The sequence below is a fragment of the Microbacterium sp. 4R-513 genome, from assembly GCF_011046485.1.
Lineage (GTDB): Bacteria > Actinomycetota > Actinomycetes > Actinomycetales > Microbacteriaceae > Microbacterium.
Genome location: NZ_CP049256.1, coordinates 1,841,962 through 1,957,304, shown reverse-complemented (window position 1 = coordinate 1,957,304; position 115,343 = coordinate 1,841,962). Strand labels below are relative to the sequence as shown.

Below are 115,343 nucleotides of genomic sequence, written 5' to 3'. Positions count from 1 at the left end.
CACGGCCGCGTGCAGACCGGGGTCGATCCAGCGCTCGGAGTCGTGCACGTACTCGGGATGGGCCGTGAGGCGCTCGCGCAGAGTGAAGCCCGCCTCGGCTGTCGCAGCCGCGAGGTCGTCGAGGTGCGGCCACGGCCGCTCGGGGTTGACGTGGTCGGCGGTGAGGGGCGAGACGCCTCCCCAGTCGTCGACGCCGGCGCGGACGAGCAGGCCGAGCTCGTCGCGCGCGCTGAGGTTGGGCGGCGCCTGGATGCGCATGTGCGCGCCGAGAACGATCCGCGCGACGGCGACCGTGGCGATGTACTCGCGGGTCGCGGCATCCGGAGCGCTGCGCATCGCGGTTCCCGGCTTGGCCCGGAAGTTCTGGACGATGACCTCCTGCACGTGGCCGTAGCGGTCGTGGAGGTCGCGGAGCGCGACGAGCGACTCGGCGCGGTCGCGAAGCGTCTCGCCGATCCCGACGAGGAGCCCCGTCGTGAACGGGATACGCGCTTCGCCGGCATCGGCGATGACTCGCAGCCGCACATCGGGGTCTTTGTCGGGCGATCCGTAGTGCACGGCGCCCGGAGTCTCGAAGAGTGCGCGCGAGGTGGTCTCGAGCATCATGCCCATCGACGGGGCAGTCGGGCGGAGGGTGCGCAGCTCCTCCGCCGTCATCACGCCCGGGTTGAGGTGCGCGAGCAGACCCGTCTCGGCCGTGATGAGCCGGGCGGCGTGCGCGACGTAGTCGAGCGTCGACGCGTAGCCGTGCTCATCGAGCCAGGCCCGCGCCTCGGGCCAGCGCTCCTCCGGCCGGTCGCCGAGCGTCAGCAGCGCCTCTTTGCACCCGAGGTCCGCGCCGGCCCGCACGACCCGCAGGATCTGCTCGTCCGACATGTACAGCGGGGCGTGCGTGAGGCGCAGCTGCCCGGGGGTGTCGACGAAGATGCAGTAGTGGCAGCGATCGCGGCACAGCGTCGTGAGCGGGACGAACACCTTGCGCGAGTACGTGATGACATCCGGTCGCCGGGCCGCGGCAAGGCCTTCGTCGCGCAGGGCCGAGGCGCGCGCGAGGAGCTCCTCGAAATCGTCACCTGTCGCGGACAGCATCCGCTCGGCCTCGTCGACGGTCACGGCGGGAGCGGCAAGGGCAGCCGTCGGTGTTGCAGGGAAGCGCATCGGGTGCACCCGCTCAGAGGGCGGCGGCGAAGGCTTCGTCGTAAATTGCGAGCGCCTGGGCCACCTCGTCGTGGGTGACGACGCACGGCGGGACCACGTGGATGCGGTTCTCGGCGACGAACGGCAGCAGGTCGCGCGACACGAGCTCGCTCTTGATGCGGCCGATGGTCGCGGCATCCACCGGCTCACGGGTCTCGCGATCGGTCACGAACTCGATCGCCCAGAAGACGCCCTCGCCTCGTACCTCGCCGATCGCGGGATGCCGCTCGGCGAGCTCGCGGAGCCCAGGGCCGATCGCCTCCGCGCCGATCCGGCGAGCGTTGTCGACGATGCCCTCGGACTCCATCGCGTCGAGCGCCCCGACGATCGAGGCGGCGCCCAGGAGATGGCCGCTGTAGGTGAGTCCCCCGGGGAAGACGCGCTCGTCGAACGTCGCCGCGATGGGGTCGGAGATCACGACCCCGCCGATCGGCACGTAGCCCGAGTTGACGCCCTTCGCGAAGGTGATGAGGTCGGGCACGACGTCGTATCCCTGGAAGGCGAACCACCGGCCGGTGCGTCCGAAGCCGCACATGACCTCGTCGAGGATGAGGAGGATGTCGTACTTGTCGGCGATGGCACGGACCCCGGCGAGGTAGCCGGGCGGCGGCACCAGGATGCCCGCCGTGCCCGGCACGGACTCGAGCAGGATCGCCGCGATCGTCGCCGGCCCTTCGGACTGGATCACGCGCTCCAGGTGGCGCAGGGCCCGCGCGCTCTCCTCCTCGGGCGTCGTCGCCCAGAACTCGGAGCGGTACAGGTAGGGCCCGAAGAAGTGCACGTGTCCGCGGGCGAACTCGTTCGGCATCCGTCGCCAGTCGCCGGTCGCGACGATGGCGGCTCCCGTGTTGCCGTGGTACGAGCGGTAGGTCGAGAGCACCTTGTCGCGGCCCGTGTGCAGCCGCGCCATCCGGATGGCGTTCTCGACGGCGTCGGCGCCGCCGTTGGTGAAGAAGACCTTGGAGAACCCCTCGGGCGCCCGGTCGGCGATGCGCTTGGCCGCCTCGCCGCGCACGAGGCTCGCCGCGGCCGGGCCGACGGTCGCGAGGACGTCGGCCTGGTCGTGGATCGCCCGGATGACCGCGGGATGCTGGTGTCCGATGTTGACGTTGACGAGCTGGCTCGAGAAGTCCAGGTAGCGCCTGCCGGCGTGATCCCACACGACGCTGCCCGAGCCGCCGGCGATGACGGTAGGGGTCAGCCCGGCCTGCGCCGACCAGGAGTGGAAGACGTGATCGCGGTCGAGCCGCGTCGCGAGGTCGTCGAGGTCGGTCGTCGCTTCGCTCATGGTCATGTCTGCCATTCTGGCCCCCGTCGGGGGGTGCTGGGCAGCGGCTCAGGACTTCGCGGTCACGTGTGCCGAGAGCGCCGGGATGACCCGCTCGCCGTAGACGCGCAGGGTCTCCTCCTTGTTGTCGTGCTGCAGGTAGCCCGCGAACTGCGTCATGCCGAGCGCTCGCAGCTGCTCGAGCTTCGCGATGTGCTCCTCCGCCGTCCCCAGGATGCAGAAGCGGTCGACGATCGCGTCGGGCACGAAGTCGACATGATCGTTCTCGGCCCGGCCGTGGGTGTTGTAGTCGTAGCCCGTGCGCCCCGCGATGTACTCGGTGAGGGCGTCCGGCACGGCGCCGTGCGCACCGTACTTCGCCACGATGTCGGCGACGTGGTTGCCCACCATCCCCCCGAACCACCGGCACTGGTCGCGCATGTGCGCCCAGTCGGTGCCGATGTACATCGGCGCGGCGACGCAGAACTCCAGTGCGTCGGGGTCGCGGCCGACGTTCGCCGCGGCATCCCGGACCGTCTTGATCATCCATGCCGCGATGTCGACGTCCGCGAGCTGCAGGATGAAGCCGTCGCCGACCTCGCCCGCGAGCTTGAGGGCGAGCGGACCGTAGGCGGCGACCCAGACCTCGAGTGACGAGCCGCGGCTCCACGGGAACTGCAGCGTCGCGCCGTGGTAGTCGACGGCGCGCGAGTTGGCGAGCTCGCGGATGACGTGGATCGCCTGGCGCAGTTCGCCGAGCGATGCCGGCTGGCCGTTGGTGACGCGCACCGCGGAGTCGCCGCGGCCGATGCCGCACACGGTCCGGTTGCCGTACATCTCGTTGAGCGTCGCGAACACGGATGCCGTGACCGTCCAGTCCCGCGTCGACGGGTTCGTGACGAACGGCCCCACGGTGATGCGGTTGGTCTCGGCGAGGATCGCCGAGTGGATGACGTACGGCTCCTCCCACAGCAGATGCGAGTCGAACGTCCACACGTGGCTGAAGCCGTGCGCCTCGGCGAGCTTGGCGAGCTGCACTGTGCGCGAGGCGGGCGGGTTGGTCTGGAGGACGACGCCGAAGTCCATGGTCAACTCCTCCCCGGGATCGTGTCCCGATCCTGTCCTTTGATGTCCCGAAGTCGGTCGCTTCCAACCCCTGGAAGCGACCGATTTCGGGACATGGTGGCGATGCCGCGCGTCACAGGAGGTACTGCGACAGGCCGCGCTTGAGGTAGCGCCCGTCGCCCTTCGATCCGAGATACTCGCCGCCGTCGACGATGACCTTGCCGCGCGAGAGCACTGTGTCGACGTGCCCGTCGATCTCGTAGCCCTCCCACGCGGAGTAGTCCATGTTCATGTGGTGGGTCTTGTTCAGCCCGATCGACGTGTGGCCGTTCGGGTCGTAGACGACGATGTCGCCGTCGGCTCCGGGCTGGATGACGCCCTTCCGCCCGTACAGGCCGAACATGCGGGCCGGCGTCGTGCTGGTCAGCTCGACCCAGCGCTCGAGGGTGATCTTCCCCGTGACGACGCCCTGGTACATGAGGTCCATGCGGTGCTCGATCGAGCCGATGCCGTTGGGGATCGCGCGGAAGTCGTCCTTGCCGAGCTCCTTCTGGCCCTTCATGCAGAACGGACAGTGGTCGGTGGAGACCATCTGGATGTCGTTGGTCCGGAGCGCCTGCCACATGTGGTGCTGGTGGCCCTCGGCCCGGGACCGCAGCGGGGTGGAGCACACCCATTTCGCGCCTTCGAACTGCCCCCACTCCTCGCTGAAGCCGCCGAGCTGCTCCTCGAGCGACAGGTAGAGGTACTGCGGGCACGTCTCGCCGAAGACGTTCCAGCCCTGGTCGCGCGCCCACGCGAGCTGCTCGACCGCCTGCTTGGCCGACACGTGGACGACGTAGAGAGGAGCGCCGGTGAGGTTCGCCAGCATGATGGCGCGGTGCGTCGCCTCCTCCTCCATCTGCCACGCGCGCGCGATGCCGTGGTAGTACGGCGCCTTCTTGCCGGCCTCGGCCAGCTGCGCCGCGAGCACGTCGATCGCGGGACCGTTCTCGGCGTGCATCATCGTCAGGAGGCCGGTCTCCTGCGACACCTGCATGGCCCTCAGCACCTGCGCGTCGTCGGAGTAGAAGACGCCCGGATAGGCCATGAAGAGCTTGAAGCTCGTGACGCCTTCGTCGGCGAGCCCACGCATCGCCGCGAGCGAGTCGTCGTCGACCCCGCCGACGATCTGGTGGAAGCCGTAGTCGATGGCGCAGTTGCCGGCCGCCTTCTCGTGCCATGCGGCCAAGCCGTCCTGCACCCGCTCGCCGTAGCGCTGCACGGCGAAGTCGATGATCGACGTCGTGCCGCCCCACGCGGCGGCGCGCGTGCCGGTCTCGAAGGTGTCGGACGCGTTCGTGCCGCCGAACGGCAGCTCCATATGCGTGTGGGCGTCGATGCCGCCGGGGATCACGTACTTGCCGGTCGCGTCGATGACGGCGTCGACGGATGCCGCGACATCCGTCCCGAGAAGCTGGGAGCCGGGAGCCAGCACGGCGGCGATCGTCTCGCCGTCGATGAGCACGTCCGCTTCGGCACGTCCCGTCGCCGAGACCACGGTGCCGCCGGTGATGAGTGTCGTCGTCATGTCAGCTCACTCTCACGGCGCCACGATGTCGTTGTACGTGTCGGGACGGCGGTCGCGGTAGAACTGCCAGTCGTCGCGCATCTGCTGCACCATGTCGAGGTCGAGGTCGCGCACGAGCACCTCCTCGTGCTCGGTGGATCCGCGGTCGCCGACGAAGTTGCCCCGCGGGTCGATCACCTGGCTCGTGCCGTAGAAGTCGACCGCGTCGTCGCCGTACTCGTTGTCCTCGCGGCCCACGCGGTTCGGCTGCAGCACGAAGTACCCGTTCGCGACCGCGGCCGCGGGTCCCTCGACCTCCCAGAGACGGTTCGAAAGACCGGGCTTGGTGGCGTTGGGGTTGAAGACGAGGTGCGCGCCGTTGAGCCCGAGCTCGCGCCATCCTTCGGGGAAGTGCCGGTCGTAGCAGATGTACATGCCGACGCGGCCGACGGCGGTGTCGAACACGGGATAGCCGAGGTTGCCGGGGCGGAAGTAGAACTTCTCCCAGAACTTCTCGAGGTTGGGGAGGTGGTTCTTGCGGTACTTGCCGAGGATCGTGCCATCGGCATCCACCAGCACCGACGTGTTGTAGTAGACGCCGGTCTGGTCCTCCTCGTAGATCGGCAGCACCGAGACCACGCCGAGCTCCTTGGCGAGGTCCGCGAACCGCTGCACGATCGGCCCGTCGGCCGCCTCGGCGAAGCGGTAGTACTTCTTGTCCTGCGTGATGCCGAAGTACGGGCCGTAGAACAGCTCCTGGAAGCACACGACCTGCGCCCCCTGGGCCGCGGCATCCCGCGCGAACTGCTCGTGCTTGTCGAGCATGGACGCTTTGTCACCCGTCCAGGTGGTCTGTGTGATCGCCGCTCGAACGACAGCCATGTGGGCCTCCCCTGTGGTCGGCCTCGGTCGGCCGTGTCCCCATGCTTGGGTCAGCGGGCCGCGTGCGCAAGAGGCATTCGGGGAGCGGTCGCCCGAACCGGGTCAGCCGAGCGTCAGGGCGGCGGCGAGCGCGTCGGCGGCGAGCGCACGCGTGAGCGCGACATCCGACATCCACAGGGGCGTGACGACGGGACGGATGCCGAGGCCCTCGATGCGCGGAGCCTCGGCCGCGTCCTCCTCCCCGAGGAGCCACGCGTCGAGGAGCCCGCCCCCGTCGCGGGCGCCGTACAGCTGCGCCACGCCCGCGGCGGAGCATTCGGCTCCGACCACCCGCAGGCACACGTCGGCCATCCCCCGCACCGGCGATCCGCCGATGATCGGCGAGACGCCGACGACGGGTGCGGTCCCGCCTCTGATGGCGTCAGCGATGCCCGGGACGCCGACGATGGGCCCGATGGAGACCACGGGATTCGAAGGTGCGAGCACGACGACGTCGGCCTCGGCGAGGGCCTCGAGCACCCCGGGTGCCGGCCGGGCGGATTCGATCCCGGGGTTGGCGAATGCGCGGGGCTCGCGCTGCGCGCGGTGGCGGGTCCACCACTCCTGGAAGTGGATCGTGCCCTCATCGAGCATCACGAGGGTGTCCACCTCGGACTCGGTCATCGGCAGGAGCCGGGCGCCCAGCTCCCACCGCTCCTGGAGCCGGTGCACGACCCCGCCGACCCCTGCGCCCTCACGGAGCCACGAGCTGCGGGCGATGTGCGTTCCGAGGTCGAGGTCGCCGAGCGCGAACCAGTCCCACCCGAGGTTCCATTCGCGAAGCTCCTGAGACACCCGATCCGAGTCGCCGGCCCGGCCCCAGCCGCGCACGGGATCCTTCACGCCCGCGAGTCCGTAGAGCATCGAGTCGACGTCGGGCTGGATGCGCAGGCCGTGAACCCAGAGGTCGTCGGCGGTGTTGCAGACGACCGTCAGACTTCCGCCTCCGGCCACGACGACGTCGCGGAGTCCGACGGCGAACGTCGATCCGCCCGCGCCGCCGGCGAGGAGGACGACCCGCAGACCGTGGAGAGGGACGCCGTCGTTTCGAAGGTCGCGCATGGCGGACGAGCCTACCGAAGCCGTTGGTAGCGTGGCCGCATGCCCGAAGCGCCGAACCTGACGATCTTCCCGCTGCGCGGCATCCCCGAGATCCAGGCCGGCGACGACCTCGTCGCGATCATCGCCGCGGCTGCGGCCGCCGATCCTCTGCGCGACGGCGACATCCTCGTCGTGACCTCGAAGATCGTGTCGAAGGCCGAGGGCCGCTCCGTCGTCGCAGACGACCGCGCGGACGCGATCGAGGCCGAGACCGCCCGCGTCGTCGCGACGTCGGCCGATGGCCGGGTCCGCATCGTCGAGAGCCGACTGGGGATCATCGCCGCGGCGGCCGGGGTCGATGCGAGCAACACCGCTCCGGGCACGATCCTGCTCCTGCCGGTGGATCCGGATGCCTCGGCTCGCGCCCTCGCCGCCGGTCTGCGCGCGGCGACCGGCGCTCGCGTCGGCGTCATCCTGTCCGACACGCTCGGCCGCGCCTGGCGCGACGGACAGACCGACAGTGCGATCGGCGCGGGCGGAGTGCGGGTGTTCGAGGACTACCGGGGCGACGTCGACTCCGCGGGGCGTCCGCTCGTCGTGACCCTCCCCTGCGTCGCCGACGAGCTGGCGGCGGCCGCCGACCTCGTGAAGCGCAAGACGACGGGGCTGCCCGTCGCGGTCGTGCGCGGACGCGCCGATCTCGTGGGCGAGCTCGATCTCCCGGGAGCCCGCAGCATCGTGCGCGAGCGCGACCGCGACCTGTTCCACACCGGCGCCCGCGAGTCGTGGCAGGAGGGCTACGCCGCCGGCCTCGCCGCACGGTCGTCGCCCTGACACCGAGCACGCGGGCCGGGGTGTCGTCAGGCGCCGAAGCCCCTCCAATCGCCGCCAGACCGGCGGGTGCGACGGGATGTCGGGGCGGAGGGCAATCTACAGCGCAGTTCCAGCGCGCTTGGCATAGTGCTTCCGCAGCCGACGCAGCCCCTCGTCGATCGTGACCGTCGGCGTCCAGTCGAGCGCCCGGCGGGTCTCGCGCTGGTCGAACCAGTGAGCAGTCGAGAGCTGCTCGGCGAGAAACCGGGTCATGGGCGGCTCGTCGAGGCCAGGGCGGATCGCCCAGACCCGCTCGACGACCGACCCTGCGGCGCGCGCGACGCCCGAGGGCACGCTCCACCGAGGAGGACGCACGCCGGCGGCGACGCAGATGCCCGCGAGCAGCTCGCCGACGGGCCGCGGTTCGCCGTTCGTGATCACGAAGGCTCTGCCACGCGCCTGCGGAGCACGATCGAGCGCCGCGACGATCCCGCTCGCGGCGTTGTCGATGTACGTCGAGTCGACGAGCGCGCGTCCTCCGTCGAGGAGAGGCAGACGGCCCCGGCGTGCGCGGTCGACGATCCGCTCGACGAGCTGCGTGTCGCCGGGGCCCCAGACGAGGTGCGGACGAACGGCCACGACAGGCATCTCGTCGCTGTCGCGGTCGAGCGCGAGGAGCTCGCCCTCGGCTTTCGTGCGCGCGTACTCGCCGTGGGCATCGTCGGGCGAGGCAGGCTCCGCTCCGACCCCCGCCAGAGCCGCGCCGGCATGCGCGACGGACGGCGACGAGACCTGGACGAATCGGGATGCCCCGGCACGCCGCGCCTCGTCGAGCAGGATGCGCGTTCCGTCGACGTTGATGGCGCGGAACTCGGCCCGGTCGCCCGCGAGGGACACCTTGGCGGCGAGGTGGACGACGCCCTCGGCGCCGTCGAGGGCGCGGGCCACGGCATCCCGGTCCGCGACCGAGCCGAGGATGTCGACAGCCCCCGCCACTCCGCTCGGCCGCCGCTGCATCGTGCGGACCGCGTGCCCTCGGCGCACGAGCTCGGCAGCGACGGCGCGGCCGAGGTGCCCCGATGCCCCCGTCACGGTGACGATCACGGCCGGCCCACCGCGCCCCCGGCGAGCGTGCGCTCGGCCCACCGTGCGAGCCTCGTACGATCGATCTTCGAGTTGTGACGGATGTCCGTCGGCAGGCGCGGCACGGCGAGCACGGCGACGAGCGGCAGGTCGCTGGACGCCCGCACGGCCGAGGCTGTCTCGGCAGCGGCCAGAGCGGGGCGGGAGGTCTCGGGAAGCGTCTCGACGATGGCGACGGCCTGCTGCGTACCGCGCGGACCGACGCCGACGACGGCGGCGCGGCGCACCTCGGGGACCGCCTCCACCTGCTGCTCGGGCCCCACGGGCGCGATCGGGCCGTCCGCCGCGACGATGACGTGCGGCAGGCGCCCTTCGATCCACAGACGTCCGTCGGCATCGAGGTGCCCGATGTCTCCGGTGCGGTGCCAGCGGCCTTCGGCGGGCGTGTCGCGCACAGCCGCTCGATCGGTGAGCCAGAGCCGGTCGTAGGACGTCTTGAGATGCGGCGCGGAGATCACGACCTCGCCGAGCACCCCCGTCGTCGCGCCGGGATCTCCGCTCGGCCGGCCGTCCGCGTCCAACGGGTCGATGAGCACGTGGTTGGCCGCGATCGGCGTTCCGACGCAGACGCCGCGGTCCGCGGCATCCGTCACCGCCCGGATGCCGGCCAGGGTCACGTCGGTGACCAGGAGGCACTCGGTCATGCCGTATGGCGTGTGCGGGACAGCCTGCGGCATGAGCGCCGCCGCCGCCGCGAGGAGCGGCTCGCCCACCGGCGCCCCCGTGGAGAGGAACGTCTCCACCCGCTCCAGGGCGCGGCGATCCTCGACCGTGAGGCCGTCGGCCGTCGCCACGACGTTCATGATCGCGGCCGGCGAGAGGAAGACGATGCGGGCGTCAGAGGCGCGGACGGCGGCCGCGACCGCCGACGCGGTGAGGGTGCGCGGTGCCGAGACATCCATCTCGGGCGTCACGGAGCGAGTGCCGAGCGCCGGCCCCAGGAGAGCGAAGGGGGCGAAGCCCGTGACGAGACCCGTGTCGCTCGTGACCTCGAAGTGCGCTGCGAGGACGTCCCGGAGCGCGGACAGCTGCCGGTGCGTGTACGCCACGCCCTTCGCGGGTCCGGTCGACCCCGAGGTGAAGAGGATCGCGGCGGGATCGTCGGGGCCGGGCTCCGGGGGAAGCGGCGCTGCCGCGCCGAGCGCGGCGATCGCGGCGAGGTCGTGACGCACTCCCAACGCCGCGGCCGACACCTTGGGGAACCGGCCGACCGAGATGCGCATGCCGGGCCAGCCGAGCGCACGTGCGGCGGCGATGCCGGGGAGCCCGCCGATCACGACATCGGGCCACGCTCCGCGGATCGCGCGGGTCAGCCCCTGCGCCCCGAGTCCCGCATCGGCCACCACGACGACCGCGCCGATCCGCAGGCAGGCGTAGACCACCGCGGTGAGGGTCGGACCGGGGGGCACGAGCACCGAGACGCGCTGCCCTTTCCGCACACCGATGCGCGCGAGGCCCGCAGCGAGCCGGCGGACTCGGTCGTCGAGCAGACGCCAGCTGACGTGACGCTCACCGCCGCCCCGTGTCGCCATGTCGATGACGGCGACCTCGTCGTCGCCACGTCGGGCGTCGAGGGCGGACCAGAGCGGCGCGAAGGCGTCCCGGGCGACCGGCTGTCCTGCCGGCGCGGGGTCTCCGGGTCGGTACGCAGTGTCGCCGTCGCCGGCTCCCGGCTCCGCGGCCCTGACATCCCCGAACCCACGCCCCTCCTCACCCAGCCAGTCGAGGATCGCGTCGGCATACGGCCGGTCCTCGGCGACGAGGTGCCCCGCCCCCTCGAACCGATGGACGTCGGCGTGCGGGAGCCGGTCGACGAGGTCGTCCAGGTAGCGGTCGGTGAAGATGGGGTCGCCCGGGCCCCACAGCAGCAGCGCCGGTACACGGAGGGCCGCGACGCCGGTCGCGATGCGCTCCAGTTCGCGGAAGCTCGGATGCGCGGCATCCACCGGGATGTCTTCGACGAACCCGCCGATGGCGCGCCGCCGCGCGGGGGTGAGGTACGGCGCGCGAAAGGCGTCCTTGACCTCCGGCGACAGGGCCGGACGAGCGAGCGCGAGCGTGGTCTCGAGGAACGCGGGGGTCGTCACCGTCGACGCGCCGAGGACTCCCGGCGTGCGGGCGACGCGGAGCGCGGCCGGGATCGGCACGTCTGCCGGGTGGTGGACCGCGGTGTTCAAGGCCATGACTCCGGCCAGGAGGTCGGGATGATCGACCGCCCAGCCGAGCGAGACCACACCGCCCCAGTCGTGACCGAGGGAGACCACGGGCCCCTCGAGACCGAGAGCGTCGGTGAAGTCGCCGAGGTCGGCCACGCGGCGCGCCAGGCGGCGGGGCTCGTCCAGGCGGGCCGAGAAGCCCATGCCGAGCTGATCCACCGCGATGACGCGCCAGGCGGCCCCCCCTGCCTCGGCGGCGCGCAGCGAGGCGGCGGCGAGCTCCCGCCACAGGTACGACCAGGTGGGGTTGCCGTGCACGGCGAGGATCGTGCCGACGGGAGCGGCCCGGAGGCGTCGGAGCTCGGCATCCGTGTCCAGGAAGTGCCACTCGTGAACCGCGCCCGAACCTCGCTCGGGCACCAGCCGGGTGCTGCTCCATCGGAGGTCGAGGCCGGGCAGCCCTGCGAGCGCCGCGGCGTCATTCACCAGGCGAGCTCCAGCATTGCCGTGTTGAGGCCGGAGCCGACGCCCATCAGCAGGACCCGGTCGCCCTTGTGCAGGGTCGCCTGCTCCTCGACGAGGGTGATGGGCACGGATGCCGGACCGATGTTCCCGAAGCGGGGGAAGGTGGTGGGGACCCGCGAGCGGTCGAGGTGGATGGCCTTCACGATGGCGTCGGTGTGGATCGACGACACCTGGTGCGTGATGTAGCGGTTCATGGACTTCCAGTCCCACTCCCCTGCGGCCTCTTTCCAGGCCGACACCACGAGATCGAGGCCGCCCTTGAGGAGCGCCTTCGCATCGGTGAACATGCCGTCGACGCTGCCGACGCAGAGCTGGTGGAACACGGTTGCGGCGCGCGTCACGCCGCCCAGGATCCGGTGGCCCTCCGGGTGCTCGTCGGCACGTCCGAGGACCGCCGCGGCAGAACCCGATCCGAGTGTGAGCGATGCGAACTCGCTCATGAAGGCATCGCGGTCGCCGTCTCCGCGGAGCAGCCGGTCGATCGTGTTGACCTGGATCTCGTCGGCGTCCTCACCCGCGACGACCATGGCGTAGCGGATCTGGCCGGACTCGATCATGGTCGCGGCGAGCGACATGCCGTTGATGAAGCCCAGGCAGGCGTTCGCGACGTCGAAGTTGACGGCCGAGCTGGGCAGATCCAGGCCGTGATGCAGGCCCACGGCCACCGACGGCTCGAGGTGCGCCCTCGTGACCGACGTGTTGATCAGCAGTCCGATCTCGGACGCGTCGACGCCGGCTTCGGCCAGAGCGCGCTGCCCCGCGGCGATGGTGGCGGCATCCACCGATTCGCCCTCGGCCCAGTTGCGCCGCTCGAGGACGCCTGCGACGCGTCGGAGGAGGCCGCTGCGCAGTCTGAGGCGCGACAGCGAGGGCGCGAGGCGCCGCTCGATCTCGTCCGACGTCGTGACGCGACTGGGAAGAACGCTCGCGACGGAGAGGAGCGCGACGTTCTGGAATCGGGCTATGGCGTTACCGGGCACTGAACCTCCGCGGAGGTCGATGAGATCCTCCTGAATAGTTCTTACCCCACGCCGCCTGTGCAAACGCAGGGCTTGCGCTCGCATTACGCACCTGTTCCCTCCGCCGCGCGGGGAGGGCCCGGGTCACGCTGGGGCGGGGGCCGTCGAGTCGCGGATCACGAGGCTCGTCGCGAGCTCGACCCGGGTGACGTCGGGGCTGCGCTCCTCGAGGAGCTGGAGCAGGAGACGCGTCGCCTGCTCCGCCATCTCACGCAGCGGCTGCCGGATGGTCGTCAGGCGCGGGCTGGCGAGCTCGGCGACCGGAAGGTCGTCGAATCCGACGACCGAGAGCGCGTCCGGAACCCGCACGGCGCGCGCGGTCGCCGCGTGCAGCACCCCGAGGGCCTGGAGGTCGCTTCCCGCGAAGATCGCCGTCGGCGGTTCGGGAAGGCTCAGGAGCGCGATGGCATGACGTTCTCCGCTCCTGCGGTCGAAGTCCCCGAACCGTATCCAGTCCGGATCCACCGGGAGGCCCGCCGACATCATCGCCGACCGGTATCCGTCCAGCCGCGCGAGCGACGACATGAGGTCGCCCGGTCCGGTGATCGCCGCGATGCGGCGGTGCCCGAGCTCGATGAGGTGCCGGGTCGCCGCCACCCCGCCGGCCCAGTTGGCCGCCCCGACCGCGGGGATGCCGGGCGCCGGGTCGCCGGCGGGGTCGATGATGACGAACGGGATGCCTCGTGCCTTGAGCTTCTCGCGGCCCTCCGGTTCGATGCCCGCGAACAGCAGGATGATGCCCGTCGGACCTCGGCGCACGACGGAGTCGAGCCACTCGCCGCCGGGAGCGTGGCGGTCCCCGCTCACGGAGAGCGACACTGCCAGCCCCACGCGAGCCGCGGCCTCGCGGACGCCCTCGATGATCGCGAGCGCCCACTCCCCCTCGAGCTCGTGGAGCACGACCTCGATGTACTCGCGTCGCTGCCTGCTCTTGCGCCGCCGGTAGCCGCTCTTGCGCAGGTGATCCTCGACGAGCTCGCGCGTGGAGGACGAGACGTCGGCCGCCCCGTTGAGCACCTTCGAGATGGTCGTCATCGACACCCCGGTCTGAGCGGCGATCTCCTTCAGGGTCACCCGCTGGGTCCGCGCCATGTCGCCACGCCGGTTCAGTCGACCGTGAGGACCGTCCAGGAGCACGGCGGGAGGGTGACGGTGATCGCCCCCTCCGACAGCTCGACCGAGTCGTTCTCCCTCGGCGCCACCCGGTCGGGCTGCGCGAGGGTGTTCGCGGCGTGGATGTCGTCGTCGAAGATCGAGGTCGCCTTCGCGCTCTTCGCCGCGCCGAGGGCGCGCGCGTCGATCTGGAGGGTGACCTCATCGGTCAGACTTCGATTCACGGCGAAGACCGTCGTCCCGCCTTCGTCGGGATCGTGCGTCGCGACGGCGTCCACGATCGGCACAGCGCCGTACTGCTCGGTGTCGTAGGTGGGGCTGTCGAGCTTCAGCTCGAGCGCAACTCCCCGGGCGAGCTGCGACGTGAGCGAGAACGGGAAGAACGTCGTCTGCCGCCACGCCGGCCCGCCGGGCTCGGTCATGATCGGCGCGATGACGTTGACGAGCTGCGCGAGGCTCGCCGACGTGACTCGATCGGCGTGCCGGATGAGCGAGATGAGGAGGCTCCCGAAGACGACGGCGTCGAGCACCGTGTAGGAGTCCTCGAGCAGGCGGGGCGCGACCGGCCAGTCCGCGACATCGGTGATCTTGTCGACCTCGTTGTAGCGCGACTGGTACCAGACGTTCCACTCGTCGAACGAGATGTTGATCGTCTTGTCACTGTTGCGCACCGCTTTGACGTGGTCGGCCGTCGCGACGACCGCCTCGATGAAGCGGTCCATGTTGACGGCGGACGCCAGGAAGCTGCCGAAGTCGTCGCCCGACGGCTCGTAGTAGGCGTGGCACGAGATGAAGTCGACGTTGTCGTACGTCTCCTCGAGCACGACGCGCTCCCACTCGCCGAACGTCGGCATCTGCGCGCCGGAGCTGCCGCACACCACGAGCTCGAGATCGGGATCGATCTGCCGCATGGCGCGCGCGGTCTTCGAGGCGAGCTGCCCGTACTCCTGCGCCGTGCTGTGGCCGAGCTGCCACGGACCGTCCATCTCGTTGCCGAGGCACCACATGCGGATGCCGTGGGGCTCGGGATGCCCGTTCGCCACCCGCCTGTCGGACCACTCGGTCCCCGAGCGGTGGTTGGCGTACTCGAGGACGTCGAGGGCCTCGAGCACTCCGCGCGTCCCGAGGTTGACGGCGTACATCAGCTCGCTGTCCACCTTGCCGAGCCAGGTCGCGAACTCATCGAGTCCGATCTCGTTCGTCTCGGTCGAGTGCCATGCGAGGTCCAGACGCCGCGGACGCTGGTCTCGCGGTCCGACGCCGTCCTCCCAGCGGTATCCCGAGACGAAGTTGCCGCCCGGGTACCGGATGGTCGAGACGCCCAGCTCGCGCACGAGCTCGATGACGTCGGTGCGGAAGCCGTCCTCGTCGGCGCGGGTATGACCGGGCTCGTAGATCCCGTCGTAGACGCAGCGGCCGAGGTGCTCGACGAACGAGCCGAACAGGCGGCGGTTGATGGGCCCGACGGTGAAGTGCGGGTCGATGGTGAGGTGTGCTCGGATCATTCTTCTCTTCCGGTGAGCAGGGGGCCGAAGACGGGGCGGCGGCGGCCGCGGGTCACTTGAGGCTTCCGATGGCGAGCCCCCCGCGCCAGTACTTCTGGAGGGTGAGGAACGCGATGATGAGCGGGATCACCGAGACGAGCGAGCCGAGGACGATGATGCTCCACAGGCTCTGTCCGCCCGCCGCCCCGTAGGTCGACGCCGTGGACTGCCATAGGCCGATGCCCACGGTGACCGGGAAGAGCCGGTTGTCCGACAGCATCACGAGGGGCAGGAAGTAGTTGTTCCAGGACGCCACGATCGACAGGAGCAGCACCGTCACGATCGCCGGGCGCAGCAGCGGCAGCGCGACCACGAAGAACGATCGGAACTCCCCCGCGCCGTCGACGCGGGCGGCGTCGAGAAGCTCGTCGGGCACGGCATCCCGAGCGTAGACGTTCATGAGGTACACGCCGAACGGGTTCAGCAGCGTCGGGAAGATCACGGCCCAGATCGTGTTCGTCCAGCCCACCTGGGCGAACAGGACGAAGGTCGGGATGACGAGGGCCGTGGTCGGCACCATGACCGACCCGAGCAGGATCGCGAATGCGAAGCGCCGGCCGCCGAACCGGTACTTGGCGAAGCCGTAGCCGGCGAGGACGGCGAGGACGGTCGCACCGACGCCGCCGACGATCGCGTACAGGGCGGAGTTGGCCAGCCAGCGGGCGTAGATCCCTCCGCTGTACGTGAAGAGGTCGACGAGGTTGCCCAGGTAGTTGATGTCATCGGCGAACCAGAGCGAGCTGCCCCCGCCGAAGAGCCCTGCGGAGGTCTTGGAACTGTTGACGATCAGCCACCAGAACGGGATGAGGAAGTAGATCATCAGCAGCGCGAGCACGATGTTCAGCGGCACGCGACCGCGGGTGCGCGGAGCCGAGCGACGCTCGATGAGCTTGCGCGGCTGGGGACGGGTGTCTGTGAGCTCGACGGGGGTGGCGCTCATGAGAAGAAGCTCCCTCGCTTGCGGGTGGCGAACAGGAAGATGTACACGCAGACGAAGACGACCGCTCCGAGGGCGAACGAGATCGCAGAGCCGTAGTTGTAGTTCGCCAGCGAGAAGGCCTGCTGGTAGGCGTACATGTTGGGCGTGAAGTCGTCGGGTATCGCCCCGGCGGCGAGCTGCTGGAGGATCTTCGGCTCGTTGAAGAACTGCAGGGTGCCGATCAGCGCGAAGACGAGGATCAGCAGGAGCGCCGGCGCGACGAGCGGGATCTTGATCCGCAGGACGATCTGCCACTGGGATGCCCCGTCGATGCGCGCCGCCTCGTAGAGGGTGGGATCGATCCCCTGCAGCGCCGCGAACAGGATGATCATGTAATAGCCGGCCCACTGCCACGTGACGATGTTGAGGAGGCCGTAGAAGATCAGGCTGCTGCTCAGGAAATCAGGCGCCTGTCTCCCGAAACTTTCGAAGATCTCCGCAAGCGGCCCGAAGTTGTCGCTGTACAGGAACCCCCACATGAGGGCGCCGATCACGGTCGGGATCGCGTAGGGCATGAAGATCATGAGGCGCGAGAATCGGGCGAAGCGCGTGATGACGATGTCGAGGATCAGCGCGATCGCCAGTGATATCGCCATCTGCAGCGGGATGAGCACCAGCGAGAAGCGGATGACGAATCCGACGCCGTTGAGGAAGGACGGGTCGCTGAACGCTTTGACGTAGTTGCCGAAGAGGACGAAGCGCGTGCCCCCGATGAGGGACTTCTGGAACAGGCTCAGGTAGAGCGCGTACCCGATCGGCAGGACGAGGAGGGCCAGGAAGATGATCGCGAACGGCCCGACGAAGAGCCATCCGGTGAGGTTCTGACGTGCGGCGGTCGCCTTGCGGCGCTTGGTCGGCACCGCAGTCGTGGTGGAGGCGGTCATGATTTCTCCGAGTCTGTGAGGGATGCACGGGGGCCGGTCCGTGCTCGCGCGGACCGGCCCCCGAGCTCAGGTCACTGGGTGACGGTGAACCCCTGCTCTTCCGCGTAGGCCACGACGTCCTTCTGCAGGGCGTCGGCCGCCTCGGAGCCGGTCGCCTTTCCTTCGTTGATGGCGGCGATCTGCTTCGTCAGCGCGGAGTAGTAGTACTGGCCGATCGGCGTGTAGGTCATCCCCTTGTAGGCGTTGGCCGCCGGCACGTACACCTCCTTGTTGGCCTGCTGCCCGCCGAAGAACGGCACCTCGTAGTTCTGGAACTCGTCGGACTTCAGCACGTCCTGGTTCAGCGGGAAGATGATCTGGTTCTGCCAGCCGTCGTCCAGGGACTTCTGGTCGGCGTAGACCCCGAAGGCGACCTTCGCCGCGAGCTCCGGGTCCTTCGCCTGCTTCGTCACGGAGAAGGCTGAGCCGCCCCAGTTGATGGCGGTCGGGTTGGACGGGTCCCACTGCGGCATGGGGGCGGTGGCCCACACACCGGCGTCCGCACCCTCGCCGACGCCTGCGCCCTGCAGGTAGCCCGGCGCCCAGGCGGCCGAGAGGTAGGTCGCGTAGTCGCCGTTGATCACGCCCGCGATGTACTCGGGGGTGAACTGGTCCTCCGTGCCGACGAGGCCCTTCTCGACGAGACCGGCCCAGTAGTCGAGGACCTCCTTGATCTCATCGCTGTTGAGGTTGATGCCGATCTCGCCCTCCTTGGCGGGATCGTACGAGAACGGCTCGGCGCCGTTCTGGTACATGAGCGCCGTGACCTCGGCGGGCTGGTTCGCGGCGAAGCTCGCGAAGACCGGCCCCCCGGCATCCTTCACCTTCTGGGCGGCCGCCTCGAACTCCTCCCACGTCGTGGGCGGGGTGACGCCGAACTTCTCGAAGACGTCCTTGCGGTAGATCATGCCCATCGGGCCGCCGTCGATCGGCGCGCCGTAGACGCCGTCGCCCACCGACACGTCCTTCCAGGCACCCTCGCTGAAGTTGTCCTTGACGTCCTCGTAGCCGAGGTCCTTCAGGTCGACCAGCGCGTCCTGCACCTGGAAGGGGGCGATGCGGTCGGCCTCGACCATGACGACGTCGGGGGCGCCGCTGCCCGCCGAGACGGCGGTCTGGAACTTGTCGTACTCGTCGCCACCGGCGCCGGCGTTCGTCCAGCAGACCTGGACGTCGTCGTGCTCCTCGTTGAAGTTGTCGACGACGGCCTCGGAGTTGGGATACCAGGCCCAGAGCGTCACGAGCGGCGCATCGGGCTTCTTGATGGTGTTCGTGCAGTTCGCGTCTGCGTTGCCGCCGCCACCACCGGTGGATCCGCCGTCGTTCCCTCCGGCGGAGCACGCGGCCAGACCGCCGGCAAGGGCGAGGGTGGCCACCACAGCAAGGACAGGATTCGTCTTCACTGGAGATTCCTTTCGGTTTTGCTGGACTTCTTCGTCGGTGCGCGACCTGCTCCCCTCGGGGCGCGCGGGGGTCAGCGGCTCCGGTCGGGAGTTGGTCTACAACGTTGTAGAGCAACGTTGTAAGAACTTTGGCATTGAGGTTCCGCCGGTGTCAAGGGATCGTCGGAAATTCCTGCGGAGGCTCCGAAACTTGGGGCCTCAGTAGTCGACGGGCGCCTCGCCGAGTCGCTGGAGGAGGCTCGTCAGCTCCGCGTACGCTTCATCGCGATACGCGGCGAGCTCCCCCGCCCGCTCGGGAGGGGTGGCGAGGAATCCGCCCCCGGTCTTCATGCCCTTCTCCCCGCGCTCGACATGCTCTGTGAGGATTCCGGGTGCCGAGAACCGGTCGGGATATGCGCCATGAAGGGACTGGTAGCAGAACTCGTAGACGTCGAGCCCTGCGATGTCGGCGATCGCGAACGGGCCGAAGAACGGCAGCCGGAATCCGAAGGTGGTGCGGGCGATGAGGTCTATCGCCTCCGGCGTCGCGACGCCCTCCTCGACGAGCCGGGCGGCCTCGCCGAAGAGGGCGTACTGCAGTCTGTTGAGCACGAAGCCCGTCACGTCGGCGATCGGAACTCCGACCTTGCCGCACTCGCGGAGGAGCTCCACGACGCGGGTCGCGGCATCCGGTCTCGTCCCCGCATGCGGGATCACCTCGACGCCCGGGATGAACGGTGCGGGATTGCTGAAGTGCACTCCCAGGAAGCGCTCCGGCCCGCCGACCGCCTCGGCCAGCGTGCCGATCGAGATCGTCGACGTGTTGCTGCCGATGAGGGCGTCCGGTCGGCAGGCGTCGCTGATCCGGGCGAGCGTCTGGTGCTTGATCTCGACCACCTCGGGCACCGCCTCCTCGACGAAGTCGACGTCGGCGACGGCGTCCTCGATCGACGGAGCCGCGGCCACGCGATCCGCGATCCGCTCCGCCGCGTCCGGCGGGAAGATGCCGCGAGCGGCGTGGGCCCGCGCTTCGCCGATGATGCGCTCGCGATTCCCCGAGGCGAGCTCGGCGCTGACATCGGCGAGAACGACGTCCCTTCCGGCCAGGGCGAGCACCTGGGCGATCCCGCCGCCCATGTAGCCCGAGCCGACGACAGCGGTCTTGGCGATCATCGTGGATCCTCCTCGTATCGATCGATCAGCTCGACCTTGGCGGCCGATGCGGAGCCGGGGTCGAACGTGTGCGCCAGCCACTCGTCGACGAGCTTCTTGGCGAGCTCGAGGCCGATGACACGCGCTCCCAGCGTGAGCACCTGCGCGTTGTTGCTCTTGACTGATCGCTCGACCGAGTAGCTGTCATGCGCTGTGACGGCACGGATGCCTCGGACCTTGTTCGCCGCGATGGCGACGCCGAGACCCGTTCCGCAGATGAGGAGGGCCCGGTCCGCCTCACCGCGCGAAACGATCGTCGCCGCCTTCACGGCCACGCGCGGATACGGCGTGGGGTCGTCGCTGCCGACGCCCACGTCGATGACCTCGGTCACCCGCGGATCGGCGGCGAGGAGATCGCGCAGCACCTCTTTATAGGCGAAGCCCGCGTCATCGGCTCCCACCACGATGGTCAAACCCATCGCTCACTCCCCCTCTTCGCCGGCCGCGACGGCCCTCGCGATGTCGTCGGCGATGATCCAGAACGAGATCGCCCCCGGGTCGGGGTGCCCGATGCTCCGCTCGGCGAGCGGGCGCGCGCGGCCACGACGAGGCGTCATGCCGGAGGTCGCTTCCGCGCCCCGGCGCGCCGCCTCCGCAGCAGCGGTGAGCGCCGACGTCAGGTCGTCGCCCGCGGAGAGCGCCGATGCGAGCACCTCCTCGAAGGGGATCATCGCGTCGAGCATGGTCCTTTCGCCACGGCTCGCGCCGCCCACCGCCGCGATGCGAGCGCGCGCGGCCGCCACGGCGCCGGCCACGTCTGCCGGCTCGTACCTCTCGCGCGACCCCAGCGACGAGCCGAGTTCTGCCAGCGCCGCGCCCCAGAGGGCACCCGAGGTGCCGCCGGCCATGTCCGACCACGCGTCGCCCGCCGCCTGCAGCAGCTCGCGCACGCCCGTCTCGGGTGCGGTGGCATCGGCGGCCTCCACCGCGGCGGTGAGGCCGCGAAGCATCCCGATCCCGTGGTCCCCGTCTCCGGCGATCGCGTCCAGGTCGCCGAGTCGGCCTTCCTGCCCGGCGACCGCCTCGCGCGCGCTGCGCAGCATCCTGCGCGCGACCCCGGCCGCTTCGCGCGACGCGGGGGTCGCGGGCGCCGCCGCGGCCGCCGGCGCGGCGGGTGGCGCGGCGGGCTCGGCGACCGGTCCTTCACCGGATCGGGGCTCGGTTCGTTCGGCCCGCGCGACCGAGCGGTTGCGGAAGCCCGGCGCACTCGCTGGTGCCGACCACAGCTCTTCGAGCTCGTCGTCGAGCCACATGACCGTCAGCGAGACGCCCGCCATGTCGAGGCTCGTGACGAATTCGCCGCACTGGGGCTCGACGATCTCGACGCCCTGCTCCTCCAGGTGCTGGGCGACGAAGCCGAACAGCACCGAGAGCTCCTCGTATCTGACCGATCCGAGGCCGTTGAGGATCACGACCGCGCGGGCGCCGTCGTCGGGGCGCTCGGCGAGCAGCGGCTCGCACAGGGTGACGGCGAGCTCGGGCGCCGACTGCAGGGGGACGTCCCGGATGCCCGGCTCCCCGTGGATGCCGAGGCCGATCGACATCTGACCCTCCGGCACCTCGAACAGCGGATGGTCCGCGCCCGGAAGCGTGCAGCCTCCGAAGGCGATGCCGTGACTCCGCGTGCGGCTGTTGGCGAGGATGGCGAGGCGCTCCACCTCGTCGAGCGAATCGCCGCGGTCGGCCGCCGCTCCCGCGATGTGGAAGACGCAGAGGATCCCCGCGATCCCCCGTCGCTCGTCGGCCGCCTCCGGCGGCGCGCTGGCCACATCGTCCGTGATGAGCACGGTGCGCGCGTCGACGCCTTCCTCACGCAGGCGCCGCTCCGCCTCCCCGAAGTGGATGACGTCACCGGCATAGCGGCCGTAGGTGAAGAGGATGCCGCCGCCCGCGCCCGCCGCGCGCGCAACGCGCAGCGCCTGGGCGGTCGAGGGTGACGTGAAGATGTTGCCGCACACCGCGCCGGCTGCGAGGCCCGGCCCCACCAAACCGGCGAAGGCGGGGTAGTGGCCGGAGCCGCCGCCGATGAGTACCGCCACCCGCCCCGGCGCGAGCGGCTGCGCGCGCACGACGCCTCCCTCGACCAGGGCCACCTCGTCGCGGTGCGCCCGGGAGAAGCCGCGCAGGGCATCCGCGACGAACGAGTCGGGGTGCGCGAAGATCCGGGTCATCGCGCGCCCCCGCCGGCGTGCGACTGTCGGACGCGGCTGCGTCCCACGACGTAGTCGCGACGCGGAAGCACTCGCCGGCGGAGATAGTCCCGGTTCGTCGCGCTCACGCTGAGACCGTCGCCGCCGTAGTGCTCGACGCAGATGACGCCCTGGAATCCGTTGCGCACGGCGATCTTCACCGCCTCGCGGTAGTCGATCACGCCCAGCTCGAGCGATGTCGGAACGGTCGAATAGAGGCCGGCCGAGGCATCCTCATCCCGCGCATAGTTCTTGACGTGCCAGAAGTTGGCGTACGGCATCGTGGCCTCGGCGATCGCCCGCCAGTGCTCGACCGGCTCGTGCAGGCGGATGAGGTTGCCGATGTCGGGGTTGAGTCCCACGACGTCGAGACCGATCTCTTCGACGAGGCGCACGGACGACTCCGCGGTGCCGAGGAAGGTGTGCTCGTAGAGCTCGAGGGACAGGAGCAGTCCCGCCTCGCCGGCATGTCGGCCGAGCTCCTGCAGGCGCCGGACCGCGAGCTTCCACGCGTCGGCGTCGCCGAAGGGATCGCGGTGGCCTTCGACCGTCCAGAACCACAGCTGCTCGCGCTGCTCCGGCGTGAGCGCGCGGTGCAGGCCGACCGAGACGACGGGGATGCCGACGGACGCGGCGTAGTCGATGGTCCGGTGCGCGTAAGCGAGGTGCTCGTCGCCGTGGCGCTCGTCGATGACGCTGCGCCGGATGGCCGAGAGCGACGCGGCGGTCAGGCCCGCCGACTCGAGGCAGTCCTGGAGGGCGCCCGCCTGCTCGGGGTCCAGGTCGCCGTAGCGCACCCAGGAGTCGGTGAGGTCGACGTGCGTGAAGCCTGCGTCGGCGACCTCCGTCAGATCGGCGAGCCACCGCTCGGCGGCGTCCGCGGCGTCCGGCCCCGGATGAGCATCCCCGAGGGGGAGCATCGCCCCGGCGATCGGCCAATCGTCAGCTGTCAGCATGTCCGTCCTCCGCGACTCGCACACGGGCACGATACCGTAAAATACAACGTTGCACTTTTGCTTTGGGAGGGCTTCCGGAGGCGGATGGAGGCCGGCGATCGAGACGACGCGGACGCAGTAGAGTACAGAAATCCAAGGGCAGGCGGGAGCACCGATGGGACCGACGATGCACGATGTCGCGCGAGTCGCCGGCGTCTCGATCAAAACGGTGTCCAACGTCATCAACGACTACCCGCACGTGCGGCCGGGCACGAGGGATCGCGTCAACGAGGCGATCGTCCAGCTCGACTACCGCCCGAACCTTTCCGCCCGCGGTCTGCGCTCGGGCCGCACGGGCGTCATCGGCCTCGCCGTGCCGTCCCTCCGCGAGAACTACTTCGCCGAGCTCGCCGACGCCGTCATCCGGGCCGCCGAGAAGCGCGGCCTCGGCGTCATGGTCGAGCAGACGAGCGGACAGCGGGATGCCGAGCTGCGCGCCGTGTCGACGAGCCGCCCGCGCTTTCTCGACGGACTGCTCTTCAGCCCGGTGAGCCTCGGCCAGGACGACGCGGCCGCGCTCACGGTGGACGGGCCGCTCGTGCTCCTCGGGGAGCGCATCTTCGACGGACCCACCGACCACGTCACGATGCACAACATGTCGTCGGCGCAGGCCGCCGTGGAGCACCTGCTCGAGATCGGGCGCCGGAGGATCGCGCTCATCGGCGCCGACCTGCGGGGCGGTGACGAGCCGAACTCGGCCAACCTGCGCCTGCGCGGCTACCTCCGCGCGCTGGAGGCGGCCGGCATCGACCTCGACCCGACGCTCGTCCGCCCGACGGCGATGTCGCAGTGGAACCGGGCGGGCGGCGCGGCGGCGACGCACCTCATGATCCAGGAGCGCGTCGACTTCGACGCCGTCTTCGCCCTCAACGACACGCTCGGCCTCGGTGTGCTGCGCGCGCTGCGCGAAGAGGGGCTCCGCGTGCCCGACGACGCCGCGGTCATCGGCTTCGACAACATCGACGAGAGCAAGTACTCGGTGCCGTCCATGTCGACGGTGGACACCGGCCGCGACGAGATCGCCGCGATCGCGGTCGACCGCCTGATCGAGCGCATCAACGAGAAGGGCGAGCGCCGGCCGCCCGAGACCTTCAAGCCGGCGTTCCGCATCGTCCGCCGCGAGTCGACCGGCTTCGCGAGCACCGACGACGCCGACTAGGCGCCACGCGGCAGGCGAGGGCGGCCCCGTCGCGGCGCGCTCGGGGGCGGGAGACATCCGCCTCCGCGAGAGCTGGGTCGTCGTCCGGTCAGGCGCGCTCCGCCGGCGGCGCGGACGACGACCGCACGATCAGCTCCGGACGCACGCGCTGCCGAGGCTCGACCGGCTGCCGGTCGAGGGCGTCGAAGACGGCGCGCAGCGCGGCCGTACCCACGGCGCCGAAGTCCTGCCGGACGGTTGTCAGGGGCGGCAGCAGGTGCCGGGACTCCGGCGCATCGTCGTATCCGACCACCGCGATGTGTTCGGGCACCCGCAGGCCCCGCGTCGACAGGCCGTGCAGAAGCCCGAGAGCCATCTGGTCGTTCGAGGCGAAGATCGCCGAGACGCTTTCGACGAGCGGATGCCGCGCCCCCACGTCGTAGCCGAAGTCGGACGTCCAGTCGCCGACGACCATGTGCGGGGCCAGCCCACGAGCATCCATCTCCCGGCGCCACGAGCGTTCGCGGGCCTTCGCATCGATCCAGTCGAGCGGTCCGGCCAGGTGCAGGAGCGAGCGGTGGCCGAGCCCGGTCAGGTGCTCCGCGACGAGCGCGGCGCCGTAGCCCTGATCGACGGCGACGGTGATCAGCGACGGGTCGCCTTCGACATCTCCGATCACGATGGTCGGAACGTCCAGTGGCGCGGAGATCACCGCGGCCAGCGACGACATCCGCGGGGCGATCATGCACACCGCGTCCACCCCGTGGCCGGCCAGGTCGGCGAACCCCTCCCGTGCGCTCCCCTCTTCGCCGCTCATCGAGAACGTCGCGACGGTGTAGCCGGTCTCCCGGGCCGCCCGCTCGATCGCGAGCAGGGTGTTCTTCGGCCCGTAGTGGTCCGCGGCATCCACCATCACGCCGATGCTTCTCGAGTGCCGACTCGCCAGAGCCCGCGCCACGGAACTGGGCTGGTAGCCGAGTTCTGCGATGACCCGCTTGACGTGCTGACGCGTCGATTCCCTGATGTTCGGCTGATCGTTGATGACCCGGGAGACGGTCATGTGCGAGACGCCGGCGCGCAGCGCGACGTCGTAGATGCTGGGTCGACCGCGTGATGAGACGGCGTCGCGGGCCATGGAGTTCCAATCGGTCGGGTCGACGGGGCCGGCAACGTCGACTCGTCGACGCGCGAGCCGATGATACTTTACAACGTCGTAAATTCCTCCTTTACAACGTCGTAAACCGTGGCTAGCCTGGCGACGTCGAGCGACCTCGGGGCGCTCCACGGCTATTCAAGGAGGAACAGTGATGAGAGCTCTGCAACCCAAGACGAGGCGCCACGAGGACGGAGGCGGTGGGCGTGCCCGCCGCATGAAAGCCGTCGCGGCACTGAGTCTCGCTGCCGCGATGATCCTGAGCACGGCGCCGCTCGCCGCTCAGGCGGACGATGTCGATCTGACGCCGGGACCCACGGTCACCGCCGACCCGAACTCGCCCACGGGATACACGGGACACTTCGTCTACTACAACCCCACGGCGACGAGCGTCCGCTTCGTAGCCGACATCAGGCTGAGGAACTGGGCCGACCAGACGGACCCGACGATCTATCAGCCGTCGCAGTACAAGCCGGGCCTCATGCGGGGTGGCGGCGGGTACGACGTCGAGATGACCAACGCAGGCAACGGCTACTGGGTCACCGACGTGCCGCTCGCAGCCGGCGCGAACCAGTACTGGTTCTACGTCGACAACAACACCAACCTATGGGTCGCCGACCCGGCGAACTCGCCGATCTTCGCGCCCGACGGGCTGACCGGCACGGCTCGCCGCGCCTTCAACAAGGTCTTCGTGCCCTACGACGACGCCAAGCAGAACTTCGCACCTCTCGCTGCTCGGCAGATCGAGCTCCCGCGCGCCGACTCGCCCAAGGGCACGTGGAGCTACGTCGAGATCCCGGGTCTGGCGCCGCTGAACGGCATCCCGCGCACGATGGGCGTCTACCTCCCGCCGAACTACGACCCGAACCGGGCCGAGCCGTACAAGACGATCTACATGCAGCACGGCGGCGGCCAGGACCAGTCCGACTGGATGAACATGGGTGACGTCCCCGTCATCATGGACAACCTCATCCAGGACGGCACGACGGAGCCGGCGGTCGTCATCACGACGAACACGAACTACCTCGGCGCCGCCAACCAGGGGTACCCCAACCTCCGCAACGTCGTGATCCCGTTCGTCGAGTCGAACTACAACGTCTCGACCGACGCGATCGACCGCGCCTTCGCGGGTCTGTCGGCAGGCAGCTTCGTGACGCAGAACCTGATCAACTTCGACGCCGACGAGTTCGGGTACTACGGACCGTGGAGCGGCGGTGTGAGCGTCCGCGCCACGACGCCGAACCTCGCGGCGCCCTACATCCTCTTCGGCGGCGGGCGCTGGGACTTCGGTCTTCCGAACGCGAATGCGGTCGCCGCGCTCGACGATGCGGGCTTCATCGAGAACGTCGTCGTGGCGGGTGCGCACGACTTCAACACGTGGAACCAGATGTTCACGACGTTCGCGCGTGACTACCTGTGGCACCCCGAGGCCTTCATCAAGGACGAGGTCGACACGCTGAAGACGTCGGTCGCGGCCGCGGGTCTGAACAAGGGCAACACGAACGCGCTCACGGTCAAGCTCGACCAGGCCCTGAAGCTCGTCACGAAGGATGACACCGCGGGTGCCCTCGAGGTGCTCAACGGCTTCCTCACCCAGGTCGCCGAGTTCCAGACCGCCGGCAAGCTGACCGCCGCCCAGGCGGCCGACCTGACGACGATCGGCCAGAAGCTCACGTTCAACCTGAGCTACTGGCAGCAGTAAGCAACCCCATAGGTGCGGGCTGTCGGCGGATCTCGCCGGCAGCCCGCATTCTTCTGCGGCACGCGGCCTCCCCCGGCCGTGAGCGCGCAAGAGCGGCCCGGGGCGAAGTGCCCCGGGCCGCTCTGTTCCACTCAGCCGCAGGAGCGCGCGGCGTACGGTGCGTCCACGGTCACCGAGATCGGCTTCCCGTCGACCGTCGCCGAGACCTCCGCCGACACCGAACCCGCCGGCACCGACACCTGACGCGACGTGAACGCCTGCGCCGTGCTCGAGCCCGGCGCGAGCGCCGCGATCGACTTGGCACCGAACGACGACGACAGCGACACCGCGACCGGCACCACCTCACCGTTCGTCGCCTGCACCGTCACGACCGTCTTCCCCGCCACGCAGCGCGTCCCCGCCACCACCGACACATCCAGCGACGGCGCCGCGGGAGCCGCGGTGAACGAGTACGAGTCGAGCTCGAAGAGGTCGCCGCTCGGGCCGGAGTACGTGAAGAACACGTCCTTCGTGCCGGTCGCACCCTCGAGCGGAGCCGTGATCTCCGTCCACTGCCCGGCAGTCCCGGTGACCGGGAGCGTTCCGAGCACCGCACCGGTCTCACTGCCCGAGCGCACCTGGATGGAGCCGCCCGCCTGTGCCGGCTTGACCTTCACCGTGACGGACGAGGCCCCGGTGTCGCCGAAGGCGACGGCCGACAGCGCCGTCCAGTCGCCGTTGTCGACGTCGGTCACCGCGAGGTTCGGGGCCGTCGCACCGAACTCGCCGCTCGGGCCGGCGATCTTCGCCGTCGCGATGCCCTTGCTCCACCCGAGGGTCTCGGCCTCGAACACGCGGTACGGATCGAAGCTGCGGACCTGGTCGACACCCTTGTAGGTGCCGACGACCTGCTTCGCGGTCCCGTCCGCGTTGAACGTCAGCTCCTCGATGTGAGGGCTTCGGTAACCCTGCGTCGTGTTGCCGTTGATCCGCTTGTTGAGGGTCGGCGCGTGGTACGTGAAGTAGTACTTGCCCTCGTACTCGAACACCGACTGGTGGTTGTTGCCGCCGGTGCCGGCGCCGAAGAACTGCGACTGGTTCGGGAACAGCACGCCGGCGTAGGCCTCCTTCGGCCACGACATCGGGTTGTCCGACATCATGTAGCCGATCTGCCCGCCGCCCGGGTACCCCGGAAGCGGCGTCTGGTTGCCGCCGAAGTCCGAGCCGCCGAAGTGCGACGAGTACGACAGGTAGTACTTGCCGTTCCGCTTGAACACCTGGGATGCCTCGAACGCGACGGGGGCGTCGACGACGGCCGCCGTGCCCTTCGTCGAGATCATGTCGTCGCCCAGCTCGATCACGCGGATGTTCTTCGGGTTGTTGAACCGCTCCGCCGCGGGGAAGCTCGTCGAAGCCGGGCCGCCGCCGAAGTAGAGGTAGCTCCGGCCGTCGTCGTCCACGAGGGGCGCCGGGTCGAAGAGCCAGTTCACGCCTTGCGCACCGGGGGTGCTGCTGTTGATGAGCGTGCTCGTCCGCTCGCTCGTCCAGGGTCCGAGCGGGCTGTCACCGGTGATGACGTTGCTCGAGCCGCCGCCGTTGGCGTAGTAGAGGAAGTACTTGTCCTTCCCGTTCACCGTCTTCTTCGCCATGCCGGGGGCCCACGAGTTGTTCGTGAACGGCGCGACGCCGGTGGCACCGGCGACCTGGATCTCACCGTGGTCGACCCAGTTCACGAGGTCGGTCGACGAGATGAGGGTGACCTGGTTGATCTTGCCGTAGTCGATGGACGGCGAGATGCCCGTGAGGGGGTTGGGTGCGTAGCCCTGCGTGTCGTTCGTCATGTACATGTACACGCGTCCGTTGTCGACGAACCCGAACCCGTCGGCTCCGAACTTGTGGCCGATGAGGGGGTTGTGCTCGCCCGGCAGCTTGCCGACGACCTCGATGGTCTTCGAGGGCGGCGGAGGCGGCGGCGTTCCGACCAGCGACACGTCGTCCACCGTGAAGTCCATGAGGTGGGTGTCGGGGGCGGCCGTAGCGGTCGCCGAGTCCACCCACGGCGTCTCGATGAAGATGCGCGTCGTCGCCGTGCTCTGCGTCGCGGGGATCGTGAAGGTGCTGTTGATGTAGCCCCACTGCCCGCGCTGGGGCGTCACGGAGCCGAGGTTCGTGTAGGTCCCCCCGCCGTAGTGCATCGTGACGAAGAACTGCTTCGTCGCGGGGCTGTTGGGGTTGTCGTACTTCACCCGCGCCTTCACCGTGTAGGTGCTGCCCGCCTGCAGCTTGCCCGACAGGTCCTGCATCGGCCCCGACCCCGTGGTCTTGCGGGCGGAGGCCCGCAGGGCGCTGGCGCCGGCGTAGGCGTCGGTGGTCAGGGCCAGAGTCGCGCCGTCGGCGGCGTTGCCGTTGTTCGCGAACCACCCCGTGGTCCCGTTCTCGAACCCGCCGTTGGTGATCAGCTCCTCATCGGCAGCCGATGCCGGGCCGGCCATGGCCAGTCCTGCGACGAGCAGCAAGCCTGCCGTCGCCATCGCGGCGAACCGATGCCCGGTCCGCCTGTCCAGTCTCATTTTCAACAGATATCCTCCTTGTTCTGCGATTTCCTGCAGTCCCAGGCCGGGTGTCTTCTGCCGGCCCCCGGCCTGGGGGCCTTGATCCGCTGCGAAATGGATGCCGCGTCCGCGGTCCTCCGAAGCGAAGCGCTGCTCGCCGACGCCTTGTTCGTCGCGAGAGGGTGCCTGCGCCGTTCTCCGATGTGCGGTGGCCCGGGACGGCGCAGTGCCCCGGGCCACCAGCTCTTTCAGCCGCAGGACCGCGCGGCGTACGGTGCGTCCACGGTCACCGAGATCGGCTTCCCGTCGACCGTCGCCGAGACCTCCGCCGACACCGAACCCGCCGGCACCGACACCTGACGCGACGTGAACGCCTGCGCCGTGCTCGTGCCCGGAGCGAGCGCCGCGATCGACTTGGCACCGAACGACGACGACAGCGACACCGCGACCGGCACCGCCTCACCGTTCGTCGCCTGCACCGTCACGACCGTCTTCCCCGCCACGCAGCGCGTCCCCGCCACCACCGACACATCCAGCGACGGCTCGGCGGATTTCACGACGCCGAGCTTCGCCAGCTGCAGGCTCAATGCGCGCTCCGGCGCGTCGATCTGGTTCTGCGTGCCCAGCTGTCCGGCGCGGGCCGCCTGCGCGGCAGCGAGCAGCTCGCGCATCTCGGCCCACTCGTTCGCGGGGTAATCGCCTTCGCGGAGCGTTCCCGCGTAGGCGATCGCCGCGTCGAGGTCGCTCGTGTCGAGAGGCACGTTCTGCGAGGTCAGCGTGTCGCTCAGGAGGTAGTGGTCGAAGTCCACATGGCCGCCGGCCTCGAGAGTCGCGTAGTCGAAGAGCCCGATGCGGTGCCCCATGAAATGCGTGAGCGTGCCGTCGAGCGTCTGCGGACCGACCCGGCTGCCGAGCTGCGTCCACGTCACGCCGTCGAGGCTGTAATAGAAGGTCGTCCAGAGCTGCCCGACGGGAGAAGCGAAGTCGAGGTCGGCCTTGAGGTGCACCTCGGTGGCCGTGCCCAGGGCCGCCGTCGTACCGGGCAGGAAGCTCTCGACCGCTGCCTGGTCGATCGCCGCGGTGAAGGGCTGGACGCGGTTGACCACCCCGACGGTGTTCACGCCGTTGACGCGCTTCACGGCCACGTACGAGAAGCCCCGGTTGTAGGCGGCCAGGCCCGCGACATCCCCGTTCTTCATGCCCGAGATGTCGAGTTTCGTCTCAGCCGACTGCCGCGGACCGAACGTGCGCTGCGAGAGGGTGTTTCGCGCCTCCTCGAGATAGGTCGCCTCGTCGTCGTTCGCCAGCTTGTAGTGCCTGTACCCGCCGGTGACGACCTTTCCGGTGGTCAGCCGCAGCCAGCCGTCGCGATCGGTGAGCGACCAGTAGCGGTTGTCGGGTGCGTGGTTCCACTCCCACGGCAGCGCGAGCCGAGAGCCGTTCGGCGCGATCTCGTCCGCGTTCGGCAGCTCGGTCGTGAGCGGGCGCCCCTTGAGGGAGACGTCGTCGACCTTGAAGTCCATGAGATGCGTGTCGGGCGCGGCCTGGGCGTTCGCGTTGCTCGTCCACGGCGTCTCGATGAAGATCCGCATCGACGCCAGGCTCTGGGATGCCGGAACCGTGAAGCTCCCCGAGAGCGTCGCCCACTGCCCGCGGGTCGCGGTCACGCTGGCGAGGTTCGTGAAAGTGCTGCCGTAGCGAGCGGTCACGAAGAACTGCTTCGTCGCGGGGCTGTTCGGGTTCTCGTACTTGATCTTCGCCGAGATGTCGTACGTGACGTTGTGCTGCACCTTGCCGGACACGTCCTGTGCCGGGCCGGAGCCCGTCGTCTGACGAGCGGTCACCTGCAGCGAACCGCTGCCGGTCGCGGCATCCGTCGACGGAGCGACCGTCGCCGTGTCGTTCACCGTCCACCCGGTCGCGCCGTTCTCGAAGCCGGGATTCGCGAGGAGCTCGACCCCGAGGAGGGACTGGTCGACATCGGGGGCCGCCGGGATCGTCCAGTTCTCGTGCATGTAGGCGCGATCGGGTGCATCGTTCTGGAAGTCGTCCGAGACGACGATGCTCTTCTGCCGCTCGTACAGCGCCTCCTCGGGCGACAGCGCGATCGGCTTGGTGAAGGAGCCGTTGACCGGGACCGATCCGTTGTTGCCGAAGGTGGGCCACCCGTTCGACCAGGTGGCCGGGATGAGCGCCGGGACGCGTCCGATCGGGAAGGTGTCGCGGAAGAACATGCCCCACCAGTCCGTGCCGCCGCCCTCGCGGGCGACGGGGACGAGGCTGCCCTGTGCGAACCCGTTGGAATTGAGCACGCCCTTCGCCTCGTACGAGTTGCTCCCGTCCGCCGTCGAGTAGCGGCCGAGGAGGGAGTCCGACCGGAAGAGGGCCACCTGCCGGCCCTGACCGGAGGGCCACGTGATGATGACGATGTAGTACTTTCCGTCGATGTACTGCACCTGCGCGCCCTCGAAGAGCCCGCCGATGAAGGAGGCGCCGGGATAGTCCGAGGTGCGCAGGATCTGCGGGTACTCGGCCACGACGGTCTTGAGATCGCTCGACAGCTTGACGGCGCTCGTGGACCCCGAGCCGTAGAAGATGTACGGCGTGCCATCGGTGTCGAAGAAGAGCGACGGATCGTGGAAGGCGCGCCCCAGGGCGATGCGCTCCCATGAGCCGTTGTCGATGTCATCCGTGACGTAGAGGTACGAGCCGCCGAGGTTGTTGGTGTTGAACGCGACGTACCACTTGCCGTCGTGGTGCCGGATCGACGAGGCCCACTGGCCCTCACCGTAGGAGGTCTGCCCGTTGCGCAGCGAGAAGGCGTCTCCGATGTTCGCGCGATCGAAGACGTAGTTGACGATCTCCCAGTTGACGAGGTCGTAGGACTTCATGATCGGGGCACCGGGACTCAGGTGCATCGTGGTGCTGATCATGTAGTAGATGTCGCGGCCCTCGTCGTTCTCAGCCGCGGGCACGCGCTCCACCGAGACGTCCGGAACGTCGGCGTTGAGCAGCGGCACCGTGTACGTGCCGTCGCCCTTGTCGGTCGAGGTATAGCCCGAGTCCGGGTTCCACGGATCCGCGGCCGCGTTCGCCGACGTGGGGGCGATGAGAAGCGCGGCGGTCACGAGTGCGGCGCTGAGTGCACCGATGCCGCGGAGCGGTCGTGGGGAGCGTCCGGACCCAGAGAGGGTTCGATTGCTCCTCGCTGCGGATCTTCTCGGGGCGAGCGGGATGGATGCCTTCACGACCGTCTCCTTTATCGATCAACTTCGATCTCCCGGCGGTGCGGAGGCGCACCGAAGGACCGCTTGTCGGGGCGTTTCGGACAGTGGCGTCCTCGTCCTGCTCACGGCTCCGTGCGCTGCATCCGAGTTGCGGTACTGGGGATGTTAGCGGTCACACGAGTGGGACTGCAAGGCATCGGCCCGATTTGGTTTATCGACAAACCCAGGAGGCGCGAGAATCCCGCCGGATTGCCGCCACGATCTATTCCATTCCACGACCGCGCGCACCGTGTGCCGACGGCGTCGGGAGCCCCTCGAGCAGTAGAGTCGCTTCTACTCGAACAGGCGTGACGCGATTTGATGGACCACGAGCCCGGATCCGCTGAGACCACGGCGCACATCACCATGCAGGATGTCGCCCGGCGAGCCGGCGTGTCAGCGCAGACCGTCTCGAACGTCGTCAACGGCCGGTCCGCCCGGGTGGGCGCCGAGACGACCCAGCGCGTGGTCGAGGCGATCAACGACCTCGGCTACCGCCTCAATCAGAGCGCCCGCTCGCTCCGAAAGGGCCGCACGGGCATCGTCGGCCTCGGTCTGCCCCTCCTCGCCCTCGAGTACTACGGGGAGCTCGCGGACCGGCTTGCCGATCGCTTCGCGGCGCACGGGGTCCGGATGGTGGTCGAGAACACGGGCGGCGCGCTCACCGCCGAGGTGGAGTCCCTCGCCGCGTCGCATCTCGAGACGTATGACGGCTTCATCCTCGCGGTCGCCGCGAGCGAATCGGCGGACCTCAATGTCATCGCTCCGTCCAAGCCGATCGTGCTCCTCGGCGAACGCGCTCTCTCCGCCCGCTTCGACCATGTCGTCATGGACAACCGCGGAGGCGGCCGACTCGCCACCGAAGCGCTCCTCGCGCGGGGCGCCCGGTCGATCGTCGCCCTCGGCGGCGCGACCGAGGAGGGGGATTCCGTCGAGACGCTGCGGACCCGCGGCTATCTCGATGCGCACGAAGCGGTCGGTGTGCCGGTCCGGCCGGACCTGATCGTCGACAGCGGGCTGCACATCGCCGACGGCTACCACCACGTGCGAGCCCTCCTCGATGCAGGGACGCCGTTCGACGGGATCTTCGCCCTCACCGATGCGAATGCGATGGGAGCGGTCCGCGCGCTGAACGAAGACGGCCGGCGCATCCCGGGCGAGGTGCAGATCATCGGCTTCGACAATGTCACGGGCGGTCGGTTCCACACGCCCGCGCTTTCCACCATCGAGCCGGGCAACGAAGAGATGGCCGACGCGATCGTCGACCTCATGCTGCGTCGGCTGTCCGGAGCGGGTCTCGGATCCCCGCAGCGGATCATGTCCGCAGCGAGCCTGGTGCTCCGTGAGACGACCCGCGACGCGCTCGGCTGAGCGCCGGCCGGCCCGGAGGGTCAGGCGCTCCCGCTCCACGCATGCTCATCCGTGAAGGCATGGTGGAGGAGAGCCACCCTCTCCCAGAGCGACTCCTCGACGATGTGCTCACGGTCGGCGTGCGCGCCCGCTCCCCTCGCGCCCAGCCCGTCGACGAGCGGAAGCCCTGAGCCGGCCAGCATGTTCGTGTCGGCCGAGCCTCGGGCCGGTCGGCCGGCGTCACCTCCGAAGAGTCGCGCCGCGAGCGCGGCATCGCGCGGCTCCGACGCCCACGGCGGCCGGTGCGACAGCACCTCGATGTCGACCATCGCGCCGTGGCGGACCGGGTGCAGCCCCGTGATCCTGGGCAGCAGGTCGTCCTCCTGATCCTGCCGCGCGAACCTCAGCCCGATCTCCGCGACCGCGCGCGCCGAGACGACATTCGTCTTCCCCTCGGCCTCGACACGGCCGACGTTCAGCAGGACCGGCTGGTCGCCCGTCGCGTACGGTTCCACGAGCCGGCGCACGACCAGCAGCTGATCGACGAGCTCATCGATGGCGGAGATCCCGAGACCGGGATCGAGCGCGGCGTGCGCTGCCCGCCCCGTGACACTGATGCGCAGCCTCATGCTCCCGAAGCGCCCGACCTTGGGCGCGCCATCCGGGTGCGGAGACTCGAACCCGAGTCCGGCGGCGCAGCCCACCGCCGCCTCCTGCAGCAAGGGCGCGGAGTGGGCGGATCCGGTCTCCTCGTCGGGCGCGACGAAGATGCGCAGGGGCGGATGAGGCTGTCCGGCGGCTGCCAGGAGGCCGACGACGGTCTCGATGATCACGATCCCCGACTTCATGTCGAAGATGCCGGGCCCGCGGACGAGGCCGTCTTCGCGCCGCCACCGAACCCGGGATTCGAGGGTTCCAACCGGCCAGACGGTGTCGGCATGGGTGATCAGGAGCACCGGCGCCAGCCGTTCGCCCCAGCCACGTCCCGGCAGATCCCCGACGAGGACAGGACCGCCGGCGGTGCCGGTCCGCACCGACCGGACGCCGAGATCACTCCACCGCGACTCCAGAAGGCCGGCGAAGCGCTCCAGCGCGTCGATGTCGCCGCTGGGCGTCTCGCACCGCACGAGCTCCTCGAGGCGCCGGCGCGCGGCATCCCGAAGTCCATCGTCGTGGACCGGGGAGGCGAGCGCGTCCATGGGGCTTCCTATCTCATCGTCGAGCGTCGTCACTTATTTGTAACAAATAATCGTGGCTAACGCTTGATTAATCGGATGCCGGACGCTTACCGTTCCATCTTGTGATCAGTATGACTGCACCCGTCGAGCTCAGCGCCGAACTCGCCCCGTTGACGGGTCGCGCGGAGTTCGATGCCGCGTCAGCCCTGTACCGTCGCGTCTTCGGATACGACGACCGGTTCTCGCTCAACAGCAAGCTCATGCTTGCGATCGGCTACGCCGGCGGCGTCAACATGGGCGCCTGGTCTGCCGAGGGAGAGCTCGTCGGGTTCGTGTACGGGTTCCCGGCGGTCGAGGACGGTCGATGCTACCTCTTCTCGCAGGCGGCCTGCGTCGACGCGGGCTGGCGTGGGCGCGGGGTCGGCACGGCGCTCAAGCACGCGCAGCTTCACGAGGCGAGGCGCAACGGGCTGGATCGCATGCGCTGGGCATTCGATCCGGCGAACCTCCGCAACGCGCGCATCAACCTCGACAAGCTGGGCGCGCGAGCGCGGTGGTTCCGCCGCGACTTCTACGACGACGGCGAATCCGACCGGCTCATCGTGGAGTGGGACGGTGTCGCGCACGAGGCTCGCCTCGCGCCCGCTGTGGATCCGTCCGTCGAACTCTTCGGCACCGTCCAGGTCCTCGGCGAACGCACGGCCGCGATCACGGCTCCCGGCGACGGCCCGATGTCCCCTGCCACGAGAGCCGCGCTCTCGGGGTCGCTGCGACAGCTGCTCGACGATGGGCTCGCCGTCACGCGCTGCGCGCCGATCGCGCCCGGCGTCTTCGCCTACGTCTGCCAGGAGGACTCCCGATGACCGTCTCGAGCCCCGACACGCCCGCACTCCGCTACGACGACCGGCTCCGGCGGCGGTCTTCGGCCGAGACGCTGCGGGGCCAGCTCGTGGAGGCTGAGCGGACGAACGTCCTCACTGCCCTGCGCAGCATCGAGGAGGATCCCGCGGTCCTCACCGCCGCGATCGATCTCGTAGCGGCACGACGCCGCACCGTGATCGGCGTGGGGCGCAGCCACTTCCACGCGGCTCTCTTCGAGCACTCCCTGCGGGCGGCCCTGGGCGGGGTCGCCCTCCTCGGATCGGACCCCGAGGACTCGATCGACGCGCTCACCGACTTCGGGCCGACCGACGCCCTCGTCGCCTTCTCGTTCCGCCGGTACCGCGGGCACACCATCGCCGTGGCGAGGATGGCCGCGGAGGCCGGTGCCAACGTCGTGGCGATCACCGATCGAGCGGACTCCCCCATCGCGTCGTTCGCGACGAGCGTCATCGTCGTGCCGACGGAGGGCGGTTCGCACCTGGATTCGCCGACCACGATCACGCTCGTCGGCCACGTGCTGTCCACTCTGGCGGCAGCGCGCGCCAAGGGCGCGCGTCGCCGGCTGAACGCGCGAGAAGTCCTCGAGGAGCAGCTCCTCGACTACTCCGTCCGCCCTCGAGAGGCCGGTGCCTGATGCGCGTCACCGACGTCGACCTCTTCCGGGTCTCTCTCCCCCTCGTGCACGAGTTCGAGACGAGCTCGCACCGCAAGTCCGCCATCGAGCACATCCTGGTACGGCTGACCGACGAGTCCGGCGAGGTGGGATGGGGCGAGATCGCGTCGCCCACCGATCCGTTCTACTCGTCCGAGACGGTCGCAACCGCCGAGATGATCGGGCGGGATCACCTCGTCCCCCTGACCCTCGCCCGCCCCTGGACGCACCCGAGCGAACTGGCGGAGCGATGGCGGATCGTGCGGGGCCACGAGTTCGCCAAGGCCGGCTTCGACATCGCCGCGTGGGATCTGTGGTCCCGGATGCAGGGGGTCTCTCTGTCCTCCGCGCTCGGAGGCACCCGCCGACAGGTGGCCGCGGGCGTCTCGCTGGGCATCGAGCCGACGATCGACGGACTCCTCGAACAGGTCCAGCGCCATGTCGACGGCGGGTACCCCCGCGTCAAGCTCAAGATCAAGCCCGGGTGGGATGTCGAGCCGGTCCGCGCCGTGCGCGACGCCTTCCCCGGCATCCTGCTGCACGTCGACGCGAACGGCGGCTACCCGACAGGGTCGTACTCGATCACCCGGTTCAAGCGCCTCGACGCGTTCGATCTGGCCATGGTGGAGCAGCCCTTCGCTCCGCGCGAATTCGTCGCCCACGCCGACCTGGCGCGGTCGGTCTCGACGCCGGTGTGCCTCGATGAGTCGGTCGTCGACACCGGAGACCTCGCCACGATGATCGCGCTCCGCGCCGGCACCGTCCTCAACATCAAGGTGTCGCGAATGGGCGGCCTGACGCCCGCGCTCAAGGCGTATCGGATGGCGCAGGAGTCCGGCATAGCGGTCTGGTGCGGGGGGATGCACGAGTTCGGCGTGGGCCGGGCCGCCAATGTCGCGCTGTCCTCCCTCGCCGGATTCCACTACCCCTCGGACGTCTCGGGCTCCGAGAAGTACTACGCGAGGGATGTCATCGAACCGGTCGTCGTCGCCCGTGCGGGCCTCGTCGACGTGCCCCGCGGCCCGGGGCTCGGTCACGAGGTCGTGATGGAGCGGATCGCACCCGAGATGGAGGTGGTCTGAGATGTCGGCTGACGTCGCGGCCGCCGGCCGTCGCGCCCCCCGGGCGCGCGTGCTCATCGTGGTCAACTCCGCAGGCAGCGGGCCGGGCAACCTCGTCGACTGGCTCGACAAGTCGGCCGTCACGTGCACGATCGTCGAGGACGCCCGGATCCCGGACACCCCGGACCGGTACGACGGTGTCGTGCTGCTCGGCGGAGGACTTCTGCCGTACGACGACGATCGCGCCCCGTGGCTTGCCCGAGAGCGCCGCCTGGCCATGCGGTGCATCGAGGAGGGTGTTCCGCTGCTCGGCATCTGCCTCGGCGCGCAGCTTCTCGCCGCCGTGGCCGACGGCGCGGTCCAGGGGGCGTTCGGCACACCGGAGCGCGGGCTCGTGCGCATCCGCCGGCGGCCCGAGTCGGGCGACGACCCGCTCCTCGACGGCCTCGATCCGGTCTTCCCCGTCCTTCAGAACCACCGCGACCAGATCACGAGCCTGCCCCCGGGCGCGGTGCACCTCGCCGAAGGAGACGACTGCGCGTACCAGGCCTTCCGCATCGGCCGCACGGCCTGGGGCGTCCAGTTCCACCCTGAGGCGCCCGTGAGTCGTCTGGACGACTGGGATGAGGCGGCGCTCCGGGATGAGGGAGTGGACCTCGCGTCGCTCCGCGTCGCGGCCGGGGAAGCCGAGCCGGAGCTGCGGGACGCGAGCTGGCGCCTCGTCGCGAACTTCTCGCGCATCGTGGTCGACACCGCCCGCACCCGGCCGCTGCTCGTCATCGACGGCCACAACGATCTGCTGTGGGAGATGCGCGAGCGCCGGATCGACCCGCACCGCTTCGTCACCGGCATCCCGGAGCTCCAGACGGACCTCGATCGCCTGCGCCGGGGCGGCGTCGGAGCGCAGTTCTGGTCGGTCTGGGTTCCCGATGGAACGCCCCGAGCCCTCCAGACGGTCCTCGAGCAGGTGGACCGTCTCGGCGAGGTCGTCGAGGCCGCCTCCGCCGACCTGGAGATCACCCCGACCGCCGCCGACGTGCGCAGCGCCATCCGACGCGGCCGGATCGGGTGCCTCATCGGCTCCGAGGGGGCGCACTGCCTCGAGGGCGAGCTGGCCAACGTCGCGAGTCTCGCTCGTGCGGGCGTGCGCTACATGACCCTGACGCACAATGCGAGCACGATGTGGGCCGACTCGGCCACCGACGTCCCCCTCCACGACGGGCTCAGTGTCCACGGCGCGCAGCTGGTCGCCGAACTCGAGCGGTGCGGCGTGCTCGTCGACCTCTCCCACACCTCCGTCGCGACGATGCACGACGTCCTCGATATCGCGTCGGTCCCGCTGGTCTTCAGTCACTCGTCTACCCAGGCGGTCACGGCGCACGACCGGAACGTCCCCGACGACGTCCTGCGGCGGCTCCGCGACAACGGCGGAGTGCAGATGATCACGTTCGTCCCGGCGTTCGTCACCCCGTCGGCGACGCGCGGAGAGGCGGCGCACGGCACGCCGGACCCGGCATCGATCGCTCGTCTCGTCGATGTCGCCGACCACATCGAGCATTCCTGCGATGTCGCGGGAATCGCGCACGTGGGCATCGGCGGCGACTTCGATGGGACGACGCTCACTCCCGACGGGCTCGGCGACGTCTCGGCGTATCCGGCGCTCTTCGCAGAGCTCCGGCGGCGGGGCTGGACTCCGGGCGAGCTGATCGCGCTCGCGTCCGGCAACATCCTCCGGGTGCTCGAGGCGACGGATGCCGCGTTCCGCCGCGCGCGCGACATATCGAACGAGTAACGCCGCTTGTCTGACTCCTTCCATCCACCTACCTTGAATCCAGTTCAAAATCAGATACCAATCGGAGAGAAAGAATGAACTACTCCCGGACTCACGCCCGCACCGCGGGCGCGCTCGCAGTCGTGTCCGTCGCTGCGACGCTTCTGCTGACGGGCTGCTCCGGCGCGGCATCGGGGGAAGAGGCTCCCGCCGCCGCCGGCGAGCCGGTCGCCGGCGGCACCCTCACTGTGGCGCGCGGCAACCTGTTCGAGGGCTTCGAACTCGACCAGGAGACTCTCAACTCGAGCTTCCAGCTGTCGCAGGCGGTCCTCGAGCCGCTGATCCGGACGAACGCCGAGGGCACGGACCTCGAGCCGGGCATCGCCTCCGAGTGGACCTACAACGACGACAACACGCAGCTGACGATCGCGCTGAACCCCGAAGCGACCTTCAGCGACGGAGAGCCTGTGACCGCCGACGACGTCGCCTTCTCGGTGCAGACGTGGCAGGACGGCCCGAACTACGGCGCCGTGTACGGGGGCATCGAGGGAACCGAGGTCATCGACGACCACACGATCCGCTTCGATCTCGCCAACCCCGACACGTCGCTGCCGGCGTTCCTCTCGTGGGCGAACGCGGGTGTCATCCCCGCCGACTTCGGGGGCCGCTCTGCCGAAGAGTTCTGGCAGGAGCCGATCGGTGCCGGCCCGTTCACCGTCGAGAGCTGGTCGTCCACCGGTGACATCGTGCTCGCGAAGAACCCGCACTACTACAAGGAGGGCCAGCCCTACCTCGACAAGGTGGTGAGCTCCTACGCGGCGGACTCCAATTCGCTCTCCCTTCAGCTGAAGTCGAAGCAGATCGATGTCGCCGACGAGATCAGCCCCGTTCTCGCGCGCGGTCTCGACCAGTCACTCGTGCTGCCCGTCGCGGAGCACAACACGCCTCTGCTCCTGATGAACACCGCCGACCCGGCCCTGTCCGACCCCGCCGTCCGCCAGGCGATCGGCTACGCACTGGACTACCCGGCGATCCTCAAGAGCGTCTACAGCGGATACGGCTCGGCACCCACCGGCGCGCTTCCCACGAACCTCGCCAACTGGGCTGCACCGAGCTCGCCGTACTTCTCGCAGGACCTCGAGAAGGCGAAGTCGCTCCTGAAGGGCAAGGATGTCCCCGAGACCCTCGACTTCATCTTCACCAGCCAGGGCAGCGCGACGCTGCTGGCCCAGATCGTCGCGGACAACCTCGCGGAGATCGGCATCACCGTGAACCTCGTTCCGCAGGACGCCGGGGCGCGATACACCAACCTGACCAACGGCGACTACCAGCTGGCTTCCTTCGCCTACAACGCCATCTCTCCGGACGTCTCCGACCCGATCTCGTATGTCACGGCGACGGACGGCATGTTCACCGGCTTCACCTCCCCCGAGGTCGACGAGCAGGTGGCGGCCTACCAGCAGACCGCGGATCCCGAGGAGAAGAAGGCGGCGATCACCGCCCTGCAGGACATCTACTCGGAGCAGGCCCCCTTCATCGCCCTCGGCCACCTTCCCTCGCTCGGCGCTGCACAGAAGACCGTGCGCGACATCCAGCTGACTCTGTGGGGCACCTACGCCCTGGAGACCATCTGGAAGTCCGAGTGAGCCGAGACCGCGACGGAATGTGAGTCTCATGCTCTCGAATCGCTACGGGTTCGTCGTCCGGCGGCTCGCCAGTCTGGTGCCGCTGCTGCTCGGCATCCTCCTCGTGGTGATGCTGCTGCTCGCGCTCACACCCGGTGATCCGGCCCGCCTCGTCCTGGGTCCGCGCGCGACCCAGGACGAGGTGGCGCAGGCCCGTGAGCAGCTCGGCATCGATCAGCCGCTCTGGGTGAGGTACTTCGCGTACCTCGCCGGAGCGCTGCACGGCGACCTCGGCCAGTCATTCAAGACCGGTCGCTCGGTGAGCGCCCAGATCTTCGAGCAGCTGCCGATCACGCTGCTGCTCGCGGGAGTGGCGGTGCTGATGGCCATCGTGATCTCGGTGCCGCTCGCGGTGCTCGCCGCGCGCAGCAACGGCGGCGTCGCTGATCACGCGGTACGCGGGTTCAACGTCCTCGGCATCGGCCTCCCGCCGTTCTGGCTCGCCATCATGCTCATCACGTACGTGGCTCTCCCCACCGGCTGGTTCCCGGTCGCCGGCTTCGGGCAGACGCCCGCCGAGAATCTGCGGTCGATCTTCCTGCCGGCGCTGGTCGTCGCGATCGCCATCTCCCCGCCGATGATCCGCAGCCTGCGGACGACCATCCGCGGGCTGCAGACGACGGAGTACGTCCTCGCCGGCCGGACCCTCGGCTTCACGGGGTTCGGTCTCACACGGCGGTTCGTGCTGCGGAACGCCCTCCCTCCTCTCATCACGGTCACCGCGGTGCAGGCCAGCTACGCACTGTTCGGAACGGTGATCGTCGAGGTCGCCTTCAGCCTGCCCGGGATGGGGCAGGGCCTCGTGACCGCCGCGGGCGCGCGCGACTATCCGCTCGTCCAGGGGTACACACTCGTGTTCGCCCTGCTGATCGTCCTCGTCTTCCTCCTGGCCGACATCCTCACGGCCGTCATCGATCCGAGAGTGAGGATCTCCGCATGACCACGACCGCAGACGCCCCCGTCGCGCTTGTCGACGAGCCCCCGACCCGGCGACGCCGGCGCTCGGGGCGCGGCCAGCTCATCGTGGGCGGGGCCATCGTCGCGGGGTTCGTCCTCGTGGCGATCCTGGCACCGCTGATCGCGCCCTACGACCCCCTCGCGCAGGACGTCGCCAACGCACTGGCGCCACCGTCGCCGGCCCACCTTCTCGGCACGGACGAACTGGGAAGGGATGCCTTCAGCCGGGTCGTCTACGCCGCGCGCGTCGACCTGCCGGTGTCGCTGATCGGCACGATCCTGCCCGCGCTCGTGGGCACCGCCCTCGGGCTCCTGGCCGGCTACTTCGGCCGGGGCGTGGAGGTCGTCGTGCTGCGGGTGGCCGACCTCCTCCAGGCGTTCCCGACGTACATCCTGATGATCGTGCTCGTCTTCGTCCTCGGACCGAGCGTCAGCTCGCTCATCATCGCGTTCACCGCCGTCGGCTGGGTCGTCTACGCACGCCTGACGCGCGGAGAGGTGCTCCGCGTGAAGGAATCGGACTACATCACCGCGGCCACGACCGCCGGCCTCGGCCATACGCGCATCATGGGGCTGCACGTCCTTCCCAATACGGTGCGGCAGTCGGCGGTCTACTTCACCTCCGACCTGATCTTCGCCGTGACGGCTCTCGCGTCGTTCTCGTTCCTCGGGCTGGGGGTGCAGCCGCCGACGCCGGAGTGGGGCAACATGATCGCCGCCGGCCAGCCGTACATCTCGGTCGCGCCGTGGCTCAGCGTCGCTCCCGGCCTCGTGCTCGCCCTGCTCGCACTCGGCCTCGCGCTCATCGGGGACGCCCTCCAATCGGACGGCAGCCGATGAGCGCCGCGAGCGCCCGGACGCTGCTCCGCGTCGACGACCTCTCGATCCTCGACGGACAGGACCGCGTACTCGTCCAGAACGTGAGCCTGTCGGTCGACGAGGGCGAGACCGTCGGCGTGGTCGGCGAGTCCGGCAGCGGCAAGAGCCTCACCCTCCGGGCCATCATCGGCATCCTTCCCTCCACTCTCCACACGACCGGCAGCACGACGCTCACGCAGACGGAGCCCGGGGCGCAGGCGGCCGCCATGGTGTTCCAGGAGCCCGGCCTCGCCCTCAATCCGACCCTCCGTGTCGGACGCCTGCTGCAGCTGACCTGGAAGAAGCACCACCCGGGGTGCTCCGACAAGGAGGCGAAGGCTGCGGCGATCGGCCTCATGTCCGACGTCGGGATCGCCGATCCTCCCTCGCGCTTCGACGCGTGGCCCCATGAGCTGTCCGGCGGCATGAAGCAGCGGATCGCCATCGCCTCGGCTCTCGCCTGCGAGCCCGGCCTGCTGCTCTGCGACGAGGCCACCACGGCGCTCGACGTCCGCGTGCAGGCGCAGATCCTCGCGCTGCTGCAGACGCTGGTGACGGAGCGAGGGCTCGGGATGCTGTTCGTCAGCCACGATCTCGCGGTCGTGAGCTCGGTCTGCGAGCGCATCATCGTCATGCGCAACGGCGTCATGCTCGAAACGGGTCGCACGGAAGACGTTCTCACCCGCCCGCAGCACGAGTACACGCGGGCCCTGCTGGATGCGAACCTGTCCCGCCGGATGCATGCTGCGACACTCGGAGAGGTGATGCGATGAGTCTGCTCGAGATCGACGACGTGACCGTGAAGTTCGGCGAGAGGCGCTCGGCCTGGATCGAGCGCCTGGGACTCGCCCGGGAGAGCGTGACCGCGGTGGCGGACGCCAGCCTGAACATCGAGGCGGGCGAGGCAGTCGGCATCGTCGGGGAATCGGGCTCGGGCAAGACCACGCTGATGCGAGCGGTCCTGGGACTCGCGCCCCTGCATTCCGGCGAGATCCGGTTCCGGGGGACGCCGCTCACACAGCAGCGCTCCATCGAGACACGGCGCGCGATCCAGATGGTCTTCCAGGACCCCGGCACGACGCTCAACCCGTCGCGCCGGGTCGGCGAATCGATCGAGGAGCTGCTCAAGGTCCATCGACTCGCCGGCTCTGCGACCGAGCGGAAGAAGCGCGTCGCGGAGCTGTTCGACCGCGTGCGACTGCCTGCCACGGCACAGCGCGCGTACCCCCGCGAGCTCTCGGGCGGTCAGAAGCAGCGCGTCGCCATAGCGCGGTCGCTCGCGTTGGAGCCCAGCATCCTGATCGCCGATGAGGCCACCAGCGCCTTGGACGTGATCGTGCAGGCATCCGTGCTCGATCTCTTCGCCGAGCTGCGCGCCGACACCGGTATCACGCTGATCTTCATCACCCACGATCTGACCCTCGTGCGCTACCTCTGCGAGCGGGCAGTGGTCATGCGGTCGGGACGAGTGGTCGAGACGAACACGGTCGCGGAGCTCTTCGACAGTCCGCGTGAGCGTTACACGCAGGAGCTCATCGCCGCGGTCCCGCAGCTCCCCGCGACTTCGGAGGTCCACACATCATGGTGAGCAGGCGGCACCAGCGCGCGGCCGAGATCGCCCGCCAGGCGATCGGACCGCTCAGCGAGCGGGGGTGCGCAATTCCCGCCTCGCCGACATCGGTGAGAGCATCGGGATGACCGGGGCGCACCTGCTCTACTACTTCGAGAGCAAGACCGCGCTGTTCCTCAGTTCCCTTCAGATCGTCGAGCGCGACCTCCGCGAACGTGCGCTCGAGACCTTCGAATCGATGCCGACCGCGAGGGAGCGCTGGGAGTGGCTGCTCCGCGCGGCCACCCCTGAAGACCGCCGTGACAGCGACCTCTCGCTGTGGCTCGAGGCGTGGACCGAGGCCGTGCACGACGAGGACGTGCGGTTCCACGTCGAGCAGCTGGAGAAGGACTGGAACGAGCTCGTCACCGGGGTGCTGGCGTACGGCAAGGAGCGCGGCGAGCTGCCCGACGACCTCGATGTGGCCGAGTTCGTGGAAGGGTTCGCCGCTCTGCTCGACGGCCTGTCCATCCGCATCGTCGTCGGCTACCGCGGTCTGAGCCGAGAATCCGCCATCCGCCTATGCCGCTCGTTCTCCGAGCCCTTCCTGCGGTGGCACGATGTGCCGGCGGCGCTTCCGGTCGAAGGGGCGACCCGGTGACGCAGAAGATGGATGCCGTCTTCCTCGCCGACACCGTCCACGTGACCTCGACCGGGCCGACGGCTCAGGCGATCGGCGTCCGCGACGGCCGCGTCATGCGCGTGGGCTCCCGCGACGAGGCCGCCGAGTGGGACGCGCGCGACGTCGTCGACTTCGGCGGCGCGACCATCACCCCGGGTCTCATCGACGCGCACTCCCATGCCGTGTCCGCGGGTGCGAATCGCCGCGGCGTCGACCTGTCGGGATGCCGCGACCTCGACGAGGTGGTCCGGGCACTCCTGTCGCAGCCGGACGACGAGGACTCCCCATGGCTCCTCGGATGGTCGTTCGACCCCAACCTCTTCGGCAGCGCGACCCCCGACAACCGGTTCCTCGAGCCGTGCGGCGATCGCCCCGTGTTCGTGAAGATGGCCGACGGCCACTCGGGCATCGTGAACGCCGCCGGGCTCCGCCTCGCCGGCGTGACGGGACGGGAGGTGTTCGCGTCGCACTCGTCGGTGGTCTGCGACGGCGACGGCGAGCCCACCGGGCTGCTCCTCGAGGACGCGGCGCTCAGCCTCGTGAGCGGCCGCGTTCCACCGCTCTCTCCGGAGGCGCAGGCCGCATCGCTCCTCGCGCTCCTGCACGGGATGGCGGCGACGGGTCTCACGACGCTTTCACTGCTCGATCTGAATCCGCGGTCGCTCGGAACGCTCGCAGCTCTCGAGGAGTCCGGCGACCTGCCCCTGAGGCTCCGCTGCTCCCCGGTGTTCGACCCCGGCGCCGACGTGGCATCGGAGCTCACGCGAGTCGTGGACCTGCAGGGCATCGGGGGTCGTCGTTGGCTCATCGAGGGCGTGAAATTCGTGCTCGACGGGACCATCGACAACGGGACCGCGTGGCTGGAGCAGCCCGACACGTTCGGCGATTCCACCCAGAGCCTGTGGCACGATCCCGACCACTTCCGCTGGGCGGTCCGCGAGCTGGCGGAGCGGGGCATCGCGACGGCGACGCACGCGATCGGCGATGCGGCGATCCGCGAGGCCGTCGCCGCGATCGCGGGCATGACCCCGGCACAGCGCGAGCGCGCTCCCCATCGGATCGAGCACATCGAGACGATGCCAGACGATCTCCTCGACGCCTTCGCGCGGTCGGGAGCCATCGCGAGCATGCAGCCGACCCACTCGACCCTGTACGTGTGGCCCGACCACCAGGACGAGTGGAGTCGTCGGCTCGGTCCGGTTCGAGCCCAGGTGAACGGATTCCGGTTCCGGGACCTCGTCGACGCGGGGGTCACGGTCGCGCTCGGGTCTGACTGGCCCGTCGCCCCGTTCGACCCGCGGGGCGTCATCGCCGATGCACGCCTGCGGCGCCCGCACGATCGAGAGGACCAGGGTCTCACCTTCCCCCGACAAGCCCTGACGGCCGAGATGGCGGTCGAGGGATACACGCGCGCAGCTGCGCGGGCGATCGGCTGGGACGACCGCGTCGGCACCCTCGAGCCCGGCAGGTACGCGGACCTCGCGGTGTTCGAGGGCGATCCCCTGAGCGAGGGCGCCGAGGCGTTCGCCGGAACCGCCGTGGTCGCGACGGCGATCGGCGGGAGCCTTCTCCGCCACTAGCCGGACAGCGGAACGCGGGGTGGAGCCGAAGCTCCACCCCGCGTCCCGTCTCCTCACTTGATGGTGAAAGAGGTCGCGATCGCAGCGGCGGAAGAGCCGCCCACGGCGACGCCGTACGTGCCCTTCGCGGTCGCCCACTTGTCGGCCGCGGCATCCCAGTACTGCAGGAGGTGCAGGTCGGCCAGATCGGCGGGCGACAGCGTGATGGTCACGTTGGCGTGCTCACCCGGTGCGAGGGTCAGCGATTCCCAGCCGACGAGGCGCGAGCCCGGCGTGCCGGTCGAGCTCGGCAGCGTCACGTACGCCTGCGCCGTCTCGGTGCCGGTCCGCGTGCCGGTGTTGGTCACCTTGAACATGATCCGGATCTCCTTCTCGCCGTTCGTCGACTTGGGCGTGACCTGCACGCGGTCGTAGGAGAACGTCGTGTAGGACAGCCCGTGGCCGAACGGGAACAGCGGCTCGATGCCCCGGGACTGGTACCACTTGTAGCCCACGGCGAGGCCCTCGCTGTACGAGACCTGGCGGATCTCGGACGAACCTGCGGGTCGCGTCGTCGAGCCGTCCGAGAAGACGCCCGGGTACTGCGCGGGTGTGCTGGTCGGGGTGTCGGCGAGCGACTTGGGGAACGTCATCGGCAGCTTGCCCGAAGGAGCCACGTCGCCGAAGAGGAGCGAGGCGATCGCGGGTCCCTGCTGCTCGCCGCCGTACCAGTTCTCGAGCACCGCCTGGACTCCGCCGAGCCACGGCATCTCGACCGCGCTGCCGGTCTGCAGCACGACGACCGTGCGGGGGTTGGCCTGCTCGATCGCCGAGATCAGGGCATCGCCGTTCCCCTGGAGCTTCAGGTCGGTGAGGTCGCTGAACTCTCCCATGCGCTGGTAGCCGAAGACGATGGCGACATCGGCGGAGGCCGCCTGTGCAGCGGCGGCCGCGACATCCTGCCCGTTGTTCCAGGTCACCGTCGCACCGACCTGAGCCGCCCGCTCCGTGAGAGCCGTCTCGGCCGACACGACGTCTTCGCAGGGAAGCGTGTTCGAGGGCGGCGAGGTGGGACGGAACCGGAGCGTGAGGCTGCACACCGAGACGGCGCTCGTGGGGGCACCACCGACCGTCGTCACCGTCCTGGAGGCGGTCGGGCCGAACAGCGCGATCTTCTGGCCCTGTGCGACCGAGAGCGGAAGCACTCCGTCGTTCTTGAGGAGCACGCTGCCCTCTTCGGCGATCTGCTTCGCGACGGCCTTGTTGGCGGCGTTCGAGGCGTCGGCCACAGCCTGCGCCGGGAGCGGGTTGTCGAAGAGCCCCGCGCGGATGTAGGAGCGAACGACGCGGAACGCGGCCTCGTCGATGCGGGCCTGCGTGAGCGTGCCGGCCGCGAGCGCGGCATCCAGCTTCGCCGGCGTGAACCAGATCGGACGGTTCAGCTCCTGATCGAGCCCGGCGTTGAGCGAGGCCGCCGTCGAGTGCACCGAACCGAAGTCCGACATGATGAACCCGTCGAACCCGGCGTCGTCCTTGAGCACCTTCTGCATGAGCGGGCTCTCGCAGATGTAGACGCCGTTGACCTGGTTGAACGCGCACATGACCGTCTCGGGCGAGCCGCGCTTGATGGCGATGTCGTAGGGCAGCGTGTAGAGCTCGCGCAGGGTGCGCTCGTCCATGTTCGACGAGCTCGTCTGGCGGTCGAGCTCCTGCTCGTTGGCCACGAAGTGCTTGAGCTGGCCGGCGACCTTGCCGTCCGCCTCGATGCCCTGGACATCGGATGCCGCCATCAGGCCGTTGATGAGCGGGTCCTCGCCGAAGTACTCGGGCGTGCGCCCGGCGAGCGGCGTCCGCGTGTTGCCGATGCCCGGCGCGAGGAGCACGTTCTTGCGCTTCGCGAAGGCCTCTTCGGCCTGTGCGACGCCCTTCTGGTAGGCGAGGTCGAGGTTCCACGTCGAGGCGAGGGCGATCTGCGACGGGAAGTCCGTGACCCCGGCACTGCGGACCGCCTCGGGGCCATCCGTGTAGACGATCGTCGGCGTGCACTCGAGCTGAACGGGGTAGACGACGGGCGCCTCGCCCGTCAGCCCGGCGGGCCAGTCGGTCCGGGTCGGCGTCACGGCCGGCTGCTCCACGAGCCAGCGGTACTTCTGGTGCTGCGAGCTCGCGTCGAGGAGCGCCTGCGCGCGCTCGTCTGCCGACTTGCCCGCGTCCATCCACGGCACGGTGCTGCAGTCCACCGCCGAGGCGGGGACCGCCGCGGCGACCGTCGCACCGGTCGAGATGATCGCTGCTCCCACGATCAGCGCGATGGCTCTCCGGGTGCGCCGCGTGCGCACGTTCGGAGTCTTGTCGGATGTCGTCATTGGCAGTGCCCTCTTCCTCGAAGGTATCCGATTCGTAGATCGGTCCACGTTTTGTGGAACGATTCACGTTTTCGCATGCCGGGGTCGATGTCAAGAGTTCGCGGTGGAAATGTCGCATCCGGTGCACGCACGTGCGGGTCGCGGCGCCCGGTCGTGAGGGAGATACCGATCGACGACCGGATGCCGCGGCATCCGTCTTCCGTCAGCAGTACTCCGGCGGCGTCGTGCCGAAGAGCCAGCAGAGCTCCGTCTCCTCGATGTAGCGGGATAGCGTGGCATCGGCGGGGAGATCCCACTCCCGTACGTCCTCGATCCGACGCATGATTCCGCGACCGCGCGAGGCCGTGGGCCGTCGAAGCTGCGCCGCGACGAGCCGCTCGTAGTCCGGCGGCAGCCCGGGGAGCGCGGCGACCATCTCGCGGAGGTACTTGTGCCCGCGGAAGAGCACGCGGTGGGTGCTCAGGAGCGCCCGGTCGGCCGCCGCGATCATGTGCAGGGAGGCCCAGGCCGTGAGATACGGGTCTTCGCGCTTCTCGCCCTGCGCGAGGAAGTAGCCGCCCTGCAGTCGCATGTGCGCGATGAACGAGGTGGCGCGGCGGCGGAAGAACTCGTCCCCGGGGTTGCTGATGCGGGCGAGCACGGCGTCCAGCGCAGGGTCCTGACTCCAGATCACCCGTGCGCCGACGAAGGAGGCGCGCGTGGGCTCGTCGGCCTTCTCGGCGGCCCGTGCCAGGTAGTCCCGCGAGATCACCTTGACGTCCACGTAGCCCCCCGGGTAGGTGGCCGGGGCGGTGTAGCTCAGCCGATCCGAGTGGCGGGCGCGGTGGAATGCCGGCTCGGCCACCACGAGGTACACGTCCACATCGGAATCGGCGCCCTCGGTGCCCCGGGCGACCGATCCCACCAGCACGAGGCCGATTGCGTCGGGGTCTCGCCGCGAGGCCTCGGCGAAGGCGGCGACGGTGTCGTCGTGGTGCTGCATCGTCGAGGCTCCTCGCTCGTACGGCGGCTCGCGCCGCGGCCGCCGGCCGCTCACGCCGCTATGCGCCTCCGGTCACCCGCACGTCCGATGGTGCGCCTTCGCGCGCGCCGTAGGCCCACCTGACACGGGACGGCCCTTCCACGCGGTCACCCCCGGGATGTACCAAGGCGGCTCCCGGCGGCACGTCCACCTCCACCGCGTCGCGGTCCGCGCTGACGACGATGTCACCCAGCGCGGCCGGCACGACGAGCGCTGCCCAGTCGAGATGCGCGAGGGACGGCTCCACCGTGAAGGACGACCAGCCGTCGTCGAGCGGAAGGATGCCGAGCACGGCCTCCGGAATGATCGCGGCAGGTCCCGCCGACCAGGCGTGGCACAGGCTGCGCCCGAACGGCCGGCCGTACATCGCGAACGGATCGCCGGCGAGTGTCGCCTCCTCCCAGAACGTGCCGGGACCGCGGTCGAGCATCCCACCCCACACCCGTTCGATCTCGGCGAGGACTTCGTCCCGGTCGCCGCTCTGCACGAGCGCGTGCAGCCGCAGCCCGTTCATGAAGGGGGTTCCCGCCTCGAGGCGGACCGCGGCATCCCGCACGCCCGGCGGGACACCGGTGTGGATGCCCGCGAGCAGCGCGAGGAAGTTGGGGTAAGGCGCGTCCTCGGCGTCCGTCGAGTCGACGTACTGCGTCCACCGTCCGGCCGCCTCCCCCACGCGCGCGTGCGGAGGGTCGCTCGGAGCACCTCGGCGAGGGCAGCCCACCGCGCGGACCCAGGATGCGCGGCTCGTTCGAGGAAGCGCTCGGCGCTCCGCAGCGCCCAGTACCAGAGCATCTGCAGCGCGACGGGATCCCGGTCGTGCTCGAGCTCGACGCCCCAGTCGATGAAGACCGAGCCCGGGCCTGCGTCGACGAAACCCCCGACCTGACGCAGCGGCCGGAAGATGCCGTCCTCGCCCGCGTGCTGAGCGAGATCCCCGACGAATTCGTGCACGCGCTGCGCCTCGCTCTCGACGAAGGCGGTGTCGCCGAAGTACCGCACGTACAGGTCGGCGTTGACGACCCACCACAGCGAGTAGTCCGAGATGCCGTTGACGTAGCCGTGGCCGGGTTGGCCGAGCGCGACGAGTCCGTCGGCGACGAGCCCGCCGGCGCCCAGCGCGAAGGCGTTCGCAAGGGTGCTCATCGCCTGGTCGCCGGCCCACGGCATCCGGTCGCGCTTGATGCCATCGATGAGGAGGCCCTGTGCGCAGGTGCGGAGGGTGTACTGCGCAGCCGCCCAGATCCTCGTGAGCCGATCGTCGGAGCATGCGAAGGCGCCCGCGCGGGGAGCCGGCCGGACGGATGCCTCCACGCTGACCTCGGACGCCGCCCGGTCGGTGCGCAGGTACCGGAACCCGAGGCGGTGCCGGGTGGTCCATGTCCCGTCCGCGAGCGGGACGACGTCGTGCCGCGTCTCGTGCGAACGGGGGTCCGATGCCGCCTCTTCGGGGCTCTCGCCGCTGGCGACGAAGGGCAGGGGCCCGGCCGCGAACACGGGTCGTCCGAGCACCGGCGCGCCGACATCGAGGAGTCCCCCGCCGAGGTCGTCGAGCGGGAGCGTCACTGTTGCGGTCGGGCTGAGATGCGGAGGACGGATGCCGCCGCGCCGGCGCGCCGCCTCGGTCCACGCGCCTCCCTCCAGGCTCACGGACCAGGCTCCGTCGCTGTCGGCGCCGACGACCGCGAGCGCCGGCACGACCGACGCATCGCCCACGATCTCGACCAACACCTCGGCCCCGCGCTCCGGCACATCGAGCTGGAGCGCTCCGTCCTCGCCGACGAGCGGCTGCACCGGCACGGCGTCGATGGTCACGGAGGCCGCGCCGGACACCCGCAGCCGAAATCGCCCGCTCCGCGCCGCGGTCGTGCGGAAGACCGTCGCGACGGCGACCCGGCCGTTGTTCCGCGGGTAATGCACTCTGCGGTTCGCAGCGAACCCCTCGTCCACGAGCCGCGCGAGGACCGCGAGCTCGTACTGACCGGGTCCGTAGAGCCAGACGACATCGGCGGGGGTGGGTCGAACGTCGGACTCCGCGAACGGCTGAGGGGATCGCTCGGCCACCCACCGTCTGATGTCGTGCGCAGAGGCGGGGCGAGGGGGCGGAATGCTCACCCCTTCACGGCACCCGACGTCATGCCGGCGACGATCTGGCGCTGGAAGAAGATGTACATGATGAGCGGCGGGATCGTGATGAGGAGCACGTTCATGAACAGCAGGTTCCACGCGCTGACCGCCTGCGACGTGTAGTTGTACGTCGTCAGCTGCACGGTGGCGTTCTGGTCGCCCGGCAGGAAGTACAGCGCGTAGGTGAAGTCGTTGAACACGAACACCGCCTGCACGACGACGACGGTGATGATGACCGAGCGCAGCAGCGGGAAGACGACCCGGAAGAAGAGCTTCACCGGGCCCGCGCCGTCGATGATCGCAGCCTCGTCGAGCTCCCGCGGGATCCCCGCCACGAACGCCCGGAAGAGGAGGATGCAGAACGACAGGCCGAACGCGACGTGCACTGCGATGAGCCCGACGAGGGTCTTGAAGAGCCCGAGCCCCTGAAGCACCCAGATCGTGGGAACGACGGCCGGCGGGATGATGAGTCCCGCGAGCACGAAGAAGTTGATGAGCGGGTTCCAGCGCGAGCGGCGGCGCTGGAGGACGTATCCGACCATGGCGCCGAGGACGACCATGATGGCGACGGCGCCGATCGTGAGCACGGTGCTGTTGAAGAAGGCGCGCACGATGAGGAAGTCCCGCGTGCTGAGCACCGTCATCAGGTTGTCGAAGAACGCCCACTCGGTCGGCCAGCTGAACTGGAGCGCCGATGCCTCCTGCTGCGTCTTGCCCGCGGTGAAGACCATGAACACGAACGGCACCAAGAAGATGACGACGGCGATGACGAGCGCGACCAGGCCGCCGGTCCACCGCCAGACGCGGTTTCTCACGACTCGTCCCCCTTCCGGTTCAACCACCACGAGAGCGGGAAGATGATCGCCGCTACCACGACGAAGAGCACGACGTTGCCGGCCGTGGACAGGCCGAAGAATCCTGCTTGGTACTGCTTGTAGACGACGGAAGCGAGGACGTCGCTCGTGAAGCCGGGCCCGCCCTTCGTGATCGCCCAGATGAGGTCGAACGATCGCAGGCCGCCGATGAGCGACAAGAGGACGACGGTCGCGGTCGCCGGCTGGAGGAGCGGCAGCGTGATGTTCCAGAAGGTCTTGGCGGAGCTCGCCCCGTCGACCTTGGCGGCCTCGTAGTACTCCTGGGGGATCGCGACCATGCCCGCGATGAAGATGAGGGTCGCCAGCCCCACACCCTTCCAGATGTCGACCATGGCGACCGTGAGGAGAGCAGTGGCCGGGTCGGTCCACCAGCCGGGACCCGGGATGCCGAGTGCCTCGAGCCCCGCATTGACCGGCCCGTCGAAGGGGTCGAGGAGCACCTTGAACATGATCCCGACGCCGATCGTGCTCGCCAGCACGGGGAAGAAGATCACGGAGCGGGTGAAGCCGCGCCCGATGATCTGAGAGCTCAGCAGCACTCCGAGCAGCAGACCGAGCACGACCTTCGCGCCGGACGTCACGAACGCGTAGATGAAGGTGTTGACGAACCCCTGCACCAGCGGCGGCTCCTGGAAGAACCGCACGTAGTTGTCGATGCCGATGAACTCGACGTCGAACAGCGTCCACCGTGTCAGCGAGAACCAGAACGATGCGACGGTCGGGACGAGGAACAGGGTGACGTAGAAGACGCCCGCCGGAAGGAAGAACCACGTGGGATAGGGGCTCTTCATCTTGCGGCGGCGCTTGGGCTCGGAAGCCTCAGTCGGCGCACGTCTGCCGCTCTGCGGCTGCGCGATCGTGGTGCTCATGTCATCTCCGATGGCTGCGGGGCCGGGCATGACCCGGCCCCGCAGCGATTCAGCGGCTTACCAGCCGTCGAGGCCCAGCTGCTGCGCCTGCTTCTTGACGTCCTCGTCGTACTGTGCGGCACCGTCCTTGGCGGAGGTGATGCCCGATCCGACGGCGACCGTGATCTGCTCGAGCGCCGGCCCCTTGATGGGCGAGAGGAACTCGAGGGCGAGGTTGGTCTTGCCGTCGTCGAAGTACGGCTGCATGTCGGAGATCATCGCCGGCACGTCGTCGCCGAGCGTGCAGCCCTCGATGACGAAGGGACCCTGCGGTGCCGTCGACTCCGCCTGGATGTCGCACGACTCCGGCGTGGCCAGCCAGGCGAGGAACTTCTTCGCCGCGTCGAGCTTGTCGCCCTCGGTCGACTTGGGGATGTAGACGCCTCCGGGCATCCACACGGTGAGGCCGTTGGTGTCGGCGTCCGGACCCGGGAGCGGGAAGGTGCCGACGACGTCCTTCGCGTCGGGGTTGCTGGTCATGAGCTGCGAGGCGGCGAAGGTGAGGATCGGGTACTGCGCGCCCTCCCCCGTGGCCACCATGGACACGCCGTCGTTGTAGGTGGCCGAGGCGAAGTCTTCGTTGAGGAGGCCCTTCTCGGCGACCTCCTGGAGGTGCTCGAAGCCCGCGAACGCCGGCTCGTCGACGTACTTGGCCTTGTTGTCGGTGTACTTCTCGGCCCAGTCCGGGTCCTCGGCGAGGACGTTGTTGAAGTCGCCGAGCACGAAGAGCTGCGACGTCCAGGTGTCGCCGTACGTCTGCACGATGGGGGCGGCCACACCCGCCGCCTTGATCGCCTCGCTGTTGGAGATGAACTCGTCCCAGGTGGTGGGGATCTCGAGCCCGAGCTGAGAGTAGATGTCCTTGTTGTAGATGACGGCACCCGCCATCGACTGGCCCATCGGCACGCCGTAGGTGCCGCCGTCGGTCGACACGGTCTTGACGAAGTTGTCGTCGAGCTTGCCGACCCACTCTTGGTCGTCGAGGTTCACGAGGGTCTGATCGGGGCTGAGCGCCTGGAAGAGCGACCCCGAGTTGTAGGCGAAGACGTCGTCCATCTCACCCGTGGAGAGCCTCGTCTTGACGAGGTTGTCACCCTCGGAGCCCTGGGGACGCGTCTGCACGTCGATCTTGATGTCGGGGTTCTCGGCCTCGAAGGCCTTCGCGAGCGCCTCGGCGACGACGACCGTCGCCTCGCCGTTGTCGACGAGGTAGGACAGGGTGACCGATCCGTCGGTCGAGGAGGCTCCGCCACCGGCGGAGCACCCCGCCAGCGTCATTGCCATTGCGACGCCGCCGACGCCCAGCGCGGCGAGCGCTCGGCGGGTCGTGGTGCGGGAAACCATCTCTTTACCTCCATGTAAAGGGAACTGCGCTGTTGATGCTCCGAGGCGGACACCGCTCTCGGTGCGTGGGTGAGGCCACACTAGGCACAGCCCGATCAGTGTGTCAACCGATCTACACAGACGAATGTGGACTGATCTACAGATCGTTATCTTCACGCGGGGCGATCTCCTCCGGGCGACTTGTAGACCGATCCACGAATCGATAGGCTCGCCCCGCTGTCCCGGCCGAGGAAGGCCGCCGTCGGGCTCTGCCCCACCGAACTTATGACGAGGTATGTGAATGTCTGACCGGATCGCCCGCTTCATCGCACCCGAGACCAAGCCCGAGCGTTCCCCTCTCCTGCGCACCGAGGTCGACCTCGACGGAGGTCATGGGCGTGTCGTCCGCGCGACCGTCGATGTCTCGGCGCTCGGGATCGTCGAGGCGTTCATCGACGGCATCCCGGTCTCGGACGACGTGCTCACCCCCGGGTGGACGAGCTACGAATGGCGGGTGCGCTATGCGACGTACGACGTGACGTCCCATGTCGCGAGCGCGCACGGCGCACGCATCGCGCTGGGACTGGCGCTCGGCGACGGGTGGTACCGGGGCCGCCTCGGCTGGGACGACGCTCCCCCTTACGGTCCCGAGATCGCCGGGTTCCTCGAGTTGCGGATCACCTTCGAGGACGGGCACGAGCAGGTCGTCGTCACGGATGAGAGCTGGCGGGCGGCCGCCGGGCCGGTGGTCTCCGACAGCATCTACGACGGTCAGCACATCGATGCGCGAGCGAGTCTGCCCGGCTGGAACCGCGTAGGATTCGACGACCACGAATGGATGCCGGTACACGTGGTGGACTTCGACCTCGAGAAGCTCGAGCCCTATGTGGGTCCCCCCGTCCGCCGGCAGGACAGCATCGCCCCCGCGAGGGTGTGGACGAGTCCCGCCGGGAAGACGCTGGTGGACTTCGGTCAGAACCTCGTCGGGTGGGTGCGTGTCTCGGTTCGCGGCGAAGCGGGCCAGGCCATCACCCTCCGCCATGCCGAGGTGCTCGAAGACGGCGAGCTCGGGACGCGACCGCTGCGCACGGCGAAGGCGACGGATGTCTTCGTCCTGAGCGGCGGCGACGACGTGTTCGAACCCACCTTCACCTTCCACGGGTTCCGGTACGTCGAGGTCGAGGGCTGGCCGGGCGGCGCCGACGCGATCGCCGGCGGCGCGCTCACGGCGGTCGTCGTCAGCTCGGAACTGCGACGCATCGGCCGGTTCAAGTCATCCGATCCCCTTCTCAATCAGCTGCACGAGAACGTCGTGTGGGGCATGCGCGGCAACTTCCTCGATGTCCCGACCGATTGCCCGCAGCGGGACGAGCGGCTCGGATGGACCGGAGACATCGCCGTCTTCGCCGCCACCTCGACGTTCCTCTTCGACGTCGGCGGGTTCCTCCGCGACTGGCTGAGGGATCTGGCGCTCGAGCAGGCGCACCAGGACGGGGTCGTCCCCTTCGTCGTTCCGGACATCCTCAAGAAGATGGGCATCCCCGAGGACTTCGCCCCCGTCGACACGACGGCGGTGTGGAGCGATGCCGTCGCGTGGGTCCCCTGGGCGCTGTGGCGCGCGTACGGGGACGAAGACCTCCTGGCCGAGACCTTCCCGGCGATGGCCGCGCACGCGCGACGCGTGCGGTCCCTCCTCTCGCCGACGGGAGTGTGGGACCGCGGCTTCCAGTTCGGCGACTGGCTCGACCCGGATGCGCCCCCGAGCGACCCCGCGAACGCGAAGGCCGACCGCGGCGTCGTCGCGACGGCCGCGGCGTACCGCACCGCGCGGATCGTCGCCGAAGCCGCCGCGATCCTCGGGCGCGCCGAGGACGCCACGGAGTTCGCCGAGCTCGCCGACAGGCTGCGCCGGGGTTTCCAGGCCGAGTACGTCGATGACGAGCGGATCGTCAGCGACTGCACGACCGTGTACTCGCTCGCGATCGCATTCGGGCTGCTGGACGAGCAACAGCAGTCGTGGGCCGGCGACAGGCTGGCCGAGCTCGTGCGAGAGAGCGGCTTCCACATCTCGACAGGCTTCGCCGGGACGCCGTTCATCATGGACGCGCTCACCTCGACGGGTCACCTCGACGAGGCATACGCCCTGCTCATGCAGCGCGAGTGCCCGTCGTGGCTGTACCCGGTCACGATGGGCGCGACGACGGTGTGGGAGCGCTGGGATTCGATGCTGCCCGACGGCTCGATCAACCCGGGCGAGATGACAAGCTTCAACCACTACGCCCTCGGCGCGGTCGCGGACTGGATGCATCGCGTGCTCGGCGGCCTCGCCGCGATCGACCCCGGGTACGCGCGTCTCGAGATCGCACCGCGACCGGGCGGCGGCGTCGAGTGGGCGAAGACCTCTCTCGCGACCCCGCACGGCCTCGCTTCGGTGGAGTGGGAGACGGATGCCGATGTGCTCCGAGTCGTGGCGGTGGTGCCCGACGGCGCCACGGCGATCTTCCGCCCCGCTGGGTCGGCCGACGTCGAGCTGGGTCCGGGAACGCATCGCCTCACGGCTCCGGCATCCGTCGCCCTTCCTTCCCCGGCCGACGCCACGGCCCGCTAGTACTCTCGGTTCATGGCTCCGACCCCCGCACGCAGTGCGACCATCGAAGACGTCGCGCTCGCCGCGGGCGTCTCGCGCGCCGCGGTGTCGAAGGTGCTGCGTGACGCCTACGGCGTGAGCGACGCCATGCGCGAGCGCGTCACCGCGGCGATGACCGAGCTCAACTACCGCCCGCGGATCGCCGCGCGTGCGATGCGCGGGCGGACCTTCACGATCGGGATCGAGATCCCCGACTTCGGCAACCAGTTCTTCACCCGGATGCTGAACGGCGCGATGCGGGCGCTCGCCGACACCCGCTATCAGGTGGTGATCGCTCCGGCCGAGTCGGGCTCCCGCCACGGACTGCGCGCCATCGAGGCCCTCGTCGACCGGCAGGTCGACGGTGTCATCGCGGTCTCTCCCCGCGTCACGTCGGAGGCGCTCGAGCGGATCGCCGTCCACAGCCCCGTCGTGATGTTCGGGCGGCACGACACGTCCGACGCCTACGACACGGTCGCCGGCGACGACGTCGTCGGCGCCCAGGCGGCGATGTCGCACCTGCTCGAACTCGGCCACACCAGGATCACGCACCTGACCCTGCCCGAGTCGGACGAGGACGTCCCCTCGCCGCACGGACTCCGGCTGCGCACCTATCGTGCCGAGATGGAGAGCGCCGGACTCGCCGACCAGATCGTCGTCGTGCGGACCGACGAGGGCCAGGAGGCCGCATACCGCACGATGCGCGAGGCGCTCGAGGTCGGAGCCCCGCCGACGGCGATCTTCGCCGCCCACGACGAGCTGGCGATCGGCACGCTGCGCGCGGTCGCGGAGGCGGATCGCGCGATCTCCGTCGTCGGCTACGACGACGTGCCCATCGCGTCGCACCCGGCCCTCGGCCTCACGACCGTGGATCAGCCGGGCGACGAGATGGGCGCGCGGGCGATCGAGCTGCTTCTCGAGCGGATCGCCGGGCGGACGGATGCCGTGCACGAGGTGTTCGAGCCCCGATTGCGCGTGCGCACATCCACCCGACGCCTCGCTTGAGAGGGAGTGGGTGAGAGTGTGAAGTCCGCGGTCCACCTGCCCAACTTCGGGGCGTTCGGCGATGCGACTGTCCTCGCCGAGCTGGCGATCCGTGCTGAGCATGCCGGGTGGGACGGATTCTTCCTCTGGGACCACCTCCTGTTCTGCGAGTTCGACCTCAACGCGCACGCCGACCCGTGGATCGCCCTGACCGCCGTGGCGGGCGCCACCTCGCGGATCACGATCGGCACCCTCGTCACTCCCCTCGCCCGCCGGAGGCCCTGGGAGCTCGCCCGTCAGACGGTGACGCTGCAGAACTACTCGAACGGCCGACTGGTCCTCGGGGTGGGGCTCGGAGACCCGACGGAGTGGGATTTCCGCTTCTTCGGCGACCCGACCGATGCTCGGATCCGGGCGGAGATGCTCGATGAGGGGCTCGAGATCCTGACCGGACTGTGGTCGGGTTCCAAGTTCTCCTTCCGCGGAAAGCACTACAGCCTCGAGCCGATGACCTTCCTGCCGGCGCCGGCGTCACCCATCCCCATCTGGGTCGGCGGCGCCTGGCCGAACCGGCGTCCGTTCCAACGGGCGGCGCGTTACCAAGGCGTCGTGCCGCTCGGGGGAACCGTCGCCGGTCCCGACGAGCTCCGGCAGGTCGTCGACTGCATCCGCGCCCACCGCGAGAGCGATGCGCCCTTCGACGTCGTAGCGAGCGGCCGGACCGAGCACGACGAGGCTTCGCGGGACCTCATCGACGGATACTCCGCCGTGGCGACGTGGTGGCTCGAAGACCTGAGCCCCCTTCGGTTCGGGCTCGACTGGCCTGCGCTCGCCGACCCCTGGGATGTCGAGGCTCTGACCGCGCGGATCGACGCCGGCCCGGTGCTTCCGCTCGGGAGCGGATTACGCTGAACGGACGAGGCATCCCAGGATCCGAGAGGCAGCTCATGCACCGCACGCGTCGAGTGGGGGCGGTCGCGATGGCGGCGATGCTCGTGACGGTGGCCCTTGCGGGCTGCACCGGCGCCGCCACCTTCACCAACCCGATCCTGGATGTCGCGAATGACCCCTACGTCATCAAGGACGGGTCGCACTACCTCCTCGTCGAGAGCGCGGGAGGAGGTATCTCGGTGACGAAATCACCCGAGAACAACCTCACCGGCATCGCCGGCGGCGACCGCACCCAGGTATGGACCACTCCCAGCGAGGGGCCGAACTGCGCCGACGTGTGGGCTCCCGAACTCCATCACGTCGACGGGAAGTGGTACATCTACTACGCCGCCACGACGTGCGACGGCGACAATACGAATCACCGCATGTTCGTCCTCGAGAGCGAGGGCGACGATCCGCTCGGACCGTACATCGATCGCGGCAAGATCGCGGACCAGAACGACCGCTGGGCGATCGACGGCACGCGCTTCGAGTTCGGAGACCGGGCGTACTTCGCCTGGTCAGGGTGGCCGGGGTCGACCGACGGCCAGCAGAACCTGTACATCGCCGAGATGACGAGCCCCACCACCCTCGAGGGAGCCGGCGTCCTCATCTCCGAGCCGACGCTCGACTTCGAGCGCCAGACGATGCCGATCAACGAGGGCCCCCAGGCGATCGTCACGGACGACAAGGTCTTCCTGGTCTACTCGGCGAGCGCCAGCTGGACCGACGACTACGGATACGGGATGCTCACCGGGTCCGGTGACGACCTGCTCGATCCTTCGTCATGGCAGAAATCGCCGGAGTCCGTGTTCGCCAAGACGGACGACGTCTTCGGGCCCGGGCACGGTTCTTTCACCACCTCACCCGACGGCAAGGAGGACTGGATGGTGTATCACTCCGCCCGCTACTCCGGCGCCGGATGGGATCGGATGATGAACGCCCAGCGGTTCACCTGGAAGGACGGAGTGCCGGACTTCGGCACCCCCGTCGGCGAGAAGGAGCAGCCCGTTCCCTCGGGTCAGGTCGCGGCGCCCGGCAGCTGACCGGCTCACGGCGCGAAGAGCAGCACTCCGTACACTCCGAAGAGCATGAGGTGCACCGCGCCGTGCACCGCTGTGGTGCGGGGCGCGAAGTAGGTGATCAGGGTCATCACGAGCGTGATGCAGATGAGGACCATGTTCGCGGGCGATTCGCCGAGGATGACAGGCTGGCCGGTCAGCAGTCCGATGACGAGGATGGCGGGGATCGTCAATCCGACCGTCGACACGAACGCGCCGAGGCCCAGATTGAGTGCCCGCTGGTTCTCGTTCGCCAACGATGCGCGGACGGCGGTGATGGCCTCGGGCGTGAAGACGATGACCGCGATGACGACGCCGCCCAAAGCAGTCGGCGCTCCGGTGATCTCAATTCCGATATCCACGAGGATTCCCAGATCGTGCGCCAGCAGCACGATCGGCAGGACGGTCGCGATGAGCAGGAGGGTGCGGACGAGGAGCTCGGATGCCGAGCCGCCCGCCCGCGACGAGCCATTCGGCACCGACGGTTCCCGTGGCGCCTCCCGGAGCGGCTGAACATAGAGCTCCCGATCGGCACCCGTCTGCATGAAGAGGAAGAAGGCGTACAGCGCTGCCGCGAGGACCGCGAGGCCGATCGACTGCAGGGGGACGAGCGTCCCGTCGTCGGTCGAGGCGAGGAAGCTCGGAAGCACGAGGGTGCACAGCGACAGCGCCGCGATCATCGCGAGGTAGATCGAGACGCCTTCAGGGTTGTAGTGCTGCGGTCCGAAACGGAGGGCACCCAGGAGGATGCAGAGGCCTAGGACGCCGTTGATGATGATCATCATCACCGCGAAGAGCGAGTCCCGACCGATCGTGGCCGATCCTCCAGGACCGAGCATCACCGACGCGATGAGCACGACCTCGATCACGACCACCGTCAGCGTGAGGATGAGCGTGCCGAAGGGCTCGCCGATCCTCTCGGCCAGGTGTTCCGCATGCCGGACGACCCCGAAGGCCGCGAGCATGATCACGCCGAGGATCAGCACGAAGCAGGCGATGGCGACGACGCCGTTGGCCGGGTGGACCACCCACTCGTGCCCGACCGTGAGGAAGAGGATCGTCGTCGCCCAAGCGACGACGAGCGTGACGATGGTGGACGGAGTCAGGATGCCGCGCCACCCGGTTCCCGCGGCAGCCGCCGTGGGCGCGGCTGCGCGATCCTTGGTCGCTCTGGTCATCATTCCTCCGTTGCCGACCTGCGGAATGTTGCGAGTCATCGCCCCGTGGTCGATCCGCTGGCGTCGTTCGACGGGGAGGACGCGATGCAGACATACCGTATCGCCGTCCCCGACTCGGCTGCGGCCGGGCGCCGATGCGAAGCCCCCCGACCCGAAGCTGAGCATCTGCCTGGCAAGGGAGTAGGCGGGCGGACATGGGCGTTGAATTGATCACACGGTTGTCCCCGGACCACGGTTGACCGTCCCCCGCCCTTCATGGGCGCGGACTCCACCGACGAGACGGACGATCGCATGACCATCGAGGCACCCGCCCTGCAGGGGCGCATCCGCACCACGACGCCGAAGCGACCCGGCACCAACCCGACGTCGGAGTACTCGGCTCTCCTCCACACGGTCCGCGACCAGGGTCTGCTGGGACGCCGGACGGGGTTCTACATCATGATGTTCGGCGCGGTCACGCTCGCGCTCGGCGGCGCCGCTGTCGGCTTCGTGCTCCTGGGCGACTCGTGGTTCCAGCTCCTCATCGCCGCTGCGCTGGGCATCATCCTCACGCAGTTCGCTTTCCTCGCGCACGAGGCATCCCACCGCCAGGTGTTCCTGTCCGGCAAGGCGAACGATCGCGCCGGCCGCACGCTCGCGAATCTCGTGGTCGGAATCAGCTACTCCTGGTGGATGACGAAGCACAGCCGCCACCACGCGAATCCGAACGTGCTCGGCAAGGATCCCGACATCGATCGCGACGTGGTGTCGTTCACCCCGGAGGATGCCGCGCGGGCAACCGGCCTCTACGGGTGGTTCACCCGCCACCAGGGATTCCTGTTCTTCCCCGTGCTGATCTTCGAAGGTCTCAATCTGCACATCCACGGGTTCCGCACCGTGTTCGGCGCGGGCAAGGTCGACAAGCGCGGGCTCGAGATCGCCATGCTGGTCACCCGCGTCGCGGTGTACCTGGCGGTCGTCTTCGCCTTCTTGCCGCTCGGGCTCGCCTTCGCCTTCATCGGCGTTCAGCTCGCCGTCTTCGGCGTCTACATGGGGGCCTCGTTCGCACCCAATCACAAGGGGATGCCGATCCTCCCCCGCGACTCCAAGGTCGACTTCCTGCGTCGGCAGGTTCTCACGTCCCGCAACATCCGCGGCAGCCGCGTCATGGACGTGTTCATGGGCGGCCTGAACTACCAGATCGAGCACCACCTCTTCCCGAACATGCCGCGACCGCACCTCAAGCACGCGCAGAAGATCACGAAGGCGTACTGCCGCGACCACTCCATCGAGTACACCGAGACGGGACTCCGCCAGTCCTATGGCATCGTCATCCGATATCTGAATCGCGTCGGCCTGGCCGCCGGTGGCGATCCGTTCGACTGCCCCGCCGCGACGGCGTTCGGTCGCTGAGCGCGTGCCCCGCGGGGCGATGCCCGGGCGGCGAGATGATGCATGAGCGTTCTCGAATGTCAATGCCCGTAGCGGCGCACGAGCCGCGCGGATAGCCTCGTAGCAGAAGGCCCGGACCCCGTCTTTCGCACGAGTGCATCGGCTCGTGCGCACCGGACGACAGGGGCTCCCCGTGACCGACACGCTTCCCGGACCTTCGCCACGCGCCGTCCGGACGACGACTCCCAAGTTGCCGAACGATTTCACCGACCTCGCGACGATCGTCACCGCGAGCGGCCTCCTGCGGCGCCGATACGGGTACTACTGGACGAAGCTGGTGGCCGTCCCGGTCGTCGTAGGCGCGATGGCGTTCCTGTTCATCTGGATCGGCGACTCCTGGTGGCAGCTGGCCACGGCGGCCGCGTTCGCTGTGATGTTCACGCAGATCGCGATGCTCGGCCACGATGCCGCGCACCGGCAGATCTTCCGCTCGGGGCGGTGGAACGACTGGACCTCGCTCATCATCGGCAATCTGTTCGTCGGCATGAGCTACGGCTGGTGGCAGCACAAGCACACGAGGCATCACGCCAACCCCAACAAGATCGGCGCCGACCCCGACATCGAGCTGCCTGTCGTGTCCTTCACCCCGGAGCAGGCCGCGCGCCGTCGCACCGGACCGCTCGGATGGCTCATGGGCCACCAGGGCATCTTCTTCTTCCCGATCCTGCTGCTCGAGGGGCTGTCTCTCCACGCCTCGGGCGTGCGACGGGTCTTCTCGCGTGAGCCGCTGCGCCGGCGCCCGGTGGAGATCGCATTCCTCACGATCCGGATCGTCGGCTACCTCCTGCTCGTCTTCCTCGTGCTGTCGCCGGGCATCGCGTTCGCCTTCCTCGGCATCCAGCTCGGGCTGTTCGGCGTCTACATGGGAATGGCGTTCGCCCCCAATCACAAGGGCATGCCGATCGTCCCGGCCGAGCTCAAGCTGGACTTCCTGCGACGCCAGGTGCTCATGAGCCGCAACATCCGCGGGAACCGGATGCTGGACGCCGCGATGGGTGGCCTCAACTACCAGATCGAGCACCACCTCTTCCCGTCGATGCCGCGACCGCACCTGCGGAAGGCCTCAGGGATGATCGCCGACTACTGCCGCGAGCGCGGTGTGACCTACACGCAGACGGGTTTGTTCCAGTCCTATGGGATCGTCGTCCGCTACATCAATCGGGTCGGGCTCGGTGAACGCGATCCGTTCGAGTGCCCGTTGCTGCAGCAGCGACAGGCCGTCTAGAGACTCCCTCAGCTGACCGCGGCCGCTTCCCGGTCGGCCGCGGTCAGAGCGTGAGGTCGCCCGCCACGATGGCAGCGGCGACGTCGGTGAGCCGCGTCTGCGTCGAACGGGCGTGCGAGCGGATCCGCTGGAACGCGGCATCCATGTCGAGCCCGCGGCTCTGAGCGAGGTACCCTTTGGCCTGCTCGATGATGACGCGGCTGTCGAGCGCGCGCTGCAGCTGCGCCTGGGCGATGCTCGACTCCTCGACGAGGCGCTGCTGAAGGATGCTGATGGTCGCGATGTCGGTGAGAGCACGGGCCGCGATCGCATCCGGGCGGTTGAGTTCGCCCACCCGGTCGCGGAACAGATTGAGCGACCCGATCGTCGCGTCGCGCAGTCGCATCGGGATCGCGTGGAGGGACGCGAAGCCGGACTGACGCGCCGCGGCGGCAAAGGCCGGCCACCGATCGGCTACCTGCGACAGGTCTGGGACGGAGACGACCTCACCGCTCGTCACGGCCTCGACGCAAGGCCCCTCGCCGAACTGGAGCTGCATCAGACCGATGAACTCGCTGCGCTCGTTCGTGGAGGCGATCACCTCGAGCTCTCCCGTGGAGCCCTGCAGCAGGATGCCGGCGGCGGAGGCGTCGAAGAGCGCGGTGCACTCCTCCACCAGGAGCTGCAGCAGGTCGACGACGTGGAAGTCCGCGACGAGGGAGTCGGCCAGCGAGGCGACCGTGTGGAGCAGGTGATCCTCCCGCGACCTCATGTCAGGAGTCTAGATCCATGCCGGCGTCAGGTCTCGAAAACCAGGCGACGGCGCACAACGTCACCGGCGACCTCGAGAACGCTGCGGTCGGAGGCGAACGCGTGGCCCCGGAGGACGACGAGAGCGTCGTCGACGCCGACCCCCAGCTGCGCGGCGACCATCCCCGACGCCTGATGCAGCTCGCGTCGCGAATACGGTCCCCCCGGCACGCCCTCATCGACCGTGCCGAGCTCGTCCAGAGTGCGCCTCAGCACCTGACGCGCGGCGATCGTGGCGAGGACGGTCACGTCCTTCACATCTTCTTCGGAGAGCTCGCGCGGGACATCCGCATAGAGGTCGACCGAGCCGACCCCGAGTCGACCGACGAAGAGGGGGAAGGCGTACAGCGAGCCGAGATCAAGTTGCCGAAGCGCCACGCTCGCCGCCGGCCACCGCTCGTCGCTGTGGCCTCGGAGGTCGGCCTGGAGCACCGGTCGGCGTGTTCGCAGCGCCTCCCAGCAGGGGCCTTCGCCGAGATCGATCTGGATCTCGTCCACGCGGGCGGCAACGGGGCTGCTCGCGCACACGGTCTGACTCCCGAAGGGCGCGCCGAGAGTGGAGATCGCCGCCCCTGTCACGCCGACGGCTCCGACGAAAGGCGCGCAGAGATCGGCGCCCGGGTGCCCCGCCTCGGTCAACTGTCTGATGGCTCCGACGAAAGCGTCGCGGTCATCGCCCGGCAGTGCCTGGCCCACTGGATATCCGCCCGTCTGTCGATGGATGACGGGGCGCGGGGTCTTGGTGCCGTCGGCCTGATGGTACACCCGCCGGCCGACCGAGCCCTGTGACGCCGACCCAGCCATCGCGAAGCCGGGCGGTCATCCGGCTGCGGCGCGACAGTGGTTCCTCGGGGCCCTTTGTCAAGGGCGGGCGCCTTCAGCCGAGCAGGGGCTAGCCTCCGGAGAACCCCTCGTGCAGGCGTGTGAAGCGCTGCGAGTGCCCCGCGCCGAGAACAGAGATCCATCATGACCGACACGCAGACTCCCACCGCCGCCGCCACGTCTACGACGCCCGCATCCGACACCCGTGTCGCAGCCGTCGTCTACAACCCGATCAAGGTGGATCTCCCCGCCATCAAGACCGTCGTCGAGGCGGAACAGGCTGCCGCCGGCTGGGGTGAGACCCTCTGGTTCGAGACATCGGCCGAGGACCCGGGACGCGGCGCGACCGAGGCGGCACTCGCCGAGAACGTGTCGATGATCATCGTCGCCGGAGGAGACGGGACCGTGCGCGCGGTCGCCGAGGCCATGCACGAGCACGACGTCGCTCTCGCCCTGCTCCCCTCGGGAACGGGGAACCTGCTTGCGCGCAACCTGAAGCTCACGCTCGACGATCTCGAGCACTCGGTCCACTCGGCCTTCACGGGCGAGGACCGGCAGATCGACCTCGGCGTGATCGAGATCCGTCGCGCCGACTCGCAGGTCGACCGCCACGTGTACCTCGTCATGGCGGGGCTCGGCCTCGACGCCAAGATGCTCGCCAACACCGACGACGAGCTGAAGGCGAAGATCGGCTGGCTTGCGTACGTCAAGGCGATCGTGCTGGCACTGCGCGACAAGAACCAGCTCCGCCTTCGCTACAAGCTCGACACCCACCCGACGCGGTCCATCCGCGCGCACACCGTCATCATCGGCAACTGCGGCGCGCTTCAGGCGAACGTGCTGCTCATGCCCGAGGCCTCGGTCGACGACGGCAAGCTCGACATCGTGCTGCTCCGCCCCGAGGGATTCCTCAGCTGGGCGCAGATTGCGACGAAGATCATCTGGGAGAACGGCGTCCTCAGCCGCACGCGCCTCGGGCGCAAGTTCCGCACGAAAGAGGTCGACGCCCTCAACTACATCAAGGGCGAGCGCTTCACCCTCGTGCTCAACCGGCCCGAGAAGATCGAGCTCGACGGCGACGAGTTCGGCGAGGCGACCGCCGTGCGGACATGGGCGGTGCACGGTGGGCTCACGATCCGGGTCCCTGCGGAGTCGACCGACTGAACTCCGCTGAGCGTCGGCGGCGCGCGTCAACGACGCGCTGACGACGCCGCGGGCCTGAACGGCGGCCGTTACCGGTCTGCGTGCGCGAGCACGAGATAATGCAGGCATGTCCTCCTCCGTCGAACGCCGTTCCAATCCGACTGCCTGGGCCGCCTTCTGGGTCGCACTCGCCGGCCTCGTGCTCATGCCGATCCCGCTGTTCATCGGCCTGATCCTGGGCGGCGCCCTTTCCGTCATCGCGGCGGTCCTGGCCGTGATCGGACTTCTGAAGGGACTCGCCCGCAACGGCAAGGGCATCGGTCCCGTCGTCTTCGCCGCGATCTTCATCGCGCTCACGTGGGGCGGTATCTCGATCGGCGGCGGCACGGTCTGGTAGACCGGGCGAACGCTCGACACGTGCAGCGGCCTTTCGGCGCTTCGGCCGTCGAGGACTGCTCCTGACACAGCGAAGGCCCCCCGCATCGCAGGGGGCCTTCGTAGAGCTGTCTACGGTCAGGGTCGAGAACCCTGTCCTGCTCCCGGAGTCAGGAGCGAGCGTTACGGTCGTCTCGGTCGCCGCGGTCGTAGAACTCGCGGCTTCCGGACTTGGCCAGACCGCGGCTCACCATGTATCCAATGGTGAGGAGCGTGGTGTAGAACCACACCTGCTCGGCTCCGAAGCCCTGGCCGTCCTCGTTGCTGTCGACGACAGCGGACGCGATGAACATCCCGACGAGAATGACGACGTACGAGATGAACTCGGTGGTCTTGAAGGCGGCCTTCGTCTCGGTCGAGAGACGCGAGACGCGGGTGTTCTGAGTGGTCGTGCTCATACTGCTTCAGTCCTTGCTGTGACTATCGGTACTGCCGGGTGCGCGTTGCACCACTTCATCAAGTGGACAGACGGCATGAGTTTCGCCTTTGCCCTTGCTTTCCGGCAGGAGCAACGGGAAAATCCAGACGTTCTGAGCGCCGGCGCGAGAACCGGCATCCCTAGCCCGATACGCGGCCGAGCTGCCGTTCGAGCACCTCGGCGTGCGAAGCGGTCAGCGCGCGACGGGGTCCTCGGGCGTGAGCTGAGCCTGCTCCGCTCGACGTGGTGATCCCTCCCAGTCGGCCTCGGACAGGCACACGAAGGCGGCTACGGCGACGGCGGTCTCGAGTCGCTCGGGGACTGGCACTCCGTTGAGGCGCTCGGCGAGATATCCCGCGACGAAGGCATCGCCCGCGCCCACGGTGTCGATCGGATCGATGCGGACGGCATCCTGCTCGAATGAGCGGCCGTCGACCCGGGCGAACGCGCCTTTCGCACCTCGCTTGATGACGGCTTCGCTCGGACCCATCGACGCGAGACCTTCCGCGAGGGAGGGAACGTCGTCGGGCGAGCGGTCGAGCGCGAGCGCAGCCTCGTCCTCGCCGGCGAACACCACGTCCGCGAGCGGGATGAGCGTGCGGAAGCAGTCCCGCGCCCGCGGCCGCGACCACAGCGCACTTCGATAGTTGAGGTCGAAGGAGACGGGGACGGCCGCCTCCCTCGCGACCCGGGCGGCATGCAGGGTGAGCGCCCGCGCCGAGTCCGACAGGGCGGGCGTGATGCCTGTGAGGTGCAGCAGTGCTGCCGCGCGGATCGCATCCTCGTCGAGATCGGACACCGTCGCCCGCGAGGCGGCGCTCGCTGCGCGATGGTACGAGACGCGCGTCAGAGCCGGGGTGCGCCGCTCCTTGAGCATGAGGCCCGTCGGAGCGTCGGGGTCACGCTCGGCGATGACGGTGACGCCCTCCGCCCGGATCTGCCGCTCGACCAGATCGCCCGCGGAGTCCGCGACAGGATCTCGGCGACCTCCTGGAAGGGGGTGGCTCCGTAGACCATCCGCTGGTCGGTGTCGAAGAGGCTCGCGCGATGCTCGAGCAGCTCGGGGCCCTGTTTGCTCCAGTAGCCACCCCAATCGGCGCCCTCGGTGAAGGAGCCGTAACCGTCGAGGGTGGAGAAGACGTCCCACGCATAGACAGCGCTCATAGCGGTTCCTCACACCGGAGGGACGACGCCGCCCGCGGTGTCGCGGGAGTCGCGCGACCGGTCTGGCATCCAGCATCACTCGTCGTCGAGGAGGCTGCAAGGCCGTCTCCGCCCCTGCCGTCGGCGGGCCGCTGAGAGCCGGTCCCGACCCGAAGGAATCCCTCAGCGTTGCCGTGCACACTCCGGACCGTTCCGCTACCCCCACACTCATTCCCGCGTGGACGGCGTCTACTTGGATGATGAGCGCGAGCCAGACTTCCACTCCTGCCTGATGGACAGGATCCACTACGCCGGACACTCGGTACTGACGGGCTCCGCGATCGCCCGGGCACTGCTCGACTACGCTCAGGCGCTCGCCCAAGTGGGCGGGTCCGCCACGGTCGACTTCCCCACACTCAACGGTGACGGGTCTCGTGGGCGCTCCCAGATCGTGATCGGGCCATCGAGTCAGATCATCTCGGACGCCGAAGAATCCGATGGCGACGACCTCATCGACGGCGAACTCGTGGAGCAGATGCGCGCCCGAGCAGACCGGGCCCGGAGCGACGGCGCCCCGCTTGTCGCCGCTGAGAATCTCGAGAATCAGGTTCCGGAGGACTGGTCTGAGTTCGACTTCTGAGAGCCGACCGCCGTCGACCCGGGCACGGCCATGACGCGCGGAACCACCCACGCGGCAAGCACCGCGAGCGCAGCCCCGGCGAGAGTGAGCGCGACGCGCTCCAGGAACCAGTGCGTCGCGGACTCGGTCTCGTCCCCGATGAGCATCGACAGCACCAGGAGTGTGGTGAAGAATGGCAGCACGTACCAGCGGCTTCCTGCGGTGCCTGCGGCTCCGGCGATGACCACGAGCACGACCGCAGCGAACACCGCATTCGACGGATGGAACGCCGCGACGACACAGGCCGCCGTGGCACCGAGGAATACCGACAGAATGCGGCCGATGCTGCGGGCGTCGAGGAGGGCCCGGTCGGGTCGGCTGATCAACAGCGCCGCAGCGCACGCCCACCCGGGGTGATCGACGTCGAGCGCGAAACCGAGCGCGGCGCCGGCCGCGCCGGCGATGCCGATCTGTATGCCGTAGGCGAGCATCACCCGCCGCGGCACCGCGGCTTTCGCCGGCCGTTGTATCCCAGGACGGTCGGGCCAGATCAACGAAACCAGCCAGCCATAGATCGAACCGAGCAGGAGGAGAGCCCCGGCTGAGAGTGCGGTCGCCGGCGGCTCCGAGAGCCCGACGCCGAGCAGCGGCATCCCGAGCATGAGGATGAGGGGGGCCAGGTGGCGGTTCGGGTCGGCGACGAGCACCGCCGCGGCCACGCAGAGGGCGAAGATCGTCACCACCGCCGCGACCGGGAAAGGCGCCACCAGCGAGCCGATCACGATGTTCAGCCCTGCTACAGCGCCGACGACGACCGCCACCCTCCGCTGCCGCCTCGGTCCGCGGACACCGAGAGCGGCCGCAGGCACGACACCGACGGCCAGTGGAAGCCCGATCCCGGGGTCGACCAGTGAGATCGCCACGGCGGGTGCGCTCAGCGCCACCCCGTGAGCGGCGTTGATCCACGACCACGCCACCGGCGACCTCCTGGTCTCAGGCCGCTCCGCAGATGCCTCGGTGCCCACGGTCATCCGCCCTCGAGCACGGACCTCGCCGCCCGCATCCCCGAGAGCAGCGCCCCTTGAATAGAAGGTGTCTCCCGGTGATCGCCGGCGATGTGCAGTCCGTCGCCGATGCGTGCGGGCGACGGGCGCCGCATGGGCGGGGGCAGCGCGGGGAGAGCGTGCGGGATGTCGTCGCGCCGCAGGAGCTCCCACGACGCCGAGGCGCGGCCCCACAATCGCGTGAGCTGGGCGCGCACCTCGGGCTCGGGCGCCGCGCGATCCGGGGCCCACAGACATGTCGCCTGGATGAGGTGGCGACCGCGGGGCGCCGCCTCCGGAATCGTGGCCGAGATCGCGAGCGAGTTGACGATCGGACCCTCGCGGGTGCCGTCGACGGTGATGATCGCGGATACCGGGGGCTCCTCGGCCGCGAACCACCACGTCTGCAATCCCCGCGTGGCGGGCACCGGCACGTCCATGAGCACGTCGAGAGACTCCGCGCCGACCGCGACGACGACGTCGCGGGCGAGCAGGCGTCCCTCGCCGAGCGCGCGGACCTCCCACCGATTCTCGCGCCGCCGCAGTCGACTCACGGCACGGCCGACCCTGATATCCGCTCCCGCCGCGCGAGCGCGCGAGGCAAGGGCCCTCGGGAGCGCGCCGATGCCGTCTCGGGGCAGCCCCGCACCCGCCGGCAGGAACGATCGGGCGAGGAGGCGCACGTAGGTGTTCGACGTCGATTCCGACGCGTCCGCCAGAATGCCCGAGAAGAACGGCGACAGCACCTCGGTGCGCAACGGTCCGGTCAGGCCTGCGGCATCCCACCCCTTACCGATGGTGCCGTCCGGGCGCGTCACCGCGACACCGGGACGCAGGGCGATCGGGCCCAGCCACCGCAGGAGCCCGGCGAGGTCACGCCTGGTCACGAAACCACTCGCGAGCGTCGCCGGGACCAGGTTCGGATGCCGCAGCGGGTGCCCGAGCGTCGCCATCGTGCCGTCGGTGCGGCGCACCCGGACCGCGGTCGGGAACGCCCGCACGCCGAGGCGGTCGACATCCACCGAGGCCCGGACGGCCGGATAGGCGGTGTTGAGGACGTGGAACCCGCGGTCCAGTGTGAAGTCGTCCACCCGATCGGTGCGCTGGCGTCCGCCGACACGATCGGCGGCCTCCAGCACCACCACCTCACGGCCACGCGCCGCCAGTTCCACGGCGCATCGAAGGCCCGCAAGCCCGGCGCCGATCACGAACACGTCGTGCGTCTGCATGAGCCGAGTGTAGGAGGACATCGTTCGGCCGGGCTCGCGGTCACCTCGACCACCACGAAGCGCGAGAGTTCCCGTCCCGCCCTCCTCCTGGGCTATTCGCCATGCCGCCGGCCGCGAGCCGATCTGTCTACCCCTTGCGGACATCCCCCGATCGGGGTGAGGTCGAAAGGTGAACAGCGTGCGATCGTTGATCGGTCGCCGCCGGCGGCACGACGACGAGACCGTCGACGTGCGGGTCGCCGGCGGCGTGGTGCGCGGCGTGCGGGAACGCGGGCTGCTCGCCTGGCGCGGGATCCCGTATGCGGCGCCTCCCGTGGGATCGCTACGATTCGCGGGTCCTGCCGATGTGGTGCCGTGGGCGGGCACGCGCGACGCCTTCGGTTTCGGTCCGGCTGCTCCGCAGGCGTTCCGCAATCCGCTCATCCATCCGCCGTCGGCAGTGGTCGCTGCGGACGAGGACTGCCTGACGGTGAACGTCCACGCGCCCGTGTGGGACGATCACGGTTCCACCCCTCTGCCGGTCATGGTGTACATCCACGGCGGCGGTTACAGCGTCGGGTCGTCCCGCGACTTCTCGGGACAAGGTGAGGGCTTCGTGCGTGACGGCCGCGTCGTGTACGTCAGCTTCAACTATCGGCTCGGGCCGCTCGGCTACCTCGACTTCAGCCGCTACTCGACCCGTGACCGATCGTTCGCGAGCAATCTCGGACTTCGCGACCAGGTGGCACTGCTCAAATGGGTGCGTGAGAACATCGGTGCTTTCGGGGGCGACGCCGAGAACGTGACGGTGTTCGGCGCCTCGGCGGGTGGCAACGCCGTGACGACCCTGATGGCAACGCCGTCCGCGCGGGGGCTGTTCGCACGGGCCATCGCCCAGAGCCCGCCACCGGGTGCCGTGTACCCGTCCTCGATGAGTCGGCGATGGGCGGGAGAGTACGTCCAGATCCTCCGCCAGATGCTCGAGTCTCGCGCGAGTCGAGACACACGAGGGTCTCCTGAAGAGCCCCCCGCCCTCCGATCGGCGCACCAGCTGCTTCTGGCCGCGTCGCCGAGCGATCTCGTCGCGGCCTGCACGGCGCTCCAGATCCGCACGCCGGACGCCTACCCCGGCACGTTCTGCCTCGCCCCGGTCATCGATGGCGACTTCCTGCCCCAGCATCCGATGCGGGCGTTCCGCGACGGCACTGCCCACCGCGTGCCGATCATCATCGGCACGAACAATCGCGAGGGCGCGATCTTCCGAGGCCGGGTCGACATCCTGCCGCGTACTCCCCCACGGATCGAGGCGCTCTTCGCGCGCGCCCCAGCCGGTTCTGCGCCTCGAATGCACATCGCCTATCCTGGCCTCCCCGCACGACGGGCCGCCGCGGACTTCGGAGGGGACTTCGGCTTCTGGTTCCCCAGCACACGAGTCGCCGACTATCACTCGCGCTTCGCCCCCACGTGGGCCTACCGCTTCGACATGGCCCCCCGACTGCTGAAGATCCTCGGCTTGGATGCCACCCACGGCGTCGAGATGTTCGCGCTGTTCGCGCGCACCGACCTTACGATGGCGCGAATCATCACGGGGTTCGGCGGGGCGGAGGAGTACGCGGCGGCCGGCCGGCGGATGCGGACGATGTGGCTGCGATTCGCGGCAGGCGCTCCGCCTGCGGAGACGTGGCCGCCCTACTGCGAGCCCGACCGGTCCACATTGATCATCGACGTGACGGACCGCGTCGAGAAGGATCCCCGCGATGAGCGGCGACGTGCGTGGGAACAGTTCCAGCCCGACACCGCCGGATGATGGGCCGGGACAGATCGAACTCAGCGGTCGAGGGCGGTCAGAGTCACACGATCCCCACCAGCCATCTTCGCGTGGTAGATCGCGTTGTCGGCGGCACGGATGAGCTGGTCCCTCACAAGGCGCGTCGTCGTTCCCCGTCGGCGCCGAATCTGCCCCGCACGTCGGTGTCGCGGATCACACTGCGCAGACGGTGACCGACCTCCCGCAAGAGCGCGTCACCAGCCGCATGACCGAGCAGATCGTTCACCGCCTTGCACCCGCCCAGGTCGATGAAGATGACACTCAGCGCCGTGTACCCGTCCAGCAAGGTGCGCGTGACGTCTTCCTCAACCAGTCGACGGTTCGGGAGACCGGTCACCTCGTCGTGCATCGCCGCGCGGCGCAGAGTCTCCTCGAGGTGGATCCGGCCGATCGCCTGCGCGGCCTGACTGGACAGCGCCTCGGCGAGCGGCACGGCCTCCTCATCGAACTCGCGCGAGTGGTCGAAGTAGCAGATCATCGAGCCGATCGATTCCCCATGCGAGCGCATCGGCGAGGCGATCGCGGTATGGATCCCGCCCGCACGATAGATGTCGCTGATCCCGACCCCGGGCAGGTGGGCCTCGGCGTCGTCCGGGCTGCGGACCATCAGCACTTGGCCGCTGAGAAGCGCGACGGCATCGGTCGGCCGGGAACTGTGGGACCAGTGCGCCGCGAGCGGGTTGACGCCGGCGACCTGGACCAGCCCGTCCGAGAACCCGGTGAGCTGAAGCACGCTGTGCCCGCCCGATCCGGCATCAGGCGGGAGAACCTCATCTCCGAATGATCAGGGCTCAGCGCGCCCTGTCAAACCTGAACTCGCGCCGCGCCATCGTGTGCAATGCGCGCGATGGACGGTCGGTGCGGCGTCTTACACTCGCGCATCTGCCAGGCGAGCGCGGCGGACTTCTTCGCGCTTCGAGTAGGCAGCCGCGCGGATTGCCTCATCCGATTCGAGGCCCGTGCCCAGCGCCCCGCCGAGAGTCGCAACCGACGCGACGAACCAGGTGAGCACGAACAGGTCGCCGTAGCCGGCCGGCGCTCCCAGCGAACCGCCCATCACATCCGGATCCAGGACGAACAGCGCCCAGGCAAGGTTGACCACGTACAGCACCGAATAGCAGATGACGACTCCGATCGTCAGCGTCAACAGCGTCGAGGTGTTGTAGAGCCGGGATCTCTCGCGAGCTTGAGCGGAGCCGCCCTCGGGACGGTCCCATAGCTCACCGTCGATGACGATCCAGGCGACGACGATGATGATCGACGCGATGGTCGCGATCACAAGGCGCCATCCGGATAACGAGGCAGCAAGCTGCCAGACCGTGGGCTGAATCGTCGCCACCGCGCCGGTGGCCAGGGCCGCCACGAGTGCGGACTTGAGCCCCGCTGCGAGCCGCCACGGGCGATTCGCGAGCACCATACCCAGGAGGACCCGTCCACGACCGCTGGGACCGGGAAGCGGCAGACGCTGCTCCTCATGTGAGGTGGATTCGGCCATCCCGCTGATCAGGCCCCGGACTGCATCTCTGGCTCGAGACTGAACGCGGAACCCGCCGAGAGCGGGGAGCGAGAGCACAGCAGACCGCCGCTGCGGATCGATTGCGGCCAGCAAGTACTCGCCGTTGACATCCCGGAGCGGCAGTTCGGTGACCCCGATGACCAACTCCCACTGCTGTCTGCTGCCCTCCGCCCGCAGCCGCGCTAAGGCGGTGTCGATATCCTCCGAGCCGAGCGTGAACGGCTCGCTCAGGAGCTCAAGATCCCAGCCGCCGCCGTCGGGGTCCGGTGGAACCAGATCCGTCATCCGGCGCGCCACTTCTGTGGGCGAGGCCGGGTCAGCCACGAGTCCCACTCGGATCGGCTTCATCTCCGCAACGTACACCTCGTCGCCTCCCCGATCGTGGGGCCGCGCACCAGGGAACGGGTCGAGTCATACTTGCCGGCCGCCGACATCCGCCGGTCCCGGGGCGCACGAGCTGCAGCCGGCGGCGCGGGGGCGATGACGAGCTCCAGGGGCGGATGCCGGTGCGTGCAGCTTGTACGGAGGCCCGTCAGCATGGACCTCGTGGTGGGATTCGAACGACTCGATCGCGACGCCGTCTCGTCCTACGCCGAGCTTCGCACCGACAACACGAAGACATGGTGGACGGCCAACAAAGCTCGGTACGACACGGCCGTGCGCGGGCCGTTCGAAGCGCTCGGGGCGGAGCTCGAGCCCGAGTTCGGTGCGGTGAAGATCTTCCGCCCGTATCGCGACGTGCGCTTCAGCGCCGACAAGACGCCCTACAAGCTGCACATCGGCATGGTCACGCAAGTGACGGTGGCCCACTACCTGCAGCTGAGCGAAGAGGGCTTGATGGTGGGTGGCGGGATGTACGACGTGCCGCCCACGGCGCTGGCCCGCTTCCGGGAAGCCGTCGACGACCCGCGGAGCGCTGAGGACCTGGAGTCGCTCCTGGGCGAGCCGAGCAGCGCGGGCTTCGAGCTCTCCCGCGACGACGCCCTCAAGACCTCACCCCGCGGTTACCGCGCCGAGGTCAACCTTCACGGCTGCACTGGCGACGCTGCGTCGACGCCGACGACGGTGGCCCAGGGACGCACCGTCCACGAAGTGACGAGCCCCGACGTGACATAGGGATCGGCGGACGCGAAGTCGGAGGCCCGCTCCACCGCGTTCTCGCCCTTGAAGACCAGTAGGCCTTCGTACGGACCCGTTCCTACCGCGCCGCCGAGAACCAGATCACCGCGTTCGACCGCTGCCCATGCGAGTGCGAGATGCGCAGACCGATACGACTCGCGGGCTTCCAGGTAGTCGTCGCGATAGCTGTACTGAAGGACTGCGTGCGTCATGCGTTGAACCTACCGACTCGCGACGCACTGATCGCAAGCCGGTCCGCCCAGGCACCAGATAGCGTTCGAACCCCGACAAGCTGAGTATGGTGAGCGCCATGCACATCGCAATGAGTGAGGCCGTCAACCCTCTCCTGCCGGCCGGCGGCCTCCTGGCGATCATTTACGCGATCGCACTCATCGCGATCTGGCTCCTCCTGATGTGGCTCATCATCTACAGTGCAGTGCGCGCCGCGCTGTCCTCCCACCGCAAGGCGATGGCCGCGGATGTGGAACTCGCACGGCGCGCTGCCGACCAGCGCGGTGCGTAACAAGAGCCCGTGGGCCTACGGACCCTCGGGCTCGTCTCTTGTATCCCGCTTGCCGGGCGACCTTCGGTGCCAGAACGACCGTGCGTCAGCCGTCCTTGAGCGAGCGGGCGTGGGTGTGGACGTCGGAGGCTCTCGCTGGCATCTTTAGCGAGGTGAGTGGCGATGGACCGGTGAAGGATGACGAGCCGGGATTCGTCGCGCTGATGGTTTTCGCCGGGCTCGCTGCTCTGCTGAGCGTGTGGTGGGCCACCTCTGGAGATTGGGAACCGGCGATTGGCTTCGGGGTACTCGCGGTCGCTCAGGTGCTGACGGCGTTGAGAGCGCGAGGGCGTGACCGGGCGTTCGACGACGGTCAGCCGCATCCGTCCGCGGACCGTGATCGTTTCTGAATAGTCGGGTCTGCCCGGGCGGTTGCGTTTGGTACCGGAAACCGACGCTCGGCCAGGATCCCGGAGCGCCATGGGAGTACTCGTAGGCGTGCGAGTCGAGCTGGGGGTGGTCCGGCGCTGCGTTACAGGCGGGGAAGGTGCCCGTCATTCGCCCAGGCTTCAAGCTCGTCGAGCGCTCACGCATTCAGACCGCGCTGGTCGGACGTCTTGATCCCTCCAAGCCTGACGCCGTCGCGGCGCGCTCGGCGCGCGATCCCCTCGGAGAGTCGTCGGGCCTCCGCCCGCCCGCTCCCACCATGTCGAGTCGTTGCCCATCGTCCGGTACGGCCAGCGGCTGATACTCCACGCCCACGCGGTAGGCGGCGTACCCGCGCTCCGGAGAATCGATCTCGACCAGCAACGAGCCGTCAACACCCAGCAGAACGGTGCGGCGAGTCATCCCGCACCTGGGCCGTTGGGATGGGCGAGATCGTACGCGTGAGAAATCTTCCTGGGGACCACCATGCGCCACGCGTCCACGACGAGCTCGCGAGCCTCGCTCGCGTCCAGAAACGCGAGATGTGCGTGGACCCAGCTGAAGCGCATGTCTGACTCCGACGGCATTTGGAACTTGCGAGGGTTGCCGCCGACCAACGCCGCCCGCTCCTCCTTCGGGAAGGCGAAACCCATCACACTCTCGTCGAGAGAGAACGCCACGTAGACCATCTGACCCACGCGAAACTTCAACCTTCCGCGCACATACACCTGGTACGACCGCTCCAGCTCGCCGCCCAGGGCCCGAACATCCTCAATCACTGCCATCTCAGAAGCCGTCCGATATGCGCCAAACGCTATGCCCACCCGCGCGCTGTGAAGGACGGCATCTTCATCTCAATGCTGACGGTGCCTACCGTGGAAGCAAGGACGATATGCGAGGCCGACTTCCGCATCCGTCGCATCCGCGGGTGATGGCCGGGTGTCTGGCGTGCGCGGCCACGCGAGCCGCTGCTCGGCGATCAGACCCAGCGCTGGGGGCCGTTGAAACTTCTGTTCCCTCCGGCGTCTATCGGGGCCGTCTCGTGTCCGGCAAGTTCGTGCAACCACGGCGGATGCTGGTCGATCGCGACCGACCCGGCGCCCGTCGTGAAGTAGGCGACGATCGGAGGGCTTGTGACGAATGCGACCGCCAGGGCACCGGCGCCAGGCGCGGTCACGATGGCGGAGCGGGCGTGCAGATTGCGCATCAGTGTCGCGAACGAATCCGGATCGTCGGATGCCACCTCTGCGAGGCCAGCCGGCAGCTGCTCACGCATCCCGCTCAAGAGGCGTTCCTGCTGTGGCGCTGCCAGTCGTCGGAAGGCAGCCGCGTACCCTCTGTCCGCGATGGCGGCTGGCACGTTTCCGAGGACGTACGCGTATCGAGCGATCTGCTCCTCTTCGCTGATGAGCTGCTTCGCGTGCCGCCGCTTCACGACCCCTCCTGAATGATGACCGCAACGTTACGCCCCTAGGAGCATGCCGTGGCGGTCCGCCTGCGGGATGCGGTTGGGGGTCATCGAGACATCCCTCACGGCGCCACATGGGGAGCTCGAGACGAACCTCTGCCAGCCCGGGCGACTCGAGAACCACGGCACCGCATCCATCGTCGCTGCGCCGCACGATGGCCTGGGCGCGGCCGTGGAAAGTGGTGAAGCCGCTCGCCAGGTAGCTCTCAGTCGGCTTATCGGCCCCGCCGCGCATCCAAGTACTCGACCGCAGCGTTCACCTCATCCTCCTTGCTCGCGTATGGGCTGTTTCGGGTCTCGAGTTCGAGCACGATGGCACCGCCGTAGTCGGATGAATCGATGGCGTGCATGACGCCGCCGAAGTCGACGCGACCCCGCCCGATCACTCGGCGGATGTCCCCGCTGACGGCATCGCGGAAATGGACGATTCCGATACGAGGCATGAAGGTGTTCCACGCATCGATGACCGATTCGTCGGCGGCCTCGATATGGGAGACATCGAAGGCGAGCTGGATGTCGGGGTCCAAGGCATCCAGCAGCGCGGAAGCGCGATCCACTCGGTCGATCGGCCGTCCGAAGTAGGGCGCTTCGACGGCGAGGCGAACGCCCGCCGATCGCGCACGCTCCGCCGCGCGATTGAACCCCTCCGCAAGAAGACCGACCGGCGGAGGAGTCACTCGAACATCTGTTTTCTCACCCGCGGGGAGGACGAGCAGCGGCGTGCTGGTCGCGACGGCGAACTCGAGCAGCCGGTCGACACGTCCGTGCACGTCGTCCAGGTCATCGAAGCCGTCGAAGGAGCCGGGATCGGCGTTCACGCTCGCCGCACGAAGTCCGGAGGCGACGAACTGCGCGGCCGCCTCGCGGAAGTCCGCCCGGGTGCCGTTGACCGGCACGTGCTCGCAGAGACCGCGCAGTCCCACCACGTCGACGGCGTCGAACCCGATATCGCGGGCCACCCGCAGGGCATGCGAGAACTCGTAGCGGCGGAGACAGACTGTGGAAATGGTGAAGGGACGGGTCTCACCGGGGTTCATCGCGACTCCGTGGATCATGCGACATCGGCGGCCCAGCTCGCCGCGATGAAGGGCTGCAGCCAATCGTCGATCGCTGCGATGGCGTCGAGGTCGAGGCGATGCACACGCCGGGTCCCCCGAAGCTCGGCGCGGACGAGGCCCGCAGCTCGGAGTACGGCGAGGTGCCGCGAGGCCGTGAATCGGGTCGTGCCGGTGGCCTGCGCGAGTGCGGTGATGGTCATCCCGTCGCCGGCGTCGAGGTGGTCGTCCAGGAGGCGCTCCAGGAGCGCCCGACGCTCGCCGAACGCGACCGCGGAGAAGCATCGCTCCAGCCCCGAGTCGGCTTCGAGCTGCCGAGTCATCGCGGTCATCCCAATTCGCGCAGAGTCGAGTCGACGATCGAGCCGACGGCCAGCCCATACCGCTCGTGGAGGGTCGGCAGCGCTCCGGCGTCGAGGAATTCATCCGGGAGTCCGATCGGGACGACGCGGCGCCCGAGGCCTCGTCGGGCGACGGCACCCGCGACGGTCTCGAACAGGCCGCCGACGATCGAGTGGTTCTCTAGGGTGACGGTCAGACGCGGGGTGTCGACCTCGCGGAGCACCGTCTCCTCGTCAAAGGGCTTGATCGTGGGAGTGTGCACGACGGCGACGTCGACGTGGTGTGCCGCGAGCGCCTCGGCCGCCTGCAGCGCTCGCATCGTCATGAGCCCGCTGGAGACGAATACGACGTCGTTGCCCGGTCGCAGAACCTGGGCTTTGCCGAGTTCGAAGGTGTAGTCGTACTCGTCGAGTACGGTCGGCACGTTCCCCCGCAGCAGGCGCAGGTAGGTGGGCCCGTCGGATGCCGCCAGCTGCGGCACCGCTCCGGCGATGTCGACCGAGTCGCAGGGGTCCACGATCGTGAGATTGGGCATCCCCCGGAAGATCGCCATGTCCTCGGTGGCCTGGTGGCTCGGTCCGTAACCCGTCGTGAGGCCCGGGAGGCCTCCGACGATGTTCACGTTGAGATTGGGCTCGGCGATGTCGAGGCAGATGAAGTCGTATGCACGCCGGGCAGCGAAGACGGAGTAGGTGGAGGCGAACGGCACCAGACCGACCTCGGCCATTCCGGCGGCGGCGCCGAAGAGCAGCTGCTCCGCCATCCCCACCTGGAAGAAGCGGTCGGGGTGCGCTTCTCGGAAGATATGCATGTCGGTGTACTTCGCGAGGTCCGCGGACAAGCCGACGACGCGCTCGTCGGACTCGGCGAGCGCTGCGAGCGCGTGTCCGAAGGGCGCGGGCGCCGTCCTCTGCCCCGGGTCAGCGAACGACGCGATCATCGCCGAGGTCTTGAGCTTGGGCTTGGTGGTCGCGCTCATGATGCCGTTCCCTCCGCCGCGGCCGCGGCATCCGTCTCGAAGCCGGCGATGAGCTGCTCTCGGCAGATCGCCCATTCGTGCTCCTCGATCCGCATGAAGTGCGACTTCTCGCGGGTCTCGAGGAGCGGCACGCCTCGCCCGACCTTCGTGTCGCAGACGATGACGTGCGGGGGCCCGACCGGGTCGCCGCCCGCGATCTCGTCGAACGCCCGGAGAAGCACATCGGGGTCGTTGCCGTCGACGCGCTGCGTGTGCCATCCGAAGGACGCCCACTTCTCCTCGGCGGGTTCGATGTTCAGCACGCCGGCGGTAGGCCCGTCGGCCTGGAGCGCGTTCATATCGACGAGCGCGACGAGATTGCCGAGGCGATGGGATGCCGCGCCCATCGCCGCCTCCCAGGTGGACCCCTCATTCAGCTCGCCGTCGGAGAGGAAGTTGATGACGCGCGACGAGCTCCCGAGGTGCCGCAGGCCGAGGGCCATCCCGACCGCGACGGTGAGCCCGTGTCCGAGGGAGCCGCCGGAGATCTCCATGCCTGGTGTGTAGCTCGCCATGCCCGACATGGGCAGGCGCGAGTCGTCGGACCCGTAGGTGTCGAGCTCTTCGAGCGGGATGATGCCCGCCTCCGCGAGTGCGGCGTAGAGCCCGATGGCGTAGTGACCGGTCGAGAGCAGGAAGCGGTCGCGCCCCTCCCAGTGGGGGTCCTCGGCGCGGAAGCGCAGCTGGTCGGCATACACCGCGGCGAGGATGTCGGCGGCGCCGAGCGCCTGCCCGACGTAGCCCTGGCCCTGCACTTCACCCATCGCGAGGGCGTTGAGCCGGATGCGCTGTGCTGCGTCGCGCACGGCGCGCACACGGGTCGCCAGGTCGGCTGGCGCGGTTGCGGTGGTCATCGATGAAACTCCTTCGTTCGATCGCGGATCTCGAGCGCGGTGCCCGCGTCAGTGCAGGTGGCTTCCGCCGTTGATGTCGATCGTGGTCCCCTGCAGATAGCCGGCCTCGTCGCTCGAGAGGAAGACGAAAACGGCTGCGACATCCTCCGGGGTCGCCGTCCGGCCGACGGGGATGTCGCGGACGATCGCCGCTTCCTGCTCCGGCGTCGACCCGACTCGGATGTTGGTGTCGACGGCGCCCGGCGTGACGGCGTTGACGGTGACTCCGGTCGATCCCAGCTCGCGCGCGAGGGCCTTGGTGAAGCCGAGGATCGCGGCCTTCGCGGCCGAGTACGGGACCTTTCCGAAGACTCCCCCGCCCCGCTGAGCAGAGACGGACGACATGTTGACGATGCGCCCGAAGCCCTGATCGATCATGGCGGGGAGGAAGGCCTTGGTGACGAGGTAGGTGCCGGTTGCGTTGACCGCCATCACCTTGTTCCACAGGTCGAGAGTCGTCTCGAGGAAGGGCACCGGCGACGTGATGCCGGCGATGTTCGCGAGCGCGCCGACGGGAGGAAGTGCTCCCTCGGTCACGCGGGATGCGATCGCCTGCTGTGCCGCGGCGACGGATGCCTCGTCGGCGACGTCGACCGGACCGCCGTATGCGGGCACACCGTGCTCTTCGGCGATGTCGGCGGCCACACGGGCAGCGAGCTCACCATCGATGTCGAGGATCGCGACCGCCCAGCCCGCCTTGGCGTAGGCGCGTGCGGTCGCCTGTCCGATCCCTCGCTCGGCTGCGGCGCCGGTGAGGACTGCGGTGCGTGTGGATGTCATTGTGCTGCTCCCGTTCGGCCGCTCCTTTGCGGCGGCACGACGATCGTACGACGGATTTCTCGACAGTTCAATAGTTGACTGTTTGATTGTTGACAACGATCGTCATCGATGCCCATACTTGGGTCACCGCTCGCGTCGCGAGTCGGACACAATGACGTGAGAAAGGCAGAGAGATGGGCGAAGCAGCCATCACGATGCGGGGTGTGGTCAACGGCACTCCCCAGAGAAAACGGGTCGCGGTCGGCTCAGGTGTCGGCGCGGTCATCGAGACCTACGACTTCATCGGCTTCGGAACAGCAGCCGCCCTGTACTTCGGAACCGCCTTCTTCCCCGGCTCCGACCCGGTGACGGGAACCCTTCTGTCGTTCGCCACCCTCGGAGTCGGCTTCGCTGCGCGCCCGATCGGCGGCATCATCGGCGGCCACCTCGGCGACCGCGTAGGCCGGAAGCCCGTCCTGGTCGCCTCGCTCATCGTGATGGGGCTCGCGACGTTCGCCATCGGGCTGCTTCCCACCTACGCGATGGTGGGGATCCTCGCGCCGATCCTGCTCGTGGTCGTCCGGATCATCCAGGGCCTGGCATTCGGCGCCGAGTGGGGCGGCGCGATCCTCATGACCTACGAGCACGCCCCGTGGCGACTCAAGGGCGGCTTCACCGGCATCGTGCAGGCCGGCTTCCCCGTCGGCCTTCTCCTCGCCAACCTCGTCTTCCTGGTGAGTGTCCATCTGCCGGGCGACTGGGCGTGGCGCGTGCCGTTCCTGGCCAGCATCCTGCTCGTCATCGTCGGGCTCATCATCCGCGCCAAAGTGCCGGAGTCGCCCGTCTTCGAGGACGTCAAGGCCGAGGGCAAGGTGCTGAAGGCACCTCTGATCGAGGTCATCAAGACCGACTGGGGCAACATCCTTCGCGGAATCGGCCTTCGCGTCGCCGAGACCGCCGGCTACGCGGTCTCGATCACCTACCTGATCTCCTACCTCAACACCAACAAGATCACCGAGAGCTGGCAGACCCTGACGGCGCTGTGCATCGCGGCCGGGATCGGCATCTTCGCGACCTGGGGGTGGGCGCGCCTGACCGACATCATCGGCCGTCGTCCCCTGTACCTCATCGTCACGGCAATGGGCGTCTTCTGGGGCTTCCTGATGTTCCTCGGCGTCAACACCGCCGTCTACCCGATGGTCATCGTCGTGATCGTGCTGTCCTACGCGGTGTTCCAGAACGCGCTCGCGGGTGCTCAGGGAGCGTGGTTCCCCGAGCTGTTCAACGCGAACACCCGCACCTCCGGTGCCTCGCTGGCCTATCAGATCTCGGCGATGGTCTCCGGTTTCACCCCGTTCATCACCACCCTGCTCTTCGGCGCCTTCGGCTGGGTCGGTCCCGCCTCCCTGTTCGCTCTCTACGCGCTCGTCGGCTTCATCGCGGCGATCGTCACACCCGAGACCTGGACGAAGGCGCAGCGCGCCTATGCGAAGCAGGCCTCGGACGAGGCAGGCGCGCTGGAGCCGGTCGGCTGAGGCGCACCCAGGTCACCGCGAGAGCGGCGCGGCGGCATCGCCGCGCCGCTCTCGTAGACTCCAGGTGGACAGGATGGGAGCGGCGATGACCGACGGGCCGGCGATTCTGGGTCTGCAGCGCAACACCCTGCGCATGCAGGCCGTCGAAGCCCTGCGCCGGGCCATCACCACCGGCGAACTCCCGCCGGGCTCTCACGTCTCGGAGATCGAGATGTCTCAGCGACTGCAGATCAGCCGCGGCACCCTTCGCGAGGCGATGCGGACTCTGCAGCTCGAGGGGCTCCTCACCGAAGGATCCCGCGGACGGCTTCTCGTGCGGCGGATGGACGACCGAGAGCTGCGCGATCTCTTCCGCGTTCGCGCGTCTCTGGAGGCGCTGGCCGCCCGGACCGTCGCCGAGAGTCCTGATCGCGACGCCATCGTCGCCAAGCTCCGGGACGCGGTGGAGCGGATGCACGCCGCCGAAGACGTGTCCCTCGACGCGCGGATGCGCGCCGACCTCGACTTCCACCGCGAGCTGTGCCGCCTCAGCGGCAACGAGACGCTCCTGCGCGCCTGGTCAGCGCTCGAGGGCTCCATCGAGATGTCGATCACGCGATCCGGTATCGAACGGGCCGTGCGCAACATGGACGTTCCCCGGCACCTCGAGATCGTCGACGCGATCGCCGGGGGCGACGCCGACCGGGCCGCCGCGGTCGTCGAGGATCATATGGCCCGCGCGACCGAGACCCTCATCGCCTAGCCCTCGCGAGCCATCGCCGCGCGGCTCACCGCGGACGTCGGCTGCGGCGATCTTCATCGTCGCGTCCACCCTCCGCCGTTCGTCGGGACAGTCGCGAACAAGGGGACGACGGATGCCTCGGACCTGCCGGGCCGAGGCATCCGTCCTCACCTGGAATCAGCCGAACTGGTTCATCGTGTTGTGCTGGCCGCCCGCTTCGAGGGCTGCGTCGCCGGCGAGTACTCCTCGGATTACGGAGGACGCAAGGTGCGGGTGTATCCAGCGCCGGGGTCGAGCTCTCGAGCTCTCGGTGGCATCGTTGGCGGCATGGACACGAGGGCGCAAGTGGATGAACGGCCGGGTGCGGTCGGCCGGCGGTAGATACCCGGCCACGATCATCGTCTCGGTCGCGGTGACCGTCGGATTCGCTCTGCAATGGCTGCTTCCCCTCGAGCAGTTGATGGAGCGCGAAGGTGCGGCGATCGCGGACGGCCAGTGGTGGCGGATCCTCAGTTCGGTGCTCGTGCAGGGCTCCGGCTGGGGTCAATACCTGTTCAACACCGTCGGGCTGGTCGTGGTCGGGGCCGCCGTCGAGAAGACGCGAGGCTCCATCCAGTGGGTCGCCGGGGTGGTGGTCGCGCAGGTCGGCGCCAGTCTGGCCGCGCTCGCCTGGACACCCGGAGTGCCCGATTCGGGAAGCTCACTCTTCGTCAGCGGGCTGGTCGGGATGCTGTCGGTCACCTGGTTCGTGAAGCCGGTGCAGTGGGCGGCTCTGGCAGCGGGCTACCAGGTGTTCTTCGTCTGGTACCTGGCGGTGCTGGCGCTTTTCGGTCCGCTGGCCGGGGCCGTCGTGGGCTCGGTGCTGACCGGAGTGGCCGTATCCGTCCTGGTCCGGTCTGGCTTCGCCGTGTGGGCTCTCACGACCACGCTTGTCCTCACCGTCCTGGCTTTCGTTCTGCTCATCGCCGCCCGCGACCAGCACGGCATCGCGGTCCTGCTCGGCCTGGTCGTCGCCCTGACGGCATCCTTCGCGTCGAGTTACCGACACGGGGAGTGGCGGCGCCTGGACGGCCGGGCGGGACGCCGCTGACGGTGCGGGCCACGGGTGGCCCGGGCTGTCGGCCGCGGGCGGTGGGCGAGGTGCAGGAGCCCGTTCAGGCGAGTCGGAAAGTCACCCTGGCTTCCCCCGAGCCGACCGGCATGAGCAGGGGCCCTTCCGAGGTCAGGGCTCGACCGTCGCGCTGGATGTCGTGCGCTGACTCCGGAAGTTGGATCGTGCTCGTCGTATTCGGTGGGATGCGGACGATCAACTCGACTCGACCGTCCTCCGTCTTCGCCCATCGCGTGGCCAGCTCGCCATAAGGCGTGTCGATTTCCGCGGCGGCACTGGTGAGCGGACCGGCGAAGTCAGGCTCGATGCGCGACTCGCGGTAGCCCGGTCCCTTGAGCTGTATTCCGCCGACGCGCCGGTAAAGCCAGTCGTCGACGCAGCCGAAGGCGTAATGGTTGAAGGACAGGTCGGTGACCGAGCCGTCGGGGGCGATCGCCTCCCACCCTTCCCACATCGTCGTGGCGCCCTGAGCGACCTGGTAGAGCCATGACGGGGCGGTCTCCTGGAAGAGGAGGGTGCGCGCGAGCTCGCGGTGGCCGTTGTCCCACAGGACGTCCAAGAGGAACTGCACCGAGAGGAAGCCGGTGTCCAAGTGATCGGCGGCGTCGTGGATGAGTTCGACGAGCCGATCGACGACCTCGCCCTTCCGATGGTCGGGAACGAAGTCGAAGGCGAGCGCGACCACGTACGGACCCTGCAGGCCGCCGGGAATTCGCCCATCGTCGTCTATGTATTCTGCGGCGAAGGCCTCACGCGCGCCTCGAGCGCGCTCCGCATATCGCCGCGCATCGTCGGTGCGCCCGAGGACCTCGGCGATTTCGGCCATGACATCCATGAGGTGTCCGTGGTAGAGCGACCCGATCACCTCGCCCGTGCGTCGTGGCGCGTTCATCTGGCTCGCGTCCGGACCTCTCAGCGTGCTGGGGGCGAGCCAGTCGCCGAAGTTCGGCTCGTTGTTCCACAGAAACCGCTGTCTCTCCCTCTGCTCACCCGTGAGCGCGGCGCCGATCAAGCGCGGCGGGAGGCCGGTTGTCGCACTGTCGATCTGGTACTGCGCCCAGGCCGCCATCGCGTCGTAGTTCTCCGCGAGCACCCGGCGGTCGGCGAAGTGCTGGTACAGCACCAGCGGCGCGATCGCGATGACGTCGCCCCATCCCGCCGACGAGGCCAGCAGCATGATCGGGTCGTCGTAGCTGGGAGCCGGTCCCTCCAACAGGTAGTCCAGTTGCGGAGGGCTCGGCGAGATGTTCATGATCTGGCCGTCGGCGAGCTGGTCGTCGCGGACGATCCTCAGCCACCGTGAAAGAAAGGGCCCGACCGCCATGTTGGTGGCCGCCGTGGCGGCGAAGATCTGCAGATCGCCCGTCCAGCCGTATCGCTCGCGCTGCGGGCAGTCGGTCGGAATGGAGAGGAAGTTCGCCCGCTGGCTCCACAGAACGTTGGCGTGCAGTCTGTTGAGTCGCTCGTCCGATGTCTCCAGGCGTCCGATGACGGGAAGGTCCGACGAGGTCACGATCGCGGTGAAGTCGTCCGTGCTGATCGACTCGGTGAAGCCGCTGATGCGCGCGTAGCGGAACCCGTGAAAGGTGAAGGAGGGTTCCCACGTCTCCCCCTCCGGGTCGCCCGCGAGGACGTACACGTCGGTCTGATCCTTGTTCGGCCCGACGATGTTGTTGAAGTAGTCGCCGTTCTCGTCGAGGACCTCCGAATGCTCGAGGCGAACGATTCGGCCGCGCTCGCCTCGCACCCGGAATCGGACCCTGCCTGCCATCACCTGCCCGAAGTCGACGACGGTGTCCCCCGCGGGAGTCCGCAGGATGCGTTGCGCGGGCACCTGCATCACGCTTCGAACCGGTTCTCCGACGAATGGGACGAGCGACTGCTCCACCTCGACTTCCGCGACCGGAGTCCATGTCGAGTCGTCGAAGTCGACAGTGCTCCAGCCATCCCACGCGACACGGGCGTCGTAGCACTCCCCCACGGCGAGATCGGCGTACCGAGTGGGCCCGTCGGTCGACGACACGCTCGTACCATCCGACGTGATCGTGACCCGCTTGCCGTCGGCGTACTCCACTTCTAGCTGCCACAGCGCCTTCAGTGTGTCGCCGTAACCCCGACTTGCCCCGAGGATCCCCACGCGGCCGGCATACCAACCGTCGGACAGGACCATTCCGAGGACATTGTCGCCGGATACCAGGTGGTCCGTCACGTCGTACGTCTGGAAAGACAAGTGGATGTCGTAGCTCTCGACCCCCGGTGCGAAGAGCTCATCGGATACAGGTGCCCCGTTGATCTCCGCCTGGTAGATGCCGTGGGCGGTGGCGTAGAGGCGGGCACGGGCGGGGTATTCCTCGAGGCGGAAACGCCGGCGGAGATACGGCGTCGGCAGAAGCCGCGCCTCGGGCGGGCTTTCGATGCGAAGGCTGAAGAGCTCCTGGAAGTTCGAAGCGCCATCCTTGCGAACCGGTATCTGCCGCGGCTCGATCCAGCGAGCGCGCCAGTCGTCCGCATCGAGGAGAGTCGTCTCGAAGGTCGATTCCGCCCACGGGGTCGGGTCATCCGACCCACCGACCCATGACCGGACCCGCCAGCGGTACGCCGTGGCTGAGTCGGCTTCGAAGCCGTCGAGCGCGACGAGCACCGAATCGCGCGATTCGACCCGCCCCGTCCGCCACGTGGTCGCGGGCTCACGCGGGCTCTGGATCTCCATTTCATACGCGGTCTGGATCACATCTGTGGCGGACGCGGCGATGATCTTCCATGAGAATCGCGGATGCCGCGTCCACAGTCCGAGCGGATGGTCCAGCTGCTCGACGCGAAGGTGCTCGAGTCTCGTCATGACACTTCCCATTCCCGTGCGGTCGGCGCGTTGCCGCGAGGCGGATGCCGCCACGGAAAAGCTCCGAAGCGGCATCCGTTCCTCGTCGTTCGTCACGCGTCCCAGGCGGCGTCCATCGCGTCGAGCACCTGGTCGACGGTCTTCTGACTGGTCAGCAGACCCTGGATGCCGACGGTGAGGGCGTCGTACACCCCGGGGTTCGGGAATGTCGCGAGAGGGGCTTCGACGAAGTCGCCCTGCTCGAGCAGGTCGCCGACAGGCTGGTAGGCGGGCGCCAAGTTGGCGGCGTCCACGCCCGTGATCGCGACGAGGCCGGAGAGGTCCGCGAACGTCTGCGCCTGCTCGGGCTTGGCAGCCCAGTCCAGGAACTCCTGCGCTGCAGCCTTGGCTCCCTCCTCCGCAGCGGCGTTGATCGCCCAGGCATAACCCGCTGAGGCGACGATGTACGGCTGCTTGCCATCCGCCGCCGGGAACGCCTGCACTGTCAAGTCCAGTCCCGTCGCAGACCCGATCGATGCCGCGGCCGAACCGGGGACGCTCGCCGTCAGCGACGTCTGGCCGCCGATCCCCTGCGTGATGGAGTCGAACGTGCCTCCTTCTACGCCGTCCTGGAAGCAACCACTCTCTTTCATCTCGACGATGGTGTCCAGAACGTCCCGCCAATTGCTGTCCGCGAAGGTGACCTCGCCTGCCGCTCGCTGCTCGTTCCAGTCGGGCTCGGGCCCGTAGACCTGCGTTGCAGAGATGACCATGGCGAGCAGGCCGTTATTGGGCGGTGCCGAGCCGGCCAGGACGTTGAACGACTTGCCCCCGTCGCGAGCGGCGCCGCACGCTTCCAGCATGTCGTCATAGGAGGCGGGGTAGTCGTCGATGCCCACCTCTGCCGCTCCAGCGGCGTTGTAGATGAAGCCCGTGGGGTTCAGGGCTGCCGGCTGAGCGTAGATCTCGCCGTCCGCCTCGTACAGCGACTCGGTTCCCTCGGGGATGACGGCCGCCGATGTGTCGTCGAGCGGCTCGAGGAACCCGGCCTCGGCCAGAGTGACGACCGAGATCGCCTGCCCGGTCCCCGGCGACAGGATCATCATGTCCGCGGCGTTGCCCGCCTGAAGCTGAGTCGTCACCTGGGTGTTGTAGCCATCGCCCGGGTAAGGGATCACCTCGACAGGGACGCCGGTCTCCTCGGTGTACTGCTCTGCGAACTTCGCCCAGTAGTCGTCGGCGTCGTTGGACTGCGCGACCATGATGGAGAACCCGCTCGACGCGTCGCCGCCCTGGGTCGCGCCTCCTGTCCCGCCACCGCCTGCGGTGCATCCGGCAAGGAGCAGCGCCCCGATCAGCACCGGCGCGAGAAGCGACCAGCGTGTGCCCGGGGGTGGTGTGTGATGTGACATCGTTCACTCCTTCGTGACGTCATCGAGCCAGCAGCTCAGGTCAATTTGAACGTTTCATCAAGGTTCGCACGATCGCTTCGAGTCCGGCATCCGCAGTGCTTATGCGGCGCAATGCCGGCGTCGATGGTGCCTTCAGGAACTGGCCACCGCGTCCGCTCCGCGGGGGCCGGGCGCGGCGATGCGCCCTACCGCGCACTGGTCTTTCAGTTCGCCAGGGTCTCGGCCAGCCAGCGGGTGCTGCGCTCCACGATTTCCGGAAAGTGCTGGAAGAGGATCTCGTAATGCTGACCGCCGTACTCGATCAGCTTCTTCGGCTCGGGGATGCGCGAATACATCTCGCGCGCTTCCTCGACCGGCGCGACCGTGTCTTCGGAGGCCAGCATCATCAGGAGAGGGGCCGTGATTCGCTCGGCGTACGCGGTGACCTCCATCTCGAAGATGCGGTCCAGTGTCGAGATCGTGATCTCGTTGCGGAAGCTGGGCAGCCCGTGGATCATCTTCTCCACGAACTCCAGCCCTTCCTGATCGCTGAACATGACTGGTCGGCCAGGCTCCGGAGTTCCGTGCAGGCGGATGGTGGCGGCCGGTTCGCCGCGCAGCCGGTTCCGCCGATCGATCGGGATGAGCGCTTCCAGTTCCGCGAGGGTCGCCTCGGGCTGCAGCTGTCGCGCACTCCAGCCGCTCACGGGCGGGATGATGCTCACCACGGCGCCCACGCGACGATCCATCGCAGCGGTGAACATCGAATTGGCCCCGCCGATGCTGACGCCCCAGAGCCCGAGCCGATCCGCGTCGACGTCATCTCGCAGGGTCAGGTGGGTGATGACATCCCGCAGATCCCGGCACTGCTGCCACGGGTCGAACTCCTGGCGGGGCTCACCGTCGCTGTAGCCGGTGGACCGGTGGTCGTACGAGAGACAGGCGAGGCCCTGGGCGGCGAACGCCGGCGCCATCGGCCAGTTCGACTCGGCGGGCCCGCCGAGTCCGCCCTGGAGGATGACGACGGGCGGAGGCGACTCGGCATCCACGGGGAGGAAGAGCCGTCCCCGCAACGTGACACGCTCAACCAGGAATTCGACATCTTGTTCGCTGTGCATGCTCTCTTCCCCGTCGCCGCGATCAGCCGGCCAGGTCCGGCACGTGGTCACTGTGCACGGCGTCAGGGTCCGCCGACGCGCGCATGATCGGGAACACCTCGGCGCGCATCTGCCCCTCGTACTCACTGATCGCCTCGAGCAGGGGCTTGCGCCCGTGGACGGCGTCCTCGAGCGAGCGCACAAGGCAGGCGGCGTCGCGCAGGGCCGAGTTGGCCCCGGCGCCGAAGCTGGGCGGCATGGCATGGATGGCGTCGCCCAGAAGCGTCACGCGACTCGGCGGCCACGGATCGGCGACCTCGAGGTAGCGGATGGCGCTCGGCGAGATCGTCGACTCATCGATCCGCTCGACGAGCTCGACCAGTCCCGGGTGCGCGCCTTGCATCGCGCGACGGATGGCGTCGTGGAGCTCCGCGGGTGAGTCGTTGGCGAAGTCGGGCAAGGCGGGGCCCCGCTCGGCGCCCAGGTCGGATCCGTAGGTGACCATCACGTACGGGTCGACATGGCCGATCTCGGCTCCCGGAGCCAGGTCGGCGACAGCCTCCGCGATGGGGCGACGTGGGTCGTAGACGCCGATCGCCGAGATCGTGCCGTCGCCCCGCGTGACGATGGCGAACCCATCGAAGAGAGCCGCCGGCATCACCTCCGCGAGATCGTCGGTCAGTGGAGCGATCGACCACATTCCCCGCATTCCCGTGTCGATGACGTCGACCTCGGGCAGCAGCTGTGACCGGATGACGGAATGGATGCCGTCAGCACCGACCAAGACGTCGCCGACCGCGGACGAGCCGTCGTCCAGGAGCAGCCGAACCTCGTCGTCGTCTGCTTCGTATTCGACTGCGGTCTGGCCGAAGTGCAGGACGTCGTCGAGACCTGTCGCCAGGATCTGTCGAAGGGTTCGGCGGTTGACGGCCGTGTGAGGGCGCGGGCCCTCGTTGGGAGGGCCGATGTGCGGCCTTGTCCAGATCTCGCCGCCGTGGATGTCGAGCATCACCGACATCTCTCGTTCGGGGGTGCGCCGCGACGTCTGCAGGTACAGCTCGTAGAGGTTGTCCGGGAGGCACGCGCGGAGCGCCTCGCCGCCCAGCGCATTCATGTGCAGCCGGTATCCGGAATGCACGATTTCGGCCGCGGCCTCGTACACAGCGCAGCTGATGCCCGCCCTCTTCAGACCCTGCGCGAGACATAGACCGCCGATTCCTCCCCCGGCGATCAGCACATGAAACGACGACATCGTCGACTCCTTCGTCTTCCAGAGCGGTCGGTCGGGGCCACTTCATCTGATCTTCGAGCGCAGTCGGCTATCGGGGAAGCCGAAGATGACTATGGTCGCTATTGGCTGAGCCAATAGCGAAGGGTGAGCGCATGGGCGTAGATCTGAACCTGCTGACCTCACTGAACGCGCTGCTCGAAGAGCGGAGCGTGAGTCGCGCGGCGGTGCGGCTGGGCCTCAGTCAGCCGACTCTGAGCACGGCTCTCGCCCGGCTGCGCCGGCACTTCGGCGACGAGCTGCTCACCCGCACGGGCAACGCGTACCGACTCACCCCCCCTCGCGGAAGAGCTCCTCGAGTCGACGGGCCAAGCCCTGTCGTGGACGGATCGCGTCTTCGATACCCGGCCCCGGTTCATTCCTGCGGAGGCGCAGCGGCAGTTCACCCTCGTCATGTCCGACGCGCAACTGCCCATCCTGGGCCGCGCACTGGCGGAGCTCGTCGAGACCGAGGCGCCCGGTGTGCGCCTGCGGTTCGAGCACAGCACTGCGCGGATGATCGTCCCAGGGCTGGAGTGGCTGCGCGACGTCGACGCGCTCGTGCTGCCCCAAGGCATCCTCGCCGATGCTCCGAGCCTGGACCTGTACCGGGACAGGTGGGTCTGCGTCGTCGCGGCGGGGACGGTCGACTCCGGGTTGCTCTCTCTCGCCGAGATGGGTGAGCGTCCGTGGGTCACGCCGTACCACCCGCGGATGCCGGTCCTTTCGGCGCTGCACCGGGTGCGTCAGGCGGGGGTCGAGCCGCGCGCCGCTGTCAGCACCGAGGACTTCCTGGCGGTACCCCACCTGGTCGCCGGCAGTGAGCGAATCGGCCTGATGCCCGAGCGCGTCGCGCGACTGGCGGCAGACACGCCCGCCGTCGCCGTTGTCGAGGCCCCCTTCGAACTGGGGTTGCTGGTGGAAGCGCTGTGGTGGCATCCCGTGCACGAGCGAGACCCCGGCCACAAGTGGCTGCGGCAGGCCGCAGTCCGCGCGGCTCAGTCCCTCGGCGACGCCGGACTGCCTCCCGCGAGCGAGAGTAAGTGAGCGGCTCATCGCACCGGATCGACTCGCCACGAAAGGAGACTCGATCAGGGATTTCTTGGCAGAGACGGAGGGATTTGAACCGTCGGTCCCCGCAAGGGGACTCCACCTTAGCAGGGTCGCTCTTCACCGACCACAGGCTATCTCGCGCGCTCCTGCACTTCCGGCGCACTAGAAACACGGCATTCTCAAGGGGCTCGGTACACGCTGAGTACACACAATGTAGTTCGCGGCTTACGGGTCGCGGGCGGCATTCAAGCGCTCAACGGAAGGAGTTGACGGCTTCGCGGACGCCCCACCAGGACCCGCATCAGTCACGACAGAGCGGCCGACCGAACGCCTCCACAACTGCGCGCATCAAGGAGCGGGCGAGGCGGGAGACTGGCGCGCCGGGCCGGCGGATCTGCGGGCTCTGCTGTGCACGCTGCCCGGCACAGCCGCCCGTCGTGCCGCACACCATCGCGGCGTAGGCGACAAGCCGTGACCACGTCGCTAGCCGAGTTCTGCGTCGCGGGCCCAACCCAAGACTCCCGTCAGCTGGGTGCAGTAATAGCGGGGGAAGGTCATTGTGACCCTCCACGATGCCTGCGACGATGACACCCCCGGCGCCGTCAGCGTTATAGCACGGGCCGCCGGAATCCGTGATCGAAGCCTTTGTTGTCGAAGCCTGATCCGCCGGTCGCGTCATGTCGCATGGTGAGCAGGTAGCTAGCAAAGTAGTCAACACCCCCAGATAGCGTTGTCCGTCCGCTTCCGGCGCCCGACTTACTTGGATCAGTCACTCGGAGTCTCCTTGTCACACTGCTCGAAAGCCGGTGGTTCACTCCTTCTGCCGTGAGCTCGAGGAGCCAACGTCCCCTAGGAGCTCAGGTCACCCGCGGCACAGCCAGTCCGGACGGCAGCCTGATCTGCTGCTCCCACCACCGCCTGTGCCATTTCGGCGTCTCGCACACGACGGTGCCCGACAGGAAGAACCGACTGGCGAACCGCCGTCCCCCTCAAGCAGTCGATCAGCAATATGGAAGGTGCCCGTGGCTCTTCTCCCACGACTCGCACGGTTCGCCGAGCCAGGCTAGTGCGGGACGTCTAAGGCGCGAGCCAGGTTTGGATCTCGGAGAGACCGTTGTTGCTCCCGCTACCGCCCGTGACAGTGAACCTCACCCATGTCACCGACTTCGGTGGGAAAGTGACCTCCTTGGCGGCCCCGCCATCGTCGATGCCGGTCACGTCGATGCTGGATCCGTCGCTGAAGGAGAGAGTTCCTGCTCGCACGTTGTCCGAGCCGTTGGGCCGGTCGAAGAGGACGACGCTGTCGATCGTCTTGGGCGACGGCCACGTCAGTTGGATCCACGGATTGACTTGGCCGTTGGACGCCCACTCCCCGCTGCCGTGGACACCGACGACGTCGTCGATTGCCTTCGCCGGGGCGTACGAGGCATTGAACGAAGAGGACGCGGTTGCGGTGGCCTCGGTGGCGGCGTTGACTCGGACCGATCCGAGCACGGCGTCGATCTTGACCTCTTGAAGGTCGATCGGCGAGCTTCCATTACCGCCCAGCGGGAAGTTGAGTCGGAGATACTGCGTGACCCGTGCGACGCTGTAGGCGTTGGCATAGCCGAAGTAGGCCCCGGTTCCCGGCGCCGGCGGCGTGACGGTCTTGATCGTGGTCCACGTCGAGCCGTCCACGCTGGTCTGGATCTCCATCGATTCCGGAGTGTTGTAGAAGTTCTGATCCTTCGAGTTGAAGACCACTTCGATGTCCTGCACATTCGCGGACTGGTTCATTGCGAAAGAGATCCACGACACCCCTGATCCGCCGACCGACCACTTCGAGCTGTCGAAGGCGGAGCCGCCTATGGTCCTGCCGTCGATGACCTTGCCGGCAGTGAAAGGCCCCGTGCTGCCGCTTGCTGTGACGGTCGCATCGACCGCGACGTTGCGACTGGGCAGAAGGTCCATGAAGACCTTGTTCGACGTGACTGTCTGGCCGTCGAGCGTGACCTCGGCCCAGACCGCGACACGGGTCGGCTCATCGACCTGGTCGGGAACCACCTGGCCACCCGCGAAAGTGACGATGCCGCTCTCTTGGATCGACACGGGGGTTGTAGGCGTGCCGCCATCGAGGTCGACGATGCCGGCCTTCATGACGACATCAGCAGCTCCAAGGCTGATCGCACCGCCCCTGGCAGCACGCCCCTCGAGGCGATAGTCGTGCGGATCCTGACTGGAGAACGCGCCGTACATCTCGCGACCCTCGACCTTCAGTACCGCCCCGATGAGCGAATCCTTGACGTACACCTTGCCCGCCGACACCTTGACATCGAGCGTGGTCGTCTTCGTGACGCCATCCGAAGTGCCGTCGACGGTGATCACGGCGGTCCCGTCCACGCCGGCGGTGACGACACCACTCGCCGATACGGTGGCGACGCCGGGGCTGCTGCTGCTGTACGACAGTCCGGCCAGAGCCGCCTTCAGGGCCGGGTAAGTGCGGTAACCCTCGACGTCGATCTGCAGCGTCCCGGCCGTCAGCTGCCTGCCGGTCGCCACAAGGTTCGTCAGCGGGAAGTTTCGCACCGGATTGTCGGTGACCAGCTTGATGATCGTGTCGACCTGGTCACGTTGGACGTTGGTCAGATCGACCGTGACGTTCGTACCGGACTGGGTGAACGGTACCGTCTGGCCCTCGTTGAGCCACGACACACTCTGAACGGTGTCGGCAACCGGGCCGATGGTCAGCGAATTGCCCGCGTAGCCCTGCTTCCCGTCCGGTCCCTCGACGATGTGGAGGTAGATGTTGTTGTCGCGCGCCGTCGCATAGCCCCACGTCGGGCCACGTCCGTGCTCGAAGTTGTCGATGTTCCCCTTTCCGTCGTCGGTGTAGACCGAGTTGGTCAGGAAGTAGGGCATAGTGCCAGTCGTCGACTCGTGACGCTCCGGTTTGCCGGCCGGAGCCCACCATGCCGCCAGATTGTCGCGGAGGTCGGCGTACTCCTGGGCCGCCATGGGGTATCGAGTCGCGATGTCTGTGGCCGTGTCGAAGTTGGCCCCCCGCCCCAGGGTCGGCGACTGGTCGTTGTTGTCGACGTTCCCCCTGCCGGCATTCATCACCATCTCCTTCGTCAGCATCCGGTAGTCATCGCGACGGGGGTAGTAGGGGGTCGGGTTGTACCGCGTGACAGCGGCTTTCCAGGGCTCTGCGATAGTGCGCTTCGTCAGTGAAGACCCGGTGCCACCCGAGGCGTACATGGCCGCCGCCTCTTCAGTACGCAGATCCACGTCACCGTACTCGTTGGTCCAAGCATTCGCGTTGATGATGATGTCGTCCCCGTAGTTGCGCACGATGCTGTACATCGCGTCGAAGTTCTTGCTCGGCATCGCCTGCGGACCGTCGAAGTAGAGGTAGGAGGGGTCGTAGCGCAGGATCAGATCCTGCACGTTCTGCACGAAGACGTCCGACGAGTTGTGCTTGTAGCCCCCGCCTTCAGTGGCGTAATACAGACCGAACCTCATGCCGTAGCGCTTGACCGCCAGCTCGAACTGCTTCAGGCCGTCCACCAGCTTCCCGTTCGCGTCCTTCGGGGCGTACTCGTTCCGCGAGTGAGCGGGGTCGGCGAAGCGCGATGGCCAGTAGTAGTTCTGCTGGACGCTTTCGACCGACACCAGCGAGTGGCCCTCCCGCTTCGCACGCTCAGCCCACAGGTCAGCGGAGAAGTTCGGGTCGACGTTCCAGGCGTACGACGCGATGGCGTGACTCAGAGCCGACACCCGCCCCAGTTCGAACCAGCGATTGGGGCGGTCCTTCACCGTGATCGACAGCGCCTTCGTCCGGGTCGCACCCGCCGAGTCTGTGACCTTGGCCGTGAACCCGTAGTTCCCCGGTGAGGCCGTGACGGATCCGTCGATGGTGCCGTCGGGCGCGAGGGTGAGTCCTGCCGGCAGGGCGCCGCTGTCGATCGACCACGTGTAGCCGGGCGCACCACCGCTGGCGAGGAGACGATACCTCGACGCGCTGACGCCGTACTGAGTGGTGTACTTCGACTCGTTCCAGACATACGGCCATTCCTTGTAGCCGATCGGCAGGGTGTTCGACGGCAGTCCACGACCGCGCGCTCCATCGCTGACGACGTCAGTGCTGCTCAGGGCCTGGGTATCGATGGAGAGCGCCGAATTGGGCCCGGTCACCGAATACGTGAGCCCGGCTACCGCGTTGCCGCTGCCGTCCGAAAGCCGAGCGTAGAAGCCGAGGTAGGCGACATTGGCGTCCTGGCCGACGGGGTATCCATTGGCGTTCTTGTCGTCGGTGTACGTGTGCTTGATCTGAAGCAGCACTTTGTTCCACCCCGCGTTGAGGTGAACGGTGACCTTCTTCATGTCCTTCTGCACTTCGGCCGGCGTGGATCGGGTGTCAACCGCTTCATCGTTGACGAAGGCGCGATGTGCACCGCTCGAGCCGTACCGCAGCTCGACGTCCTGAGCAGTCGCGCTGTGCACATACGAGGCGGCGTAGACGTACTTGTTGCGGGTGTCGATGCCCTTCTTGATGCCGAAGTAGCCGTAGAGGTCTTGATAATCGTCGTAGTTGCGGTTCCACGTGCGGTCATCGAAGTACTCCCACTTCTTGCCTTCGAACGTCTCCCCCGCCTTAGGCGTCAGGGCAGTGTCGAAGACCCGCACCTCCTTGAAGCCGAGCCCGACGTTCTTGAGCGCCTTCTCGCCGTCGTGCACGATCAGCAGGTCGATGCTCTTGACATTCGAGACGCCACTGGGGAGCGTGACGGTCCCGGGGTTGACGCCCTGTGGATCGATGGACGTGATCGATCCCGTGGCGAGCGCCGCGCCTGAGGCGTTCTTCAACGTGAAGTCCACGCGCTGAACATTCGATGTGCCCGCCGGCCACGAAGCATCGTGTCGATCGAAGACCTGGATCTGACGCACCCGCACAGGGGATGGCCACGTGAGCGTCAACGTCGGCGCAGGGTCCCATGCGGGCCACGTCGACGGTGCGCCGCCATTGTTGTGCATCTGCGATACCCAGTCGGTGGCGAGGTCCCCGTCTATCGCCTTCGCGGGCACCGTCGCGGGACTGTCGGTGCCGCCGGGGAAGGCTGCCGCTGTCGTCTTCCACGATGAGGTAGCCGTCGCGGCCGCCGATGTAGCGAGGTTCGTCGGGGCTGCGGGCGTGATGACACCATCGCCGTCGAGAACCTTCACCTCTTTGAAGCCGAGTCCGACGTTCTTCAGGATCTTCTGGCCATCATGAACGATCAGCAGCTCCACCTTCGTGACGCCCTGCACGGCCGTCGGCAGCGTGTCGGCACCTGGGTTCACGCCGGTCGGGTCGATATTGGTGATCGATCCGGACGCCAATGTCGTCCCGGCTGCGTTCTGCAGCGAGTAGTCGACACGTTGTACGTCGGAAGTGTTGGCGGGCCAGGAAGGATCGTGTCGGTCGAAGACCTGGATCTCCTTCACCTTGATCGCATCAACCCATGTCAGAGTGAGCTTGGGCGTTGGATCCCACGCCGGCCACGTCGACGGCGCGCCCTCCGCGTTGTGCATCTGCGAGATCCAGTTGGTCGCGAGGTCGCCATCGATCGCCTTAGAGGCGACCACGCTGGGCGAGTCCGCCCCGTCGGGGTATCCGACGGCCTGGGTCTTCCATGTCGACGAGGCGGTCGCCGTGGCAAGACGGGCCCAGTTGCCGTCGGTGGGGCGGGCGGTTCCGTAGTTGTCCTCCGCGACAGCCGTGTCGAACGGACCCGCCACCAACCACGTGTTGATGAATGGGGCCGTACCGACGGCTACCTGCGCGACGGCGGGATGACCGCCCCAACCCGCGACGAGAGCCCCCGCCACGATGCTGGTGACGGTGACGGCTGCCGCCAGCCTCCGCCGGCGCACTGATGACACTCCGGAGTTACCCGACATCTTCGGCCCTTTCAGTCGGCGCCGACGATGGCGCACTCGACGATGCTGACCACCGACGACCTCGTCGGCGGATGCGAACCTTGAGCTTCGCTGCTCCGGTCCATGATCGAGGCGACAGTTGACGATCGTCAATATGTATAGAAAAAAAGGTTCCTATTTTTCTGTATCGAATCACCTCCGCGGGGGAAGCGCCGCCGAACGATGAAGGTCATATCGGCGGACGTGTATGGTTTTCGCAATAACACTGGTTAATGTGTGACAGTCCTGCCTGACCCGACGGAGCCCGACCCATGTACGCGCTACGCCGAAGCCTCCCGAGGCATCGCTTCGAAGAGCTCCTGGCCGAGCTCGTCGAGGTCGCGCCTCGTTACCGGCTGGATGAGGTCATCGTCGTCGTGGAGGCGGAGGAGCTGTTCCCCGGTCACCCGACGCCCGAGACGATGCCGGCCCAGGTCGAGCAGCTCCATCGAGTGCGGGACGCGCTCGAACCACTCGGCATCGCCTACTCCCTCAACCCCTGGGTCACACGCGGGCACGAAGATCGTCTTCGACCCAATACGATCCCGGGCGCCCAGACCGCGGTGAACCTGCATGGCCAGGCGGCGACAAGCGTCACCTGCCTGCTCTCCGCCGCGTGGCGCGCGAATCTCGCCGCGACTTGGGGCCTGTATGCGTCTACTCGCCCTCGAGTGATATGGGTGGAGGACGACATCCGTGATTTCGGCCCCGCGGAGTGCTACTGCCCGCTCCATCTCGCACGCTTCTCTGCCCTCGTCGGCCACGACGTCGCGCGCGAAGAGCTCATCGCCGCCCTGATCCGGCCTGGCGAACCTCACCCGTGGCGTTCACTCTGGCTCGGCGTGCGGTCGGAGGCCGCGTTGGAGTCCATGGAGGTCATCCGCGACGCCGTGAGGGCTGCATCTCCCGACACACGCATCGGGTTGATGTCCAGCGGGCCGCGCAATCACGTCCGCGAGGCGCGGGATTGGCATCGCGTCGCCGACGCTCTCGGCGGCGACATCTTGAGTCGGCCCACGCTGGGGAACTACTGGGAGTGGGGACCTCCGCGCGGCCTCTACTTCAGCCAAGACTCGATCAAGCTCACCCGTTCGGTGCTCCCCGAGGGGGTGGAGGACTTCACGGAGGTCGAGAGCGTACCGTTCAGCCGTTACGCCAAGAGCGTGGCATTCATGGATGCCACTCTCGCGGTGAGCTTTGCGGGCGGCGCCTCCGGATGCACTCTCAATGTCTTCGACCACCTGGGCTCGCCCATGGAGAATGAGCCCCACTACGGGCGCCTGCTCGGGGAGCGGAAAGACTTCTATGCCGGGCTTGCGGATCGGTTGGGCAGGGGCGGCAAGCATCGCGGCATAAACCTCATCCACCGCGATGACAGTGCGGAGAAGGTCCGGCTCGAACCGGGCAGCGGTCTTGCCGATCTCGCGGAGGGCGGGTTCTCAGCCGTTGAGGCATTCGAGGCGGCCGGGATACCCACGATCTACGAGGCATCGCCGGTCACCTTCGTCTGCGGGCGGCAGGCATGGTCGTTGACGGATGCCGAGATCGGCGACCTGCTGACCCAGGGGCTGTTCCTCGATGGCCTCGCGGCGGCCATCCTGTGCGAACGCGGGTATTCCGCCGACCTGGGGCTCCTCGGGGGCACGATGCCCGAGCGTCTCGACGAGCTGGGCATGTTCGCGGCCGAATCGATCGAGGATGAACGGTTCGGAGGCGCGCCCGGGCGTCTGGTCACGGCGCAGCTGCCGATGGTCGACTATTCCGCGCGCTTCATGCCGCTGCATCCGATGAAGGAGGCGACCGTGGTCGGGCATCTCGTCGACCCCGGACTCCGGTCGCAGCACCCAGCGATGATCGCCTTCGAGAATGCCCGAGGCGGCCGGATCATGGTGCACGGCTGGGACTACGACACCGCAGTCGGCCCGCTGGGGGTGAGCTTCCACCACCCTTATCGAGTCCAGCAACTGCAGGCGGCAGTGCGCTGGCTATTCCACGGCCGGGCCCCCCTCCTCGTCCGTGGGGACGGTGCGTGGCCCCTCGCCTCTCGTATCGATGCCGACGATGAGACGCTGCTGAGCTTCCTGGACCTGTCGCTCGATCCGTGGCCGCGCGTCGAGTTCGAGTTCGCGGCGGCCAGGAGGCCGGTCGCGCTCGAGCATCTCCGGACAGACGGCAGCTGGCATCCGGTCGACACGGAACTCGTTACTGTGGCCGATGGAGTCGCGACACTGGGCTGGCCAGACCCGGTTGGGCTCAACGAGCCGCTGTTCCTGGCAGTGGTGTGGGGGCAGAAGGCGTGAGGGCGCCGGATCCGGACGGACGAGGATCGAATCGCCTCTGGTACCGTCGCCCGGCGCAGGACTGGCAGTCCGAAGCACTTCCGATCGGCAATGGCCGGCTCGGAGCGATGCTGCATGGACAGGTGGGCACCGAGCGCGTCCAGTTCAACGAGCAGAGCATGTGGAGCGGCGTCGCCGACTACGACAACGCACGCGCGGGACGGCCTGACGATGCCTTCGACACGGGCCCGCTCGACTTCGGCAGCTATCTCGCGTTCGGCGACCTCTTTGTCACCATCCGAGGGCTGGAGACCGCCGATATTCGAGCGTATGAACGAACGCTCGACCTCCGCTCAGCCGTGCATCGCACCACCTTCGTGGTCGACGCCTCCCCGGTCGAAATCGAGGCGTTCGCGAGCCGGGACGCAGATGTGATCGTGGTGACATATCGGCTCGGGCGAACGGCCGACATCGTCGTCCAGCTCCGCTCCTCTCACCTCGGCTCGAGCGGGTGGCAGGACGCCGAGACGGCGTCGATCGGCTTCGGCGGCTCGCTACCCAACGGGCTGCAATACGCGGCCGCCGCTCGAATCATCGCGACTGACGGAATCGTGGCGGCTGGACCGGGCACTCTGCGAGTTCACGGCGCCACGGAAGTCTCCGTGATCCTCGATGCGAGGACGGACTACAGGGCAAACCGGGACTCCGGCTGGCGCGGTGAGGCACCCGAACCGAGGGTTCGACACGCCGTCGATAGAGCGTGCGGCGTCGGCAGCGCTGCGCTCAGAGAGGACCATGTCGCACAGGCGAAATCAGTCGCATCGCGCGTTCACGTCGACTGGGGTGCGAGCGATGAAGCCCTTCGTGGGCTCCCGACCGATGAGCGCATCGATGCATATCGCCGCGGAGGCGAGGATCCCGAGCTCGAACAGACGATGTTCGCGTATGGCCGTTACCTGCTCTGGGCCAGTTCGCGCCCCGGCGGCCTGCCGGCGAACCTTCAGGGACTCTGGAACGGCAGCAACACCCCACCGTGGGCCGCCGATTACCACACCAATATCAACGTCCAGATGAACTACTGGTCGGCCGAGACGTGCGATCTGCCCGAGACGCACGAAGCTCTCATCGAGTTCATCCGGGCGATGGCACCGAGCAGCCGGAGCGCGAGCCGACTCTCGTTGGGTGACGATGTGCCGGGGTGGACCGCACGGACGAGCCAAAGCATCTTCGGCGGAAACTCGTGGGAGTGGAACACGGTCGCGAGCGCCTGGTACGCGCAGCACGTCGCCGAGCACTGGGCGTTCCGGCCCGACGGCGAGTATCTCCGCGATGTCGCCCTGCCGATGCTCGACGAGATCTGCCGCTTCTGGGACTACCGCCTCGTCGAGAACGAGAACGGCGAGCTGGTGTCACCGGACGGGTGGTCTCCCGAGCACGGTCCCCGTGAAGACGGCGTCACGTACGACCAACAGATCATCTGGGATCTCTTCGAGAACTACCTCACGGCAGCCACGGCAGCAGGGGTGGCGGAAAGCGAGTTCGCGACGCGCGTGCGCGCTCTCCAGTCCCGACTGTCACCCAATCGGGTGGGGCGCTGGGGTCAGCTCCAAGAGTGGCAGAGCGACATCGACGATCCCGACAGCATCCATCGGCATACGTCGCATCTGTTCGGCGTGTTCCCGGGCCGCCAGATCACGCCCACGCACACGCCCCGGCTCGCTGCCGCGGCTTCGATCAGCCTTAGGGCGCGATGCGGTGCACGTCCCGGCGAGGATTTCACCGAGTCGTCCGTCTCGGGAGACAGCCGCCAATCGTGGGTGTGGCCCTGGCGATGTGCGCTCTTCGCGCGTCTTGGAGACGCCGAAGGCGCCCGGAGGATGATTAGAGGGCTCCTCACCTTCAACAGCTTCACCAACCTCTTCTGCCACACGAACGGCGATGTCTTCCAGATCGACGGCAACCTGGGCTTCCCCGCCGGTGTCGTGGAGATGCTCCTCCAAAGTCATGATGGCACCATCCATCTGCTGCCGGCCCTGCCTGCCGCATGGCGGGATGGATCGTTCCGGGGCCTGCGGGCGCGTGGCGGTTTCGGAGTGGACTGTCGTTGGCGCGACGGACGCGTCGCGGAGTTCACGATCCGCGCGGACCGCACGGCCGAGGGGCAGCCGGTACGGGTCCGAGTGAATGGCGAGGTCCGATTGGTCCACCCCACGCGTGAGGGAGAAGAGGTCAGGCTGTCCAAGTGAAGGAAGTGAGCGTCGCCGACTTCGGTGTTTCTCCGGACTCCGGTGCGGATGCCGTCCCAGGGGTTCGTCAGGCGCTCGACGCCATTCGCGATCTTGCGCAACCGGTCGTCCTGCACTTCCCGGCGGGACGGTACGACTTCCACGAGGAAGCGGCCGCTCGCCTCGAGCTCCGCGTCACGAACACCACGAGTGAAGACGAGGATCCGACGGCGATGAAGAAGATCGCAATTCTCGTCGAGAACCAACGAGGTCTGACCATCGACGGCCATGGCTCGCTGTTCGCCTTCCACGGACGCCAGACGATGCTGGCAGTCGAGCGATGCCGCGGCGTCCGGGTACGGGATGTCAGGTTCGACTTCGAGCACCCCACAATCGCGGAGATGACTGTTACAGCGGCCGGCGATCGCTGGTTCGAGGGACGCGTACACGCATCTACCCGCTACGAGATCGTTGACCAGACGCTGTGGTGGACCGGGCCGGGATGGCGGTTCTTCGAGGGACCAGCTCAGGTCCTCGATCCAAGGGCCGGCACCACATCGCGGATCGACAACCCCCTCCGCGACGCCGTCGCGCTCGAGCTCCAGCCGGGTCGGCTCCGATTCGAGGTGGCGTCCCGCCCCGGGCTCCGCCCGTCGCAGGTTCTCCAGATGCGCGACGGGCTGCGCGATCAGGTGGGGATACTCGTCGACAGCAGCACCGATGTCGTCCTCGAGGACATGGCCCTCCACTTCGCACACGGGCTGGGAATCGTCGCGCAGTTCACTGAGGATGTCGCCGTCGAGCGTGTGCAGATCCGACCGCGGCCAGACTCCGGGCGAACGACCGCCGCATTCGCGGACATACTGCACTTCAGCGGCTGTCGCGGCTCACTGGTCGTATCCGGCTGCGTCTTGTCTCATTCCCACGACGATGCGATCAATATCCACGGGACCCATCTCGCGATCACCGCGAGGTGTCGTCCGGACCGACTCATCGTGCGATTCATGCACCCGCAGACCTTCGGCCTTCCAGCGTTCCGTCCGGAGGATGAGATCAATGTCGTCTGCGCACGCACGCTGGTACCTCGATCCACCCATCGCGTTCTTGACGTCGAAACGATCAATCAAAGGGAGATCGAGCTCACGCTCGACTCGATAGTTCCGGACGTACGTCCCGGGGACGTCGTCGAGAACGTGACGTGGAATCCGCGGGTCCAGATCGTGGGGAACCACTTCTCGCACATACCGACCCGAGGTGTCCTCGTCACGACGCGGGAGCCGGTGTTCATCGAACGAAACGTGTTCGAGCGAACCTGTCACAGCCCCGTCCTCATCGCGGACGATGCCGGCAGCTGGTTCGAGTCGGGGCCAGTCCAGAACGTGACGATCCGCGAGAACCATTTCATCGAATGCGGTGGCGCCGAGCAACCATCGATCTCCGTCGCCCCCGAGGTCACGGATCCGGCCTCGACCCGTCCGGTGCATCGAGGCATCGAAGTGACGCGCAATGTGACGACGACCCGCGACGCCGGGCTTCTCTACGCCAAGAGCACCCAGGGGATGTCTATCACGAGCAACGTCGTCGAGCGGACCGGAGCGGGTGCGCCTCGACTGCGTGAGCTTGTGACCTTCGAAGGCTGCTCCGAACTCGCCGCAAGCGGAAACGTGGCGCATGCCCGGACGTAGGGTGACACAGCGGCCCAGCTGATGATCCCCCTCGCACCTGCGGCTCCGTGAGAGGGAACTCCGCGGCCGCACACCAACCTCCCCAGCGCGATCAGAGCGCGAATGAGACCGCGGGCTGGCTCTCGAACTGCACGATCGTACCCGTCCGGCGGGCGCGTTCGGCCGCGAACACGACGCGGTGACTCGCGAGGCTCTCGCGCGCGCCGCTTGCGAGCTCGGTTGGCTCTCCACTTCGGATGGACTCGACGAACGCCCGGACGAGACCGATGTCGCCACCCGCGTGCCCGTCGGCCGCCGCGTGCCCCATCGCGTCGGTATCGATCCGTCTGGTGGTCCCCGTCATGAAGTCGAAGATGTCGATCATCTGACCGTCCGCCGTGATCTGGCCCTTCGTCCCGAAGATGCGGGTCTTGCGGTGAGAACCTTCGGAGAGTGCCGTGAGGGTGAAGCTCACGAGGACATCTCCTTCGAACTGCATCTGCACCACCTGGTGGTCGACCACGTCGTTGTCGCTCGCCCAGACGCATCGGCCGTAGGGACCGAACTCCAGTGCGCGCTCGACGGCCTCGGACGTCAACTCCCCGGCCATGACCCGGGCCATGTAGTCCTCGCCGGGACCGGGCGATTCAGAGATCCCCCTCCGATAGAAGCGCAGGGCCGAGAATGGGCAGCTGGGCTCGATGGCGCAGGTGATGCAGCGATCCGACGCGCCTGCGGGGCGGTTCTCCCCCTCGGAAGTAGGACAAGCTGCCGAACGAGGACACCCTCTCCAACGGTCTGCCCACGATGGCGCAGAGCCAGTCGATGTCGTGGCATGACTTCTGTAGCAGAAGCGAACTGCTCTCATCCTCGCGGCGCCAGTTGCCGCGGACGAAGGAGTGGGCGAAGTGCCAGTGCCCGATCGGCTCGAGATGCTCGATGTTGACGATGTCGCCGATGACACCCTGACGCAGGAGGTCCTGCAGCACGAGGGTGAAGGGTGTGTAGCGCAGCACGTGCGCTACCGCGAAGCGAACGCCCGCCGCCTCGACAGCGTCGACGATCCGGATGCAGTCCTCCTCGGTCGTCGCCATCGGCTTCTCGAGCAGAATGTCGTAGCCCTTTTCGGCGAAGGCCAGAGCAGCCTCTACGTGCTGATCGTCCAGAAGACTGATAACCATGATGTCCGCCAGCCGAGGCGCGGCCGCAAGGTCTCGCCAATCCGTGAAGAGGGCGTCTTCTCGCAGCCCGAACTGCTCGCCGAATCGGCGCCTCTGGCCCTCGCGGGGCTCAGCCACGGCCACCACTCGAACAGGCGCGTGAAGCGACACGGCAGCCTCGGCATAGGCGAAACCTCGCGCGCCCGCGCCCGCGACGGCCATCGTGAGCGTGGCGGTGCTTGTCATCGACTCGTTCATCCCTTTGTCGCCCCTGCGATCAGACCCTTGACGAAGTAGCGCTGGAAGAAGAGGAACAGCAGCAGAATCGGGATCGTGGCCAGCACCATGAATGCGAACACCGCTCCGTAGTCGGACGTGTATTGGCTCACTGAGCGGTACAGACCGACCGTGACAGTCGTCCCGCTGCCCGGCCCCAGAACGATCAGCGGCATGATGAAGTCGTTCCAGACACCGACCGCTGTGAAGATGAGCACCGTCGCGACGGCCGGGCGCATGAGCGGGAACACGATCTGCCAGAAGATGCGGAATGGTCCGGCGCCGTCGACGGCGGCAGCCTGCTCGAGCTCGATGGGGATGCTTCGAACAAAGCCCATGAACACGAGGATCGCGAAGGGCATGGCGCCCGCGACGTTGACGATTATCAGACCGGGAATCGTTCCGATGAGCCCGGCACTGAGGAGGATCTGGATGATCGGCTGGATGATGGAGGCGCCGGGGATCATCATCCCGACGACGATCAGCACGACGATGACCTGGGTGACCCGCCCGGTGTTGCGCGCGAGGTAGTACGCGCAGTTGCTCGCGAGGATGATCGTCGCGAACACCGAGAGCACGGTGATCTGCGTGCTGTTGATCAGTCCGTTCCAGAAGAGACCGTCTGACCGCGACAGCACCGAGATGAAGTTCTCGAGGGTCGGCGGTGCCGGGAGAGCCGCCGGGTTGGAGAAGATGGCGCTGCTCGGCTTGAGAACATTCACCACCACCAGGTAGATGGGAACCGAGAAGATCAGCGCGATGAGCACACCCACCAGGACGCGTATCGGACCGTAGGAGTTCTCGCGGTCGATCGGGCGACGTCGACGAGGAGCGATGGTGGTCACAGGTCCACCTCCCGCCGCTGCAGTGCGCGGAGGACGAAGATCGACACGAAGGCGATGATCGCCAGCATGACGGTCGCCATCGCCTGCCCATATCCGACTTGGCCGGCTTCTACGCTGTAGCGGACGATGTCGAATGCGAGAGTGTTCGTCGTGCCCACGCCTGGGCCGCCGTTGGTGATGACCTTGACTTGGTCATACACCTTGAATCCGCCGATGAGGCTGAGGGTGACGGTGATGGTGACAACAGGTGCGAGGAGTGGCCACGTGACGGTGCGGAACCGGGCGAAGCGCCCCGCACCATCGATCTCTGCAGCCTCGAGGAGCTCGCGCGGTATTCCCTGCAGGCCGGCGAGGAACAGAACGACCGCGACGCCGAGAGACTGCCAGCAGATGACTCCCGCGATCGAATACAACGCCAGATTCGGATCGGAGACCCAGCCGGGGGGATCCGCGACTCCGAGGTTCTTGAGCATCGAATTCAGCAGCCCGTCGTCGCTGAGAATCATGCCCCACGTGACGCTGACGACCACCGAGGACAGGACGATGGGCACGAAGAACGCCGCCCGCAGGGCATTGAAGATCCAGCCCGCGCGATCGAGCAAGATCGCGATGCCGAGTCCGAGCGCATTCGGAACGACGGTGATCAAGGCGGCGATGATCACCGTGTTCGATAGAGCATGCAAGAAGGCGGGGTCCTGGAACAGCCGAACGTAGTTCTGCAGACCGATGAACTCCACGGTCGCCCGGAACTGGTTCGCATCTGTCGTGCTGGTGCCGATCGCGACGACCATCGGGATGATCACGAGCGCCAGATAGATGACGAGCGCCGGGAGGACGAACAGGGCGAACTGGAGGGCACGGCCCCGTCTGCGCCTCGGGAAGACGGCTCGCGTCGCCGTCCTCGCTGGCATGCGTGCGACTTGAAGCGCGGTCATGAGGACTCCATCGGTTGAGGGGACGAGAGATCGGAGAGGAGGCGGTCGATGAGGGCCGCCTCCTCCCTGAGCGTCACTCGGTTACGGCGAGCTCGTCCCACTTCTTGTCGAGATACTCCCCATATGCCTCGGGGGTCATTCGGCCGTTGATGAGATCGATCGTGGCCGGGTCCATCGCTCCGGCGAATCCGGGCGGCGTCATGCCCGTCGAGTTCGCCCAGGCAGCGACGATGGAGTCCGAATCGAATGCCGCACGGTAAGCGTCGAGCGTCGCGAGGTAAGCGTCGCCCATTCCCTCGGGCACGTCGAACTGCGGCGGGATCAGCGATGCGTCGGCGATGGTGTTCTTCTCGACGTTCTTGGGATTGGTGATGAACTCGAGAGCGACCTTCTTCGCGAGGTCGACGTCGGGCGCGTCGGCGCTCACGACGATCGCAGGCCCACCCGTGGGAACGGGAACGATGTTCTTTCCCTCGTCGTTCGGCATGGCGAAGACGCCCAGCTCGAAGTCGAGTCCCTTGTCGGCGGTCGCCGCGAACCAGTTGCCCATGACGTACATGGCAGCGTCCTGATCGAGGAACGACTGCTCGACCTCGGGGTACGTGCGGCTGAGGCCGTCCATATCGAAGTACCCGGCCTTCGCGAGGTTCGCCACCTTCTCAGTCGTTGCGAGAAACTCCGGGTCGGTGAACGACACCTCGCCCGCCGCCTTCTTGGTGAACCAGTCCGGGTCGTTGCCCATGATGTCCGATGCGATGATCGCAGATGACGTCATGCCGGCCACCCAGGTGTCTTCTCCACCGCCACCCAGCTCGAGCGGAGTGATGCCGGCATCCTTGAGCTTCGCGCACGCGTCCTCGAACTCATCCCAATTCGTGGGCACCGAGTCGATTCCCGCCCGCTCGAACGCATCCTTGTTGTAGTAGACGAGGGGAATCGCTTGGGCTCCGATGCCCGGAGGGCCGTAGATCTTTCCATCGACGACCCCCTGGAAGCCGGGAGGGATCTCGAGGTCACCCAGCTCATCTTCGGACCACTCGGCGAGTTGGCCCTTCGCGACGAAAGGCAGGAGCGAGGCTCCGCCGAGCCAGATGTCAGGCGCCTGACCGGAGGCGTACAGGCTCTGCATGTACTCGAGGGTGTTCTCGCCGACGATCTTGTTGATCTTCACCCCGGGGACGGCCTTCTCGGCGTTCGCGATCGTTTCGTCCCAGTACTCCGGCGTGAGGTTGGGCGTCTCGAACGTGAAGAACGTCAGTTCGACATCCTCCCCGTCGCCGGCGGCGCCGGATCCTGTGGAACCTCCGGCCATACAAGCCGTGAGCATGATTGAGCCGGCTGCCAGCGCGGCGACGGCGAGGGTCATCCTTCGCATGTTTGTCTCCTTCGACGAATGCAATGACTTGATGCGGGTCAGCTGACGATTAGTAAAATAATCTTCTTTGCTAATCGTTACCGACGATGTTTGCAGAGATGGTTCACTCGGTCAAGCGGCGTGACTGAATCGAGACCGTCGGTTCTGGATTCGCCGCCACCGGCTGCTGAGCGCCGCGATTTCACAGAGTCTCTGTAGATTGAGTCCACGAAATAGTAGGTCAAGGAGAGAGCATGAGTTCAACGGGCGGCGACCCATCCTTCCTTCGGCGCTTGAACTCCTCGGCCACTCTCAAGGCGCTCCACGACGAGACATTCACGGCGCCGGACGGGCACGGAGCCGGACTGAGCGTGACCCAGCTGGCGGAGGCGATCGGAGTGTCCCGCCCCACCGCGGAGGAGGCCGTCGACGCTCTCCACACTGCTGGCTGGGTCGATGTCCTCGCGCCTGTGAGCCTCGATCGCCGCTCGGCCGGACGTCCGGCGAGGCGCTTTCGATTTCGTGAGAACGCGGGCTATGTCGTCGGCGTGGATGTGGAGGCGACGGCGGTCGCCGTTGCGGTGGCGGACCTCGCGGGCACGGTCGTCGGCCGCATCCGTCGCGACGCGCCTCCACTCCTGCCCGCCGACGCCCGCCTCGCTCTCATCCGCGATTCCATCGGGGCTGTGCTCAGAACTGCCAGGGTCGCGAAGAAGAAGGTTCTCGGCGGAGCCGCGGGATCGACGGGGATCGTCGACCCTGACGGGCGCATCGTCCGCAACAGCCTTCCCGGCTGGGAGGGGATCCATCTCGCCGACGAGCTCTCGAGGATGATCGGCGCGCCGGCGAGCGCCTACAACCATCTTCGGCTCGGCGCGCTCGGCGAGCGCTGGCGCGGCGCCGCCCAGCACGCCGACCATGTGGTGCACCTTCACGCGGGGCAGCGGATGGGATTGGGCATCGTCGTGGCCGGTCGCCCACTGGTGGGCGCACACGGAGCGGGCGGTGAATTCGATCTGCGGGTGGGCCGCGGCTGGCTGGACGCCTACCTCGTACTTCTCGAGCACCCGCTAGGTGTCACGCTGACGGAGTTCAGTGCAGGCGTCGGCGGCGACCTCGGGGACGCTCGCCCCATCTTCTCGGCCGCTGCCACCGGAGACGAATCGGCACGTGACGCGGTCGCCAGCTTCACCACGACGGCTGCCGAGTTGGTGGCGCCCATCATCAGCGCGTTCGATCCAGAAGTCGTCGTGATCGCTGGCGACCTCGCGCTGGCGGGCGATGTCGCGCTCGAACCGGTCAGGAAGGTCCTGGAACTGAGCGGTGTCATCCCGCCCGAAGTTCGCGTGTCGACTCTCGGAGAAGAATCGATCAGCCTCGGCGCCATCCGGTCCGCGCTCGACGAGGTCGAGGAACGGCTGTTCGAACCCCCATTTCCCCTCGTCAGCGTCTAGCACGGTCCGCGCGGCGGTCGGCACGAGAGCCGCCGGAAATCGAAGGGCAAGGCTCGCCCGCACGCCCCGCGGGCGGGGGGCGTTCATGCCGCAGCGCACGTCGTCACTCGCGGAGGAAGCCAGGGGAAGGCTGGCCCGGGTCGCCGCGGAAATCCCAGCCGATGCCGGGCCGGTCGATCGCGCGCACCATGCCACGATCGTCCACCTCCGCGGGTCGCTGAACCGGGTTGGAGTAGATGAGAGCTTCATAGAACGTCGTACCGGCGATCGCCATGCTCAGATGCTGATTGGGCAGCCCTCCGCCATGAACCTCGGAGCGGATGAGGTGCGAGTCCGCCAGGTGCGCGATTCGCATCGAGCCGGTGATCCCACCGCGCAACGTCGCGCCGGTGCGGACCGCTGCCGCCACTCCCGTCGAGATGAAGTCCGCCGTATTCATGTGGGCACCGGGCGACACCTCCCCGACCAGCAGCGGGACATCGACGCGTCGGCCCAGCTGCCGGTAGGCAGTCACGCTGTATTCGCGCATCGGCTCCTCGTACCAGAGGTAGTCGGCCCCGGAGAGGGCGTCACCCAGATAGATCGCGTCGAGAAGATCGAACCCACCGGAACCGTCGTACATGAGAGGGATGTCCGGCCCGACGTGCTCTCGCAATGCCTCGCTCAGGCGCGCGTCCCGCCTGGCGTCCCCCCACGCATGGAGCTTGATGGCCGAGAAGCCCAGCTCGAGACACTGGTCCGCGACATCCAGGTACTCCTCGACGCTGCCGAACGTCGCCGTGGACGCATACGCCGGGATCTCTCGACGGAACGAACCGATGACCGCGTGCACGGGCATCCCCGCGGCCTTGCCTGCGACATCCCACAGCGCGACATCCACGACACCGGAGACGTAGAGAGGCAGGTACTCCACGCGATCCAGTTCCCAGAGACGGTTCCAGAGATATTCGCGAGCCAGTGGGTCCGCGCCGACGAGCTCTCCTCGGAGGCGCCGATCGACGAGGTCTTCGAGTATCAAGCCGCGCGGGCAGAACGCGAACCCGTCCACCCCGACGTCTGTCCGGATCGCAAGCCAGGCGCCGATCGACGCCGGTTCGGAGCCGGCGAGTCCAGCGCGCCAGCGAAATGACGGCTGAGCCGGAACGTCGACGAGTTCGACGTCGAGGGAAGTGATGCGCATTGAAGCTCCGATGGTGTTGTTGTGGAGGTCAAACCTGCATGTTTATGATCGTAGATAGCAGATTTCAATCGTTTGCGATCATAGTTCCATCATTGACGGCGAGGAAGACCATGACCGCCCCAACTCCCGCGGTAACAGCCGAACCCAGGACTGACGCGCCCGGACCCGGCGCTTACATGGAGAGCGAGCTCACCTCGCAACCGGACACATGGGCCCACGCGGCCGCGATCGCCGCCGAGCAGCGTCTGCTTCCCGCTCACGGAGAGCGCGTCGCGGTCATCGGATGCGGCACGTCCTGGTTCATGGGTCAGTCGTACGCGTGGCTCCGAGAGGCGGGAGGTTTCGGGGAGACCCACGCCTTCGCGGCGTCGGAGGCCCTCCTCCACCGCGGTTACGACTCCGTAGTCCTGCTGAGCCGCTCCGGCACGACAAGCGAAGTGCTGGAGGTCTCGCAGCGGATCCCGGCGGGCACGCGCACCATCGCGGTGGTCGGGGATGCGGCATCCCCCCTCATCGATCTCGTGGATGATGTGGTGGCTCTCCCGTTCGCCGATGAGCAGTCCGTCGTGCAGACGCGGTTCGCCACCACGGCGCTGGCGCTCTTCCGCGCATCTTTGGGCGAATCGATGACCAGAGCGATCGAGCACGCCGGCGTGACGATTCAAGTCGACATAGATCCGGAGCTCGTGGAAGCGGACCAGTTCACCTTCCTCGGGCAGGGATGGACCGTCGGGCTCGCTCACGAGGCCGCGCTCAAGATGCGCGAAGCTGCGCAGTCGTGGACGGAGTCTTACCCGGCCATGGAGTATCGCCACGGTCCCATCTCGATCGCCGCGCCCGGACGCGTGACATGGCACTTCGGCCCACCGCCGGCGGGCCTGGCAGGCGAAGTTGCGGCCGCGGGAGCCCGATTCGAATGCGACGACTTCGATCCCATGGCGCAGCTCGTACTTGCGCAGCGTGTTGCCCTCCAGCGCTCGCGCGCGCGGGGACTCGACCCCGACTCGCCGCGCAACCTCACCCGCTCCGTCATTCTCGACGCCTGACGTGGGCACGGATCCGTCGACATCGCGGCCGACCTCGCTCGGCGCGGGGGAAGCCGTCATGGCGTTCGACGTAGGCGGCACCGACACGAAGTCGGCCGTTATCGATGCCCAAGGTGAGGTGAGGAGGCTTCGGCGAACGCCGACGCCGCATGACGCCGCCGACCGGCTCGACGGCGTGTTCCGGACGCTTGAGGACTTGGCCGGCGACCTGCGTCGCACGCATCCCGAGTCACCGCCCGTCGCTGCGGGGCTCGTCGTACCGGGCATCGTCGATGTGGACCGCGGTCTTGCCGTCTATGCAAGCAACATGGGATGGCGTGACGCCCCGATCAGGGAGCGCGCGCGTGAGGCACTCCAGCTTCCCGTGGCGTTCGGACACGACGTCTCCGC

96 protein-coding genes (2 of these 96 only partly in view) are annotated in these 115,343 nt (G+C 68.3%); 38 read left to right on the top strand and 58 right to left on the bottom strand.

What is annotated here, in order from left to right; translation table 11 throughout:
• The 6 genes from cofG to cofD form a co-directional block, all read right to left on the bottom strand.
• Window positions 1-1,113, bottom strand: partial view of a 7,8-didemethyl-8-hydroxy-5-deazariboflavin synthase CofG gene (cofG, locus tag G5T42_RS08500; protein WP_241245746.1) — the 5' portion only. The gene continues 1,305 nt to the left of window position 1, outside the view; only the first 1,113 of its 2,418 coding nucleotides appear in the window; the start codon lies at window positions 1,111-1,113; the stop codon falls past the left edge of the window.
• Between the two features lie 58 nt (window positions 1,114-1,171).
• Window positions 1,172-2,485: an aspartate aminotransferase family protein gene (locus G5T42_RS08495; RefSeq protein ID WP_165130156.1), complete on the bottom strand. Its 1,314-nt coding sequence runs from the start codon at window positions 2,483-2,485 to the stop codon at window positions 1,172-1,174.
• A gap of 48 nt (window positions 2,486-2,533) precedes the next feature.
• Window positions 2,534-3,550: a TIGR03842 family LLM class F420-dependent oxidoreductase gene (locus G5T42_RS08490; protein ID WP_165127659.1), complete on the bottom strand. Its 1,017-nt coding sequence runs from the start codon at window positions 3,548-3,550 to the stop codon at window positions 2,534-2,536.
• Window positions 3,551-3,662: 112 nt separating this feature from the next.
• The gene (gene hydA, locus G5T42_RS08485) at window positions 3,663-5,099 is read right to left on the bottom strand and encodes a dihydropyrimidinase (protein ID WP_165127657.1); all 1,437 of its coding nucleotides are present in this window, start codon (window positions 5,097-5,099) and stop codon (window positions 3,663-3,665) included.
• Between the two features lie 12 nt (window positions 5,100-5,111).
• Window positions 5,112-5,960 carry a nitrilase-related carbon-nitrogen hydrolase gene (locus G5T42_RS08480; RefSeq protein WP_165127655.1) on the bottom strand — a complete coding sequence of 283 codons (849 nt, stop codon included), beginning with the start codon at window positions 5,958-5,960 and terminating at the stop codon, window positions 5,112-5,114.
• A 102-nt stretch (window positions 5,961-6,062) separates the two neighbouring features.
• Entirely contained in the window at window positions 6,063-7,061 is a 999-nt protein-coding gene (gene cofD, locus G5T42_RS08475) for a 2-phospho-L-lactate transferase (protein WP_165127653.1), read from the bottom strand.
• Window positions 7,062-7,100: 39 nt separating this feature from the next.
• Between cofD and G5T42_RS08470 the strand changes: the two genes are divergently transcribed.
• Entirely contained in the window at window positions 7,101-7,874 is a 774-nt protein-coding gene (locus G5T42_RS08470; protein WP_165127651.1) for a coenzyme F420-0:L-glutamate ligase, read from the top strand.
• Between the two features lie 96 nt (window positions 7,875-7,970).
• Here the strand turns inward: G5T42_RS08470 and G5T42_RS08465 are convergent, their stop codons facing one another.
• From G5T42_RS08465 to G5T42_RS08410, 12 genes are all read right to left on the bottom strand, one after another.
• Window positions 7,971-8,957, bottom strand: a complete 987-nt coding sequence (locus G5T42_RS08465; RefSeq protein WP_165127649.1) for an NAD-dependent epimerase/dehydratase family protein — start codon at window positions 8,955-8,957, stop codon at window positions 7,971-7,973.
• On the bottom strand, window positions 8,954-11,638 hold the full coding sequence (locus tag G5T42_RS08460) for an alpha/beta fold hydrolase (RefSeq protein ID WP_165127647.1): 2,685 nt from the start codon (window positions 11,636-11,638) through the stop codon (window positions 8,954-8,956). The genes G5T42_RS08465 and G5T42_RS08460 overlap by 4 nt, the downstream gene beginning before the upstream one ends.
• Window positions 11,635-12,657, bottom strand: a complete 1,023-nt coding sequence (locus G5T42_RS08455) for a 3-oxoacyl-ACP synthase III (protein ID WP_241246022.1) — start codon at window positions 12,655-12,657, stop codon at window positions 11,635-11,637. Before G5T42_RS08455 ends, G5T42_RS08460 begins: the two co-directional genes overlap by 4 nt.
• Before the next feature lie 123 nt (window positions 12,658-12,780).
• Window positions 12,781-13,788 (bottom strand): LacI family DNA-binding transcriptional regulator, encoded by a 1,008-nt coding sequence (locus tag G5T42_RS08450; protein WP_165127643.1) that lies wholly within the window; start codon window positions 13,786-13,788, stop codon window positions 12,781-12,783.
• A 14-nt stretch (window positions 13,789-13,802) separates the two neighbouring features.
• The gene (locus G5T42_RS08445; RefSeq protein ID WP_165127641.1) at window positions 13,803-15,314 is read right to left on the bottom strand and encodes an alpha-N-arabinofuranosidase; all 1,512 of its coding nucleotides are present in this window, start codon (window positions 15,312-15,314) and stop codon (window positions 13,803-13,805) included.
• 52 nt (window positions 15,315-15,366) lie between these two features.
• Window positions 15,367-16,293 carry a carbohydrate ABC transporter permease gene (locus tag G5T42_RS08440; protein ID WP_165127639.1) on the bottom strand — a complete coding sequence of 309 codons (927 nt, stop codon included), beginning with the start codon at window positions 16,291-16,293 and terminating at the stop codon, window positions 15,367-15,369.
• Window positions 16,290-17,216: a sugar ABC transporter permease gene (locus tag G5T42_RS08435; protein ID WP_165127637.1), complete on the bottom strand. Its 927-nt coding sequence runs from the start codon at window positions 17,214-17,216 to the stop codon at window positions 16,290-16,292. Before G5T42_RS08435 ends, G5T42_RS08440 begins: the two co-directional genes overlap by 4 nt.
• A gap of 71 nt (window positions 17,217-17,287) precedes the next feature.
• Complete coding sequence (locus tag G5T42_RS08430) at window positions 17,288-18,658, bottom strand: extracellular solute-binding protein (RefSeq protein ID WP_165127635.1); 1,371 nt, start codon at window positions 18,656-18,658, stop codon at window positions 17,288-17,290.
• Between the two features lie 198 nt (window positions 18,659-18,856).
• On the bottom strand, window positions 18,857-19,810 hold the full coding sequence (locus G5T42_RS08425) for a 3-hydroxyacyl-CoA dehydrogenase family protein (RefSeq protein WP_165127633.1): 954 nt from the start codon (window positions 19,808-19,810) through the stop codon (window positions 18,857-18,859).
• Complete coding sequence (locus tag G5T42_RS08420; RefSeq protein WP_165127631.1) at window positions 19,807-20,268, bottom strand: ribose-5-phosphate isomerase; 462 nt, start codon at window positions 20,266-20,268, stop codon at window positions 19,807-19,809. The genes G5T42_RS08425 and G5T42_RS08420 overlap by 4 nt, the downstream gene beginning before the upstream one ends.
• Before the next feature lie 3 nt (window positions 20,269-20,271).
• Entirely contained in the window at window positions 20,272-22,020 is a 1,749-nt protein-coding gene (locus G5T42_RS08415; protein ID WP_165127629.1) for a dihydroxyacetone kinase family protein, read from the bottom strand.
• Complete coding sequence (locus G5T42_RS08410; RefSeq protein WP_165127627.1) at window positions 22,017-22,994, bottom strand: sugar phosphate isomerase/epimerase family protein; 978 nt, start codon at window positions 22,992-22,994, stop codon at window positions 22,017-22,019. The genes G5T42_RS08415 and G5T42_RS08410 overlap by 4 nt, the downstream gene beginning before the upstream one ends.
• A 154-nt stretch (window positions 22,995-23,148) precedes the next feature.
• Here G5T42_RS08410 and G5T42_RS08405 point away from each other — a divergent pair, with 154 nt between their 5' ends.
• The gene (locus tag G5T42_RS08405; protein ID WP_165127625.1) at window positions 23,149-24,192 is read left to right on the top strand and encodes a LacI family DNA-binding transcriptional regulator; all 1,044 of its coding nucleotides are present in this window, start codon (window positions 23,149-23,151) and stop codon (window positions 24,190-24,192) included.
• Between the two features lie 88 nt (window positions 24,193-24,280).
• On the opposite strand, the gene G5T42_RS08400 is transcribed toward G5T42_RS08405, so the two are convergent.
• Window positions 24,281-25,456 carry a LacI family DNA-binding transcriptional regulator gene (locus G5T42_RS08400; protein WP_241246021.1) on the bottom strand — a complete coding sequence of 392 codons (1,176 nt, stop codon included), beginning with the start codon at window positions 25,454-25,456 and terminating at the stop codon, window positions 24,281-24,283.
• Window positions 25,457-25,478: 22 nt separating this feature from the next.
• On the opposite strand from G5T42_RS08400, the gene G5T42_RS08395 reads away from it, so the two are divergent.
• Window positions 25,479-27,026 carry an alpha/beta hydrolase-fold protein gene (locus tag G5T42_RS08395; protein ID WP_206535738.1) on the top strand — a complete coding sequence of 516 codons (1,548 nt, stop codon included), beginning with the start codon at window positions 25,479-25,481 and terminating at the stop codon, window positions 27,024-27,026.
• 131 nt (window positions 27,027-27,157) lie between these two features.
• On the opposite strand, the gene G5T42_RS08390 is transcribed toward G5T42_RS08395, so the two are convergent.
• Window positions 27,158-29,575: a family 43 glycosylhydrolase gene (locus G5T42_RS08390; RefSeq protein WP_165127623.1), complete on the bottom strand. Its 2,418-nt coding sequence runs from the start codon at window positions 29,573-29,575 to the stop codon at window positions 27,158-27,160.
• 230 nt (window positions 29,576-29,805) lie between these two features.
• Window positions 29,806-32,685, bottom strand: coding sequence for a family 43 glycosylhydrolase (locus G5T42_RS08385; RefSeq protein ID WP_241246020.1), 2,880 nt, complete (start codon window positions 32,683-32,685; stop codon window positions 29,806-29,808).
• Window positions 32,686-33,144: 459 nt separating this feature from the next.
• On the opposite strand from G5T42_RS08385, the gene G5T42_RS08380 reads away from it, so the two are divergent.
• On the top strand, window positions 33,145-34,194 hold the full coding sequence (locus tag G5T42_RS08380) for a LacI family DNA-binding transcriptional regulator (protein WP_165127621.1): 1,050 nt from the start codon (window positions 33,145-33,147) through the stop codon (window positions 34,192-34,194).
• A gap of 20 nt (window positions 34,195-34,214) precedes the next feature.
• Here G5T42_RS08380 and G5T42_RS08375 read toward each other — a convergent pair whose 3' ends face one another.
• The gene (locus tag G5T42_RS08375) at window positions 34,215-35,372 is read right to left on the bottom strand and encodes a M20/M25/M40 family metallo-hydrolase (RefSeq protein WP_165127619.1); all 1,158 of its coding nucleotides are present in this window, start codon (window positions 35,370-35,372) and stop codon (window positions 34,215-34,217) included.
• 110 nt (window positions 35,373-35,482) lie between these two features.
• Between G5T42_RS08375 and G5T42_RS08370 the strand changes: the two genes are divergently transcribed.
• From G5T42_RS08370 to G5T42_RS08320, 11 genes are all read left to right on the top strand, one after another.
• Window positions 35,483-36,214 (top strand): GNAT family N-acetyltransferase, encoded by a 732-nt coding sequence (locus G5T42_RS08370; RefSeq protein WP_165127617.1) that lies wholly within the window; start codon window positions 35,483-35,485, stop codon window positions 36,212-36,214.
• Window positions 36,211-36,867, top strand: a complete 657-nt coding sequence (locus G5T42_RS08365; protein ID WP_165127615.1) for an SIS domain-containing protein — start codon at window positions 36,211-36,213, stop codon at window positions 36,865-36,867. Before G5T42_RS08370 ends, G5T42_RS08365 begins: the two co-directional genes overlap by 4 nt.
• The gene (gene menC / locus G5T42_RS08360) at window positions 36,867-37,967 is read left to right on the top strand and encodes an o-succinylbenzoate synthase (protein ID WP_165127613.1); all 1,101 of its coding nucleotides are present in this window, start codon (window positions 36,867-36,869) and stop codon (window positions 37,965-37,967) included. Before G5T42_RS08365 ends, menC begins: the two co-directional genes overlap by 1 nt.
• A 1-nt stretch (window position 37,968) precedes the next feature.
• Complete coding sequence (locus tag G5T42_RS08355) at window positions 37,969-39,738, top strand: membrane dipeptidase (protein ID WP_165127611.1); 1,770 nt, start codon at window positions 37,969-37,971, stop codon at window positions 39,736-39,738.
• Between the two features lie 74 nt (window positions 39,739-39,812).
• Window positions 39,813-41,363, top strand: coding sequence for an ABC transporter substrate-binding protein (locus G5T42_RS08350; protein WP_165127609.1), 1,551 nt, complete (start codon window positions 39,813-39,815; stop codon window positions 41,361-41,363).
• 28 nt (window positions 41,364-41,391) lie between these two features.
• Window positions 41,392-42,342: an ABC transporter permease gene (locus tag G5T42_RS08345; protein WP_165127607.1), complete on the top strand. Its 951-nt coding sequence runs from the start codon at window positions 41,392-41,394 to the stop codon at window positions 42,340-42,342.
• Window positions 42,339-43,199, top strand: coding sequence for an ABC transporter permease (locus G5T42_RS08340; RefSeq protein ID WP_165127605.1), 861 nt, complete (start codon window positions 42,339-42,341; stop codon window positions 43,197-43,199). Before G5T42_RS08345 ends, G5T42_RS08340 begins: the two co-directional genes overlap by 4 nt.
• A complete protein-coding gene (locus G5T42_RS08335; RefSeq protein WP_165127603.1) occupies window positions 43,196-43,990 on the top strand; it encodes an ABC transporter ATP-binding protein in 795 nt (264 codons plus the stop codon). Before G5T42_RS08340 ends, G5T42_RS08335 begins: the two co-directional genes overlap by 4 nt.
• Window positions 43,987-44,805: an ABC transporter ATP-binding protein gene (locus tag G5T42_RS08330; RefSeq protein WP_165127601.1), complete on the top strand. Its 819-nt coding sequence runs from the start codon at window positions 43,987-43,989 to the stop codon at window positions 44,803-44,805. The genes G5T42_RS08335 and G5T42_RS08330 overlap by 4 nt, the downstream gene beginning before the upstream one ends.
• A 64-nt stretch (window positions 44,806-44,869) precedes the next feature.
• A complete protein-coding gene (locus tag G5T42_RS08325) occupies window positions 44,870-45,427 on the top strand; it encodes a TetR family transcriptional regulator C-terminal domain-containing protein (RefSeq protein WP_165127599.1) in 558 nt (185 codons plus the stop codon).
• Window positions 45,424-47,028 carry an amidohydrolase gene (locus G5T42_RS08320; protein ID WP_165127597.1) on the top strand — a complete coding sequence of 535 codons (1,605 nt, stop codon included), beginning with the start codon at window positions 45,424-45,426 and terminating at the stop codon, window positions 47,026-47,028. Before G5T42_RS08325 ends, G5T42_RS08320 begins: the two co-directional genes overlap by 4 nt.
• Before the next feature lie 53 nt (window positions 47,029-47,081).
• Here the strand turns inward: G5T42_RS08320 and G5T42_RS08315 are convergent, their stop codons facing one another.
• The 7 genes from G5T42_RS08315 to G5T42_RS08285 all read right to left on the bottom strand — a co-directional run bounded on the left by G5T42_RS08315 (window position 47,082) and on the right by G5T42_RS08285 (window position 55,645).
• Window positions 47,082-49,373, bottom strand: a complete 2,292-nt coding sequence (locus G5T42_RS08315; protein WP_165127595.1) for a glycoside hydrolase family 3 C-terminal domain-containing protein — start codon at window positions 49,371-49,373, stop codon at window positions 47,082-47,084.
• Between the two features lie 202 nt (window positions 49,374-49,575).
• Entirely contained in the window at window positions 49,576-50,355 is a 780-nt protein-coding gene (locus G5T42_RS08310) for a nucleotidyltransferase domain-containing protein (protein ID WP_165127593.1), read from the bottom strand.
• 58 nt (window positions 50,356-50,413) lie between these two features.
• Window positions 50,414-50,908, bottom strand: coding sequence for a hypothetical protein (locus G5T42_RS08305; protein WP_165127591.1), 495 nt, complete (start codon window positions 50,906-50,908; stop codon window positions 50,414-50,416).
• Window positions 50,905-52,455 (bottom strand): hypothetical protein, encoded by a 1,551-nt coding sequence (locus tag G5T42_RS08300; protein WP_165127589.1) that lies wholly within the window; start codon window positions 52,453-52,455, stop codon window positions 50,905-50,907. Before G5T42_RS08300 ends, G5T42_RS08305 begins: the two co-directional genes overlap by 4 nt.
• Window positions 52,456-52,502: 47 nt before the next feature.
• Window positions 52,503-53,333 carry a carbohydrate ABC transporter permease gene (locus G5T42_RS08295; RefSeq protein WP_241246019.1) on the bottom strand — a complete coding sequence of 277 codons (831 nt, stop codon included), beginning with the start codon at window positions 53,331-53,333 and terminating at the stop codon, window positions 52,503-52,505.
• Window positions 53,330-54,184: a sugar ABC transporter permease gene (locus G5T42_RS08290; RefSeq protein WP_206535758.1), complete on the bottom strand. Its 855-nt coding sequence runs from the start codon at window positions 54,182-54,184 to the stop codon at window positions 53,330-53,332. Before G5T42_RS08290 ends, G5T42_RS08295 begins: the two co-directional genes overlap by 4 nt.
• Window positions 54,185-54,319: 135 nt before the next feature.
• The gene (locus tag G5T42_RS08285) at window positions 54,320-55,645 is read right to left on the bottom strand and encodes an extracellular solute-binding protein (protein ID WP_165127585.1); all 1,326 of its coding nucleotides are present in this window, start codon (window positions 55,643-55,645) and stop codon (window positions 54,320-54,322) included.
• Between the two features lie 280 nt (window positions 55,646-55,925).
• On the opposite strand from G5T42_RS08285, the gene G5T42_RS08280 reads away from it, so the two are divergent.
• Genes G5T42_RS08280 through G5T42_RS08265 form a run of 4 tightly spaced genes read left to right on the top strand, consistent with a single transcriptional unit; the run spans window position 55,926 to window position 61,210 of the window.
• Window positions 55,926-58,232, top strand: coding sequence for an alpha-L-rhamnosidase (locus G5T42_RS08280; RefSeq protein WP_165127583.1), 2,307 nt, complete (start codon window positions 55,926-55,928; stop codon window positions 58,230-58,232).
• Window positions 58,233-58,244: 12 nt separating this feature from the next.
• A complete protein-coding gene (locus tag G5T42_RS08275; RefSeq protein ID WP_165127581.1) occupies window positions 58,245-59,255 on the top strand; it encodes a LacI family DNA-binding transcriptional regulator in 1,011 nt (336 codons plus the stop codon).
• An 18-nt stretch (window positions 59,256-59,273) separates the two neighbouring features.
• Window positions 59,274-60,146 (top strand): LLM class flavin-dependent oxidoreductase, encoded by an 873-nt coding sequence (locus G5T42_RS08270; protein WP_165127579.1) that lies wholly within the window; start codon window positions 59,274-59,276, stop codon window positions 60,144-60,146.
• 35 nt (window positions 60,147-60,181) lie between these two features.
• Window positions 60,182-61,210, top strand: a complete 1,029-nt coding sequence (locus G5T42_RS08265) for a glycoside hydrolase family 43 protein (RefSeq protein WP_165127577.1) — start codon at window positions 60,182-60,184, stop codon at window positions 61,208-61,210.
• A 5-nt stretch (window positions 61,211-61,215) separates the two neighbouring features.
• Here the strand turns inward: G5T42_RS08265 and G5T42_RS08260 are convergent, their stop codons facing one another.
• Window positions 61,216-62,403, bottom strand: a complete 1,188-nt coding sequence (locus G5T42_RS08260; RefSeq protein ID WP_165127575.1) for a calcium:proton antiporter — start codon at window positions 62,401-62,403, stop codon at window positions 61,216-61,218.
• A gap of 291 nt (window positions 62,404-62,694) precedes the next feature.
• Here G5T42_RS08260 and G5T42_RS08255 point away from each other — a divergent pair, with 291 nt between their 5' ends.
• The gene (locus tag G5T42_RS08255; protein ID WP_165127573.1) at window positions 62,695-63,795 is read left to right on the top strand and encodes an acyl-CoA desaturase; all 1,101 of its coding nucleotides are present in this window, start codon (window positions 62,695-62,697) and stop codon (window positions 63,793-63,795) included.
• A 229-nt stretch (window positions 63,796-64,024) separates the two neighbouring features.
• Window positions 64,025-65,059: an acyl-CoA desaturase gene (locus G5T42_RS08250; RefSeq protein WP_241246018.1), complete on the top strand. Its 1,035-nt coding sequence runs from the start codon at window positions 64,025-64,027 to the stop codon at window positions 65,057-65,059.
• A gap of 43 nt (window positions 65,060-65,102) precedes the next feature.
• On the opposite strand, the gene G5T42_RS08245 is transcribed toward G5T42_RS08250, so the two are convergent.
• Together G5T42_RS08245 and G5T42_RS08240 are read right to left on the bottom strand one after the other, a co-directional pair.
• Window positions 65,103-65,810 carry a GAF and ANTAR domain-containing protein gene (locus G5T42_RS08245; RefSeq protein ID WP_165127569.1) on the bottom strand — a complete coding sequence of 236 codons (708 nt, stop codon included), beginning with the start codon at window positions 65,808-65,810 and terminating at the stop codon, window positions 65,103-65,105.
• 26 nt (window positions 65,811-65,836) lie between these two features.
• Window positions 65,837-66,544, bottom strand: a complete 708-nt coding sequence (locus G5T42_RS08240) for a GAF and ANTAR domain-containing protein (protein ID WP_241246017.1) — start codon at window positions 66,542-66,544, stop codon at window positions 65,837-65,839.
• 270 nt (window positions 66,545-66,814) lie between these two features.
• Between G5T42_RS08240 and G5T42_RS08235 the strand changes: the two genes are divergently transcribed.
• Together G5T42_RS08235 and G5T42_RS08230 are read left to right on the top strand one after the other, a co-directional pair.
• Entirely contained in the window at window positions 66,815-67,834 is a 1,020-nt protein-coding gene (locus tag G5T42_RS08235) for a diacylglycerol kinase family protein (protein WP_165127565.1), read from the top strand.
• A 106-nt stretch (window positions 67,835-67,940) separates the two neighbouring features.
• On the top strand, window positions 67,941-68,210 hold the full coding sequence (locus G5T42_RS08230; RefSeq protein ID WP_165127563.1) for a hypothetical protein: 270 nt from the start codon (window positions 67,941-67,943) through the stop codon (window positions 68,208-68,210).
• A 148-nt stretch (window positions 68,211-68,358) separates the two neighbouring features.
• Here G5T42_RS08230 and G5T42_RS08225 read toward each other — a convergent pair whose 3' ends face one another.
• The 3 genes from G5T42_RS08225 to G5T42_RS17655 all read right to left on the bottom strand — a co-directional run bounded on the left by G5T42_RS08225 (window position 68,359) and on the right by G5T42_RS17655 (window position 69,830).
• Complete coding sequence (locus G5T42_RS08225; RefSeq protein ID WP_165127561.1) at window positions 68,359-68,646, bottom strand: hypothetical protein; 288 nt, start codon at window positions 68,644-68,646, stop codon at window positions 68,359-68,361.
• A 213-nt stretch (window positions 68,647-68,859) separates the two neighbouring features.
• Window positions 68,860-69,579, bottom strand: a complete 720-nt coding sequence (locus G5T42_RS08220) for a sugar kinase (protein ID WP_241246058.1) — start codon at window positions 69,577-69,579, stop codon at window positions 68,860-68,862.
• On the bottom strand, window positions 69,513-69,830 hold the full coding sequence (locus tag G5T42_RS17655; RefSeq protein ID WP_241246096.1) for a hypothetical protein: 318 nt from the start codon (window positions 69,828-69,830) through the stop codon (window positions 69,513-69,515). The genes G5T42_RS08220 and G5T42_RS17655 overlap by 67 nt, the downstream gene beginning before the upstream one ends.
• Before the next feature lie 217 nt (window positions 69,831-70,047).
• Here G5T42_RS17655 and G5T42_RS08215 point away from each other — a divergent pair, with 217 nt between their 5' ends.
• Window positions 70,048-70,449 (top strand): hypothetical protein, encoded by a 402-nt coding sequence (locus G5T42_RS08215; RefSeq protein WP_165127557.1) that lies wholly within the window; start codon window positions 70,048-70,050, stop codon window positions 70,447-70,449.
• Here the strand turns inward: G5T42_RS08215 and G5T42_RS08210 are convergent.
• Both G5T42_RS08210 and G5T42_RS08205 read right to left on the bottom strand, forming a co-directional pair.
• A complete protein-coding gene (locus tag G5T42_RS08210) occupies window positions 70,413-71,249 on the bottom strand; it encodes an FUSC family protein (RefSeq protein WP_165127555.1) in 837 nt (278 codons plus the stop codon). The genes G5T42_RS08215 and G5T42_RS08210 overlap by 37 nt on opposite strands.
• Window positions 71,250-71,455: 206 nt before the next feature.
• Window positions 71,456-72,700, bottom strand: coding sequence for an FAD-dependent oxidoreductase (locus G5T42_RS08205; RefSeq protein WP_165127553.1), 1,245 nt, complete (start codon window positions 72,698-72,700; stop codon window positions 71,456-71,458).
• Window positions 72,701-72,878: 178 nt separating this feature from the next.
• On the opposite strand from G5T42_RS08205, the gene G5T42_RS08200 reads away from it, so the two are divergent.
• Window positions 72,879-74,486 carry a carboxylesterase/lipase family protein gene (locus tag G5T42_RS08200; RefSeq protein ID WP_241246016.1) on the top strand — a complete coding sequence of 536 codons (1,608 nt, stop codon included), beginning with the start codon at window positions 72,879-72,881 and terminating at the stop codon, window positions 74,484-74,486.
• A gap of 112 nt (window positions 74,487-74,598) precedes the next feature.
• Here G5T42_RS08200 and G5T42_RS08195 read toward each other — a convergent pair whose 3' ends face one another.
• Together G5T42_RS08195 and G5T42_RS08190 are read right to left on the bottom strand one after the other, a co-directional pair.
• Complete coding sequence (locus G5T42_RS08195) at window positions 74,599-75,240, bottom strand: diguanylate cyclase (protein WP_165127549.1); 642 nt, start codon at window positions 75,238-75,240, stop codon at window positions 74,599-74,601.
• A 135-nt stretch (window positions 75,241-75,375) separates the two neighbouring features.
• Complete coding sequence (locus G5T42_RS08190) at window positions 75,376-76,371, bottom strand: hypothetical protein (RefSeq protein ID WP_241246015.1); 996 nt, start codon at window positions 76,369-76,371, stop codon at window positions 75,376-75,378.
• A 189-nt stretch (window positions 76,372-76,560) separates the two neighbouring features.
• Here G5T42_RS08190 and G5T42_RS08185 point away from each other — a divergent pair, with 189 nt between their 5' ends.
• Window positions 76,561-77,139, top strand: a complete 579-nt coding sequence (locus tag G5T42_RS08185; protein WP_165127547.1) for a DUF2461 domain-containing protein — start codon at window positions 76,561-76,563, stop codon at window positions 77,137-77,139.
• Here G5T42_RS08185 and G5T42_RS08180 read toward each other — a convergent pair.
• Entirely contained in the window at window positions 77,049-77,354 is a 306-nt protein-coding gene (locus G5T42_RS08180) for a YciI-like protein (protein WP_165127545.1), read from the bottom strand. The genes G5T42_RS08185 and G5T42_RS08180 overlap by 91 nt on opposite strands.
• 98 nt (window positions 77,355-77,452) lie before the next feature.
• On the opposite strand from G5T42_RS08180, the gene G5T42_RS08175 reads away from it, so the two are divergent.
• Both G5T42_RS08175 and G5T42_RS08170 read left to right on the top strand, forming a co-directional pair.
• Window positions 77,453-77,665 carry a hypothetical protein gene (locus tag G5T42_RS08175; RefSeq protein ID WP_165127543.1) on the top strand — a complete coding sequence of 71 codons (213 nt, stop codon included), beginning with the start codon at window positions 77,453-77,455 and terminating at the stop codon, window positions 77,663-77,665.
• 170 nt (window positions 77,666-77,835) lie between these two features.
• Complete coding sequence (locus G5T42_RS08170; protein ID WP_165127541.1) at window positions 77,836-78,054, top strand: hypothetical protein; 219 nt, start codon at window positions 77,836-77,838, stop codon at window positions 78,052-78,054.
• Window positions 78,055-78,489: 435 nt separating this feature from the next.
• On the opposite strand, the gene G5T42_RS08165 is transcribed toward G5T42_RS08170, so the two are convergent.
• The 7 genes from G5T42_RS08165 to G5T42_RS08135 form a co-directional block, all read right to left on the bottom strand.
• A complete protein-coding gene (locus tag G5T42_RS08165; protein ID WP_165127539.1) occupies window positions 78,490-78,855 on the bottom strand; it encodes an MmcQ/YjbR family DNA-binding protein in 366 nt (121 codons plus the stop codon).
• A gap of 194 nt (window positions 78,856-79,049) precedes the next feature.
• Entirely contained in the window at window positions 79,050-79,505 is a 456-nt protein-coding gene (locus G5T42_RS08160; protein ID WP_165127537.1) for a hypothetical protein, read from the bottom strand.
• Between the two features lie 248 nt (window positions 79,506-79,753).
• Window positions 79,754-80,497, bottom strand: a complete 744-nt coding sequence (locus G5T42_RS08155; protein WP_206535737.1) for a sugar phosphate isomerase/epimerase family protein — start codon at window positions 80,495-80,497, stop codon at window positions 79,754-79,756.
• 92 nt (window positions 80,498-80,589) lie between these two features.
• Complete coding sequence (locus G5T42_RS08150; RefSeq protein WP_165127533.1) at window positions 80,590-80,925, bottom strand: helix-turn-helix domain-containing protein; 336 nt, start codon at window positions 80,923-80,925, stop codon at window positions 80,590-80,592.
• Window positions 80,922-81,914: a transketolase C-terminal domain-containing protein gene (locus G5T42_RS08145; RefSeq protein ID WP_165127531.1), complete on the bottom strand. Its 993-nt coding sequence runs from the start codon at window positions 81,912-81,914 to the stop codon at window positions 80,922-80,924. Before G5T42_RS08145 ends, G5T42_RS08150 begins: the two co-directional genes overlap by 4 nt.
• Window positions 81,911-82,807, bottom strand: a complete 897-nt coding sequence (locus G5T42_RS08140; RefSeq protein WP_165127529.1) for a transketolase — start codon at window positions 82,805-82,807, stop codon at window positions 81,911-81,913. Before G5T42_RS08140 ends, G5T42_RS08145 begins: the two co-directional genes overlap by 4 nt.
• A gap of 48 nt (window positions 82,808-82,855) precedes the next feature.
• On the bottom strand, window positions 82,856-83,626 hold the full coding sequence (locus tag G5T42_RS08135; RefSeq protein ID WP_165127527.1) for an SDR family NAD(P)-dependent oxidoreductase: 771 nt from the start codon (window positions 83,624-83,626) through the stop codon (window positions 82,856-82,858).
• 173 nt (window positions 83,627-83,799) lie between these two features.
• On the opposite strand from G5T42_RS08135, the gene G5T42_RS08130 reads away from it, so the two are divergent.
• The 3 genes from G5T42_RS08130 to G5T42_RS08120 all read left to right on the top strand — a co-directional run bounded on the left by G5T42_RS08130 (window position 83,800) and on the right by G5T42_RS08120 (window position 86,951).
• Window positions 83,800-85,140, top strand: a complete 1,341-nt coding sequence (locus tag G5T42_RS08130) for an MFS transporter (RefSeq protein WP_165127525.1) — start codon at window positions 83,800-83,802, stop codon at window positions 85,138-85,140.
• An 85-nt stretch (window positions 85,141-85,225) separates the two neighbouring features.
• On the top strand, window positions 85,226-85,882 hold the full coding sequence (locus G5T42_RS08125) for a GntR family transcriptional regulator (protein WP_165127523.1): 657 nt from the start codon (window positions 85,226-85,228) through the stop codon (window positions 85,880-85,882).
• A 328-nt stretch (window positions 85,883-86,210) separates the two neighbouring features.
• On the top strand, window positions 86,211-86,951 hold the full coding sequence (locus G5T42_RS08120; RefSeq protein WP_165127521.1) for a rhomboid family intramembrane serine protease: 741 nt from the start codon (window positions 86,211-86,213) through the stop codon (window positions 86,949-86,951).
• A gap of 64 nt (window positions 86,952-87,015) precedes the next feature.
• Here G5T42_RS08120 and G5T42_RS08115 read toward each other — a convergent pair whose 3' ends face one another.
• The 4 genes from G5T42_RS08115 to G5T42_RS08100 form a co-directional block, all read right to left on the bottom strand.
• Complete coding sequence (locus G5T42_RS08115; RefSeq protein WP_165127519.1) at window positions 87,016-89,811, bottom strand: alpha-L-rhamnosidase; 2,796 nt, start codon at window positions 89,809-89,811, stop codon at window positions 87,016-87,018.
• A gap of 92 nt (window positions 89,812-89,903) precedes the next feature.
• The gene (locus G5T42_RS08110) at window positions 89,904-91,202 is read right to left on the bottom strand and encodes an extracellular solute-binding protein (protein WP_165127517.1); all 1,299 of its coding nucleotides are present in this window, start codon (window positions 91,200-91,202) and stop codon (window positions 89,904-89,906) included.
• A gap of 203 nt (window positions 91,203-91,405) precedes the next feature.
• On the bottom strand, window positions 91,406-92,299 hold the full coding sequence (locus tag G5T42_RS08105) for an alpha/beta fold hydrolase (protein WP_165127515.1): 894 nt from the start codon (window positions 92,297-92,299) through the stop codon (window positions 91,406-91,408).
• A 22-nt stretch (window positions 92,300-92,321) separates the two neighbouring features.
• A complete protein-coding gene (locus tag G5T42_RS08100; protein WP_165127513.1) occupies window positions 92,322-93,530 on the bottom strand; it encodes an NAD(P)/FAD-dependent oxidoreductase in 1,209 nt (402 codons plus the stop codon).
• A gap of 351 nt (window positions 93,531-93,881) precedes the next feature.
• On the opposite strand from G5T42_RS08100, the gene G5T42_RS08095 reads away from it, so the two are divergent.
• The gene (locus G5T42_RS08095) at window positions 93,882-94,592 is read left to right on the top strand and encodes a LysR substrate-binding domain-containing protein (protein ID WP_347104466.1); all 711 of its coding nucleotides are present in this window, start codon (window positions 93,882-93,884) and stop codon (window positions 94,590-94,592) included.
• Between the two features lie 1,083 nt (window positions 94,593-95,675).
• Here G5T42_RS08095 and G5T42_RS08090 read toward each other — a convergent pair.
• Window positions 95,676-100,517, bottom strand: a complete 4,842-nt coding sequence (locus G5T42_RS08090) for a discoidin domain-containing protein (protein ID WP_165127511.1) — start codon at window positions 100,515-100,517, stop codon at window positions 95,676-95,678.
• 290 nt (window positions 100,518-100,807) lie between these two features.
• On the opposite strand from G5T42_RS08090, the gene G5T42_RS08085 reads away from it, so the two are divergent.
• From G5T42_RS08085 to G5T42_RS08075, 3 genes are read left to right on the top strand one after another with little or no spacing between them, the layout of a single operon-like run.
• Complete coding sequence (locus tag G5T42_RS08085; RefSeq protein WP_165127509.1) at window positions 100,808-102,835, top strand: hypothetical protein; 2,028 nt, start codon at window positions 100,808-100,810, stop codon at window positions 102,833-102,835.
• Window positions 102,817-105,060, top strand: a complete 2,244-nt coding sequence (locus tag G5T42_RS08080) for a glycoside hydrolase family 95 protein (protein WP_347104427.1) — start codon at window positions 102,817-102,819, stop codon at window positions 105,058-105,060. Before G5T42_RS08085 ends, G5T42_RS08080 begins: the two co-directional genes overlap by 19 nt.
• On the top strand, window positions 105,057-106,724 hold the full coding sequence (locus G5T42_RS08075; RefSeq protein WP_165127505.1) for a right-handed parallel beta-helix repeat-containing protein: 1,668 nt from the start codon (window positions 105,057-105,059) through the stop codon (window positions 106,722-106,724). The genes G5T42_RS08080 and G5T42_RS08075 overlap by 4 nt, the downstream gene beginning before the upstream one ends.
• A gap of 91 nt (window positions 106,725-106,815) precedes the next feature.
• On the opposite strand, the gene G5T42_RS17465 is transcribed toward G5T42_RS08075, so the two are convergent.
• From G5T42_RS17465 to G5T42_RS08055, 5 genes are all read right to left on the bottom strand, one after another.
• A complete protein-coding gene (locus tag G5T42_RS17465; protein WP_206535735.1) occupies window positions 106,816-107,325 on the bottom strand; it encodes a Gfo/Idh/MocA family oxidoreductase in 510 nt (169 codons plus the stop codon).
• Window positions 107,326-107,350: 25 nt separating this feature from the next.
• Entirely contained in the window at window positions 107,351-108,085 is a 735-nt protein-coding gene (locus tag G5T42_RS17460; RefSeq protein WP_206535734.1) for a Gfo/Idh/MocA family oxidoreductase, read from the bottom strand.
• Between the two features lie 32 nt (window positions 108,086-108,117).
• Complete coding sequence (locus G5T42_RS08065) at window positions 108,118-108,984, bottom strand: carbohydrate ABC transporter permease (protein WP_206535733.1); 867 nt, start codon at window positions 108,982-108,984, stop codon at window positions 108,118-108,120.
• A complete protein-coding gene (locus G5T42_RS08060; RefSeq protein WP_206535732.1) occupies window positions 108,981-109,775 on the bottom strand; it encodes a sugar ABC transporter permease in 795 nt (264 codons plus the stop codon). Before G5T42_RS08060 ends, G5T42_RS08065 begins: the two co-directional genes overlap by 4 nt.
• A 217-nt stretch (window positions 109,776-109,992) precedes the next feature.
• On the bottom strand, window positions 109,993-111,294 hold the full coding sequence (locus tag G5T42_RS08055) for an extracellular solute-binding protein (protein ID WP_165127501.1): 1,302 nt from the start codon (window positions 111,292-111,294) through the stop codon (window positions 109,993-109,995).
• Window positions 111,295-111,527: 233 nt separating this feature from the next.
• On the opposite strand from G5T42_RS08055, the gene G5T42_RS08050 reads away from it, so the two are divergent.
• Complete coding sequence (locus G5T42_RS08050; protein WP_165127499.1) at window positions 111,528-112,727, top strand: ROK family transcriptional regulator; 1,200 nt, start codon at window positions 111,528-111,530, stop codon at window positions 112,725-112,727.
• A 103-nt stretch (window positions 112,728-112,830) separates the two neighbouring features.
• On the opposite strand, the gene G5T42_RS08045 is transcribed toward G5T42_RS08050, so the two are convergent.
• A complete protein-coding gene (locus G5T42_RS08045) occupies window positions 112,831-113,907 on the bottom strand; it encodes an enolase C-terminal domain-like protein (protein WP_165127497.1) in 1,077 nt (358 codons plus the stop codon).
• A 110-nt stretch (window positions 113,908-114,017) separates the two neighbouring features.
• Between G5T42_RS08045 and G5T42_RS08040 the strand changes: the two genes are divergently transcribed.
• Both G5T42_RS08040 and G5T42_RS08035 read left to right on the top strand, forming a co-directional pair.
• Window positions 114,018-114,953, top strand: coding sequence for a sugar isomerase (locus G5T42_RS08040; RefSeq protein ID WP_165127495.1), 936 nt, complete (start codon window positions 114,018-114,020; stop codon window positions 114,951-114,953).
• A 58-nt stretch (window positions 114,954-115,011) separates the two neighbouring features.
• On the top strand, window positions 115,012-115,343 hold the 5' end (the start) of the coding sequence (locus G5T42_RS08035; protein WP_165127493.1) for an ROK family protein. Its footprint extends 565 nt past the window's final position; the window shows 332 of its 897 coding nt (coding positions 1-332); the start codon lies at window positions 115,012-115,014; the stop codon falls past the right edge of the window.

Coding starts and splice junctions, on each gene's coding strand:
- G5T42_RS08120 (WP_165127521.1), top strand. CDS start 86,211: ATGAACGGCCGGGTGCGGTCGGCCGGCGGTAGATACCCGGCCACGATC.
- G5T42_RS08410 (WP_165127627.1), bottom strand. CDS start 22,994: ATGCTGACAGCTGACGATTGGCCGATCGCCGGGGCGATGCTCCCCCTC.
- G5T42_RS08380 (WP_165127621.1), top strand. CDS start 33,145: ATGGACCACGAGCCCGGATCCGCTGAGACCACGGCGCACATCACCATG.
- hydA (WP_165127657.1), bottom strand. CDS start 5,099: ATGACGACGACACTCATCACCGGCGGCACCGTGGTCTCGGCGACGGGA.
- G5T42_RS08100 (WP_165127513.1), bottom strand. CDS start 93,530: ATGTCGTCGTTTCATGTGCTGATCGCCGGGGGAGGAATCGGCGGTCTA.
- G5T42_RS08110 (WP_165127517.1), bottom strand. CDS start 91,202: ATGTCACATCACACACCACCCCCGGGCACACGCTGGTCGCTTCTCGCG.
- G5T42_RS08245 (WP_165127569.1), bottom strand. CDS start 65,810: ATGAGGTCGCGGGAGGATCACCTGCTCCACACGGTCGCCTCGCTGGCC.
- G5T42_RS08420 (WP_165127631.1), bottom strand. CDS start 20,268: ATGGGTTTGACCATCGTGGTGGGAGCCGATGACGCGGGCTTCGCCTAT.
- G5T42_RS08370 (WP_165127617.1), top strand. CDS start 35,483: ATGACTGCACCCGTCGAGCTCAGCGCCGAACTCGCCCCGTTGACGGGT.
- G5T42_RS08175 (WP_165127543.1), top strand. CDS start 77,453: ATGCACATCGCAATGAGTGAGGCCGTCAACCCTCTCCTGCCGGCCGGC.
- G5T42_RS08190 (WP_241246015.1), bottom strand. CDS start 76,371: ATGAAGCCGATCCGAGTGGGACTCGTGGCTGACCCGGCCTCGCCCACA.
- G5T42_RS08315 (WP_165127595.1), bottom strand. CDS start 49,373: ATGACGACATCCGACAAGACTCCGAACGTGCGCACGCGGCGCACCCGG.
- G5T42_RS08180 (WP_165127545.1), bottom strand. CDS start 77,354: ATGACGCACGCAGTCCTTCAGTACAGCTATCGCGACGACTACCTGGAA.
- G5T42_RS08140 (WP_165127529.1), bottom strand. CDS start 82,807: ATGACCACCGCAACCGCGCCAGCCGACCTGGCGACCCGTGTGCGCGCC.
- G5T42_RS08350 (WP_165127609.1), top strand. CDS start 39,813: ATGAACTACTCCCGGACTCACGCCCGCACCGCGGGCGCGCTCGCAGTC.
- G5T42_RS08335 (WP_165127603.1), top strand. CDS start 43,196: ATGAGCGCCGCGAGCGCCCGGACGCTGCTCCGCGTCGACGACCTCTCG.
- G5T42_RS08425 (WP_165127633.1), bottom strand. CDS start 19,810: ATGATCGCCAAGACCGCTGTCGTCGGCTCGGGCTACATGGGCGGCGGG.
- G5T42_RS08490 (WP_165127659.1), bottom strand. CDS start 3,550: ATGGACTTCGGCGTCGTCCTCCAGACCAACCCGCCCGCCTCGCGCACA.
- G5T42_RS08185 (WP_165127547.1), top strand. CDS start 76,561: ATGGACCTCGTGGTGGGATTCGAACGACTCGATCGCGACGCCGTCTCG.
- G5T42_RS17655 (WP_241246096.1), bottom strand. CDS start 69,830: ATGAGCGCTGTCTATGCGTGGGACGTCTTCTCCACCCTCGACGGTTAC.
- G5T42_RS08055 (WP_165127501.1), bottom strand. CDS start 111,294: ATGCGAAGGATGACCCTCGCCGTCGCCGCGCTGGCAGCCGGCTCAATC.
- G5T42_RS08125 (WP_165127523.1), top strand. CDS start 85,226: ATGACCGACGGGCCGGCGATTCTGGGTCTGCAGCGCAACACCCTGCGC.
- G5T42_RS08090 (WP_165127511.1), bottom strand. CDS start 100,517: ATGTCGGGTAACTCCGGAGTGTCATCAGTGCGCCGGCGGAGGCTGGCG.
- G5T42_RS08280 (WP_165127583.1), top strand. CDS start 55,926: ATGTCTGACCGGATCGCCCGCTTCATCGCACCCGAGACCAAGCCCGAG.
- G5T42_RS08480 (WP_165127655.1), bottom strand. CDS start 5,960: ATGGCTGTCGTTCGAGCGGCGATCACACAGACCACCTGGACGGGTGAC.
- G5T42_RS08225 (WP_165127561.1), bottom strand. CDS start 68,646: ATGAGCACGACCACTCAGAACACCCGCGTCTCGCGTCTCTCGACCGAG.
- G5T42_RS08115 (WP_165127519.1), bottom strand. CDS start 89,811: ATGACGAGACTCGAGCACCTTCGCGTCGAGCAGCTGGACCATCCGCTC.
- G5T42_RS08085 (WP_165127509.1), top strand. CDS start 100,808: ATGTACGCGCTACGCCGAAGCCTCCCGAGGCATCGCTTCGAAGAGCTC.
- G5T42_RS17465 (WP_206535735.1), bottom strand. CDS start 107,325: ATGGCCCGGGTCATGGCCGGGGAGTTGACGTCCGAGGCCGTCGAGCGC.
- G5T42_RS08435 (WP_165127637.1), bottom strand. CDS start 17,216: ATGACCGCCTCCACCACGACTGCGGTGCCGACCAAGCGCCGCAAGGCG.
- cofD (WP_165127653.1), bottom strand. CDS start 7,061: ATGCGCGACCTTCGAAACGACGGCGTCCCTCTCCACGGTCTGCGGGTC.
- G5T42_RS08260 (WP_165127575.1), bottom strand. CDS start 62,403: ATGACCAGAGCGACCAAGGATCGCGCAGCCGCGCCCACGGCGGCTGCC.
- G5T42_RS08495 (WP_165130156.1), bottom strand. CDS start 2,485: ATGAGCGAAGCGACGACCGACCTCGACGACCTCGCGACGCGGCTCGAC.
- G5T42_RS08265 (WP_165127577.1), top strand. CDS start 60,182: ATGCACCGCACGCGTCGAGTGGGGGCGGTCGCGATGGCGGCGATGCTC.
- G5T42_RS08355 (WP_165127611.1), top strand. CDS start 37,969: ATGTCGGCTGACGTCGCGGCCGCCGGCCGTCGCGCCCCCCGGGCGCGC.
- G5T42_RS08375 (WP_165127619.1), bottom strand. CDS start 35,372: ATGGACGCGCTCGCCTCCCCGGTCCACGACGATGGACTTCGGGATGCC.
- G5T42_RS08405 (WP_165127625.1), top strand. CDS start 23,149: ATGGGACCGACGATGCACGATGTCGCGCGAGTCGCCGGCGTCTCGATC.
- G5T42_RS08060 (WP_206535732.1), bottom strand. CDS start 109,775: ATGGTCGTCGCGATCGGCACCAGCACGACAGATGCGAACCAGTTCCGG.
- G5T42_RS08390 (WP_165127623.1), bottom strand. CDS start 29,575: ATGAGACTGGACAGGCGGACCGGGCATCGGTTCGCCGCGATGGCGACG.
- G5T42_RS08165 (WP_165127539.1), bottom strand. CDS start 78,855: ATGGCAGTGATTGAGGATGTTCGGGCCCTGGGCGGCGAGCTGGAGCGG.
- G5T42_RS08040 (WP_165127495.1), top strand. CDS start 114,018: ATGACCGCCCCAACTCCCGCGGTAACAGCCGAACCCAGGACTGACGCG.
- G5T42_RS08235 (WP_165127565.1), top strand. CDS start 66,815: ATGACCGACACGCAGACTCCCACCGCCGCCGCCACGTCTACGACGCCC.
- G5T42_RS08470 (WP_165127651.1), top strand. CDS start 7,101: ATGCCCGAAGCGCCGAACCTGACGATCTTCCCGCTGCGCGGCATCCCC.
- G5T42_RS08285 (WP_165127585.1), bottom strand. CDS start 55,645: ATGGTTTCCCGCACCACGACCCGCCGAGCGCTCGCCGCGCTGGGCGTC.
- G5T42_RS08440 (WP_165127639.1), bottom strand. CDS start 16,293: ATGAGCGCCACCCCCGTCGAGCTCACAGACACCCGTCCCCAGCCGCGC.
- G5T42_RS08330 (WP_165127601.1), top strand. CDS start 43,987: ATGAGTCTGCTCGAGATCGACGACGTGACCGTGAAGTTCGGCGAGAGG.
- G5T42_RS08275 (WP_165127581.1), top strand. CDS start 58,245: ATGGCTCCGACCCCCGCACGCAGTGCGACCATCGAAGACGTCGCGCTC.
- G5T42_RS08310 (WP_165127593.1), bottom strand. CDS start 50,355: ATGCAGCACCACGACGACACCGTCGCCGCCTTCGCCGAGGCCTCGCGG.
- G5T42_RS08450 (WP_165127643.1), bottom strand. CDS start 13,788: ATGGCGCGGACCCAGCGGGTGACCCTGAAGGAGATCGCCGCTCAGACC.
- G5T42_RS08445 (WP_165127641.1), bottom strand. CDS start 15,314: ATGATCCGAGCACACCTCACCATCGACCCGCACTTCACCGTCGGGCCC.
- G5T42_RS08045 (WP_165127497.1), bottom strand. CDS start 113,907: ATGCGCATCACTTCCCTCGACGTCGAACTCGTCGACGTTCCGGCTCAG.
- G5T42_RS17460 (WP_206535734.1), bottom strand. CDS start 108,085: ATGGCCGTCGCGGGCGCGGGCGCGCGAGGTTTCGCCTATGCCGAGGCT.
- G5T42_RS08255 (WP_165127573.1), top strand. CDS start 62,695: ATGACCATCGAGGCACCCGCCCTGCAGGGGCGCATCCGCACCACGACG.
- G5T42_RS08130 (WP_165127525.1), top strand. CDS start 83,800: ATGGGCGAAGCAGCCATCACGATGCGGGGTGTGGTCAACGGCACTCCC.
- G5T42_RS08365 (WP_165127615.1), top strand. CDS start 36,211: ATGACCGTCTCGAGCCCCGACACGCCCGCACTCCGCTACGACGACCGG.
- G5T42_RS08340 (WP_165127605.1), top strand. CDS start 42,339: ATGACCACGACCGCAGACGCCCCCGTCGCGCTTGTCGACGAGCCCCCG.
- G5T42_RS08205 (WP_165127553.1), bottom strand. CDS start 72,700: ATGCAGACGCACGACGTGTTCGTGATCGGCGCCGGGCTTGCGGGCCTT.
- G5T42_RS08145 (WP_165127531.1), bottom strand. CDS start 81,914: ATGAGCGCGACCACCAAGCCCAAGCTCAAGACCTCGGCGATGATCGCG.
- G5T42_RS08150 (WP_165127533.1), bottom strand. CDS start 80,925: ATGACCGCGATGACTCGGCAGCTCGAAGCCGACTCGGGGCTGGAGCGA.
- G5T42_RS08105 (WP_165127515.1), bottom strand. CDS start 92,299: ATGCACAGCGAACAAGATGTCGAATTCCTGGTTGAGCGTGTCACGTTG.
- G5T42_RS08415 (WP_165127629.1), bottom strand. CDS start 22,020: ATGACCCGGATCTTCGCGCACCCCGACTCGTTCGTCGCGGATGCCCTG.
- G5T42_RS08230 (WP_165127563.1), top strand. CDS start 67,941: ATGTCCTCCTCCGTCGAACGCCGTTCCAATCCGACTGCCTGGGCCGCC.
- G5T42_RS08050 (WP_165127499.1), top strand. CDS start 111,528: ATGAGTTCAACGGGCGGCGACCCATCCTTCCTTCGGCGCTTGAACTCC.
- G5T42_RS08395 (WP_206535738.1), top strand. CDS start 25,479: ATGAGAGCTCTGCAACCCAAGACGAGGCGCCACGAGGACGGAGGCGGT.
- G5T42_RS08305 (WP_165127591.1), bottom strand. CDS start 50,908: ATGAACGGGCTGCGGCTGCACGCGCTCGTGCAGAGCGGCGACCGGGAC.
- G5T42_RS08290 (WP_206535758.1), bottom strand. CDS start 54,184: ATGAAGAGCCCCTATCCCACGTGGTTCTTCCTTCCGGCGGGCGTCTTC.
- G5T42_RS08135 (WP_165127527.1), bottom strand. CDS start 83,626: ATGACATCCACACGCACCGCAGTCCTCACCGGCGCCGCAGCCGAGCGA.
- menC (WP_165127613.1), top strand. CDS start 36,867: ATGCGCGTCACCGACGTCGACCTCTTCCGGGTCTCTCTCCCCCTCGTG.
- G5T42_RS08345 (WP_165127607.1), top strand. CDS start 41,392: ATGCTCTCGAATCGCTACGGGTTCGTCGTCCGGCGGCTCGCCAGTCTG.